Origin of the sequence: Diaphorobacter ruginosibacter (genome assembly GCF_014395975.1) — a bacterium.
GTDB lineage: Bacteria > Pseudomonadota > Gammaproteobacteria > Burkholderiales > Burkholderiaceae_C > Diaphorobacter_A > Diaphorobacter_A ruginosibacter.
Genome location: NZ_CP060714.1, coordinates 2,905,155 through 3,017,512, shown reverse-complemented (window position 1 = coordinate 3,017,512; position 112,358 = coordinate 2,905,155). Strand labels below are relative to the sequence as shown.

The 112,358-nt window shown below is 63.5% G+C and carries 105 protein-coding genes, 9 tRNA genes and 2 pseudogenes (2 of these 116 cut by a window edge); 58 read left to right on the top strand and 58 right to left on the bottom strand.

Annotation, left to right across the window (positions count from 1 at the left end; genetic code table 11):
* The 7 genes from H9K76_RS13675 to H9K76_RS13645 all read left to right on the top strand — a co-directional run.
* On the top strand, window positions 1-601 hold the 3' portion of the coding sequence (locus H9K76_RS13675) for a TauD/TfdA dioxygenase family protein (RefSeq protein ID WP_187595954.1). It extends 248 nt beyond the left edge of the window; 601 of the gene's 849 nt are visible here — the last part of the coding sequence; its start codon lies beyond the left edge, outside the window; its stop codon occupies window positions 599-601.
* A 9-nt stretch (window positions 602-610) separates the two neighbouring features.
* Window positions 611-1,216, top strand: coding sequence for an RBBP9/YdeN family alpha/beta hydrolase (locus H9K76_RS13670; RefSeq protein WP_187595953.1), 606 nt, complete (start codon window positions 611-613; stop codon window positions 1,214-1,216).
* Complete coding sequence (locus tag H9K76_RS13665; protein ID WP_187595952.1) at window positions 1,213-1,902, top strand: DsbA family oxidoreductase; 690 nt, start codon at window positions 1,213-1,215, stop codon at window positions 1,900-1,902. The genes H9K76_RS13670 and H9K76_RS13665 overlap by 4 nt, the downstream gene beginning before the upstream one ends.
* Complete coding sequence (locus H9K76_RS13660; RefSeq protein WP_187595951.1) at window positions 1,899-2,273, top strand: Rieske (2Fe-2S) protein; 375 nt, start codon at window positions 1,899-1,901, stop codon at window positions 2,271-2,273. Before H9K76_RS13665 ends, H9K76_RS13660 begins: the two co-directional genes overlap by 4 nt.
* Window positions 2,274-2,315: 42 nt before the next feature.
* Window positions 2,316-3,974, top strand: coding sequence for a fatty acid--CoA ligase (locus tag H9K76_RS13655; protein ID WP_187595950.1), 1,659 nt, complete (start codon window positions 2,316-2,318; stop codon window positions 3,972-3,974).
* A gap of 406 nt (window positions 3,975-4,380) precedes the next feature.
* Window positions 4,381-5,601, top strand: a complete 1,221-nt coding sequence (locus H9K76_RS13650; RefSeq protein WP_187595949.1) for a porin — start codon at window positions 4,381-4,383, stop codon at window positions 5,599-5,601.
* 119 nt (window positions 5,602-5,720) lie between these two features.
* Window positions 5,721-7,085 carry an MFS transporter gene (locus H9K76_RS13645; protein ID WP_187595948.1) on the top strand — a complete coding sequence of 455 codons (1,365 nt, stop codon included), beginning with the start codon at window positions 5,721-5,723 and terminating at the stop codon, window positions 7,083-7,085.
* Between the two features lie 111 nt (window positions 7,086-7,196).
* Here the strand turns inward: H9K76_RS13645 and kce are convergent, their stop codons facing one another.
* The 5 genes from kce to H9K76_RS13620 all read right to left on the bottom strand — a co-directional run bounded on the left by kce (window position 7,197) and on the right by H9K76_RS13620 (window position 11,650).
* Complete coding sequence (kce, locus tag H9K76_RS13640) at window positions 7,197-8,132, bottom strand: 3,5-dioxohexanoate:acetyl-CoA acetone transferase (protein WP_187595947.1); 936 nt, start codon at window positions 8,130-8,132, stop codon at window positions 7,197-7,199.
* Window positions 8,133-8,212: 80 nt separating this feature from the next.
* Window positions 8,213-8,971: an SDR family NAD(P)-dependent oxidoreductase gene (locus H9K76_RS13635; protein WP_187595946.1), complete on the bottom strand. Its 759-nt coding sequence runs from the start codon at window positions 8,969-8,971 to the stop codon at window positions 8,213-8,215.
* 98 nt (window positions 8,972-9,069) lie between these two features.
* On the bottom strand, window positions 9,070-9,498 hold the full coding sequence (locus H9K76_RS13630; protein ID WP_187595945.1) for a carboxymuconolactone decarboxylase family protein: 429 nt from the start codon (window positions 9,496-9,498) through the stop codon (window positions 9,070-9,072).
* A gap of 8 nt (window positions 9,499-9,506) precedes the next feature.
* A complete protein-coding gene (locus H9K76_RS13625; protein ID WP_187595944.1) occupies window positions 9,507-10,493 on the bottom strand; it encodes a Bug family tripartite tricarboxylate transporter substrate binding protein in 987 nt (328 codons plus the stop codon).
* 98 nt (window positions 10,494-10,591) lie between these two features.
* The gene (locus H9K76_RS13620; RefSeq protein ID WP_187595943.1) at window positions 10,592-11,650 is read right to left on the bottom strand and encodes a beta-keto acid cleavage family enzyme; all 1,059 of its coding nucleotides are present in this window, start codon (window positions 11,648-11,650) and stop codon (window positions 10,592-10,594) included.
* A gap of 145 nt (window positions 11,651-11,795) precedes the next feature.
* Here H9K76_RS13620 and H9K76_RS13615 point away from each other — a divergent pair, with 145 nt between their 5' ends.
* Window positions 11,796-12,764 (top strand): AraC family transcriptional regulator, encoded by a 969-nt coding sequence (locus H9K76_RS13615; protein ID WP_187595942.1) that lies wholly within the window; start codon window positions 11,796-11,798, stop codon window positions 12,762-12,764.
* Window positions 12,765-12,856: 92 nt separating this feature from the next.
* Here H9K76_RS13615 and H9K76_RS13610 read toward each other — a convergent pair whose 3' ends face one another.
* Together H9K76_RS13610 and H9K76_RS13605 are read right to left on the bottom strand one after the other, a co-directional pair.
* The gene (locus H9K76_RS13610) at window positions 12,857-15,103 is read right to left on the bottom strand and encodes a xanthine dehydrogenase family protein molybdopterin-binding subunit (protein ID WP_187595941.1); all 2,247 of its coding nucleotides are present in this window, start codon (window positions 15,101-15,103) and stop codon (window positions 12,857-12,859) included.
* Window positions 15,104-15,108: 5 nt separating this feature from the next.
* Entirely contained in the window at window positions 15,109-15,591 is a 483-nt protein-coding gene (locus H9K76_RS13605) for a (2Fe-2S)-binding protein (protein WP_187595940.1), read from the bottom strand.
* Window positions 15,592-15,682: 91 nt separating this feature from the next.
* On the opposite strand from H9K76_RS13605, the gene H9K76_RS13600 reads away from it, so the two are divergent.
* Window positions 15,683-16,573 (top strand): LysR substrate-binding domain-containing protein, encoded by an 891-nt coding sequence (locus tag H9K76_RS13600; protein WP_187595939.1) that lies wholly within the window; start codon window positions 15,683-15,685, stop codon window positions 16,571-16,573.
* Window positions 16,574-16,600: 27 nt separating this feature from the next.
* Here the strand turns inward: H9K76_RS13600 and norR are convergent, their stop codons facing one another.
* Complete coding sequence (gene norR / locus H9K76_RS13595) at window positions 16,601-18,166, bottom strand: nitric oxide reductase transcriptional regulator NorR (protein ID WP_187595938.1); 1,566 nt, start codon at window positions 18,164-18,166, stop codon at window positions 16,601-16,603.
* Window positions 18,167-18,325: 159 nt separating this feature from the next.
* On the opposite strand from norR, the gene ytfE reads away from it, so the two are divergent.
* Entirely contained in the window at window positions 18,326-19,003 is a 678-nt protein-coding gene (ytfE, locus tag H9K76_RS13590) for an iron-sulfur cluster repair protein YtfE (protein ID WP_187595937.1), read from the top strand.
* A 49-nt stretch (window positions 19,004-19,052) separates the two neighbouring features.
* The gene (locus tag H9K76_RS13585; RefSeq protein ID WP_187595936.1) at window positions 19,053-21,332 is read left to right on the top strand and encodes a nitric-oxide reductase large subunit; all 2,280 of its coding nucleotides are present in this window, start codon (window positions 19,053-19,055) and stop codon (window positions 21,330-21,332) included.
* Between the two features lie 19 nt (window positions 21,333-21,351).
* Here H9K76_RS13585 and ccmI read toward each other — a convergent pair whose 3' ends face one another.
* The 16 genes from ccmI to H9K76_RS13505 all read right to left on the bottom strand — a co-directional run bounded on the left by ccmI (window position 21,352) and on the right by H9K76_RS13505 (window position 34,538).
* The gene (gene ccmI, locus H9K76_RS13580) at window positions 21,352-22,632 is read right to left on the bottom strand and encodes a c-type cytochrome biogenesis protein CcmI (protein WP_187595935.1); all 1,281 of its coding nucleotides are present in this window, start codon (window positions 22,630-22,632) and stop codon (window positions 21,352-21,354) included.
* A complete protein-coding gene (locus tag H9K76_RS13575; protein ID WP_187595934.1) occupies window positions 22,629-23,135 on the bottom strand; it encodes a cytochrome c-type biogenesis protein in 507 nt (168 codons plus the stop codon). The genes ccmI and H9K76_RS13575 overlap by 4 nt, the downstream gene beginning before the upstream one ends.
* The gene (locus H9K76_RS13570) at window positions 23,132-23,662 is read right to left on the bottom strand and encodes a DsbE family thiol:disulfide interchange protein (protein ID WP_187595933.1); all 531 of its coding nucleotides are present in this window, start codon (window positions 23,660-23,662) and stop codon (window positions 23,132-23,134) included. Before H9K76_RS13570 ends, H9K76_RS13575 begins: the two co-directional genes overlap by 4 nt.
* Entirely contained in the window at window positions 23,659-25,692 is a 2,034-nt protein-coding gene (locus H9K76_RS13565; protein WP_187595932.1) for a heme lyase CcmF/NrfE family subunit, read from the bottom strand. The genes H9K76_RS13570 and H9K76_RS13565 overlap by 4 nt, the downstream gene beginning before the upstream one ends.
* Window positions 25,689-26,147 carry a cytochrome c maturation protein CcmE gene (gene ccmE, locus H9K76_RS13560; protein ID WP_187595931.1) on the bottom strand — a complete coding sequence of 153 codons (459 nt, stop codon included), beginning with the start codon at window positions 26,145-26,147 and terminating at the stop codon, window positions 25,689-25,691. The genes H9K76_RS13565 and ccmE overlap by 4 nt, the downstream gene beginning before the upstream one ends.
* Window positions 26,144-26,275, bottom strand: a complete 132-nt coding sequence (ccmD, locus tag H9K76_RS13555; protein ID WP_187595930.1) for a heme exporter protein CcmD — start codon at window positions 26,273-26,275, stop codon at window positions 26,144-26,146. The genes ccmE and ccmD overlap by 4 nt, the downstream gene beginning before the upstream one ends.
* A complete protein-coding gene (ccmC, locus tag H9K76_RS13550; RefSeq protein WP_187595929.1) occupies window positions 26,275-27,039 on the bottom strand; it encodes a heme ABC transporter permease CcmC in 765 nt (254 codons plus the stop codon). Before ccmC ends, ccmD begins: the two co-directional genes overlap by 1 nt.
* 21 nt (window positions 27,040-27,060) lie before the next feature.
* Window positions 27,061-27,711, bottom strand: coding sequence for a heme exporter protein CcmB (gene ccmB, locus H9K76_RS13545; protein ID WP_187600638.1), 651 nt, complete (start codon window positions 27,709-27,711; stop codon window positions 27,061-27,063).
* Window positions 27,711-28,406 (bottom strand): heme ABC exporter ATP-binding protein CcmA, encoded by a 696-nt coding sequence (gene ccmA / locus H9K76_RS13540; RefSeq protein ID WP_187595928.1) that lies wholly within the window; start codon window positions 28,404-28,406, stop codon window positions 27,711-27,713. Before ccmA ends, ccmB begins: the two co-directional genes overlap by 1 nt.
* A 7-nt stretch (window positions 28,407-28,413) precedes the next feature.
* On the bottom strand, window positions 28,414-29,046 hold the full coding sequence (locus tag H9K76_RS13535; RefSeq protein ID WP_187595927.1) for a cytochrome c3 family protein: 633 nt from the start codon (window positions 29,044-29,046) through the stop codon (window positions 28,414-28,416).
* Between the two features lie 21 nt (window positions 29,047-29,067).
* Window positions 29,068-29,565 (bottom strand): nitrate reductase cytochrome c-type subunit, encoded by a 498-nt coding sequence (locus tag H9K76_RS13530; protein WP_187595926.1) that lies wholly within the window; start codon window positions 29,563-29,565, stop codon window positions 29,068-29,070.
* Between the two features lie 13 nt (window positions 29,566-29,578).
* Complete coding sequence (napA, locus tag H9K76_RS13525; RefSeq protein WP_187595925.1) at window positions 29,579-32,074, bottom strand: periplasmic nitrate reductase subunit alpha; 2,496 nt, start codon at window positions 32,072-32,074, stop codon at window positions 29,579-29,581.
* Window positions 32,071-32,346 (bottom strand): chaperone NapD, encoded by a 276-nt coding sequence (locus H9K76_RS13520; RefSeq protein ID WP_187595924.1) that lies wholly within the window; start codon window positions 32,344-32,346, stop codon window positions 32,071-32,073. Before H9K76_RS13520 ends, napA begins: the two co-directional genes overlap by 4 nt.
* An 8-nt stretch (window positions 32,347-32,354) precedes the next feature.
* Window positions 32,355-32,525, bottom strand: coding sequence for a periplasmic nitrate reductase, NapE protein (gene napE / locus H9K76_RS13515; protein WP_187595923.1), 171 nt, complete (start codon window positions 32,523-32,525; stop codon window positions 32,355-32,357).
* A gap of 457 nt (window positions 32,526-32,982) precedes the next feature.
* Window positions 32,983-33,639 (bottom strand): DsbA family protein, encoded by a 657-nt coding sequence (locus H9K76_RS13510; protein ID WP_223196241.1) that lies wholly within the window; start codon window positions 33,637-33,639, stop codon window positions 32,983-32,985.
* A 5-nt stretch (window positions 33,640-33,644) separates the two neighbouring features.
* The gene (locus tag H9K76_RS13505) at window positions 33,645-34,538 is read right to left on the bottom strand and encodes an MBL fold metallo-hydrolase (protein WP_187595922.1); all 894 of its coding nucleotides are present in this window, start codon (window positions 34,536-34,538) and stop codon (window positions 33,645-33,647) included.
* A gap of 121 nt (window positions 34,539-34,659) precedes the next feature.
* Here H9K76_RS13505 and H9K76_RS13500 point away from each other — a divergent pair, with 121 nt between their 5' ends.
* Window positions 34,660-35,592, top strand: coding sequence for a LysR family transcriptional regulator (locus H9K76_RS13500; protein WP_187595921.1), 933 nt, complete (start codon window positions 34,660-34,662; stop codon window positions 35,590-35,592).
* Window positions 35,593-35,606: 14 nt separating this feature from the next.
* Here H9K76_RS13500 and pdxR read toward each other — a convergent pair whose 3' ends face one another.
* Window positions 35,607-37,070, bottom strand: coding sequence for a MocR-like pyridoxine biosynthesis transcription factor PdxR (gene pdxR / locus H9K76_RS13495; protein WP_187595920.1), 1,464 nt, complete (start codon window positions 37,068-37,070; stop codon window positions 35,607-35,609).
* A 93-nt stretch (window positions 37,071-37,163) separates the two neighbouring features.
* Here pdxR and H9K76_RS13490 point away from each other — a divergent pair, with 93 nt between their 5' ends.
* From H9K76_RS13490 to H9K76_RS13465, 6 genes and pseudogenes are all read left to right on the top strand, one after another.
* The gene (locus H9K76_RS13490) at window positions 37,164-37,784 is read left to right on the top strand and encodes an FMN-binding negative transcriptional regulator (protein WP_187595919.1); all 621 of its coding nucleotides are present in this window, start codon (window positions 37,164-37,166) and stop codon (window positions 37,782-37,784) included.
* 35 nt (window positions 37,785-37,819) lie between these two features.
* On the top strand, window positions 37,820-38,179 hold the full coding sequence (locus H9K76_RS13485) for an antibiotic biosynthesis monooxygenase family protein (protein ID WP_187600636.1): 360 nt from the start codon (window positions 37,820-37,822) through the stop codon (window positions 38,177-38,179).
* A gap of 120 nt (window positions 38,180-38,299) precedes the next feature.
* Window positions 38,300-38,779 (top strand): GNAT family N-acetyltransferase, encoded by a 480-nt coding sequence (locus tag H9K76_RS13480; RefSeq protein WP_187595918.1) that lies wholly within the window; start codon window positions 38,300-38,302, stop codon window positions 38,777-38,779.
* Window positions 38,780-39,524: 745 nt separating this feature from the next.
* The gene (locus H9K76_RS13475; protein ID WP_246475011.1) at window positions 39,525-41,420 is read left to right on the top strand and encodes a fibronectin type III domain-containing protein; all 1,896 of its coding nucleotides are present in this window, start codon (window positions 39,525-39,527) and stop codon (window positions 41,418-41,420) included.
* Window positions 41,417-41,728, top strand: a complete 312-nt coding sequence (locus tag H9K76_RS13470; RefSeq protein ID WP_187595916.1) for an IPTL-CTERM sorting domain-containing protein — start codon at window positions 41,417-41,419, stop codon at window positions 41,726-41,728. The genes H9K76_RS13475 and H9K76_RS13470 overlap by 4 nt, the downstream gene beginning before the upstream one ends.
* Window positions 41,729-41,977: 249 nt before the next feature.
* Window positions 41,978-42,259 (top strand): annotated as a pseudogene (locus tag H9K76_RS13465) (monooxygenase); the annotation flags it as partial.
* A gap of 39 nt (window positions 42,260-42,298) precedes the next feature.
* Here H9K76_RS13465 and H9K76_RS13460 read toward each other — a convergent pair.
* On the bottom strand, window positions 42,299-43,540 hold the full coding sequence (locus H9K76_RS13460; protein WP_187595915.1) for a YbfB/YjiJ family MFS transporter: 1,242 nt from the start codon (window positions 43,538-43,540) through the stop codon (window positions 42,299-42,301).
* 118 nt (window positions 43,541-43,658) lie between these two features.
* On the opposite strand from H9K76_RS13460, the gene H9K76_RS13455 reads away from it, so the two are divergent.
* The 6 genes from H9K76_RS13455 to H9K76_RS23680 all read left to right on the top strand — a co-directional run bounded on the left by H9K76_RS13455 (window position 43,659) and on the right by H9K76_RS23680 (window position 50,295).
* Complete coding sequence (locus tag H9K76_RS13455; RefSeq protein ID WP_187595914.1) at window positions 43,659-44,678, top strand: GlxA family transcriptional regulator; 1,020 nt, start codon at window positions 43,659-43,661, stop codon at window positions 44,676-44,678.
* Window positions 44,679-44,901: 223 nt separating this feature from the next.
* Window positions 44,902-45,414, top strand: coding sequence for a sigma-70 family RNA polymerase sigma factor (locus tag H9K76_RS13450; RefSeq protein ID WP_187595913.1), 513 nt, complete (start codon window positions 44,902-44,904; stop codon window positions 45,412-45,414).
* 4 nt (window positions 45,415-45,418) lie between these two features.
* The gene (locus tag H9K76_RS13445; protein ID WP_187595912.1) at window positions 45,419-46,444 is read left to right on the top strand and encodes a FecR domain-containing protein; all 1,026 of its coding nucleotides are present in this window, start codon (window positions 45,419-45,421) and stop codon (window positions 46,442-46,444) included.
* Window positions 46,445-46,538: 94 nt separating this feature from the next.
* Window positions 46,539-49,091: a TonB-dependent siderophore receptor gene (locus H9K76_RS13440; protein ID WP_187595911.1), complete on the top strand. Its 2,553-nt coding sequence runs from the start codon at window positions 46,539-46,541 to the stop codon at window positions 49,089-49,091.
* 11 nt (window positions 49,092-49,102) lie between these two features.
* On the top strand, window positions 49,103-49,582 hold the full coding sequence (locus H9K76_RS23685) for a PepSY-associated TM helix domain-containing protein (protein WP_425489585.1): 480 nt from the start codon (window positions 49,103-49,105) through the stop codon (window positions 49,580-49,582).
* Window positions 49,582-50,295: a PepSY-associated TM helix domain-containing protein gene (locus H9K76_RS23680; RefSeq protein ID WP_425489584.1), complete on the top strand. Its 714-nt coding sequence runs from the start codon at window positions 49,582-49,584 to the stop codon at window positions 50,293-50,295. Before H9K76_RS23685 ends, H9K76_RS23680 begins: the two co-directional genes overlap by 1 nt.
* Window positions 50,296-50,628: 333 nt before the next feature.
* On the opposite strand, the pseudogene H9K76_RS23590 reads toward H9K76_RS23680, so the two are convergent.
* Window positions 50,629-51,291: pseudogene (locus H9K76_RS23590) on the bottom strand (catalase); the annotation flags it as partial.
* Between the two features lie 511 nt (window positions 51,292-51,802).
* On the opposite strand from H9K76_RS23590, the gene ku reads away from it, so the two are divergent.
* Window positions 51,803-52,696: a non-homologous end joining protein Ku gene (gene ku, locus H9K76_RS13425; RefSeq protein WP_187595910.1), complete on the top strand. Its 894-nt coding sequence runs from the start codon at window positions 51,803-51,805 to the stop codon at window positions 52,694-52,696.
* A 20-nt stretch (window positions 52,697-52,716) separates the two neighbouring features.
* The gene (ligD, locus tag H9K76_RS13420) at window positions 52,717-55,362 is read left to right on the top strand and encodes a DNA ligase D (protein ID WP_425489583.1); all 2,646 of its coding nucleotides are present in this window, start codon (window positions 52,717-52,719) and stop codon (window positions 55,360-55,362) included.
* A gap of 282 nt (window positions 55,363-55,644) precedes the next feature.
* Here the strand turns inward: ligD and H9K76_RS13415 are convergent, their stop codons facing one another.
* The 8 genes from H9K76_RS13415 to H9K76_RS13380 all read right to left on the bottom strand — a co-directional run bounded on the left by H9K76_RS13415 (window position 55,645) and on the right by H9K76_RS13380 (window position 63,444).
* Entirely contained in the window at window positions 55,645-55,929 is a 285-nt protein-coding gene (locus H9K76_RS13415; RefSeq protein ID WP_187600818.1) for a hypothetical protein, read from the bottom strand.
* Window positions 55,930-55,992: 63 nt separating this feature from the next.
* A complete protein-coding gene (locus H9K76_RS13410; protein WP_343066219.1) occupies window positions 55,993-56,469 on the bottom strand; it encodes a four-helix bundle copper-binding protein in 477 nt (158 codons plus the stop codon).
* On the bottom strand, window positions 56,466-56,783 hold the full coding sequence (locus H9K76_RS13405) for a hypothetical protein (protein WP_246475009.1): 318 nt from the start codon (window positions 56,781-56,783) through the stop codon (window positions 56,466-56,468). Before H9K76_RS13405 ends, H9K76_RS13410 begins: the two co-directional genes overlap by 4 nt.
* Before the next feature lie 902 nt (window positions 56,784-57,685).
* The gene (locus H9K76_RS13400) at window positions 57,686-58,426 is read right to left on the bottom strand and encodes a L,D-transpeptidase (protein WP_187595908.1); all 741 of its coding nucleotides are present in this window, start codon (window positions 58,424-58,426) and stop codon (window positions 57,686-57,688) included.
* Between the two features lie 107 nt (window positions 58,427-58,533).
* Window positions 58,534-59,556 (bottom strand): DNA topoisomerase IB, encoded by a 1,023-nt coding sequence (locus H9K76_RS13395; protein WP_246475007.1) that lies wholly within the window; start codon window positions 59,554-59,556, stop codon window positions 58,534-58,536.
* A gap of 17 nt (window positions 59,557-59,573) precedes the next feature.
* Window positions 59,574-62,144 carry a cbb3-type cytochrome c oxidase subunit I gene (locus H9K76_RS13390; protein ID WP_187595907.1) on the bottom strand — a complete coding sequence of 857 codons (2,571 nt, stop codon included), beginning with the start codon at window positions 62,142-62,144 and terminating at the stop codon, window positions 59,574-59,576.
* Window positions 62,123-63,076, bottom strand: coding sequence for a cytochrome c oxidase subunit II (locus H9K76_RS13385; RefSeq protein WP_246475005.1), 954 nt, complete (start codon window positions 63,074-63,076; stop codon window positions 62,123-62,125). The genes H9K76_RS13390 and H9K76_RS13385 overlap by 22 nt, the downstream gene beginning before the upstream one ends.
* 5 nt (window positions 63,077-63,081) lie before the next feature.
* The gene (locus tag H9K76_RS13380; protein ID WP_187595905.1) at window positions 63,082-63,444 is read right to left on the bottom strand and encodes a c-type cytochrome; all 363 of its coding nucleotides are present in this window, start codon (window positions 63,442-63,444) and stop codon (window positions 63,082-63,084) included.
* A gap of 159 nt (window positions 63,445-63,603) precedes the next feature.
* Here H9K76_RS13380 and H9K76_RS13375 point away from each other — a divergent pair, with 159 nt between their 5' ends.
* Window positions 63,604-64,452, top strand: a complete 849-nt coding sequence (locus H9K76_RS13375) for a c-type cytochrome (RefSeq protein ID WP_187595904.1) — start codon at window positions 63,604-63,606, stop codon at window positions 64,450-64,452.
* Window positions 64,453-64,465: 13 nt separating this feature from the next.
* Here the strand turns inward: H9K76_RS13375 and H9K76_RS13370 are convergent, their stop codons facing one another.
* On the bottom strand, window positions 64,466-64,951 hold the full coding sequence (locus H9K76_RS13370; RefSeq protein ID WP_187595903.1) for a DUF421 domain-containing protein: 486 nt from the start codon (window positions 64,949-64,951) through the stop codon (window positions 64,466-64,468).
* Between the two features lie 481 nt (window positions 64,952-65,432).
* Here H9K76_RS13370 and H9K76_RS13365 point away from each other — a divergent pair, with 481 nt between their 5' ends.
* Entirely contained in the window at window positions 65,433-65,939 is a 507-nt protein-coding gene (locus tag H9K76_RS13365) for a cysteine hydrolase family protein (RefSeq protein ID WP_343066352.1), read from the top strand.
* A 165-nt stretch (window positions 65,940-66,104) separates the two neighbouring features.
* On the opposite strand, the gene H9K76_RS13360 is transcribed toward H9K76_RS13365, so the two are convergent.
* The 6 genes from H9K76_RS13360 to prfB all read right to left on the bottom strand — a co-directional run bounded on the left by H9K76_RS13360 (window position 66,105) and on the right by prfB (window position 73,293).
* On the bottom strand, window positions 66,105-66,314 hold the full coding sequence (locus tag H9K76_RS13360) for a CsbD family protein (RefSeq protein WP_187595901.1): 210 nt from the start codon (window positions 66,312-66,314) through the stop codon (window positions 66,105-66,107).
* 147 nt (window positions 66,315-66,461) lie between these two features.
* On the bottom strand, window positions 66,462-67,991 hold the full coding sequence (locus H9K76_RS13355) for a PAS domain-containing sensor histidine kinase (RefSeq protein ID WP_187595900.1): 1,530 nt from the start codon (window positions 67,989-67,991) through the stop codon (window positions 66,462-66,464).
* 245 nt (window positions 67,992-68,236) lie between these two features.
* Window positions 68,237-68,312: transfer RNA gene (locus H9K76_RS13350), tRNA-Thr, on the bottom strand.
* A 34-nt stretch (window positions 68,313-68,346) separates the two neighbouring features.
* Window positions 68,347-69,354: a class 1 fructose-bisphosphatase gene (locus H9K76_RS13345; protein WP_187595899.1), complete on the bottom strand. Its 1,008-nt coding sequence runs from the start codon at window positions 69,352-69,354 to the stop codon at window positions 68,347-68,349.
* A gap of 53 nt (window positions 69,355-69,407) precedes the next feature.
* Window positions 69,408-72,116: an aminopeptidase N gene (gene pepN / locus H9K76_RS13340; protein ID WP_187600631.1), complete on the bottom strand. Its 2,709-nt coding sequence runs from the start codon at window positions 72,114-72,116 to the stop codon at window positions 69,408-69,410.
* 72 nt (window positions 72,117-72,188) lie between these two features.
* Window positions 72,189-73,293 (bottom strand): peptide chain release factor 2 gene (prfB, locus tag H9K76_RS13335; RefSeq protein ID WP_187595898.1). Its coding sequence is split into 2 segments (ribosomal slippage): window positions 72,189-73,211 and window positions 73,213-73,293, totalling 1,104 coding nucleotides; the frame shifts between segments, so codons are not numbered across the junction.
* Between the two features lie 346 nt (window positions 73,294-73,639).
* Here prfB and H9K76_RS13330 point away from each other — a divergent pair.
* Window positions 73,640-74,353, top strand: a complete 714-nt coding sequence (locus tag H9K76_RS13330; RefSeq protein WP_187595897.1) for a response regulator transcription factor — start codon at window positions 73,640-73,642, stop codon at window positions 74,351-74,353.
* Window positions 74,354-74,420: 67 nt separating this feature from the next.
* On the opposite strand, the gene H9K76_RS13325 is transcribed toward H9K76_RS13330, so the two are convergent.
* The 4 genes from H9K76_RS13325 to H9K76_RS13310 all read right to left on the bottom strand — a co-directional run bounded on the left by H9K76_RS13325 (window position 74,421) and on the right by H9K76_RS13310 (window position 78,796).
* Complete coding sequence (locus H9K76_RS13325; protein WP_187595896.1) at window positions 74,421-75,758, bottom strand: enolase C-terminal domain-like protein; 1,338 nt, start codon at window positions 75,756-75,758, stop codon at window positions 74,421-74,423.
* Between the two features lie 33 nt (window positions 75,759-75,791).
* A complete protein-coding gene (locus tag H9K76_RS13320) occupies window positions 75,792-76,757 on the bottom strand; it encodes a 2-hydroxyacid dehydrogenase (protein WP_187595895.1) in 966 nt (321 codons plus the stop codon).
* A 96-nt stretch (window positions 76,758-76,853) separates the two neighbouring features.
* A complete protein-coding gene (locus tag H9K76_RS13315; RefSeq protein WP_187595894.1) occupies window positions 76,854-77,846 on the bottom strand; it encodes a Bug family tripartite tricarboxylate transporter substrate binding protein in 993 nt (330 codons plus the stop codon).
* A 158-nt stretch (window positions 77,847-78,004) separates the two neighbouring features.
* Window positions 78,005-78,796 carry a FadR/GntR family transcriptional regulator gene (locus H9K76_RS13310; RefSeq protein WP_246475004.1) on the bottom strand — a complete coding sequence of 264 codons (792 nt, stop codon included), beginning with the start codon at window positions 78,794-78,796 and terminating at the stop codon, window positions 78,005-78,007.
* 48 nt (window positions 78,797-78,844) lie between these two features.
* Here H9K76_RS13310 and H9K76_RS13305 point away from each other — a divergent pair, with 48 nt between their 5' ends.
* The 6 genes from H9K76_RS13305 to H9K76_RS13280 all read left to right on the top strand — a co-directional run bounded on the left by H9K76_RS13305 (window position 78,845) and on the right by H9K76_RS13280 (window position 84,840).
* Window positions 78,845-79,021, top strand: a complete 177-nt coding sequence (locus tag H9K76_RS13305; protein WP_187600817.1) for a hypothetical protein — start codon at window positions 78,845-78,847, stop codon at window positions 79,019-79,021.
* A gap of 26 nt (window positions 79,022-79,047) precedes the next feature.
* A complete protein-coding gene (locus H9K76_RS13300; protein WP_187595892.1) occupies window positions 79,048-80,343 on the top strand; it encodes a glucarate dehydratase family protein in 1,296 nt (431 codons plus the stop codon).
* Between the two features lie 28 nt (window positions 80,344-80,371).
* A complete protein-coding gene (locus tag H9K76_RS13295; RefSeq protein ID WP_187595891.1) occupies window positions 80,372-81,373 on the top strand; it encodes a Bug family tripartite tricarboxylate transporter substrate binding protein in 1,002 nt (333 codons plus the stop codon).
* Window positions 81,374-81,541: 168 nt separating this feature from the next.
* On the top strand, window positions 81,542-83,107 hold the full coding sequence (garD, locus tag H9K76_RS13290) for a galactarate dehydratase (protein WP_187595890.1): 1,566 nt from the start codon (window positions 81,542-81,544) through the stop codon (window positions 83,105-83,107).
* Between the two features lie 20 nt (window positions 83,108-83,127).
* Window positions 83,128-83,928, top strand: a complete 801-nt coding sequence (locus H9K76_RS13285) for an HpcH/HpaI aldolase family protein (protein WP_187595889.1) — start codon at window positions 83,128-83,130, stop codon at window positions 83,926-83,928.
* A gap of 24 nt (window positions 83,929-83,952) precedes the next feature.
* On the top strand, window positions 83,953-84,840 hold the full coding sequence (locus H9K76_RS13280; protein ID WP_187595888.1) for a 2-hydroxy-3-oxopropionate reductase: 888 nt from the start codon (window positions 83,953-83,955) through the stop codon (window positions 84,838-84,840).
* Window positions 84,841-84,879: 39 nt separating this feature from the next.
* On the opposite strand, the gene H9K76_RS13275 is transcribed toward H9K76_RS13280, so the two are convergent.
* A complete protein-coding gene (locus H9K76_RS13275) occupies window positions 84,880-85,812 on the bottom strand; it encodes an alpha/beta fold hydrolase (RefSeq protein WP_187595887.1) in 933 nt (310 codons plus the stop codon).
* Window positions 85,813-86,035: 223 nt separating this feature from the next.
* Here H9K76_RS13275 and H9K76_RS13270 point away from each other — a divergent pair, with 223 nt between their 5' ends.
* From H9K76_RS13270 to plsY, 3 genes are read left to right on the top strand one after another with little or no spacing between them, the layout of a single operon-like run.
* Entirely contained in the window at window positions 86,036-87,097 is a 1,062-nt protein-coding gene (locus H9K76_RS13270; protein WP_187595886.1) for an aldo/keto reductase, read from the top strand.
* Window positions 87,098-87,148: 51 nt separating this feature from the next.
* A complete protein-coding gene (gene ybaK, locus H9K76_RS13265; protein ID WP_187595885.1) occupies window positions 87,149-87,649 on the top strand; it encodes a Cys-tRNA(Pro) deacylase in 501 nt (166 codons plus the stop codon).
* Between the two features lie 44 nt (window positions 87,650-87,693).
* Window positions 87,694-88,329: a glycerol-3-phosphate 1-O-acyltransferase PlsY gene (gene plsY / locus H9K76_RS13260; protein ID WP_187595884.1), complete on the top strand. Its 636-nt coding sequence runs from the start codon at window positions 87,694-87,696 to the stop codon at window positions 88,327-88,329.
* A 30-nt stretch (window positions 88,330-88,359) separates the two neighbouring features.
* On the opposite strand, the gene H9K76_RS13255 is transcribed toward plsY, so the two are convergent.
* The 3 genes from H9K76_RS13255 to H9K76_RS13245 are packed head-to-tail and all read right to left on the bottom strand — an operon-like array spanning window position 88,360 to window position 90,582.
* Window positions 88,360-89,367, bottom strand: a complete 1,008-nt coding sequence (locus H9K76_RS13255; protein WP_187595883.1) for an HD-GYP domain-containing protein — start codon at window positions 89,365-89,367, stop codon at window positions 88,360-88,362.
* Window positions 89,368-89,406: 39 nt separating this feature from the next.
* Window positions 89,407-90,078, bottom strand: coding sequence for a retropepsin-like aspartic protease family protein (locus H9K76_RS13250; RefSeq protein WP_187595882.1), 672 nt, complete (start codon window positions 90,076-90,078; stop codon window positions 89,407-89,409).
* 18 nt (window positions 90,079-90,096) lie between these two features.
* On the bottom strand, window positions 90,097-90,582 hold the full coding sequence (locus tag H9K76_RS13245; protein ID WP_187595881.1) for a YajQ family cyclic di-GMP-binding protein: 486 nt from the start codon (window positions 90,580-90,582) through the stop codon (window positions 90,097-90,099).
* 68 nt (window positions 90,583-90,650) lie between these two features.
* On the opposite strand from H9K76_RS13245, the gene murB reads away from it, so the two are divergent.
* Window positions 90,651-91,724, top strand: coding sequence for a UDP-N-acetylmuramate dehydrogenase (murB, locus tag H9K76_RS13240; RefSeq protein ID WP_187595880.1), 1,074 nt, complete (start codon window positions 90,651-90,653; stop codon window positions 91,722-91,724).
* Window positions 91,725-91,810: 86 nt separating this feature from the next.
* Here murB and H9K76_RS13235 read toward each other — a convergent pair whose 3' ends face one another.
* From H9K76_RS13235 to H9K76_RS13210, 6 genes are all read right to left on the bottom strand, one after another.
* Window positions 91,811-92,266: a hypothetical protein gene (locus H9K76_RS13235; protein WP_187595879.1), complete on the bottom strand. Its 456-nt coding sequence runs from the start codon at window positions 92,264-92,266 to the stop codon at window positions 91,811-91,813.
* Between the two features lie 182 nt (window positions 92,267-92,448).
* Window positions 92,449-93,423: a Bug family tripartite tricarboxylate transporter substrate binding protein gene (locus H9K76_RS13230; RefSeq protein WP_187595878.1), complete on the bottom strand. Its 975-nt coding sequence runs from the start codon at window positions 93,421-93,423 to the stop codon at window positions 92,449-92,451.
* Window positions 93,424-94,036: 613 nt separating this feature from the next.
* The gene (gene argG, locus H9K76_RS13225; RefSeq protein WP_187595877.1) at window positions 94,037-95,377 is read right to left on the bottom strand and encodes an argininosuccinate synthase; all 1,341 of its coding nucleotides are present in this window, start codon (window positions 95,375-95,377) and stop codon (window positions 94,037-94,039) included.
* Window positions 95,378-95,428: 51 nt separating this feature from the next.
* Window positions 95,429-95,746, bottom strand: coding sequence for a pyrimidine/purine nucleoside phosphorylase (gene ppnP, locus H9K76_RS13220; RefSeq protein ID WP_187595876.1), 318 nt, complete (start codon window positions 95,744-95,746; stop codon window positions 95,429-95,431).
* Window positions 95,747-96,068: 322 nt separating this feature from the next.
* Window positions 96,069-96,866: a glycine zipper 2TM domain-containing protein gene (locus tag H9K76_RS13215; protein ID WP_187595875.1), complete on the bottom strand. Its 798-nt coding sequence runs from the start codon at window positions 96,864-96,866 to the stop codon at window positions 96,069-96,071.
* 201 nt (window positions 96,867-97,067) lie between these two features.
* A complete protein-coding gene (locus H9K76_RS13210; RefSeq protein ID WP_187595874.1) occupies window positions 97,068-97,442 on the bottom strand; it encodes an arsenate reductase in 375 nt (124 codons plus the stop codon).
* A 47-nt stretch (window positions 97,443-97,489) separates the two neighbouring features.
* On the opposite strand from H9K76_RS13210, the gene folC reads away from it, so the two are divergent.
* From folC to H9K76_RS13135, 15 genes are all read left to right on the top strand, one after another.
* The gene (gene folC, locus H9K76_RS13205) at window positions 97,490-98,815 is read left to right on the top strand and encodes a bifunctional tetrahydrofolate synthase/dihydrofolate synthase (RefSeq protein ID WP_187600630.1); all 1,326 of its coding nucleotides are present in this window, start codon (window positions 97,490-97,492) and stop codon (window positions 98,813-98,815) included.
* Between the two features lie 14 nt (window positions 98,816-98,829).
* On the top strand, window positions 98,830-99,783 hold the full coding sequence (locus tag H9K76_RS13200) for an SPOR domain-containing protein (RefSeq protein ID WP_187595873.1): 954 nt from the start codon (window positions 98,830-98,832) through the stop codon (window positions 99,781-99,783).
* Window positions 99,784-99,809: 26 nt separating this feature from the next.
* Complete coding sequence (locus tag H9K76_RS13195) at window positions 99,810-100,298, top strand: CvpA family protein (RefSeq protein ID WP_187595872.1); 489 nt, start codon at window positions 99,810-99,812, stop codon at window positions 100,296-100,298.
* Between the two features lie 97 nt (window positions 100,299-100,395).
* Window positions 100,396-101,877, top strand: a complete 1,482-nt coding sequence (gene purF / locus H9K76_RS13190; RefSeq protein WP_187595871.1) for an amidophosphoribosyltransferase — start codon at window positions 100,396-100,398, stop codon at window positions 101,875-101,877.
* 146 nt (window positions 101,878-102,023) lie between these two features.
* The gene (locus H9K76_RS13185) at window positions 102,024-103,238 is read left to right on the top strand and encodes an O-succinylhomoserine sulfhydrylase (protein ID WP_187595870.1); all 1,215 of its coding nucleotides are present in this window, start codon (window positions 102,024-102,026) and stop codon (window positions 103,236-103,238) included.
* Window positions 103,235-104,641 (top strand): glutamate--tRNA ligase, encoded by a 1,407-nt coding sequence (gene gltX / locus H9K76_RS13180; RefSeq protein WP_187595869.1) that lies wholly within the window; start codon window positions 103,235-103,237, stop codon window positions 104,639-104,641. The genes H9K76_RS13185 and gltX overlap by 4 nt, the downstream gene beginning before the upstream one ends.
* A gap of 84 nt (window positions 104,642-104,725) precedes the next feature.
* Window positions 104,726-104,801 (top strand) — tRNA-Ala (locus H9K76_RS13175).
* 15 nt (window positions 104,802-104,816) lie between these two features.
* A tRNA-Glu gene (locus H9K76_RS13170) sits at window positions 104,817-104,892 on the top strand.
* 49 nt (window positions 104,893-104,941) lie between these two features.
* A tRNA-Asp gene (locus H9K76_RS13165) sits at window positions 104,942-105,018 on the top strand.
* Window positions 105,019-105,034: 16 nt separating this feature from the next.
* Window positions 105,035-105,110: transfer RNA gene (locus tag H9K76_RS13160), tRNA-Glu, on the top strand.
* 48 nt (window positions 105,111-105,158) lie between these two features.
* A tRNA-Asp gene (locus tag H9K76_RS13155) sits at window positions 105,159-105,235 on the top strand.
* Window positions 105,236-105,335: 100 nt separating this feature from the next.
* Window positions 105,336-105,411: transfer RNA gene (locus tag H9K76_RS13150), tRNA-Ala, on the top strand.
* Window positions 105,412-105,436: 25 nt separating this feature from the next.
* Window positions 105,437-105,512 (top strand) — tRNA-Glu (locus tag H9K76_RS13145).
* Between the two features lie 50 nt (window positions 105,513-105,562).
* A tRNA-Asp gene (locus H9K76_RS13140) sits at window positions 105,563-105,639 on the top strand.
* A 333-nt stretch (window positions 105,640-105,972) separates the two neighbouring features.
* Entirely contained in the window at window positions 105,973-106,860 is an 888-nt protein-coding gene (locus tag H9K76_RS13135) for a LysR family transcriptional regulator (protein WP_187595868.1), read from the top strand.
* A gap of 27 nt (window positions 106,861-106,887) precedes the next feature.
* Here H9K76_RS13135 and H9K76_RS13130 read toward each other — a convergent pair whose 3' ends face one another.
* Both H9K76_RS13130 and H9K76_RS13125 read right to left on the bottom strand, forming a co-directional pair.
* Window positions 106,888-107,646 carry a 3-hydroxyacyl-CoA dehydrogenase gene (locus H9K76_RS13130; RefSeq protein WP_187595867.1) on the bottom strand — a complete coding sequence of 253 codons (759 nt, stop codon included), beginning with the start codon at window positions 107,644-107,646 and terminating at the stop codon, window positions 106,888-106,890.
* 380 nt (window positions 107,647-108,026) lie between these two features.
* A complete protein-coding gene (locus tag H9K76_RS13125) occupies window positions 108,027-108,593 on the bottom strand; it encodes a phasin family protein (RefSeq protein WP_187595866.1) in 567 nt (188 codons plus the stop codon).
* Between the two features lie 241 nt (window positions 108,594-108,834).
* On the opposite strand from H9K76_RS13125, the gene H9K76_RS13120 reads away from it, so the two are divergent.
* The 4 genes from H9K76_RS13120 to H9K76_RS13105 form a co-directional block, all read left to right on the top strand.
* Window positions 108,835-109,299 carry an acyl-CoA thioesterase gene (locus H9K76_RS13120; protein ID WP_187595865.1) on the top strand — a complete coding sequence of 155 codons (465 nt, stop codon included), beginning with the start codon at window positions 108,835-108,837 and terminating at the stop codon, window positions 109,297-109,299.
* Between the two features lie 133 nt (window positions 109,300-109,432).
* Window positions 109,433-110,656: a nicotinate phosphoribosyltransferase gene (gene pncB, locus H9K76_RS13115; RefSeq protein WP_187595864.1), complete on the top strand. Its 1,224-nt coding sequence runs from the start codon at window positions 109,433-109,435 to the stop codon at window positions 110,654-110,656.
* Between the two features lie 93 nt (window positions 110,657-110,749).
* Complete coding sequence (locus H9K76_RS13110; protein ID WP_187595863.1) at window positions 110,750-112,168, top strand: sodium:proton antiporter; 1,419 nt, start codon at window positions 110,750-110,752, stop codon at window positions 112,166-112,168.
* Window positions 112,169-112,233: 65 nt separating this feature from the next.
* Window positions 112,234-112,358: the start of a 2-hydroxyacid dehydrogenase gene (locus tag H9K76_RS13105; protein WP_187595862.1), read on the top strand. The gene runs 859 nt beyond the window's last position; the window shows 125 of its 984 coding nt (coding positions 1-125); the start codon lies at window positions 112,234-112,236; its stop codon lies off the right edge, out of view.

Sequence of the window (112,358 nt, the reverse complement as noted above, 5' to 3'; positions counted from 1 at the left end):
CAAGACGCCTGAAAGCCCGCCGGAGCGCTACGAGAACTCCTGGCATTCGGACACCACCTGGCGCGAGGTGCCGCAGTTCGGCGCGGTGCTGCGCTGCGTGGAGTGCCCGCCCGTGGGCGGCGACACCATGTGGGCCAACATGGTTCTGGCCTACGAGCGCCTGCCGCAGGCGATGAAGGACCAGATCGAGGACCTGCGTGCGCGCCACAGCATCGAGTGCACGTTCGGTGCCGCCATGCCCATCGAGAAGCGCCTGGCGCTCAAGGAGCGCTTTCCCGATCCGGAGCATCCCGTGGTGCGCACGCACGCCGACACCGGCGAGAAGATCCTCTATGTGAACGGCTTCACCACGCACTTCACCAACTACCATACGTCAGCGCGCGTGCGCGTGGGCCAGGACCACAGCCCGGGCGCATCCGACCTGCTGCGCTATCTGATCAGCCAGGCGCAGATTCCCGAGTACCAGGTGCGCTGGCGCTGGAAGCCCAACAGCATCGCCATCTGGGACAACAGCGCGACCCAGCACTATGCGGTGATGGATTACGCGCCATGCCATCGCAAGATGGAGCGCGCAGGCATCGTCGGCACCCGTCCGGTCTGAGGAGGGCGCATGACGAACCGCTATCCCGACGACATTACTTTCGTGCTCGTTCCCGGCCTGCGCGACCATGTGGAAGACCATTGGCAGACCCATCTGCAGAAGGAACTGCAGGACGAACTGCAGCGCGCAGTCACGGTGCCGCCGCTCGAGCACGACAAGCTCAGCCGCGAAGCCCGGGTGCAGGCGCTGGTACGCACGCTGGACGGCGTGCAAGGGCCCGTGGTGCTGGTGGCACACAGTGCCGGCGTGATGACCACCGTGCACTGGGCGCTGAGGTCGGCGCAGCAGTCTGAACAGCAGCACGGCCGTCCCATCCTGGGTGCCTTGCTGGCAACACCCGCGGATGTGGAGGAGCCGATGCCGGCGGGCTACCCCACGGTCGACCAGCTGCAGTCCCATGGCTGGACGCCGATTCCCCGTCAGCGCCTGCCATTTCCCGCATGGGTCGCGGCGAGCCGCAACGACCCGTTGGCAAGCTACGCGCGCGCCGAGCAGATGTCCAGGGACTGGGGCGCGGAACTGGTCGATCTCGGCGAAGTGGGTCATCTGAACCCGGCGGCCGGATTTGGAAAGTGGCCCGGTGTGCACGCATTGCTGCGCAGGCTTGTCGCATGATGGATTCCCACATGTCGGTCGGGCCGTCAACTGCTGCACCCAGGGTTGTGCGCGTGGACTACATGCTCGACCTGATCTGCCCGTGGTGCTGGATCGGCCTGCGCAACCTGCGCATCGCCATGGACGCGCTGCAGGAGGACGAGACCGATGCGGTGGTGCAGATCCAATGGCATGCCAGTGCGCTGATTCCGCAGATTCCCGCAGAAGGGCTGCCCTACCAGCAGTTCTACGATGCGCGCCTTGGAAGCCGCGAGGCGGTCATGGCCCGCCGCGCGCAGGTGCAGGCCCATGCGGACACCGTGGGCCTGAAGCTGGCGTTCGATGCGATCACGCGCTTTCCCAACTCCGTGCTGGCCTGCGCGCTGGTGAACGCGGCGCAGCAGCAACTGCCCAGGGATGCCATGTGCGATTTCGTCGAGAGCATCTACGCCGCCTACTTTCAGCAAGGGAGGGACATCGGCCAGCCCGGGGTGCTGGTACGGCTGGCGCAGGATGCGGGAGTGAATGCCTCGCCCGATCACTGGCAGTCTTCCAGCCCGCCACATGCACCGAGTGCCGTCAATGGCGTTCCGCACTATCTCTTTGGCAACCGGTGGGCACTCACCGGCGCGGTGTCGGCAGGCAATCTGCTTTCGGCGCTGCGGCAGGCCCTGCATCAAGCTCCGCAAGAGAGGGGGCGCGCATGAGCGATGCATCGACCTGTCCGCTGTCCTCCTTACCGTCGTCCTCACCGTCCTCACCGTCCTCCTGCCTGCGTGCCGGCCGGGCCGCGGACCTGGCACCCGGCGGCCGCAAGCTGGTCTTTCGCGAAGGAGCCGAGGCCATTCTGGTGATGAACATCGACGGACGCTTCTACGCACTGGACAACAGCTGCCCCCACGCGGGCGCCTCGATCGCCAGCGGCTCCTGCGAAGGACATTCCCTGAGCTGCCCCGCGCACGGGTTGACCTTCGACGTGCGCAGCGGGCAATGCACGGCATCTCCGAACCTGCGGATCCGCACGCATGACGCGCAGGTGACAGATGGCGAGTTGATCATTCGACCGAATGAGCCATAAACCAGTTACAACGCTTTTTTCCCTCTTCACCGACCGAGTGACATGACACATTCCGAACAGCACCTGCTTCAGCCGACACCATCGGCCTACACCTACCCGTTGCTCATCAAGCAACTGCTGCTCAATTCGATGAGCCTGCATGGCGACCAGGAAATCACGTACCGGGGCGACATGCGCTACACCTACCGTGATTTCAACCGGCGCATCGCTCAACTGGCGAACACGCTGACCGCCCTGGACGTGCGGGCCGGAACCACGGTGGCGGTGATGGATTGGGACAGCCATCGCTATCTCGAGTCGTACTTCGGCATTCCCATGATGGGCGCAACCATGTTCACAGTGAACGTGCGCCTGTCGCCCGCGCAGATCCTCTACACGCTGGCCGATGCCGATACCGAAGTGCTGCTGGTGCACACGGATTTCCTGCCGGTCATCGAGCAGATCCGTGACCAGCTGCCGTTGCTGCGCCACATCGTGGTGCTGTCCGACGACGGCAAGCTGCCGGAGCACAAGCTGGCGCTGGCGGGTGAATATGAGGCACTGATGGCGCAGGCGGGGACGCAGTACGAGTTTCCCGAGCTCGACGAGAACACCAAGGCGGTGACCTTCTACACGACGGGCACCACGGGTGACCCCAAGGGCGTGTGCTACAGCCATCGCCACATCGTGCTGCACGCGATGGCCACGGCCCTGAGCGTGTGTTCACCCGGCGGATCGCAGCGCCTGTCGACGGCCGATGTCTACATGCCGATCACGCCCATGTTCCATGTGCTGGGCTGGGGGTTCCCTTACATCACCATCATGCTGGGCCTGCGCACGGTGCTGCCGGGACGCTACCTGCCCGAGGTGCTGCTCAAGCTGCGCGAAACCGAGAAGGTCACCTTCTCGCACTGCGTGCCGACCATTCTCCAGATGCTGGTGAGCGGTGCCGAGAAGACCGGGCAGGACCTCTCGGGGTGGAAGGTCATCATTGGCGGGTCCGCATTGCCTCCGGGGCTCTGCGAGGCCGCGCTCGCCAAGGGCATGGACGTGTTCGCGGGCTACGGCATGTCCGAGACCGGCCCGGTCGTGTCGCTGGCGCTGACCCCTGCGCGCGGCGCCCCCGCCACGCACGCGGATGACCTCAAGCTGCGTTGCTCCACGGGCCGGCCCTCGCTGATGGTGGATTTCCGGGTGGTCGACGAGGAGATGCGCGACGTGCCGCGCGACGGCGTATCGCGCGGCGAAATCGTGCTGCGCTCACCGTCGCTCACACCGCTGTACTTCAAGAAGCCCGAGGCCTCGGAGGAACTCTGGCGCGGCGGCTACCTGCATACGCAGGACATCGCCGTCATGTACCCCGATGGGGTGGTGCAGATCGTCGATCGCCTCAAGGACGTGATCAAGACCGGCGGGGAATGGGTGTCCTCCATCGAGGTGGAAGGCCTGATCACGCAGGTGCCCGGCGTGCAGGAGGCGGCCGTGATCGGCGTGCCGGATGCGAAGTGGGGCGAGCGACCGATGGCCTTCGTGGTGGCCGCAGGCGATGTGGACGCCAAGGCCGTGCGCGAGCATCTGCTCTCCCATGTGCAGGCCAAGCGCCTGAGCGCCTATGCCGTTCCCGAACTCGAGCGCATCCTGTTCGTGGGGGAGATTCCCAAGACCAGCGTGGGCAAGGTCAACAAGAAGCAATTGCGTGTGGATGCTCCACAGGCGGCATGACGCGTTGACCTCATGATTTGTTGACACCTTCCAAGGTGCTTCGGCCTGCCGGATGTTGCTATCCATCCGGCAGGCTTTTTTTGTTGGCTAGATCTTTTTGAGGGCGGAGGCCCGGGGGACAGTCCCGGCCTCTGCCCTAAAACATAGAAAGCAGGACTTGAACCAGCATGCCGTCGTGATGCCGGGTGCGGACGAGATCGTAGCGCGCCCCTACCTATCGCAATCCCGTAGTGGCGCGAACTGTGAAATCTATGGCATCAAAAGCGGAAAACGCAAACGGGCGCGGCCCGACACTGCCATCCACATTGCAGTGCGGGACAACGATGGATTCATGGACTCGCAGCCCGCACGGATGTGACCACGATCATCGATCTACAAGACCCGACGCGTTCATTCAGGAGACAACGTGAAAACAAGACAATGGACTGGCCCCCTGGCCGCATCCGCGGTACTGGTGTCTGCCTTGCCGGCCTTCGCACAGAGCAGCGTGACCATCACCGGCGCGATGGATGCCGGCATTCTCAGCATGTCCAACTACAGCAAGGGCGTAGGCTACCTGCCCACCACGGCGCACGAAGGCTCGGACGTCCGCATGAAGGACGGAGGCCTGGGCTCCAGCAACATGGGATTCAAGGGAGTGGAGGACCTGGGCGGAGGACTCAAGGCGACGTTCCACCTGCAAGGCAATCTGAACCTGACCAACGGGAACACGGGCGGGCCCAATTCGAGCGGCACGACCTCGCATTTCAATCAGATGTCCACCGTGGGCCTGTCGGGCAGCTTTGGCGAAGTCAAGCTGGGCCGCCAGTTCTCCCCCATGGCCTGGTCGATGATGCATACCGACGTGCGCGGCATGCGTTACTTCGGTTCCGCGCTGACGGCGCTGGTATCGATGAATGCGGCCAGCAAGGCATGGATCGGCAACAACTCCAACGTGGCGTACGGCACGATCTATGACGACAACACCATCGCCTACACCACACCCGTGTGGAACAACCTGAAGTTCGACTTTGCCTACTCGTTCGGCGAGGGCGGCGGCAAGGCGAACTCGCAGCAGTCGGTGACCGCGCTGTACAGCAAGGACGGCCTCAAGCTCTCGGCCCTGTACTACAACGGCTACGGCAACAACTTCGGGACTGCCACGGCGCTGTACACCGCGGCAGCCAATGGCGATGCGGCGGCCGGCCAGCGCGCAGCCCGGGCGGCAGGCTTCTCGCCCACGGCCAACACCAACCGCCTGTACTCCGTGGGTGCGCTCTACAACGTGGGCGCCTACACATTCGGCAGCCAGTATTACGCGGCGCGCAACCCCTCGCATGCGCTCATGCCGGGTGGCTCGGACAGCCTGGACATGCTGAACCTGGGCTTCGGCTGGAAGCCCATGCCCCTGCTGAACATCCTGGCCGGCTACTACTACGTCCGCGACAACAAGAACGAAGGCCACAAGGCGACGCAGTTCGTGGTGGGTGCGGAATACATGCTGTCCCGCCGTACCTGGTTCTACCTGCAGGGTGCCCATGTGACGAACAAGGGCGAGAACATGGCGCTCAGCCCGATGTATGCCACCCCTGTTGCGGCGGACAGGAATGTACGCGCCTTCATGGTGGGCATGCGCCACACGTTCTGACCACGGTACGCGCTGACTGCAGAATCCGCAGGCAGCACCTTCATCGTCCCGCCCGATTCTCTTGCACCCCGTGGTCGGGCGGGTGATATCAATCCCTGGTGCGGGATGGAGCTTCCCCCATGATCACTCCCCAAACGAACGACGGATCCCCTGTGCAATTCGACTCCACGGTGAGCCGCCCGCGGGCATGGTTTGCCTTTGCGATGATCTTTCTGCTGATGATGTCGGACTACATCGACCGGCAGATCATCGTTTCGCTGTTTCCGCATCTCAAGGAGGAGTGGGGCCTGTCCGACAAGCAGCTCGGCGGCCTGGTCTCGGTGATCTCCATCGTGGTCGCGCTCGGCAGCATTCCGGTGGCGTTGCTGGCGGATCGCTTCGGCCGCGTCAAGAGCATCTTCGTGATGGCATCGATCTGGAGTGCCGCCACGATCGCCTGCATGTTTGCGCGCAACTATTCCCAATTGTTCGCCGCGCGCGCCGTGGTGGGGCTGGGCGAGACGGGGTACGGCTCGGTGGGCTCGGCGCTGATCAGTGCGCTGTTCCCCAAGCGCCTGCATGCCACGCTGCTGGGGGCCTTCTTCGGTGCAAGCTCGGTGGGCGCGGTGCTGGGGGTGGTGCTTGGCGGCGTGATTGCCGAGCACTGGGGCTGGCGTGCGGCATTTGGCGCGGTGGGCTTTCCCGGCCTGCTGATGGCCCTGGGGTTCCTGCTCGTGCCCGACTACAAGAACGTCATCGTGAAGATCGCCCCCACGCTGGACAGCAAGGGCCCGGCGTCGCACCTCACTCGCATGTTCAAGACCCTGAGCCGTGGCCCGACCATGTGGGTGCTCTGCGTGGCGGGCTCGTTCCAGATGATCGTGGTCTCCGCGATCTGGTCCTGGGCGCCCAGCTTCTTCAACCGCTACCACGGGATGCCGCCGGCCACGGCGGCCAAGTATGCGGCCGTGCTGGTGCTGTTCGGCGCGCTGGGCGCGATGTTCTGGGGCTGGGTGGCTGACCGCATCAGCCGCGAGCGTGGTGCGAACAAGCTGGTGATGCTGTGCGTGACCACCTCACTGACCGCAGCGCTGTTCATCGCGGCCTTCACGCTGGCGCTGCCGCAATCGTCGCAGTTCGTGCTGATCCTGGCGGCGGCGTCGATGATGACCTGCACTGTCGGCGTGTCCGTGAGCGCGATCCTCGATGTGACCAACCCCGGCCTGCGCTCCACGGGTGCTGCGGTTCATGCCTTTGCCATCAATCTCTTCGGACTGGCGGTCGGCCCCTTCCTGGGTGGCGTGATCTCGGACCACTGGGGCTTGCAGACGGCACTGGCGGTGATTCCTGCAGCGGGATTCCTCGCATCGATCTTCTACTGGAAGGCATCGCGCTCCTACGAGGCGGATGCCCGTGTCGCAGCCGGTACGGTACAGCAGGAGAGCCCTGCCGAGGGTACCGGCGGGAAGGCCGATGACGCTCCCCTTGGCGGAGCGCGTGCTTGAGCCCGCTCTTGTGACGCACGGCTCCTGACGGCGTAAAAAAACCAAAGGCTGCGGGGTGTTCCCCGCAGCCTTTTTTGCTGCCCTTCATCGCATATGGGGCAATGGAGTCGCTCAGAACCCCACGGCGTTCCTTCCCTTCAACTGGAGCATGGCACGGGTTTCGTCGGGCGTCGCGATCTCGAGGTTCAGGCCCTTGAGAATGTCCACGATGCGCTGCACCTGCTGCGCATTCCCGGTGGCAAGCCTGCCCGGGCCGTCCCACAGCGAATCCTCCAGGCCCACGCGCACGTTGCCGCCCATGGTGGCCGACAGCGTGGCCAGCGGAATCTGGCTGCGGCCGGCCCCGAGAACCGACCAGTGGTAGTCATTGCCGAACAGGCGCTCGGCCGTCCGGCGCATGTGCATCACATCATCGGGATGCGTGCCGATGCCGCCCAGCAGACCGAACACCGACTGGATGAAGAACGGCGGCTTGAGAATGCCGCGGTCGATGAAATGCGCGGCGGTGTAGAGGTGACTGGTGTCGTAGCACTCGATCTCGAAGCGCGTGCCATGGTCCGCGCAGGACTCCAGGATGTAGCGGATCTCCTTGAAGGTGTTGCGGAACACCCGGTCTTCGGAACCTTCGAGATAGGGGCGCTCCCAGTCATGCAGGAACTCCTTCTGCCGCGCAAGCATGGGGTAGAGGCCGAAGTTCATCGAGCCCATGTTGAGCGAGGCCACCTCGGGTTTGAGCTGCAGGGCAGGCTGCAGGCGCTCTTCCACCAGCATGTTGGGCGCACCGCCCGTGGTGATGTTGACAATGGCATCCGAGCGCTTCGCAATCCCGGGCAGGAACTGACGGAACAGGTCCGGGTCCTGCGACGGCTTGCCATTCTGCGGATCGCGCGCATGCAGATGCACGATGGCGGCACCTGCCTGGGCGGCGGCGACGGCTTCGTCCTCGATCTGCCGGGGCGTGATGGGAAGGTGGGGGGACATCGACGGGGTGTGGATGCCCCCGGTGATCGCGCAGGTCACGATCACCTTGTTCTGTACTGCAGCCATGAGGTTTCCTTTGACGGGAGAGTGGAGAAGGGGGAGGGATGCAAGGGGGGCAGGGGGAAGACGCCGTTGCGCCTTTGCATCTACATGGCCGTCTTGCCGCCATTCACGGCAAGGATCTGGCCCGTGATGTAGCTCGCAGCCGGCGAGGCGAGGAACAGGATGGCGTCCGCCACCTCCTCGGGGGTGCCGATGCGGTTCATCGGAATGGTGCCCGCCACCATCGGCAGGTTCTGTGCGCCGCCCGCGATGCGGTCCAGCATCTCGGTGGCGATGGGGCCGGGCGCCACCGCGTTCACGCGCACGCCGTACGCGCAGGCCTCCAGCGCCACGGACTTGGTGAAGCCTTCGATGGCATGCTTGCTCGCCACATACATGGGCGCAAGCGCGTTGCCCCGGCTGCCCATGGTGGAGGACAGGTTCACGATGGCACCGGATCGGCGCGCGGACATCACGCGCATCTCGTGCTTGAGGCACAGGAAGGTCCCCAATGCATTGGCATTGAAGGCCGCTGTGTAGGTGTCAGTGGTCTGCTCCATGATGGAGCCGCGCACGCCTTCGAGGCCGGCACTGTTGACCGCCACGTCGAGGCCGCCGAAGTGCTGGACGCAATGGTCGACCAGCTGCGCAACCTGGGACTCGTTACTGACGTCGGCCTGCACGAATGCCGCGTGCGCGCCGAGTGCGGTCAGCTCCGACTCGAGCTGCGCGCCTGCCGCCCGGTTCCTGCCGCTGACGACCAGCCGGGCGCCCTGGCGGGCCAATGCCAGTGCGGTCGCGCGGCCGATGCCGGCGGTGGCGCCCGTGACGAGCACCACCTGGTTGTCGAACTGTCCGGTCATGGGAAATCCTTCCTGAGAAAAGAATGGGTGAATGGAATGAAAAAGGCCAGCCAGTGCGTCACTGACTGGCCCTTGGCCGTTGGGGGATGGGCGGCGGCTCAGTCCCGGCTGGCGGCATCGCCCCGCGCTGCTGCGGACTGAGCCTCGTAGCGGGCCACTTCCTCGAGCAGCATGGGAGCCCCCATGCTGTTGGCATGCAGGCCCAGCACGCTCACGCCCTGCAGCACGGCAGCGATCTCCTCCTTGGTGGCGCCCAGTTCCAGCGCGCGGCGGATATGGCGGCGCGTGCCGGGGCCGTACATGTGGGTGCAGGAGGCATCCACCGCGATCGAGATGAATTCCCACACCTTGGGTTCGATGAGCCCTTTGGTCATGGGGTGCATGGCCATGTCGAGGAATTTCTCTGTCCAGACAGGGTCGAGCTCGGTGAAGCTGTTCCACTCCGGGTTCCAGTAGCCGTTCTCGCGCAGGCGATCGCTGATGGGGGTGGAGGGCTGGGGGGCGTGGGTGGGATTCTTGTCGTTCATGCAGGAGCTCATGGCTGGTAGTTCATGGCGCGCAGGGCCTGGCCGGTGCGTTCGTTTTCACGTTTCAACGTGTCGGCCAGCTCGCCCATCGTCTGCCGTGGATTGCCCGCATCCATGCCCAGCGCGGCAAGCTGGCTCTTGACGGAGGCGGACGCAACGGCCTTGAGCAGTTCGCGGTGCAGCCGGTTGCGGATGTCCACGGGCACGTCGGGTGTGGACCAGACCGATGTTCCCATGATCTGGCTGAGGTTGGCATAGCCCGCTTCGGCCAGCGTCGGCACGTCGGGAATGAATGGCGAGCGCTCGGGCGAGGTCACGGCCAGCGCGCGCACCTTGCCTGTCTTGGCAAGGGGCAGGGTGGTTCCCATGCCGTCGAACATGAACTGGATCTGCCCGCCCATCACGTCCGTCAGGGCGGGGGGCGACCCCTTGTAGCCGACATGCTCCATGTCGAGGCCCGCAGCCTTGTTGAATTGCATGCCCTTGATGTGCGAGAGCGTGCCGGGGCTGTAGGAGGCATATGAGATCTTGCCGGGATGCGCCTTTACATAGGCGACCATGTCCGCAACGCTCTTCACGGGCAGCCGGGGATCGGTGACCAGTACCAGGGGCACGCTCGCCACTTCCGCGATGGGTGCGAGATCCTTGAACGGGTCGAAGCGGAACTTGTAGCTGTAGGGACCTTCCGTCACCAGCGAATTGGGCGAGAGCACGAAGGTATAGCCGTCGCGTGCGGCCAGCATGGCCTCCACGGCGATGATGCCGCCGGCGCCGGGCTTGTTCTCGACGATGACGGCCTGCTTGAGATCCTGCCGCAGGCTCTCCGCGATGGTACGCGCGATCATGTCCGAGGCACCGCCCGCGGGGGCGGGAACCATCAGGCGGATGGGGCGCTCGGGCCAGGAACTCTGCGCCATGGCGCATGTTCCCGCCCATGCGAGAAGCATGGCGGCCATGCACGTACGGCGCGTGAACGGGGGAGCGATGAAAGTCATTTGTCTCTTCCTGTCTCTTCATGCCGCGCCGCAGGGAACGGCTCCCTGCGCGCGTCTTTGTGTTTTTTCTCGTCAGGGATGGCTGGCCGCGCGGCGGCTTACGCCACCTTGCGCAGGAAGCCCTGCTGGCCGCCGTTGCGGTTGGGTGCAAAGCCGTTCTTCTCGAGCGTTTCCTCCACGGTGTCGTAGAACACGCCGATCTGGCAGATCTCGCGTGCCTGCTGGGGCGTGGCGATGGGGCGGCTGCATTCCTTGGCGATGCGCACGAGTTGCTCGATCTGGGCGACCGTGCCCATCTTTTCGGTGCGCGTCTGGTTCCACAGGTTGTCCTCGGTGCCGCAGCGCACGTGCAGGCCCATGGCGATGCCCATGATGTTGATCGGCAGGACGTTGAGCACCGAGCTCTCCACGGTCAGCACGGCGCCGTCGGGCACGGCGCGCACGAAGTGGGCCAGGCTGTAGATGTTGGGCGCGTCCATGCCGCCGCCGATGGCCACCCAGTTCAAGACCAGCGGACCCTTGTAGATGCCGCGGCGCATCAGGCGCTCGACGGACTCGAAGCTGTTGATGTTGTAGCACTGGAAGGCGCTCTGGATGCCCGCGGCGGAGAGGCGCTTGATGTGCTCCTCGGCCCAGCCCGGTTGTGCGGGCACGGTCATTTCCTTGTAGGCGTTGAACACGGCCGGGTCTTCCATCGAGGTGCCCTTGATGTCGCGCGCATCGAACTGCTCAAGGATATTCATCTGCGAGGTGTTGATGGTCACCGTCACCTGGTCGGGCTTGGGGTCGAGCTCGGCCAGCATGTGGCGCGTATCGTCCGACAGCCACTTGGCGGCCGCGCCTTCGCTCTCGGGCGCGAAGCTGATCGAGCCGCCCACCTGGATGATCATGTCGGGCACGCGTGCGCGCACGCCGGCGATCAGCTCGTTGAACTTGGACAGGCGCTTGCTGCCCTTGCCGTCCAGCTCGCGCACATGCAGGTGAAGCACCTGTGCGCCCGCGTTGTAGCAGTCCACGGCCTTCTGGATCTGTTCTTCCATCGTCACGGCGATCTCGCCGGGGAAGTCATCGGGCATCCACGACGGCGCATAGGGCGCGGCCGTGATGATCAGGGGCTGCTGGTTTTCGGGAAAGAGGTGGCCGTCGAGGAAATTCATGGTGGTCTTCCGGTTCTGTGGTTGGGTCGGGAGTGGAGGCGAAAACTGCGCCAGGCACGGATCGGAATTTAGGGAGATCGTCCCTCTGATGCTTGACGTTTTGGGACAGTGGTTTATCCTTTTGGGACACCAAGGGAAAACCTGTATGACGGCACTGATGCGCAGCGCGAGCCTCACCCACTACGCCGATCTCGCCGAAAGCGTGGGTCTGGTGCCGCACGAGATGCTGGCGGCGGTAGGGCTCTCGAGAACCTGTTTCGATAGCACGGAATTGCGTATCCCCGCGGCGTCGGTGATGCGGCTGATGGAGCTGTCCGGCGAGATGTCGGGGGAGGAATCGTTCGGCCTGCGCCTGTCCGTCACGCGGCGGCTGTCGTCATTTGGCGTCGTCGGCATGCTGGCGCGCGACGAGCCCACGCTGCGCCAGGCGCTGGACACCCTGACACGCTACCTCTACCTGCACAACGAAAGCCTGACCACGCGAATCCACGAGTACGGGGAGGTGACGGTGATCGAGCAGCTGTTCCTGCCTTCGGTTGGGGCAGGGCGGCAATCGGTGGAGCTGGCACTTGGCGCGCTGTACCACACGCTGTGCCTTGCGCTTGGCAAGGAGTGGCAGCCGCGCAGCGTGAGCTTCATGCATCCGCCGCCCGCCCACCTGTCGTGGCACCGCAGCATCTTGGGCAGCAATCTGCTGTTCTCGCAGGACTACAACGGCATCGCGCTGTCCACATCGGACATGGACGCGCCGCTGCACTTTGCCGACCCCGCCATGCGCCAGCAGACGCGCCAGCTGGTGCGCGATGACCTGTCCGCCACCGCCATGAGCTTTCGCGACGAGGTGGAACAGCTCATCACCGCGCTGCTGCCCACGGGCCGATGCAGCGCCGAGCAGGTGGCGCTGCAGCTGGGCGTGGATCGCCGCACGGTGCATCGCCGCCTGTCCGTGCAGGGAACCACCTTCATCCAGCTGCTGAGCGAGATCCGGGAGGAGCAGGCCCAGCGCCTGATGGCTTTTGGCGACCGCCGGCTCACGGACATTGCCGGGCTGCTGGGCTTCAGCAGCCTCAGTGCGTTCTCGCGGTGGCGGGCGGGACGCAGCGAGGCGAAATGAGGAACACCGATACGGAATCGATGAACCGGAGGAGGGCAGCCGCAGCGGCTGCCCTGGCCACGGCCGCCACGGCCCTGGCTCTGATCGAGTGATCAGGCCTTCATCACGAGCGGCGTGCTGCGCTGGCGCTTGCCGGTGAGGTTGAAGATGGCGTTCGCGATCGCCGGCACGACGCCCGGGTTGGAGAGCTCGCCCACGCCGCCGGGCTTGTTCGTGTCGCCCTGCAGGATCGTGATGTCGACCTCGGGCATGTCCGACATGCGCACCACCGGATAGTCGGTGAAGTTGCTCTGCACGACCTTTCCGTTCTCGATGTCGAGCTTGTCATACAGCGCGTGGCCCAGGCCCCAGACGATGCCGCCATAGATCTGCTCCTCCACGCCGCTGGGCTGCACCGCCAGGCCGCAGTCGACCACGCAGGTGATGCGCTTGATCGCGATGTTCTCGCCCTGTTTCTCCACTTCGGCCACGATGGCGATGTAGCTGGTGTAGCCCTGGTTGGTCGCGATGCCCAGTGCACGGTTCGCGCCCAGCGGCTTGCCCCAGCCCGCCTTGCTGGCGGCGAGATCGAGCGCCGCGACGTGGCGCGGCCTGTCCACCATGTGGGCCTTGCGGAACGCAAGCGCATCCTGGCCCGCGGCGTGCGCGAGCTCGTCCATGAAGCTCTCGGTGGCGAAGACATTGGGGATGAAGCTCACCGCGCGGTACCAGCCCGTGGGCATGCCGGTCTCGTGGCGCACCCAGCCGATGTCGGTGTTCGGCACCTTGTAGGCATAGTCCCAGGCGGTGATGGACTCGGTGGTGCTGTAGTCCATCTTGTCCTTGCGGTCGAAATAGCCGGGCTCCCACATCTCGGGCGAGGCCGGTGCCACCGCGCGCATCTGCAGCGCCGTCAGCCTGCCGTTCTCGTCCACGGCACCCGCGAGCTTCGAATAGCTGGCCGCGTGGTAGTAGAGCTGGCGCATTTCGTCCTCGCGGCTGTACATCAGCTTCACGGGCTTGCCCGTGGCCTTGGCCAGGTAGGCGCCTTCGATGAGCCAATGCCGCGCCTCGCGCGCGCCGAAGCTGCCGCCGCCCGTGAGGTCGTGCAGCACGATGTCGTCCGGCCCCAGGCCTGCCACGGTCTGCGCCGCCGTCAGCGCGTTGCTCGGCACCTGCAGTCCGGCCCAGAAGTGCATCTTGCCTTCGGCCAGTTGCACGACCACGCACTCGGGCTCCAGGGGAAGCTGTGCCTTGTAGGGCATGAAGTATTCCGCCTCCAGCACCTTGCCGCCCTGCTTGAGCGCGTCGGCCACATTGCCGCTTTGCACGGTGGGCACCAGCTCGGCCTTGCCGCTCGCGAGAAAGGCCTTCTGCTGCGCACCGACCTCGTTGCTGTTGAACCCGGCGAATTCACCGTCGTTCCATTCGACCACCAGGGCGTCGCGTCCGCGTTTGGCCGCCCAGTAGCTGTCGGCCAGCACGGCGACGCCTTCCTGGTTGCCGCCGAGCAGGTCGGCCGGTGCGGCAGGGACCTTCACGACCTGGCGCACGCCGGGCACGGCCAGCGCCTGCTTGTCGTCGATGCTTCTCACGCGGCCATTCACCACCGGGCTGTGCGCGATCACCGCGACCAGCATGCCCGGCAGCTTCACGTCGATGCTGTACTGGTGCTGGCCCGTGACCTTGGATTGCACGTGCAGCTTCTGGCGATGCTTGCCGATCAGCGTGAACTGCTCGGGATTCTTGAGCTTGATTTCCGTGGGCACCTGCAGCTTCGCGGCCTTCTCGGCAAGCGCTCCGTAGCTCAGCTTGCGGCCCGTGGGCTTGTGCACGACCTGGGCGTTCTGCGCCACGCACGCGCTCTCGGGCACCTTCCACTGCTGGGCGGCGGCCTGGACCAGCATCATGCGCGCGGCCGCTCCGGCCTTGCGCAGCGGCTCATACTCCAGCATCACGCTGGTGCTGCCGCCGGTGGAGAACACCTTCCACTGCGGGTGGATGTAGGCCTGGAAGAACGGGTGGCTGGGCGGAACCACTTCCACCTGCGAGAGCGCCACGTCGAGCTCCTCGGCCAGCATCATGCCGAGCGAGGTGTGCACGCCCGTGCCCGAGTCATGCTTGTGCACGATGAGGCGGATCTTGTTGTCGGGGAACACACGCACCCAGGCGTTGGGTTCGAACTGCGCGCTCGCGCCTGCAGCCGCCATGGCAGCGTTGTGGGCCTTGCTCTTCGTCTTGGCCTGCAGTGCGGGCAGGTGCAGGCCGATGGCGAGACCCGCGCCGATGCTGGCGGAGGCCTGCAGGAACTTGCGGCGGTCGGTGGTGGGGGACTCGGGAGTTGCGGTCGTGGTCGTCATGGTGTTCACTCCTTGCTCGCGTGCTGTGTACAGGGCGCGGTGGCCGTGCCGGCCGCTACCTTGATCGCACAGCGGATGCGCCCGTAGGTGCCGCAGCGGCAGATGTTGCCCGACATGGCGCTGACGATGTCCTCGTCGGTCGGCTTGGGCGTGCGCTTGAGCAGTGCTGCCGCCGACATCAGCTGGCCCGACTGGCAGTAGCCGCACTGCGGCACGTCGAGCTGCACCCAGGCCTTCTGCAGCGGGTGGTCGCCGTTTTTCGAGAGGCCTTCGATGGTGGTGACGTGCCTGCCTTCGCACGCGGAAACCGGCGTGATGCACGAGCGGATGGCCTCGCCATCCAGGTGCACGGTGCATGCGCCGCACATGCCGACGCCGCAGCCGAACTTGGTGCCGGTCATGCCGATCTGTTCACGGATGACCCACAGCAGCGGGGTGGTGCCATCGGCATCGACGGCATGAATTTGGTGGTTGATCTTGAGTTTCATATGCCGGTTTCATCGAGAGACGGCGGCAGTATGTGCAAAAGCGATGCAAGCGTAAAATTCTTTCAAAACACCTGATTGATATCAAAAAAATATGGATTTGCGCCTGCTCCGGTATTTCTCTGTTCTGGCGGAAGAGTTGCATTTCGGCAGGGCGGCGGCCAGGCTGCACATCTCGCAGCCACCGCTGAGCAAGCAGATCCGGCTGCTGGAGGAGGAACTGGGCACGCCCCTGTTTTCACGTTCGCAACGGCGCGTGGAACTCACGGCCGCGGGCGTGGCGCTCAAGGCCCAGGCCACGCTGGTCTTTCGCCAGATGGATCAGGCCGTGGGCATCACGCGCCAGGCGGGGCTGGGGCAGTGGGGATCGTTGAGGGTGGGGATGATCAGTTCCATCATGGCAGGCGTGCTGCCGCAGGGGCTGCATGAATTCCAGAAGCAATATCCCGACGTGCACTGGTCCCTGCATGAACTGCAGCCCAGCGAACAGATCGAGGAACTGCGCCAGCACAAGCTCGACATCTGCCTGAACCGGGCGGAATATTCCGATCATGAACTGGTCAGCGAGGCGCTGAGCACCGAAGCCATCGCCGTGGTGCTGGCGCAGGACCACAAGTTAGCAGGGCGCAGCCGCATCCGGCTCAAGGAACTGGCGGGACAGCGATTCATCAGCTATCACCGCGGGCAATCGGCGTTCGCAAGCACATTGCACCGCTCCTGCATGGAGTCCGGCTTCGAGCCGCAGATCTACCAGGAGGTGGTGGAGGTACAGACCCTGCTGAGCCTGGTACAGGCCGGCCTCGGTGTGGGCCTGCTCCCCGAATCCACCCGGGAATTCAGCCCGCAGCGCGTGGTCTACCGGGAGCTCGTGCAGCCCGCGCTGACCTCCACGCTCTACGCCACCTACAGCCGGCACCAGCTCTCGCCCGCCACGCAGCTGTTCTTGCAGACGCTGCGCGGGGTCGTGCAGTCACGCGGGCTCTGACACGATCCAGGGGCCGTGCCCGATGATTCAGGCGGAGCCCGCGGATTTCTCCTTGAGCCCCAGTTTCTGCGCCAGCTTGTGGAGATTGCTGGCATCCATGTCCAGCGCCCGCGCGGCGCGTGCCCAGTTGCCGTCGTGGAGGCGCAGGGCGCGCTCGATGGCCTGGCGCTGGCACGACAGGACGGACTCTCGCAGCGGCCGCATATCGCTCGCAGCAGGGAGCGGCTCCGGGTGGGGGGACGTCTCTTGCGCAGGGATGCGTGGGGCGTCGAGGTCGAGCAGGCCTGCATCGAGCGTCACGATGTCGCTGCGCGCGGCACCCCGGCTGAGCGCCTTGAGGGCCGCCCGGCTGATCACGTGTTCGAGCTCCCGCACGTTGCCCGGCCAGTCATAGCTGTGCAGGGCTTCGTCGGCTGCGGGGGACAGCCGCAGGCTGCGCAGACCGAGGCGTGCCCGGTTCTGTTCAAGGAAGCGCCCGGCCAGCAGCAGCACGTCGTGTCCGCGTTCTCGCAGCGGCGGAATCGGTACGGGATAGACCGAGAGGCGGTGATACAGGTCGGCACGAAAGCTGCCTTCGCGCACGAGGTCACGCAAATTGCGGTTGGTGGCGGCAATCACCCGCACGTCCACCTTGCGGGGACGGTCGGCACCAAGGCGCTGGATCTCGCCGTTCTGCAGGGTGCGCAGCAGCTTGGCCTGGATCGACAGCGGCAACTCGCCCACCTCATCGAGAAACAACGTTCCTCCTTGCGCCGCCTCAATCCGTCCGGCGCGATCGCTCACGGCTCCCGAAAAGGCACCGCGCACATGGCCGAACAGCTCGCTTTCCGCGAGTGACTCGGGCAGGGCAGCGCAGTTCACGTGCACCAGCGGCCGGGCCCCGCGCCGGGACAGCCGGTGCAGCCGATGGGCGAACATTTCCTTGCCGACGCCGGTTTCCCCCAGCAGCAGGACGGGCAGCTCGGTGTCCGCGACCACCCGCATCTCATGCAACAACTGCGAGATGGCTTCGCTCTGGCCAATGATGTCCCCGTCTTCGCGAACCAGGGGGCCGACCGCCTCCGGGGTGCTCGATTGCTGCTGCGTGGTGCGTAGCGCCATCTCCAGCCAGGACATCCGTACCGACGCCTCGATCAGCGGCAGCAACTGCGCCAGCTCCCGCTGCGCCGCAGCGTCGAAGGTGCCCACGGTGAGCGCATCCAGCGTCAGCACGCCAAAGCGCTGGCCCACGTGATCGAGCGCGATGCCCATGCAGTCGTGCACATGCAGGGGTTCGCCCGGATGGTCGATCACCAGCCCATCGTAGGGATCGGGCAGGCCGCTGTCATGGTGAAAGCAGGTGACTTCGCGACGTTGCAGGATCGCGGCAAGGCGCGGGTGTTCCTTGATCGCGAAGCGCCGCCCGAGGGCATCCCTGGCAAGCCCATCGATAGCCAGGGGTTTGAGCAGTTCGCCATCTGCCTCCAGCCGGAGCAACGCCACCGCACCACATTGGAAGTGCAGTCGAAGCGTCTCCACCAGCCGCTGCAGGCGCACGGCCATGGGCAATTCGGTCGCGAGATCGGTGAGCAGCAGGGTGTCGATGGATTCCATGGTTAAAACTACTGTTGAATGGTTGTATTTACCATTATTTTGAATGGTAAATATTACCTTTATTTTTATAAATTATTGAATTGAAAAGGTTTATTTCTGGCCTGACGCTTGCTGTAGGAAAAGCGACAAGGTTTTCGTCGTTTCCACAGGAGCACTCTCATGACTTATCTGGATCAATCCCTCGGCCAACTGGCCCGCCGCATTCCCGGCGCCACTCGGGTGTTCGATCAGTACCAGCTCGATTTCTGTTGCGCGGGCAACCGCACCTTGCGCACGGCAGCAGGTGCTGCAGGCATCCCGCCAGAGCCCATCGTCGCCGAGCTGCAGGCGCTGCAATTGCGCGCAGAGGAAAGCAGCGAGCGCGACTGGGGTGCAGCCACCGACAAGGAACTGGTGGCGCATCTGCTGGGTCGTTACCACGCAGTGCATCGAGAGCAATTGCCTGAGCTCATTCGCCTGGCACGCCGTGTGGAACAGGTGCATGGTGACCGCGAGACCTGCCCGCATGGGTTGGCGGACCATCTCACGGTGATGGCCCATGAACTCGAAAGCCACATGCAGAAGGAAGAGCTTGTGCTGTTCCCCCTGATCCTCCGGCAGCAGGGAGCGCTGGCGGGCATGCCGATCGAGCTGATGCGCCAGGAGCACGAGGGCCACGGCGCCGAACTGCGCCGCCTGGCCGAACTGACGAACAACATCACCGCCCCGCGCGACGCCTGCACCACATGGCGTGCGCTGTACCAGGGGCTGCGGGCCTTCCGCGACGACCTGATGGCGCACATCCATACCGAGAACAACATCCTGTTCGAGCGCTTCGCTCCGGCGCAGGTTCATTGACCCCGGAGCGTTCGAAGGCTCTGACGACATTCTTCAAGGAATACGCATCATGGGACAGTACAGAAAACACTGGTTCACACTGATCGGCCTGTGCATCGTGATGTTCTCGCTGCTGGGCTATCTCGGCATGGACATCTACCGCAGCGCACCGCCGATTCCCGCGCAGGTGAGCTCCGCAAACGGCCAGGAGCTGTTCGGCAAGGAGGACATCCTGGATGGGCAGACGGCCTGGCAGTCGGTCGGCGGAATGCAATTGGGATCGATCTGGGGCCATGGCGCCTACCAGGCGCCGGACTGGACGGCAGACTGGCTGCATCGCGAACTTTCCGCGTGGCTGGATCTGGCGGCCGCCGAGCAGCATGGCAAGCCTTTTGCCGATCTGACGGAGGGGCAGAGGGGGGCCTTGCGTGCCGAACTGCAGGCCGAGTATCGGGGCAATGGCGTGGACGCAGGCGGCAGGCTGGTGGTGAGCGAGCGCCGCGCGAAGGCCATGGAACAGACTGCGGGCTACTACAAGTCGCTGTTTTCCGACGAACCTGCATTCAGGAAGAGTCGCGAGAGTTTCGCCATGAAGGAGAACACGCTGCCGAGCGCAGAGCGCCGCGAGCAGCTGACGCATTTCTTCTTCTGGACCGCGTGGGCCGCAGCCACCGAGCGACCGGGCAGCCACGTCACTTACACCAACAACTGGCCCCACGAGCCGCTGATCGGCAATGTACCCAGCAGCGAGAACGTGGTCTGGTCGATCATCAGCGTGGTGGTTCTGCTGGCTGGAGTGGGGTTTCTGATCTGTGGCTGGTCGTTCCTGCGGCGGCAGGATGCCCCCGAGACCGACGCTCCAAAGCAGGATCCTCTGACGCTCGCGGCGCTCACGCCTTCGCAGCGTGCGCTTGGCAAGTACCTGTTTCTCGTGGTGGCGCTGTTCGTGTTCCAGGTGATGCTCGGCGGCTTCACGGCGCATTACACGATTGAAGGCCAGAAGTTCTACGGCATCGACGTGTCGCAGTGGTTCCCTTACGCGCTCACGCGCACCTGGCATATCCAGAGCGCGCTGTTCTGGATCGCCACCGGCTTTCTCGCTGTGGGCCTGTTCCTCGCTCCGGTCATCCATGGTGGCAAGGACCCCCGGTTCCAGAAACTGGGTGTCGATGTGCTGTTCTGGGCGCTGGTGTTCGTCTGTGTGGGATCGTTCGTTGGCAACTATTTCGCGATCGCGCAGAAGATGCCTCGCGAGTGGAGCTTCTGGCTGGGCCACCAGGGTTATGAATACGTGGACCTGGGCCGTCTCTGGCAGATTCTCAAATGGGTCGGCATTCTGCTGTGGCTGGTGCTGATGCTGCGTGGCGTGCTGCCCGCGCTGCTGGCTCGCAACAAGGAAGACAAGAATCTGCTGGCCTTGCTGACCTGCTCCGTGGGCGCCATCGGCCTGTTCTATGGTGCCGGCCTGTTCTACGGCGAGCGCACCAGCCTGTCGGTGATGGAGTACTGGCGCTGGTGGGTTGTGCACCTGTGGGTGGAGGGCTTCTTCGAAGTGTTCGCCACCACCGCGCTGGCCTTCGTGTTCAGCAGCCTTGGCCTGGTCTCGCGCAGCATGGCGACTTCGGCCAGCCTGGCGTCGGCATCGCTGTTCCTGCTGGGCGGGATTCCCGGCACGTTCCACCATCTGTACTTTGCCGGAACGACCACGCCCGTCATGGCGGTGGGTGCGGCATTCAGCGCGCTGGAGGTGGTGCCGCTCATCGTGCTGGGACACGAGGCGTGGGAGAACTGGCGGCTGCGCGATCGTGCCCCCTGGATGGCTCAACTGAAGTGGCCGCTTGCATGTTTCGTCGCTGTGGCGTTCTGGAACATGCTGGGTGCTGGCGTCTTCGGCTTCATGATCAATCCGCCGATCTCGCTGTATTACGTGCAGGGCTTGAACACCACGCCAGTGCATGCGCATGCGGCGCTGTTCGGCGTCTATGGCTTCCTGGCGCTGGGCTTCACGCTGATGGTGTTGCACTACGTGCGCCCACAGTTTGTGTTCAACGAAGCGCTCATGAAGACCGCATTCTGGGGGCTGAACGGTGGCCTCGTGCTGATGATCGCCGCCAGCCTGCTGCCGGTGGGGCTGATCCAGTTCCACGCCAGCGTGAGCCATGGCCTGTGGTGGGCGCGCAGCGAAGAGTTCATGCAGCAGCCCATGCTGGTCACACTGCGCTGGATCCGCACCGTCGGCGACGTTGTTTTCATCGTCGGAGCGGTCGCGATGGCATGGCAGGTGGTTTGGGGCCTGGCCTATGGCAAGGGCCGTGCAAGCGAGTCGCGCTGGCAGCCGCGCGAGGCGTGATGCGGCGAGTCTGCGCGGATCAGGGTGCCTGCAGCAGCAGGCGAAGTCCCGATGCACGCGGGCTCGTCCTGATCGCGGGGCTCACGATGTCGCCCGCCTCGGGCAGAGCCTCGCCGCTGCGCGACAGGCGAGCCTGTAGCGTGAGGCGCGTCTGTTGCGTGAATGCGAACGAGGGATCGAGCAACTGGGCCGCGCCAATGCGAAAGGAAGTTGGCAGTGGCGTGGCGGATAGCCGCAGCACGGCCACGGGTGGCGCGTGGTTCTCTGCGCGCACCACCACGTAAACCTTGGCTGTGGAGGGCAGGGGCGATGCCTCCAGGCCATTCTGGAAGCGCAATTCGCCCTCCAACGCAAGGTCGGGTGCCGCGGGCGTGGCTGTGGTGTCGGGACTCGATGTCGCTGAAGGAGCCTGTCCCAGGTTCTCGAGGGTCAGCAGGTCGTCCTGTACACGCAAGGCCATGTCGGAGCCGGGTTCCAGTTGCGCAAGCAGCAGCTTCCAATGCTGCCGCGCGACCGTGATGTCGCCTCGTCGCGCCGCAGCGGTCCCCGCGAGTGCCAGGGCCTTGGGTTGCCTCGGGTCGAGCAGCAGCGCTTGCGTAATCGCTGCGCCTGCAGGCCCCTCCAGCTCACCTCCCCGGGCTGATGCCAACACATCGGCCCGGTCGGCATGCAGCCGTGCTTGCACCGCGGGTTCTAGATCACGGCGCCCGGCTTCCTTCAGTGCCTCGCCATAGGCGCGGGCGGCATCGTCAAAGCGCTCGAGGGTGTCATACGAACGCGCCAGCATGATCCATCCATCGAGGTTCTGCGGCTCGGCCCGGAGCCGGGCCGCGAGGCTCTCTATCATGGCCTGGATCTGCGCTCCATTGACCTCGCCGGCGCTCTCTCCATGGGCCCCCGCGGCAGTCTGCGCGAGCTGCGCGGCCGCGCGTGGGTCGCCCACCTGCTTGTACAGTGCGAGCGAGAGGACGGGCAGCAGCAGCGCAAGCACAAGGGCACTGGCGCGATGCAGCCAGGGGTTGCGCTGCCACGAACCTGCCATGCGATGACGATCGAGCTCCTGTAGCAGGCGGCGGTGCAGCTCGTCAACGGCCTGGACATGTTCTGCATTGCCGAGATTGCCACGTATATGTTCCTGCCCCAGCTCGGCCAGTTGGCCCCGGTACAGGGTACGCAAGCTTGCTTCGTCCTTTCCCAGGATCGGCGGCGTGCCTTCCTTGAGCAGCGGTGCAAGCAGCACCGCGAGGCTCAGCAGCAGCATGGCGACGACGCCAAACCAGAGCCAGTACATCGTGGTCATGACCGATGGTCCTCCTGGCCGGCTTCCAGCCATTGTTGAGCGCGCTTTCGCTCTTCGGATGTCAGCGTGTCCGATGGCGTCCCGGGCAGGTTCCTGCGCAGTACCCACAGTCCACCCAGCGCGATCAGGAAAGGAGAAAGCCACAGCAGCCACGTGGAGGGCTTCCATGGCGGGTTGTAGCGCACGAACGCCCCGTAGCGCTGCTCGAAGAAGGCAACGACCTGCTCGTCCGTGCTGCCCTTGGAAAGCTGCTCACGGATCTGCTGGCGCATGTCCTGTGCGATGGGGGCGCGCGACTCCGCAACAGTTTGATTCTGGCAGACCACGCAGCGCAGTTGGCTGGCCAGGGAGGCCTCGCGCTCGTCAAGAGACGGTCGCGCCATCACGCCTGCGGCGGGCACCAGCATGGCCGCTGTGACCAGCAACAGCGGGCCGGCCAGGCGGCACAGGCGTCGCAGACGGGAAAGGAGGGACAGAAGGGAGCGCGTTTTGGAGCAGGTCATCGCAGTGCCTTGATGGCGGGCATCAGCTTGTCCCGCCAGATCTCGGGAGTGACCGGCCCCAGGTGGCGCATGCGCACGATGCCCCGGGCATCGATGACGAAGGTCTCGGGCACGCCCTGGATGCCGAAGTCGAGCCCCACGCGGCCGTCGATGTCTATCGCGGAGGACACATAGGGGTTGCCGGCGACGCGTAGCAGAGCCAGGGCCTTTTCCGGCTGATCCTTGTAGTTGAGCCCGTAGACCGGCACGCCATCGCGCTGCGACATGGCCTGCAACGTCGGCAGTTCCTGGCGACAGGGCGCACACCACGAGGCCCAGACGTTGAGCAGCCAGATCTGGCCCTGCATGTCCTTGAGCATCAGGCGGCGGCCGGGCGGATCCAGCTGACCCAGGATCGGGCGATCGATTTCCGGAGCAGGCTGTTCGAGCAACGCCGACGGCAGGTTGCGAGGGTCTCGCTGCAGGCCCATGCCCAGCATTGCGGCAAGTGCCAGGAAGATGGCGAGTGGAATGGCAAAGCGCATCATGCCATCCTCTCCGGGGCTGGCGACACCGATGAAGGCGCCAAGACGGAATCGCTGGCCGATGCCGCCGAACGCCCCGCGTGCAACCGAAAGCGCCGGTCGAACAGGCTCAGCAGCGCCCCCAGTGCCATCATCAGGGCGCCGACCCAGATCCAGTCCATGAACGGCTTGACCTGCAGGCGAATGGTCCAGCGCAATCCCTGTTCGTCGAGCGCTTCGCCCAGTGCAATGAAGACGTCGCGCGACAGGCGGCTGTCGATGGCTGCCTGGCTGAGAGGCATCTGTTGTGCGCGGAAGAGTCGTTTCTCGGGGAACATCTTCCATTCGTCCCGATCACCATGGCGCACGGTGAACTGCGCACGCTGGGCATCGTAATTGGGGCCGCTCACGGACGCGAGGCCGTCGAAGCGGAACTCATAGCCGCCCAGTGACGCCGTCTCGCCCTGCGCGATGCTGGTCTCGGACTTGCGCTCCAGCCCGTCGGCCAGGCACACCGCGAGTATGAAGATACCGATGCCAGCGTGGGCTGCGAGCATCCCCCACCAGCCCATGGGCTGGCGCAGCGCGCGTTGCCAGCCCAGGCCCTGCCGGAAGGCTGGCGCCAATCGCCCTGCGAGATGCCCCAGGGTGCTGAGCAGGCACCACAGCCCGAGCGTGAGCCCGAGCCAGGTTGCCGGCGAGATGCGCGGGCCGATGCGGCCGCTTGCGAGCACCAGTAGCGTGGACACTACGCCGGTCCAGAGTGCCGCCATGCGGAGTTGCCGCCACAGGTCGCCAGCCGCGCTTTTCTTCCAGCGGGCTACGGCTCCCACGCCCATGAAGGCCAGCGTCGGCACCATCAAAGGCAGGAACACGGCCTGGAAGTAGGGTGGGCCGACGGAGATTTTCTCGCTGCGCAGCACGTCAAGCGCCAGCGGATACAGCGTGCCGATCAGTACGGCCATGGCCGCTGCGCTGAACATCACGTTGTTGAGCAGCAGAAAGGCTTCGCGCGACAGCAGCGAAAAGCTGCCGCTGCCCTGGCCGAGCTGCGGCGCACGCCATGCGAACAGCCACAGCGAGCTCCCCACCACGGCGATGATGAAGCACAGGATGTAAAGACCACGGCCCGGATCCACGGCGAATGCGTGCACCGAAGTGAGCACGCCCGAGCGCACGAGAAACGTTCCCATCAGGCTGAGCGAGAAGGCTCCAATCGCCAGCAAGGCAGACCAGCTGCGGAACGCGCCGCGATGGTCGGTCACGATCAGCGAGTGCAGCAGCGCAGTACCCAGCAGCCACGGCATGAACGATGCGTTCTCCACCGGGTCCCAGAACCACCAGCCACCCCAGCCGAGCACGTAATAGGCCCAGGCGCTTCCCAGCAGGATGCCCAGCGTGAGAAAGCCCCAGGCGGCCAGCGTCCATGAACGCGACCAGCGTGCCCAGGCTGCTCCCATCTCGCCTGAAAGCAGGGCTGCCATGGCGAAGGCGAAGGGCACGGAAAAGCCGACGTACCCCATATAGAGCAGGGGCGGGTGCAGCACCATGCCTGGATCCTGCAGCAGGGGATTCAGGTCCTTTCCTTCTGCTGCGGCAGGAACCAGGCGCAGGAACGGATTCGACAGGAACAGCAGGAACAGCAGCAGCCCCACGCTGATCCAGCCCAGGACGGCCAGTACGCGCGCGCGGTATTCGGGTGTAAGAGCACGGCTGCGCCAGGCGACTGCCAGGGTCCATCCCGAGAGCATCAGTTGCCACAGCAGCATGGAGCCTTCATGGCTGCCCCACACGGCGGTGAGCTTGTAGATGGCGGGAAGCTCACGGTGAGAGTTGGCGGCCACGTAGAGCACCGAGAAGTCATCCCTCCAGAAGCTGAACGCCAGCAAACCGGCGGCAGCGGCGCACAGAGCACACAGCAGCGTTGCTGCAGGCCGTGCCAGATTCACCCAGGGTGTGATCTTCCAGTGGGCTCCCGCAAGCGGCAAGGTGGCGAGCACCACGGAGACGAGCAGCGCCAGTACGAGCGCAAAGGCGCCGAGTTCTGCGCTCATGGATTTGTCCCCGGCGTGCCTGCGGCGGGGATCTTTGCCGCCTGTTCGAGCGCGTGTGCCGCCTCGGGGGGCATGTAGTTCTCATCGTGCTTGGCGAGCACCTCGCTCGCGCGGAACTGGCCTGTGCCGTGCAGTCTGCCAGAGACGACCACGCCCTTGCCCTCTTTGAACAGATCGGGCAGCAGGCCCTGGTAGGCCACCGGCACGCGCTGCACCTGGTCGGTCACGATGAAGTTCACCTGCATGCCGTCGGGGCTGCGTCGCAGTGAGCCTTGTTCCACCAGACCACCCAGGCGGAACGCTGCATCGCGAGGCACCTCGCCAGCCTGTACCTGGCTGGGGCTGTAGAAGAACATGACGTTTGAATTGAGCGCCCGCAGCACCAGGGTGATGGCGGTGCCCGCCAGCAGCAATCCCAGCAGGACCCAGATCAATCGACGTTGACGGGGCTTCATAGCGGATCCTCGGTGTGCAAGGACTTGCGGCTTCGACGAGCCGCCAGATACAGGGCGAGCACTTCGATGGCGAGGAGCAGCGCACTCACGCCATAGCCCAGTGCGATGTAGAAGGCATGCTTGTGCATCACAGAATCTCCTCGTGGACGCGTTGCTCGATCAGGCCGCGTGCACGTACCAGCACCACCGCGAGCGTGTATGCCCAGCAAGCCAGGGCCATGGTCAGCATGCCTGCGAGCATGGTGTGCGTCATGCTCGGTGCAGCATCCATGCGAATGCTCGCGCCCTGGTGCAGCGTGCTCCACCATTGCACGGAAAAATAGATGATGGGGACGTTGATTGCGCCCGCCAGAAGCAGAATGGAGCCTGCCGTGTCGGCGCGCCTGGTGTCCTCGATGGCCGAGACCAGGCCCAGGTAGCCCACATAAAGAAACAACAGGATCAGCTCCGAGGTGAGCCGGGCATCCCAGACCCACCAGGCACCCCAGGTTGGTTTGCCCCACACCGAACCGGTCCACAGCGCGAGCAAGGTGAACATGGCGCCCGTGGGCGCGAGCGCCCGCGCAAGGATGGGGGACAGGCGGGTGCGGTAGATGAGCCCCAGCGCGGCGTGCGCGGCGGCCGTCACGTAGATGAACATCGACATCCAGGCGGCGGGAACATGCAGGAAGATCAGGCGATACACCTCGCCTTGCTGGTGGTCGGTGGGTGCGACGAAGAATCCGATCCACAGGCCCGCAGCCGCCAGCACGCAGGCCGCAACGGCGAACCGCGGCCACAGCGTGCCGGCCCAATCGTGAAAGACGGGCGGGGAGAGCAACTGGCGCCAGCGTCTGCGGGGCGAGCGCGTTCCGGCCTCGGGTGGTGCGGTGTCGGGGCTCAATAGCTTCATATCACTCGTTATCTCTCGGCATTACTCAAGAGCCAGCCGCAGCGCGGCGGCAATCGCCCAAGGGCAGGCCAGAATGGTCAGGCACAGCAGCGCGCCAAGCAGGCTGAGGGAGGGTGCGGCACCGAGACCCTGTGCGGCTCTTGCGACAGCGTCGCTGCCAAAGACGAGAACGGGAATGCACAGCGGCATCACGACCAGGACGAGCAGCAACTGTCCCTTGAGACCCAGCGTCAGCGCGGCCCCGAGCGCCGCCAGCAGGCACAGGCTGGGCGTTCCGAGCAGCAGCGACGCGAGCATGACGGCCATCACGTTATCGGCCAGGCCATACTGCCAACCGAGCAGCGGGGTGACTAGCAGCAGTGGGGCGGCGGTCAGCAGCCAGTGGCTCAGGGTCTTCAGCCCGGCCAGCAGCGGCAGCGGGGCGGACGAGAGGCGCCACTGTTCGAGCGTGCCGTCCGCGAGATCGGGCTCGAACAGCCGGTGCTGCCCCAGCAGGATGGACAGCAACGCGGCCACCCAGATCACACCGGGTGCGATCCGGTGCAGCAGGTCGACGTCAGGTCCCACCGCCAATGGGAACAAGCTGCCCACGAGCACGAAAAAGAACAGGGCGCCGAGCGCATCGCCCGGCCGACGAAGTGCAAGGCGAAATTCGCGCGCGCATACGGCCATCAGCACGACGAGCCTCCGTGTTCTCCGTTCGGGGCAGCGGTTGCGACTGCGTCTGCAGTGGCGGACAGGTCGAGCACGGGGCCCGAGAGTGATGGGATGTCCCTGTGGGTCGCGACGATGGCCATGCCCGCACGCGCCGCATGAGCGGTGAGCGCGCCAGCCAGCCACTGCAATCCCAGATCGTCGAGTGCGCTGTCGGGTTCGTCCAGAAGCCATAGCTGCCTGCCGGACAGCAGCACGCGCGCCAGGCCCAGGCGGCGACGCTGGCCTTGTGAGCACTTGCCGAAGGCAAGCCCGGCGGCCTGCAGCACGCCAAGCGCGCCCAGGACCTCGCGCACGCGTTCCACCTGCCAGGGCATGCCCGCAAGCGTCAGCAGATAGTGAAGGTTCTCGATGCCGGTCAGCGCATCATTCATCGCCGGATGGTGGCTCAGGTACGCCAGTTGAGACTGGTAGGGCGCGGCCGTGGGAAGGAGTGTGCGGCCGCACCAGCGCAGTTCACCTGCACGCATCGGCAGAAGACCGGCCAAGGTGCGCAGCAGTGTGCTCTTGCCCGAGCCATTGCTGCCGCGCAGCGTCAGCACGGTGCCGCCATGCAGGTCGATATGCCGATTGCGAAAAAGAACCCGGCCTCCCCGCAGGCAGCCCAGATTGCTCACCTGCAGGCGGGAGTTCGCTGGATAGTCAGGCTCCATGTGGCGATCACGGACCCGCTTTGGCCTCGGGTACCTGCTGGCCCGGGGTGTCGCTGGGGCCCTGGCCCGGCGGAATGTGAGGCAGGCGGTGGGCAATGCCTTTGTGGCAGTCGATGCAGGTCTTCTCCTTGTTGGCGAGGTAGGTGGAGTGCATGTTCTGCGCTCGCTGGCTCTGGCGAGTGAAGTCCATCGAGTCATAGTTGTGGCAGTTGCGGCATTCCAGCGAATCATTCGCCTTCAGGCGTTCCCACTCATGCTGCGCGAGTTCCAGGCGTTTTTCCTGGAACTTCTCGGGCGTGTCGATGGTGCCGAAGATCTTGCCCCATACCTCCTTGGAGGCCTGCATCTTGCGTGCCATCTTGTCCGTCCAGTTGTGCGGCACGTGACAGTCGGAGCACACCGCGCGAACGCCCGAGCGGTTGGTGTAGTGAATGGTGCTCTTCAGCTCGGCAAATACGTTGTCGCGCATCTCGTGGCAACCGGTGCAGAACTTCTCGGTGTTGGTGAGCTCCATGGCCGTGTTGAATGCGCCCCAGAACAGGACGCCGCCGATGAAACCGCCGATGGTCAGAAACCCCAGACTGAAGTGCAAGCTGGGGCGGCGGATCACCGTCCAATAGCGTTTGATGAGATTCAACATGGCAATGTCTTTGGTTGTGCGTCAGCGCTTGGATTGGTTGCCAGAAGGTGCTCGCTGGGAATTCCGGATCAGCGAATCCACGTCCAGGAACCGGTTTTCCACGATCGGGCGCACCGCATCCTGGGCCACATGGCATTGCATGCAGAAGTAGCGGCGCGTGGACACCTGCCCCAGCATCTGTCCGTCGCGCGTCATGTAGTGCGTGACCGATACGGGCACGGCCTGCGAGATCTCGGCCTTGGCGCGCGCATGGCAGTCCATGCACTTGTTGAAGTTCTTGTCGACCTGGTAGCCGTCCACCCGATGCGGGATGGTGGGCGGCTGCCAGGTGTAGTTGCGGGTACGGCGCACGTCGTCGTTGACGGCATTGCCCAACACGGGCGGCTTGGTCATTTCCATGATGGGTGTCGTACCACGCGCACTGTCGTGGAAGTTCTGGCCTGTGGGCACCGGGTCCGTGGCCCATGCCGCACTGATCGCCAGCATCCACGCCATGCTCAAGAGTCGAATAAGTTGCATGATCCTTTCTCCTTCACGAGACCTTGGTGAGCTTGACGGCGCACTTCTTGTAATCTGTCTGCAGCGATATCGGGTCGGTGGCGTCCAGCGTGACCTTGTTGATCAGCTGGCTCGCATCGAACCACGGCACGTAGACCAGTCCACGGGGCGGTTTGTTGCGTCCGCGTGTTTCCACGCGGGAGCGGATCGCCCCCCGGCGCGAAGCCACCTCTACCTCGCTGCCGCGCCGCATGCCGAGCGCCTTTGCATCCTCGGGGTGCATGTAGCACAGCGCGTTTGGAATGGCCTTGTGCAGTTCGGGCACGCGCTGCGTCATCGAGCCCGAATGCCAGTGCTCCAGCACGCGGCCGGTGGACAGCCAGAATGGATACTCCTTGTCGGGTGACTCGGCTGCGGGTTCGTAGGGCAAGGCGAAGATGATGGCCTTGCCGTCCGGGTTACCGTAGAACTGATAGCCCGTGCCTGCCTTCACGTAGGGGTCGGAGCCTTCACGGTAGCGCCAGCGTGTTTCCTTGCCGTCCACCACAGGCCACCGCAGGCCGCGTACCTTGTGGTATTCGTCGAAGGGCGCCAGATCGTGCCCGTGGCCGCGGCCGAACGAGGCGTATTCCTCGAACAGGCCCTTCTGCACGTAGAAGCCGAAATCCTCAGACTCGTGGTTGCCGTAGGCCTTGTCCATGTCGGCAAGCGAGAACCTGTCGACCTGGCCATTGCGGAACAGCACGTCATACATCGTCTTGCCTCGGTACTGGGGTGCCTTGGCAAGCAGTTCTTCGGTCCAGACCTCTTCCATCTTGAAGCGCTTGGAGAACTCCATGAGCTGCCAGAGGTCGGAGCGCGCATCGCCCGGTGCCGTCACCAGTTGGTGCCAGAAATGCGTGCGCCGCTCGGCATTGCCGTAGGCACCTTCCTTTTCCACCCACATGGCGCTGGGCAGGATGAGGTCCGCCGCCACGGCGGTGACGGTGGGGTAGGCATCCGACACCACGATGAAATTGGCTGGATTGCGATAACCCGGATAGCCCTCCTGTGCCAGATTGGGGCCGGCCTGCATGTTGTTGTTCACCATCACCCAATAGGCGTTGAGCTGACCATCCTTGAGCATGCGGTTCTGCAATACGGCGTGGTAGCCGGGCTTGCCCGGAATGGTGCCCTCGGGCAGCTTCCAGATCTTCTCGGCGGCCTTGCGATGCTCGGGGTTGGTCACCACCATGTCGGCGGGCAGGCGATGCGAGAACGTACCGACCTCGCGCGCCGTGCCGCAGGCCGAGGGCTGGCCGGTCAGCGAGAACGGGCTGTTGCCGGGTGTGGCGATCTTGCCGGTCAGCAGGTGGATGTTGTAGACCATGTTGTTCGCCCACACACCGCGCGTGTGCTGGTTGAATCCCATGGTCCAGAACGACACCACCTTGCGCTTGGGGTCGGCATACAGCTCGGCCAGCGCCTTGAGTCGGTTGGCCGGTACGCCCGACAGCTTGGCTGTGTAGTCCAGCGTATAGGTAGAGACGAACTTGGCGAACTCCTCGTAGGTCATCGGCTTGGCGCCATTCGGGTCGTCGGCGTTCTTGGCAGCCTTCTGCAGCGGATGCTCGGGGCGCAGCCCATAGCCGATGTCCGGATTGCCGAGCTTGAAGTTGACGTGCTTGCTGACGAAATCCTTGTTGATCTTGCCGTTGGTGATGATGTAGTTGGCGATGTAGTTCAGGATCGCCAGATCGGTCTGGGGCTTGAATGTCAGTTCGATGTCGGCCAGTTCGTAGGAGCGGTGCTCGAATGTGGAGAGCACGGCCACCTTCACTCCGGTCGTGCTCAGACGCCGGTCGGTTACGCGGGTCCACAGCACGGGGTGCATCTCCGCCATGTTCGAGCCCCAGAGCACGAAGGTGTCCGTGGCCTCGATGTCGTCGTAGCAGCCCATGGGTTCGTCCATGCCGAAGGTGCGCATGAAGCCGGCCACCGCGGATGCCATGCAGTGGCGTGCATTCGGATCGATGTTGTTGGAGCGAAAGCCCGCCTTGAACAGCTTGGAGGCGGCATACCCTTCCCACACGGTCCATTGGCCCGAGCCGAACATGCCCACGCCGGAGGGGCCCTTGTCCTTGAGCGCCAGCTTGAACTTCTCCGCCATCACGTCGAAGGCCTTGTCCCAGGAAACGCGCTGGAATTCGCCATCCTTGGCGTACTGGCCGTTCTTCATGCGCAGCATCGGCTGTGTGAGGCGGTCGGCACCATACATGATCTTGGAGAGGAAGTAGCCCTTCACGCAGTTCAGGCCGCGGTTCACCTCGGCCTCGGGGTCGCCCTGCGTGGCCACGACACGGTTGTCCTTGACGGCCACCATCACCCCGCAGCCCGTGCCGCAGAAGCGGCAGGGTGCCTTGGACCACTGGAGCGCCGAGTCGGGTGCGCTCGCACCGTCCTGCGCGAGCACCTGGATGGGAATGCCGGCAACGGCACCGGCTGCGGCCGCTGCGGATTGACGTACGAAATCACGTCGGTTGCTGGTCATGGCTTTGCTCCCTGATCAAAAGATTGCCGTGCATCGGCATGTTGGTAAACGAGAGAGGCGTTGATGACGCCAGGAATCTGCTGGATTTGTGCGACCCGCTCCAGGATCACGCCCGCGAGGGGGGCCTCCAGCGTGACCACCAGCTTGCCGCTGGGGTGGCTGCCGTGCAGCTCCAGGCCTTCCACGGCGCACAGTTGGCGCTCCACAGTGGCCAGCTTCTCGGGCACGACATGCACCACCAGGCTGATGATGTGCAGTTCTTCGATATTCATGAAGGGCCTCACGCGTGCGGTGGGCCGGAGAAGAGCATTTGGTAGAACCAGACCAGGAAGCCGTAGGCTGCAATCAGCAGACCTGACAGCACGGGAGCCATCACGATGGTCAGGAACGCAAAGCTGCGGCGCTCTTCTTTTTTTGTGGATGGCTCTGTTGATGGGTGATGCGCAGGCATGACTTGTCCATTTCTCGAGCATTCATTCGTAGGGTGGCCCAGCCTGTTGTCAACACTTTCGTTAATAACGATAGGTTGGGCAGACCGAAAATTACCATGTTGATGAATGTTTTTTATTAGATTTGAACTGAAGTCGCCAATTGATTGATTTAAATCAATTGCTGGTGCCAAGGCGCGGCAGGGGAACGATTTTTATATTAGCTTCCAAATCAAACAATACCAATTCGCTATCGGGCATGTTTGAAAATGAAGGGGGATCCGCCGCAAGGAGACGGCGGGCTTTTGGGCGCAGAGACCGGAGTATCACCCGTTGCGTGGGTGTGAGTTGTCGGATATTCATACGCGTTCTAGAAAATGCATATGAATATTGGTGGCGGAAAATGCGCGAATCAGAAACCAGTGGGTTTCCATTCCTTTTTTTGAGACAGGTATCCGGCGGATGGCACCGCCTGGATTTTCAAGACAGGGTCTCTGTCAGCGCTGCTGCAAAGGCCGCGGGCTGGCCCAGCCACTGGCCGAGTTCGATGCGCTGCAGCGGCTGACCGGGCGCCACTTGCAAGGCCAGCGTGGGAAAGCCCTGGCCACCCGCCATGACGAGCAGCCGCCGGCTCTCTGCGAAGTGCGCTTCGGTGGGGGCACCGGTGAGCGAGGCATAGGCCTGAGCGAAAGCAGCTTCGGGCAAGCCCAGTTCCGCAGCCAATGCCTGCAGCACGGGTGGGTCAGCGATGCGCCGGCCTTCCACGTAGTGCGCCTTCTGCAGGCGTTGCAGCATGGCGAGGCCTTGTCCTGCCACTTGCTCGGCAGCCAGGATGGCTGTGGTGGGGGGCGCGGAGTCAAGCAGCGCGGTCGTGTCGTTCAGCAGGCCTTCGGTGTACCCCGGGCCGAATACCTGGCCCGTCATCTGTTCGATGCGCCGGTCATGCGGCAGCACGTAGCCGCGCCAGTCGGGCGTGATGTGCTTGCGGCGCTCTCCGGTCATCATGCCGCCTCCATGCAGGGCGATCGTCACGCCGGGCAACTGCCCCGCGGCGGCGATCAGCGGTGCCGCCGCATAGCACCAACCACACAGCGGGTCGAAGATGTAGTGCAGCGTGGGGTTCGTCATGGAGGTCATGCCGTTCACTGCGGCCACTTCATTTCACCCTTGACGACCTTGGCGCCCAGTTCCAGGCCACCATCGCCGGGCAGGCCGGGGTACTGCTGCTTCATCGCAGCGACCAGCTCCTGCGAGTTCCTGGCACGGGCGGCGGCACGCTCGAATTGCGACAGGTAGTCGGACGTGAAGCGCACCGATTCCAGGCCCTTTGGCGCCTTGCCGTCCTTGAGCAGGTAGTGGCCCGGCACCACGGTGCGGGGCTGCAGTGCCGTGATGTCGGCGAGCGTCTGCTGCCACTCGGCGCGCGACGCGGGCGTCTGCGTATCGGCCATCCAGACATGCTCGTTGGCGTTGACGACCACGCCGCCCACCACGGCCTTCAGGCTGGGAATCCACACATAGCTGCGGTCGGGTTGCGGACCCTTCAGGCCCTTGATCTCGAGGCGTTTGCCTTCGAGCAGCAGGTGATCGCTGTTGAGCACCTCGGGCACCACGACCTTCCGGGGTGCGTTGTCCTTCAGTTGCGGGCCCCAGAAGGCCAGCTTGCCGTCCTTGGAGGCGTTGATGGCGGCCACGGTCTGCGGCGTGGCGACGATGCGGGCCTGCGGGAATGCCGCCTGCAGGGTGTCCAGTCCGAAGTAGAAGTCCGGGTCGCTGTGGCTGATGTAGATCGTGGTGAGCTTCTTGCCGCTGGCCTTGACCATGTCCACCAGCTTTTGCGCGTCGTTCTTCTGGAACTGGGCATCGATCAGGATGGCCTCGCGCGCACCCGTCACCAACTCCGACGACACCGCGAACATCGACTGGCTGCCCGGGTTGTAGACCTGCAGGTGCAGGGGCGCCGCGGCATGTGCGCTGCCCCAGAGGGTCAACAGGCCCGCAAGGGCGGAAGCGGCGGCGAAGGTGCGGCGTTGCATGGTGTTTTCCTTGAAGAGGGGGTTGTGATCAGTCCGTTATCTTAGGTTGCATAAACTGAATAAAATAGCCGATGAAATGCAATTGATTGTTGCGTAAATCGGATGAGTGAAAGGGATTCCCATGGACCGCATCAGGGCAGCCGAGGTATTTGTGACGGTGGTCGAGCGCGGCAGCATGGCTGCTGCGGCCGAGGTGCTGGACATGTCGCGCGCCATGGTCACCCGTTACCTCGCCGAGATGGAGGCCTGGGCCGGTGCACGGCTGCTGCACCGAACGACGCGGCGCCTGAGCCTCACGGCCGCGGGCGAGGCAACTCTGGCCCGCAGCCAGCAGCTGCTGATGGTGTCGGCGCAGATGCACGGCGCAGCCGACCTGGAGACCGACGAGCCTCGGGGCAGCCTGCGCCTGGCCTGCGCACCCTCGCTGGCGCAGGCCAGCGTGACCGCAGCGGTCGCGCAGTATCTCCAGCGCCATCCGCACACCACGGTGGATCTGCAACTGAGCTACCGGGCGGTCAATCTGGTGGAGGAGCGTATCGACCTTGCGCTGCGCATCACCAGCGAACTGGAAACATCGATGATCGCGCGGCCACTGGCCGTCTGCCAGTCGGTAGTCTGCGCTGCGCCTGCCTACCTGCAGCGCCACGGCACGCCGCGCACGGTGGCCGAACTGTCACAGCACAACTGCCTTGCGTACTCGTACCACGGCCGCAATTGGTGGCGCTTCGAGGCGGAGGCGGGGCAGCCGGCGCAGGCCGTTGCCGTCTCGGGCAACCTGATGGCGGACGACTCGATGGCGCTGCTGCAGGCCGCCTTGCACGGCGCAGGCATCAGCCTGCAGCCGCGCTACAGTGCCGCCCCACACCTGCACAGCGGCGAGTTGGTGGAGCTGCTGCCGCAGCAGATCCCGCAGGACCTGTCCGTGTACGGCGTCTACCTCTCGCGCGACCGTCAGCCCGCCACCCTGCGCACGATGCTGGACTTCCTGGTGCGCTGGTTCCAGACCGATGGAGAGTGGCTGGCCGCGCAGAGGCGTCAGCCAGGCTCTGCCTGAGTTTGGCCGCCCGTTCAAGCCAGGCCGGCGATCACTTTCGCCAGCGCGGACATGCCCTGCCTGATCTGCTCGGTCGTCAGGCTGGCATACCCCAGGATCAGCCCGGCGGGACGCGGGCGGGCACGCGCGGCGCTACGTGCGAACAAGGGGGCGACCGGATAGACGCCCACGCCCGCATCGCGCGCGGAGGCCACCAGCACGGCTTCGCTCCTCGCTTCCAGGAACGGGAGCCACAGCACCACATGCAACCCGGCTGCCGTGCCGTCCACACGGGCATTCGCCGGCAGATATTGTTCGACCGCCTCCAGCAACGCCGCCCGGCGGCGCTCGTTTTCGCGGCGCATCCGGCGAACGTGGCGCTCGTAGGCTCCGTTGTCGATCAGGGTGGCCAGCACCTGCTGGTCCAGCGTTGGTGCGTGGCGGTCCGCCAGCCGCTTGGCCTGGCGGAACACAGGCACCAGCGAGGGCGGCAGCACCAGATAACCCAGCCGCAACTGCGGCGACAAGGCCTTGGAGAAGGTGCCGACGTAGATCACGCGGCCATCGGTATCGACGGACCTCAGCGCATCGATGGGCCTCTGGCCGTACCGGAACTCGCCGTCGTAGTCATCCTCCACGATCCACGCATCATGGCGTCCTGCCCACTGCAGCAGGGCCTGCCGGCGGCTGATCGGCAGCACACCGCCCAGCGGAAACTGGTGCGAAGGAGTCACATAGGCCAGGCGCACGCGCGCGTCCGCGGGCAGGCAGCCCGTGTCGAGGCCGTGCTCATCCACATCGACAGGCAGCAGGCTGGCGCCGGTGGCCTCGAAACTGTGCCGGGCCATGAGATAACCTGGATTCTCGAAGACGAAGGCGTCCCCCGTGTCCAGCAACAGCCGCGCGCACAGGTCGATGGCTTGCTGCGAGCCATGCACCACCAGGATCTGCTCCGTGTCGCATGTGATGCCGCGCGCGCGCCGCAGGTAGCCCTGCAAGGCCCGGCGCAGTTCCGGGTCGCCTTCGGGCGGGGCGTAGCACAGGCTGTGTTGCTGGCGCAGCAGTGCGGCCTGGTAGGCCCGTCGCCAGGCCAGGCTTGGAAAATCCCTTGCCGCCACGGCGCCGTACAGGAAATCGAAACGGGCACGCCGCGCCGACGGAAATGCAGGAATCCCAAGATTCGTGATCCGGCGCCCGTACGCGGACAGGGCGGGGGCCGCAACGGCTGGCTGTTTCGCCGTGGTCTTGCTCGGCCGACTGGCCGCCAGCGGAGCGGCGACGCGCGCGGCGCGACCGGCAGACGTCACCAGGAAACCCTCGGCGGCCAACTGCTCGAAGACGGCGGTGACCGTCGTGCGCGAAACCCCCAGTTCCGCTGCCAGCGCGCGCGTGGACGTGACGCGCGCGCCTGGGCGCAAGGTGCCGTCGCCGATCTGGCTGCGCAACAGATCGTAGATGCGTCGGCCGGAACCCGCCGGTTCGGAAGCGGATTTCTTCATCTCAACTGGCCCATGAAAATAGTTGAAAACTGGTTCTTTTCATCATGCCAGACAAGCGCCATAGTCGCACCATCGTTTTGCTGAAGACCCCCGATGTACACCCCCGCACACTTTGCTGAAACCCGCCCCGAGGAACTGGCCCGCATCATCCGCTCGCACCCGCTGGGCACCCTGGTCACGCATGGCGCCCAGGGGCTGGACGCCAATCATCTTCCGTTCGAGTTGGATCCTGATGCCGGCGCACATGGCATGCTGACGGCACATGTGGCACGCGCCAACCCGGTGTGGCAGAACTGTCCCGGGGAATGCCCGGTGATGGTGATCTTTCGCGGCGCCGAGAGCTATGTCTCGCCCAATTGGTATCCGAGCAAGCACGAGACGCACCGGCAGGTGCCCACCTGGAACTACGAGGTGGTGCACGCGCATGGCATGCTGACCATCCGCGACGACGAGCGCTTTGTGCGCGGCGTGGTGGGCCGCCTCACACGCCGGCACGAGGCCGGCGAGCCTCGCCCCTGGAAGATGTCGGACTCCTCGGCGGAATTCATCGACAGCATGCTGCGCAACATCGTGGGCATCGAGATCGCCATCACCTCATTGGAGGGCAAGCGCAAGCTCAGCCAGAACAAGGACGAGCGCGACCGCCTGGGTGCCGCCGAAGCGCTTCAGGCCCGTGAGCAGACGGAACTGGCGCAGCGCATGCGCGCGCCATGATGACCATCGCAGGGACCATCCGCTCCATGAAGACGATCTACACATCGACTTTTACCTTTGCGATGGGCGATGCAAGCGAGGAGTTCCATACCCTTGACCAGGCCATCGCCACCACCGCGAAATCCATTCCGGGCTATCTGGGCGAAGAGGCCTGGGAGAATCCTTCGACGGGGCTGGTCTCCAACGTCTACTACTGGGAATCGATGGAGGCGCTGCGCGCGCTCATGGAGCACCCCGCGCACATCGAGGCCAAGGCGCGGCAGGCGGAATGGCTCAAGGGTTATCAGGTCGTGATCGCGCAAGTAGTGGGCTTCTACGGGGATGGTGGTGTCACCCATCCCCTGGGACATATCGCTTTCGGACATCGTGGTCGTCGTGGCGGTGGGGAGCATTGAGGCTGTCAGGCCAACCGGCCCCTGTTGTTGGGCACAGGTATGAGTTCATGGACGTACATTGGAGTTCGTCGATGGTTTGGATATCCCTGTCATGGATGAAGCAAACGGGTTGCACGCTGCATGAATCTCAACTACCACATCCGCCGCTTTGAACCTGGCGACGAGCCATTGCTTCGACAGGTATTTTTCTCCGCCGTTCATGGCAGTGCCGCACGGAACTACACGGTGGAGCAACGCATGGCATGGGCGCCAGAGGACTACGATGCCTCCGAGTGGTCGCGAAGAATGGAGAAAAATCAACCTTTTGTCCTTACCATGGACGGCGTTCCTGTCGCCTTTGCCGATCTCCAGCAAGACGGTTACATCGACCAGTTCTTCGTCGACGCACGGCAAGGCGGAAAAGGCCTGGGACTTGCGCTGTTGCGCTTTCTCTTGGCGCGAGCGGAAGCGGAGGGGCTACCTGCGATTCATTCTCACGTCAGCCTCACTGCGGAACCGCTTTTTACGAAGGCAGGCTTTTTCGTAGAAGAGCGCCGCGTCGTTGAACTACGAGGCGTGCTTTTCAGCAATGCGCTGATGTGCAGGTTGCTGGTTCGTTGATGGCGCTATTTGATCGGTGTGTGTGGGAGGGCTTGCGTTTTTGCCGCGATTTCCGCTGCTCATACTCGCAACGCTTTCTAGCGGTCAACGACACATACCGGCCATCCGGGCATCGACGCGGGGGACTGCCCAATGACGGGTTTCAGGTGTGCGGCGGGCAACGACCATCAAATGCAGGCAGATGGGTCGCTGGATGTCTGCTGTGACGTCAAGCGAACGGGGGCTTGCGACCCAACCCGGAAGTTCGTATCAAACCAAAGCAGTCATTCACAAGCGTCTATTCCAAATAAAAAACGCCAAGAGCTCGATCCCTTGTACGGACCCCAAGATTTGAATGGGTGTCCAACTCTTGGGGTGCAGTTCAGAATAAGTGGACGCGATCTTGCCCTTTGGAGACTCTTTTTGCTAGATGGGGATTGCTGGACGCTTACATAGTAGTCACAGGCTTGCAAAATCACAGCGACTGCAACCAGCCTGCAACGCAGCGGCTACTGCCAATCACACCTGGACATTGAATTCTCAGTTCAGGCAGGCAACAGACAGCTGGCCTGGCAGCTTTGCGCGACATTTATTTCCATGTGTATAAAATGTTAAAAATAGGGTGCAAGAACCCAAGTGTCACGATCTACTTGAGGGGACAATGTTGAGTACAAAGCTTTCAACGTTCGCGACAGGCGCTTGTTTAACCGCAGTGTCTATGGCGTTTAGTCATGCGGCTGCTGCTGCCTGGGTATCAGGCGCCCCCATGTTGACCGAGCGTTCGCAGCATGCCGGTGCGTTGCTCGATGATGGCTCCTATGCTGTGTTCGGGGGGGTAAATCACAATGGTTTCGTTGCGACAGCAGAGCGGCTGGCAGGTAATGTTTGGAACTCAATAGGCGCAATGGCAATCACTGGCAACGAAATGGAGTCAGTGACTTTGGGCACCGGCCAAGTGCTTGTGCGCGCCGACGGTAGCCTGCAAGCTCGTCTGTACGACCCGGAGTCCAATTCCTGGTCAGATGCGGGAGTTCAGAGTGTTACTCGCAGTATGCCCTCCATGACATTGCTGGCCGATGGCCAACTTCTGTTGGCTGGTGGTAGCAACGAAAAATCGGCGGAGTTGTATGACCCGCAGACACGCACATGGACACCGACTGCGAGCATGAGTGTGGCACGACGTGCCCACGCTGCCGTGCTGATGCATGATGGCCGCGTATTAGTGGCGTCGGGTTTCAATAATAGTAGTGGAGAAGTCCCGAGTGCAGAAATCTACGATCCTGTTGCCGGCACATGGTCACCGGCCGCGCCGCCGCTGGTGCCGCGCCACTATGCCAGCATGAATCTACTGCCTGACGGGCGCCTGCTACTGGCAGGGGGATTCACGGCCGCTGGGGTTACCAACCATGCAGAACTCTATGACCCGGTCGCCAACACATGGACAGCCACTGGTGCGTTAAATCATCCGCGCGACAGCATGATGGGCTACCTATCAGCTCATTCAACCGTGCTGCCGTCCCGCAAGGTATTGCTTGCTGGCGGCTCAGACGGAGCACGCAATCCCCAGCCAGTGGCGGAAGTTTATGACCCTGCAACTGGCACTTGGAGCATTGCGGATGCAATCAATCCAGCGCGCGAAAATGGAACAGCGAGTCTTTTGCCAAGCGGCGAGGTGCTAATTACGGGTGGGCACAGCTCGAATCCCAGTACAGCCTTTTATGCGAACACAGATCGCTATCAGCCTCCAGTGCCCGCCAATAATTTGGCCGTACTGGACTCTCTGCCGCTTTTGCAGCGGCGAGGGGGGGTACTGACTTTGACAGGCACCGGGTTCAAGGGCGCTGGTGGCACCGACATACCGAGTCTGGAGCTGCAACGTGTAGAGAATGGATTCATCTACCGGATAGGTTCCACTTCTCATTCAGCGACACAGTTCGTGTCGACGCCGTTGCCCAATCTGCCCGCAGGGCTGTATATGGCGCGCTTGATTGTGGCAGGCGAACCGTCTGCGGTCGCCCAGTTGGTTCGATTCACCGATCCAGCAGGAACACCCTCAGGCACAGCGGGTGCACTGCAGGTCGCCGTAAGCTGGACTGCGCCTGCCGATGATCGAGGAAATCCTCCGGTCGGCTATGAAGTGAATTCCAGTCCAGCGAGTGCCGGCTGTACCGCTGTCGCGCCATCGACGCAATGCACCGTGAACGGGTTGACCGCTGGCACGAACTACACGTTCACCGTGCGTGCCAAGCACGCCAATGGCCTGGGGCCGGAGTCCGCACCTTCTCTTTCTGTGACGCCCCTTCCGGCACCTAGCCCACAAACCATCGACTTTGTGCCACCAGCGCCGCATAAATTTGGCACGACCTATCAGCCGCAGGCTACGGCCACTTCAGGATTGAACGTGGGCTTTGTGGTCGATTCCGGGCCTTGTGTAGCCCAGCAGCCGTCAGGCCCCATCACATTCACTGGTGTGGGAGACTGCACGATTCGCGCAACGCAACCAGGTAACACCACTTACCAAGCAGCGCCCGACGTGGCGCATGTCTTGGTCGTGGAACAAGGGATACAGACGCTTCGCTTCACCCCGCCTCCGCCTTCGACTGCTCAAGTGGGGGGCGCTACACGCCCGTTGTGGAGGGTGGGGCATCAGGAAACCCGGTGATTGTTACGGCAAGCGGTGTGGCCCGGCAGCAGCGCCTGCTGCAGAAGGCCGTAGCCGATGTTTGCACGCTTGACGCTGGCACGGTGACCTTTGGTGCAGAAGGCACATGCACGATCACCGCCACACAAGACGGCAACGCCAACTATGCACCCGCACAAGCTCAGTCTTACGACATCACGGTGACGGCCGCTGCGGTTGTGACACAGCCAACACCTGTCCCGTCGCTGAGCCAGTTAACGCTGATGCTGCTTTCCGCTGCAATGGCGGGACTGGCCGCCATTAGCTTTCGTCGCAAACGGCTAAATTGATAGATGACGGTGGGCGTTATGGGTAATTAAAGTCGTAAACAGGGTTCTGGCATCCATGTGGCTTCCCGAGGTGCCTCAACTTGCGATGTGCGAACTAAAGTCGTATACACAGCCCTTAGCCATCTGTTCGCAACCTCGCGCGTCATGGTGCTGTTGTATGCCTCCGTTCGACCCTAAGCCGCCTCCAGCGAGAAGCTCCAAAGCCGCCATTCAGTCTAGCTGTAAGCGCAAGGCCGCCCTCCATTCGTTGGTGCAAGTGGAGGCTTGGAAGAGGTCTTCCAGGCGTTTGCGAAAATTCGCGCTCCCAAAACCGCAAGGCTGGCGGAACAGGGCAGGGTCTTCGCACGCGGGTTGTTCGCAACGGATCCTGAAACCTGTCGCATCCGCAACGAGAGGGCCAAGGCATCCGATCCTGTGCGTGACGTGCAGGTCTTGGCAGCCGGATGGGGACAGGGTCTGCCGATGCTTGGTGGCGCTGACATCACATCAGTGGAAGGAAATGGATTCGGCAGCCTTTACCGCATTGAATGACGGGTGCGGGATTGCGCACGGATGCCGACCTGCCTGGGCTCAATCCTTCAAGGCCTTCTGCCTCCATCCCAATACCGCCCCCAGCAACAAGCAAGACGCCGACACCGCCAGCCCGCGCTCCAGTCCACCTGCGCCGTCGGCTACCCAGCCGACCACCATCGGGCCGATGATCTGGCCGAGTGCGAACGCCGTAGTGAAAGCGCTGATGCCCGCAGGCCATGCATTGGGCGGAAGGTTGTGGCGCACCAAGGCTGTGGTCGATGCCACTACCGACAAGAACACCGCGCCAAACACCATGCCTGATACAAACGCCACGGGCACCGATGTCGTGACTGCGGGCAGAACGGTGACCACGGCCAGAAGCAGGTTCAGGATGGCGAGTGATTGCCCACCCTTGAAGTAGTCGAGCATGCGCGCCCAGATGCGCGAGCCAGCCAGTACGGCCACCCCCAGCAGTGCATAGAACACGGTGATGCGAGTTGGTGACATGCCTTGCTGTTTGAGCAAGGCGACGACAAACGTCATGTAGCCGATATAGCCCGCACCGAACATGAAGTAACCGCTCAAACCAAAGCCGAAATCGCGTAGCGCAAACTTGCCGTCTCCCGCCTGCGCACGGGCGGGCTCGCCAATCTGCCGCGCAGGCCAGGCCATGACAGCAGCGGCCACAAAGCACGACAGCCCCAGAGCGAGCCAAGGCCATTGCCAACTGTGCGCCATCCCTTGCACCTGCGCAGCGTTCAAGGTGGCGGGAATCAGCAAGGCAGACAGCACAATGCCGATGCCCGCGCCACCGTAATACAGTCCGATCAAAAAACCTGCATTGGCGACGAACAAGCTGCCCAAGCGTGCGGCAAGAACCCCGCCGGTGATGAACACCGAAGCGCTGGCTGCACCTGCCATAGCTCGCAGCAGCATCAACGCTGTGGTATCCGTAATCTCGCCTGACACCAGCATGAACAATCCCGCCAATACGGAGCCCGTCATCAGCAGATGCCAGGCACCCCAACGCCGCATCAGCCATGGTGTGAGCAGCGCTCCGACGAAGTAGCCCAGAGCATTCGCCGTGTTCATGCTCCCGGCCACCAGATACGACCAGCCCAGATCGTCGCGCATGGGCGATAGCAGCAAGCCATAGGAAAAACGCGATATGCCCAGTGCTACCGCTGCACCCAGCGACAGCGCGAGTGCGATGGCGACCGGATGCCCGATGGTTGGCAAGGCAGATGCGGATGCGGCTTGCGCTGTGTCTGGAACCGTTGATTGTGTTTCTGTGGTCATGGCGTGTCTCTGAATGCTCGTTGTTTTCCCATGCTAGACAATCTGTCTAAAATAGACAATAAACATCCAAATTAGACGATCAATGACCAGTTTCACCATTCTTGTTCCAGCGGGCACCTTGGCCGGCAGCGTGGGGGCCAGCCTGGATATTCTGGGTTTCGCGCGTCGTTGCGGCGCACCTGCTGGCAGCGTGGAGTGGCAAGTTGCCAGCATGGAGCCGCAGGTGGCGCTTTCGGGCGGGATGTCGATGGCAACCACGCCGCTCTCGGAACTGCGCTTGTCTGCGCAGTCGGTACTGATCATCCCCGGCATCGGGCTGGATGGCCATGTTCCCGGATACGGCGCGGGCGAGCAGAGCAGCATCAACGAACGCTATGCGCAGGAGCGCCTGCAAGCCCGCATGGCCGCCCCCGATTCGCTGGCCTATGCGCATCTTGCCGCTCGGCACCATGCGGCAGGCGGGCGTGTGGCCGCATCGTGCTCGGGTGTGTTGTTGCTCGGCATGGCCGGATTGCTCGATGGATGTCACGCCACCACGCATTGGCGCCTAGGTGATTTTGTACGTCGCCAGTTTCCCAAGGTTCTGCTCGATGAAAATCGCATGCTGGTCGAGGATGGCCGCATCACCAGCGCAGGCGCTGCCATGGCTCAGGTCGATTTGATGCTGCACCTCGTGCAGGCTGGCATTGGCGGCTCGGTGGGTGAAACGGTGACGCAGCGCGTGATGCAATACCTGCTGGTGGACAGCCGCAGCAGCCAGGCTCGCTACCGAGTCTGGGAACACATGTGCGGCGCGGGCGACGACACCGTGATGCGCTTTGAAGCGCTGATTGAATCGCGCCTGCCGCAGCTCCCAACGATAGCCGACGCAGCTAATGCCCTCGGCATGACAACACGCACCTTGTCACGGCGCATCGCTGCCAGCACGGGCCTTGCGCCGCTGCAACTGGTCAACACGGTGCGCATGCGACATGCCCAGCGCCTGCTGGCGCAAGGTGATTTGCCGCTGGAGGCAATTGCACGAGAGGTGGGCTACGCAAATGCCACAGCCTTGCGCAAGCTCACACTCAAAATGACCCAACTGCCGCCGGGTGTGCTGAGGCGTGAGGTGGGGTTGTCCAAAGATGGAGCGTGGTGAGTCACCTGTTTAGGGTGACGCGGCACTTCCAGGCAGACGGCGCCCAACGGCTGGTGATTGCGGTCGCTCAGGCACTGGACCGTGAATGACTCAGATCAGCCTATTTCGGCTGGGCAGCGGCTACCGTCATTCGGCAATTGCCAGCCTCCAGCTGCTTGCAGATTCATGATCTCGTCATTTACAATGAGATTGGTTCTCATTTGTATTGTTTGATTGCACGCTGATGCCCGCCTCCGATCTACCTGTTGCTGACGATGTCGCCGGCCTGTATGTGGAGCACAGCACTTGGCTTCAGGGTTGGTTGCGCAGGCGCATCGGCGATGCATTCACGGCAGCGGATGTCGCTCAGGACACTTTTCTCAGCTTGCTGGATGGGAAAACTGCGACGCAGGAGATTCGCGAGCCGAGGCCGTTTCTGGCGACGATCGCCAATCGGCTGCTGGCTCACCGCCATCGTCGACAACTGCTCGAGACCGCTTATCTGGAGGCCATCGCAGCTCTGCCCGAAGAATTTGCACCGTCGCCGGAGACTCGGCTGATCGCGGTGCAGAGCTTGCAGGAGATCGATCGCGTGCTCGACGGTTTGCCTTCCAAGGTGCGAGAGGCTTTTCTGTTGGCACATCTGGTCGAACTGAGCTACGCCGAGATCGCCGAGCGGCTGGGGGTCTCGGCCAGCTCGGTCAAGCAATATCTGTCCCGGGCCCATCGCGAATGCCTGTTCGCCATCTCCTTCTGACATCATGGCCTCCCAAAGCGATACGTTGACTCTGCCCAGCGGCCGGGTGATCAGCCGGGCCACCGCGAACGCGGCTGCGGACTGGCTCACCCTGCTCATGTCGGGCGAGGCCAATGAGGAACAGCGAAGACGCTGGGTTCAGTGGCGCAAGGCACATGCTGACCATGAAGCGGCCTGGCTGCATATCGAGTCCGTCACGGGCCGGATGAAATCGCTGGCGCCCAGTCCAGCCTACACGGCCCTGTCCTCTTATGGCGCAACCGGCCGGCCCGCTTCCACGGCGCGCAGACGCGCCACGCGGGTGCTCGTGTGGGGTGGTCTGGCGACCAGTGCCGGGCTTCTTGCCTCCCGCACTACACCTTGGAAATCCAGCATGGCCGACTGCCGGAGTGCGACCGGTGAGCAACGCCACTTTGCATTGGAAGACGGCACGCAACTCATGCTCAACACGGGCAGTGCAGTGAATCTGCGATTCGATGCCAGAGAGCGTCGCATTCTGCTGGTGGAGGGCGAAATCATGGTTGCCACTCGCCATGGAGCAGGTGTTCCCACCGATCCTCGGCCGCTGCTGGTGGAGACCGCCGAAGGCAGCATACGCTCACTGGGCACCCGTTTCACCGTACGCCAGCACTCCGACAGTACCAGCGTGGCTGTGCTGGAGAGCGCCGTTGAAATCTCGCCCCGAAGCACACTGGGTCACACACGCGTGCTGCATGCCGGCGAGCAGACAAAGTTTGGCCGCGAGACGATCGAGACACCAGGTTTGACCGATGAACAGACGGCGGCCTGGACGCGCGGTCAGTTTCTGGCGGACGAGCAGCGCCTCGGCGACTTTCTTGCCGAGTTGGATCGCTACCGGCCGGGAACGGTGCGTGTCGATCCGCAGATTGCCCATCTGCGCCTCTCGGGAGTCTTCCCGTTGGCGGACACCGATCGCATTCTGACCACACTGCCCAGCGTGTTACCGGTGCGTGTGCAATGGCGCACGCGCTACTGGGTGACGGTGGTGCCAGCGGATCGGGGGCACTGAAAAAATTTTGTGAATGGATTGCCCGATTTGCTTTCTCGCGGCACCTACCTCATGAGGGACCGGAATTTTCAGCGGTCCAATCAAGAGGAACGACATGTCGAATTTGCAACGCGCCCGCTTTTTGGGGAGTCCACATCCATCTCCCGTAGCGCTCGCCGTCCTGGCACTGGCCCTGGGTTTCATGGGCGGTGCACCATCTCATGCCAGTGCGCAGGGCACTGCGCAAGCATCCGGCGCAGGCGTCGTTGATTTCAGCATAGCCGCCGGGCCACTGGCTCCGGCGCTGCGCGAGCTGGCCAGCAAGTCCAACATCATCCTGAGCTTTACCGCAGAGCAGAGCGATGGCAAGCGCACGTCCGGCGTCAGCGGTCGTCACACCGTCAGCAGTGCCCTGGCCGTGTTGCTGAACGGGACCGGTCTTCGCGCCATGCAATTGGACAATGGCGCATTCGTGCTGCGCGCAGACACCTCCCACAACACTCCCGCGCACTCCGTACCAGTTGCCGCAGCCGCCAGCGCCAACACACTGCCCCCAGTCACCGTGATCGGGACAGCGACCGCCAGCGACACCACCGAGGGCACGCACTCATACACCACGGGCAGCATGAGCACAGCGACTCGGCTCGATCTGTCCATGCGCGATACGCCACAGGCTGTCACCGTCATCACCCGTGAACGCATTCAGGATCAAGGTTTGGCAACGGTCAACGACGTAGTGCAGACCGCGCCCGGCCTGACCTTTCGGAGATTCGGGCCGGAACGTGCTTCCTTCTATTCGCGCGGCATGTACGTGGACAACATCATGTACGACGGCCTGCCGGTGAGCCTGGACAGCTCCAACCTGTCACAGGATCTGCTGGCCACCGATATGGCCATCTACGACCGCGTGGAGATCGTGCGTGGTGCCACCGGTCTGGCCCAGGGCGCGGGCAATCCGTCAGCAGCCATCAACCTGGTGCGCAAGCGACCGACCAAAATTCCGCAAGTCTCTGTCGGCGTGAGCGCCGGCAGTTGGGACCGCTATCGGGCGGAACTGGACGCATCCGGCCCGCTGTCGGAAGACGGCAGTCTGCGCGGACGCACCGTGATCGCCACTCAGGACTACGGGGGGTACAAACGCGGCGAAAGCAGCAAGGGCCAGACTCTCTACGGGATTCTGGAGAAAGACCTGAATGCGTCGACCAAACTGACGCTAAGCGCGCTGCATCAGGAAAGCAAGCTCCACGGCAACGGCTTCACCGGACTTCCGGTGGCCAGCGACGGCAGCGATCTGGGGCTGCCACGCTCCACGTCCTATGCCAATGACTGGGAGCATTGGAACAAGACAACCAACTCGGCCTTCATAGGACTGGACCATCGGTTCGACAACGACTGGCGCGTGCATTTGTCGGCCTACTACGCACAGGCCGAAGTGGACATGCAGGGGCACTACATCAGCCACAACGTCACCACGGGCGCTTACAGCCAGTTGGGTGCCCGCAATGCGCATCAGGAAAGGCAGGCCAGTGCTCACCTGTATGCCAATGGGCCCTTCGAGCTGATGGGCCGCAAGCATGAACTGGTGTTGGGTGCCAGCTACCGGAACATCAACTTCGACGGCAATAGCCGCCAAGGTCTGGCCCTCAACAGCAAGCTCGATCTGCACAACTTCGACCCCAGCGCCGTGGCGGATCCCGAGATCCCCTTGCGCGACTGGATGGACGCGAAGATCACGCAGCAAAGCGTCTATGCAACGACACGCTTGAACGTGGCCGACCGGGTGAAACTGATCCTGGGCGGACGGCTGGACTGGTTCGACTACAACGACACCGTCAATACCTATCCGAACTTCGCCGCCAACACGCCATCCGTCATTGCGAATAACCGCTACAGCGTCGACAACCATCTGACAAAGTACGCCGGGCTGGTCTTCGACCTGAACGACCAGCATGCGCTTTATGCCAGCTATACCGATATCTTCAAGCCACAGAACTATCGAGATGCCAGCAACAAACTGCTGGATCCGGTGGTCGGCCGAAACTATGAAATCGGTATCAAGGGCGAGTACTTCGATGGAGCGCTGAATGCTTCTGCAGCGGTGTTCCGCATGGATCAGAAGAACCGTGCCTACCGCAGCACGGACCAGACACAATGCGTCAACTATCCCACTGTCACCTGCTACTCCGCTGCCGGCGAGGTCCGCAGCCAAGGGGTGGAACTGGAAGTACAAGGTGCCATCACCCCCAACTGGCAGGCAGGTGCCGGCTACACAGTGGCCATCGCGCGTTACCGCAAGGATGCGACCGCCAGCAATGTGGGTGAGCTCTTTGACACCGATACGCCGCGACACCTGTTCAAACTGTCGACCATGTACCGGCTGCCCGGCGACTTGCAGCGCTGGCGCATAGGCGGCTCCGTCTACCGTCAGGGATTCATCTACAACAAGGGCACCACGAGCGGCATCCCCTTCTACATCACACAGAAGGCATACGCCGTGGCCGACCTGGTGATTGGCTGGCAGGCGACATCCGCGCTGGACGTTCGTCTCAACATCAACAACGTATTCGACAAGAAGTACTACAACGCCTTGTCCGGCAGCGCAGGCTTTCCCAGCAACGTCTATGGTGAGCCGCGCAACGTGATGCTTTCCGCGCGGTACCAGTTTTGAAACGCGGCGACATGCGCGGCGCGCTGGTAGTGCTGCATCGTTGGTTTGGCCTCTTCATCGCCGGATTCCTGTTCATCGCGGGCCTGACCGGCGCAGTGATCGCCTGGGACCACGAACTCGACGAATGGGTCAATCCTCAACTGTTTCGGGCGGCCTCCGGTACGGTGAATTCCACACTTGCGCCGCTGGAACTGGCGCAGCGTGCCGAAGCGGCCGATCCGCGCCTGAGGATCAGCTTCGTGCCGCTGACGCTGGAGCCAGGTCACACGGCGATGCTGGGCGTGGCCCCGCGCATCGACCCCGCCACCGGAGCTCCCTACCAGCTTGGCTTCAACCAACTCGCGATGGACCCGGCCACCGGCGAGGTTCAGGGTCAACGACAGTGGGGACGCATATCGCTGTCGCGTGAAAACCTGTTGCCCTTCCTCTACAAGCTGCACTACACCATGCATATTCCCAAAGGCTGGGGCATCGAATGGGGGTATGGCTGATGGGTGTGGTGTCCGCAGTGTGGATCGCCGACTGCTTTCTGGCACTGTGGATCTCGTTTCCCAACACACGCACATGGCGCAAGTCACTCAGTTTCCGGCTCCGTCAGGGTGGTTCCAAGCTCAACTTCGACCTCCATCGTTCCGGCGGCGTGTGGGTATGGGCTCTGCTGCTGATGTTGGCCGTGACCTCTGTGTCGCTGAACCTGGGAACTCAGGTAATGCGCCCTCTGGTGTCGATGTTCTCTCCGTTGACGCCCTCGCCATTCCAACTGCGCCAGGACAGTCGCGGGCGCGAGCAAACCGATCCGATGCTTAGCCGAGAACAAGCCATCGCAATGGCCGAAGCCGAGGGACACCGCCGAGGTTGGGAAGCTCCCGCAGGATCCATCTTCTATGCGCAGCGTTTCGGCATCTATGGCATCGCGTTCTTCACGCCGGACAACGACCGGGATGACAACGGCATGGGCAATGAAGTGCTCTATCTGGATGGGGATACAGGTGCCGTCGTGGGCGACAAGGTGCCGGGTCAAGGCTCTGCGGGCGATGTCTTCATGCAGGCCCAACTGCCACTCCACTCGGGCCGGATACTGGGCACGCCGGGACGCGTACTGATGTCGTTCATGGGATTCCTCGTTGCGATGCTGAGCGTGACAGGCCTGGTGATATGGGTGCGGAAGCGCAGAGCCCGAGCGGCTACTGCATCGCGCCCGTAACGATGCCTACTTCTGGAAAAACGTTAACTTGTTCCCCCATGAAGTAGGAGTACCGTGTATGTGTTGGACGTGCTGGAGCACCTAAGCCTCCTGCACCACCCGGGAGATCATCTGCGGGCCGAGGTTGGTGCTGATTGTCCCGTGAGGTGATCCTGCGGCGCGAAGACGTCCGTTAAAGCTCCGTCGAACGCTTTGCTAACCGTGAATGTCGGCAATCAGCCAACTGCTGACTTGTAACCCTCAACCGCGAAAGTCGCTTACCAACCTAAAGCGGCACTGAGTCCTCATTTGGCGCTGAGAAATCAACAGCGACGTGACCGGGGTGATCCAGGCGTCGCGCGCGGTGTCTTTCGAGCCGCGCTCGCCCTGCACGGTGGAGAAGCGCACGAACACGGGCGTGATCTTGCCGGCCTCCTGGAACGGCGCGGCACGCGTGAGATCGGCCAATGATTCGTAGCATTCGAAGTATCCGTGGGCTCCCGATCCGCGTGCATGCACGATGCGCTCGGGGATGCGTTCGTGGTCGAAGTGCGTGATCTTCTCGCGCAGGATGAAGTCCTCGAGCAGCGCCGGGCCCCGTTCGCCGTATTTCAGCGAATTCTGGTTGTCGGCGACAGCAACCCCCTGGTTGGTCGTCAGCACGCGGCCTGAGGAGTCCACACGCACGCGATCGAGTGTGTCGATCGTTTCATTGATCCCCTCAGGGGCGGTGGCTCCCGTCTTGCGCGATCCGTTGCCTTCGGACAGCGTGCTGGCAGTGGCGCGGCGGGACGCCGGCCGTACCGTGGCGCCGGCTGCCGGATGTGTGCCGCTGGCGAAACCATGCTCGCCTGCCTTCGTGGAGTTGTAGGGCCGTTCTCTTGCAAGGGCATCGGTCTCTGTTTCCCTGGCGGACAGCGCGTCCTGGGTCGCGGCCCGGGAAGGATCGTGGTCTGCGTTCCTGCTCGACGCGGCTTTTGCATTTTTGCGTGTAGAAGTTTCCTTGTCGGTTTTCATGAGGCACCTTTGCTGGGGGATGGCGAAACCAGGGCTGAAGACCCGGAGGAGGGGCGAAGCACGTGGGCACGCGGCAATCGATGTGCCAGAGCCCTGCGTGTAGGGCACGGAAGTTGCCATTCGGATTCCGGCTGATTGCTACCGGCCGGCCGGGTAATTTCCCATGTCATGAAGATGAAGCGCGCTCTGGATATTCATTCGGCAGGTTACGTCCGTTGGAGATGTAAATATCAAATGGCTTTTCGCAAAGAGGAATATTGTTTTATCTGAGAAGGTGACTCAGGAGTGGCAAGAAATTCGTTGAAATAATATGTATGGGGGTTGTGCTCCTACATCCATGTGAAGTTTCTGGTTTTATGGTGTCAAACAGAAAGGCAATATCAGCGAAGCAGGAGCTGCAATGACATATATGGAAATTGAATTCACCACGTATACGGTGCTCAAAGACCTGGGCATGCGCCTGCATGGCGGCGTTGCTCGCTTGTCATTTGATAACCTGTAAGGGTGCGCCATGAAGCAGGAAAAGAACCTTGCCCCCACATCCACCCGCACTCTTTGGAAGGGTGCGATCAGTTTTGGGCTCGTTCATATTCCGGTCGGGCTTTATACAGCCACGCGTGACACCGGCATAGATTTTGATTGGCTGGACAAGCGCTCCATGGAACCTGTGGGTTATCGCCGTATTAACAAAGCTACCGGCAAGGAAATTTCACCCCGTGATATCGCCAAGGGTGTGGAATACGAGGACGGCCGATATGTGATTCTTACGCCTGAAGAAATCGCATCGGCTTTTCCCAAGATCACGCAGACGATTGAGATCGAGGCCTTTGTGGACGCGGAGGAAATTCCGTTGATCTACCTGGAGCGCCCTTACTACACCGCACCGCTGGCGCGCGGTCAGAAGGTTTATGCGCTGCTGCGCGAGGCTCTGCACAAGACGGGCAAGGTGGGGGTGGCCAAGGTCGTCATTCAGACCAAGCAACATCTGGCTGTGCTCATGCCTTGCGGCAGGGCACTGGTGCTCAACCTGTTGCGCTGGGGAGGAGAAATCCGTTCGTTCGAGCAACTCGATCTGCCACCGCTTGGCATCAAGGCGAGTCGCATTACCGCGGCCGAGATGGACATGGCGGTCAAGCTGATCGAAGACCAGACGCAACATTGGGACGCGGATGGGTTTCGCAACTCGTTCGCGGAGGAAATCCACAAGCTGATCCATGCCAAGGTCAAGGCAGGACAGGTCCACGAAGTGGTCAAGGCCGAAGAAGCCCGGCCTGCATCTCAGGGGGCGGAGATCGTCGATTTGACGGCCCTGCTCAAACGCAGTCTGGAGGGTGGGAGCAGCAAGAAGTCCGCAGCGAAGCCTGCCGCGAAAGCGGCCGGAACGAGCAAGCGCCGCACCGCCTGAGATGCCGTGGCGCCAGCGTAATGGGGGGACTAGAGAGCTGGGCTGGGCGATGGAGCACACACCGGGCAGGAGAGGGACAACGCACAGGAGTGACAAGGATGGCTGGAACACTGTCCACCTATCAGAACAAGCGCAATTTCTCGATCACCCCGGAGCCTCGCGGCAAGGCTGCAGCCTCCGGCACGGGGGCATTGCTGTATGTCATCCAGAAGCACTGGGCCAGTCAATTGCACTACGACCTGCGGCTTGAAATCGACGGTGTGATGAAGAGCTGGGCCGTGCCCAAGGGCCCCAGCCTCGATCCCCATCACAAACGCATGGCCGTGCAGGTGGAGGATCACCCGATGGCTTACAACCGCTTCGAAGGCCAGATTCCGGCGGGCCAGTACGGAGCTGGCAAGGTCATCATCTGGGATAGCGGCTATTGGGTGCCATTGTCCGATCCCGTGAAAGCCTACAGGGCTGGCAAGCTGAAGTTCGAGCTTCACGGCCAGAAGCTGCAAGGGCGCTGGACACTGGTGCGGATGCACGGCCGGGAGAGGGAGCGTCAACCGCCGTGGCTGTTGATCAAGGAGGCGGATGGACTGGAGCGCAACGCAGCGGATTTCGACATTGTCCAAGCCATGCCCGATAGCGTGGCGCATCTGGCAAACCAGACGGAGGAAAGGTCGGCTGACGCTCCTCGCGCTCCTCGCGCCGCTCGCAGATCCCCTGCACCCACCTCCGGTCAGACCAGGGCACTCGTTGATCTGCCCGATACCGTGTTGCCGCAACTGGCTGAACTTCAGGGTACCGTGCCCGACGCATCGGATGAGTGGGCGTGGGAGTTGAAGTTCGACGGCTACAGGCTGCTGGCGCGCAAGCAGGGCAGCGACGTGCGGCTGCACACGCGCAACGGCAAGGACTGGACCCACAAGATGCCGAAGATCGCCAGCGCGCTGGCGGCGTTGCCGGTCGCATCCTGTTGGCTGGACGGCGAAGTGGTGGTTCTCAATGCCGAAGGAGCTCCTGATTTTCAGCGCCTGCAGAACGCATTCGATCTGGGAAAAGACGTGCACCTGCTTTACTTCGCGTTCGATCTGCTGTTCGACGCCCAGGGTGATCTGCGCGGGGCGCCATGGACAGAGCGGCGGGAACGGCTGGTTGCGCTGATGCAGGATCTCCAGCGCGATGTGGTGCGGTTGAGCGATGCCTTTGATGCGCGGCCCGCCGATCTGCTGTCATCGGCCTGTTCGATAGGCTTCGAGGGCATCATCGGCAAGCGCAAGAGCTCGCCCTATGCCGGGCGGCGCAACTCGGATTGGATCAAGCTCAAATGCCTGAAGCGCCAGGAGTTTGTCATTGGCGGCTACACCGATCCTGCGGGCTCGCGCGTGGGCCTGGGCTCGCTGTTGCTTGGTGTGCATGACGATCAGGGCGCACTGGTTTATGTCGGCAACGTAGGCACGGGTTTCTCCGACACCACGCTCAGCCGCTTGAGCGAAGCGCTGTCAGCGCTGAGCGCCCAGGATTCGCCATTTCAGGAAACCACTGGAATCGGCGTTCGCCATGTGCACTGGGTGCGGCCGACGCTGGTTGCCGAAGTGTCGTTTGTCGGCTGGACCGACGAGGGGCGCATACGCCATTCCGTATTCCATGGAATACGAGACGACAAACCCCCTCAGGAGATCCGGCGAGAGGTCCGTCGCGAGGCTGCTCAAGAAAAGAAGAACGGAGCGCGCGCTATTCCAAAGCCAGGGGAGCAACTTATGCCCATGAATTCTTCCACCGTGGAAGGCGTGATCGTCTCCCATTCCGAACGTGTGCTGGACACGCAAAGCGGCGTCACCAAGCTGGATCTCGTGCGCTATTACGCGACGGTCGCACCGCTGATGATGGAGCATTTGAGTGAACGGCCAGTGGCCTTGATGCGCGCTCCTGCGGGTGTGAAAGGGGAGCTGTTCTTTCAGAAACACCTGCAAGCCCTTGACCTGAAGGGCTTTCGACAGCTCGATGCTTCGCTCGATCCCGGTCATGCACCTCTTGTGATGGTGGCCGCGCCCGAAGGGCTGGTGCACGCAGCGCAGATGAATGTCATGGAGTTCCATACATGGAATGCGAAGCGTGATCGCATCGAGCGGCCTGATCGAATGACGCTGGATCTCGATCCGGGTGAAGGCGTGCAGTGGATTCAGGTGCAGGAAGCTGCGCATCTTGTGAAGGTCCTGCTTGACGAACTCGGCCTGAGCGCATTTCTCAAAACCAGTGGCGGCAAGGGACTGCATATCGTCGTGCCCATCCTGCGGCGTTATGAATGGGACACTGTCAAGGGCTTCTCGAGAGCCCTGGTGCAGCACCTGTCCGACACCATCCCTGCTCGATTCGTCGCCAAAAGCGGTCCCCAAAATCGCAGGGGAAAGATCTTTGTGGACTATCTGCGCAACGGCCGTGGTGCGACCACCGTGAGCGCATGGTCGGCGCGTGCGCGCGCAGGCATGGGCATCTCGGTGCCCCTGTCCTGGAAAGAACTGGAGCGCACGACCAGCGGTGCCCAGTGGAACGTGCAGAACATCGACGAGCGACTGCGCATCGGCAACTCCGTGTGGGATGGCTATGCCACGTCGGCAAGGCCACTCGCGGCAGCCATGCAGGCATTGGGCTACAGAAAGGGCGATTCTTCGACGTGAGTGACAGGCTGCAGGCCGGGCACAACACCCAGGATCGGCAGGCAGTGATGCTCCCGCGGGCCCACAAAAAAGGTTCTTCGCGGAATACCGGGACGAATGGAGTCGCGTGACGAACAGAGCGGTGGTGCCTGCGGTGGGAGTCTTCGTATGGCGGTGCCGATATGGCCCCTCATACTTTGTTGCAAAGGGTGCGCGCGCTGCCCGGGCGGTCGTTCAAGAAGCCTCAGTCCCCAGGCAATCGCGATGAAGCCAAAAAAGAGGAGAGCTCCCTCGGTGGAGGGGCTAGGTTTTTCCTCCGGCAGCGCCCTTGCCGCCCTCTGGAGGCGGCGCCAGCGGCCGCCCATCCGCACCGCGGGCGTCGGTATCGCGCAATCCGCGTTTCAAGTCATTGTGAGCCTGCTTCATTTCCGGTGATTTTTCCCCGCCGGTCATGTCGGTGGATTGGTCTCGTTCATGCGGTAGTTGAGCGCTGGAGCCAGGGTCTTGGGTTCGGCTCGGCTTCTCCGTGTTGATGTGGACTTCGGGCGTATGGGTAAACGGAGGGTTCGGTTTTGCGGGATTGCTCATGACGGCTCCTTGAGGGTGACGATCTCCTTGTACCGAGGGTTTCATGGGCCTCTTCCGTGGGCCTCAATTGATCATCTCGAGGCAGTGCTTTGCGCACTGTTTGCACTCATCCGCGCAACGCTTGCAGTGCGTATGGGAGTGCTGACCACATTCGTTGGCGCAGGCAAGACAGACTTCGCTGCAGATGCGGCAAAAGTGGCGCGCCATCTCGCTTTCGCGAGCCATGGCATCCGCGGCCAGGCCGCAGATGGCGGCGCAATCCACGTCGAGCGCAATGCAGCGCCCGAGCATCTTCACGTCGTCTTCCTTGAGACAGGCCGCCATGCAGGCATTGCACGCGGCAGCGCAGGAGTTGCAGGCGTCGATGCACGACTGATACGGGTTGGGAGTATTCATTGCTGTTCTCCACTGGATGGAAATGTCGGAAAAAAGGGAATTGCTGAAAACGGTGACGTTGGATTGGAGTCGGTGCGAGGCAGTGCCATCGCCTCGCCCACCTTCTCCTTCCAGAGCTCCTTCGAAAGCCAGGAGCGTCGTCAATACCCTGTTTCTTGCACGTACTTCCTGTTGGCGCGCTCCCACGCTGCCTTGAACGCGGGTTGCGCCTTTTCCCACTGGAGCCCGCCCTGGGCGTGTGCGGCGTCCCATTTGCGAGCCCATTGGGCGCGTGCAGCGTCGAAATCCGTGCCCGCCACGCGCGCTTCCCAGCCTGCACGGTAGGCAGGTGCGTAGTCGTCATACGTGAACTCGGGCGAATAGTACGGCTCGCTGACATGGACTTCGCGCCAATATGCTTCCTCTTCCGTAGGATTGACCGCTTCGGCCGCGCCCTTGCCGGCCAAGCCTCCTATCACGGCGCCTACGACGGCTCCAGCGGCTGCGCCAATCGGTCCGCCAACTGAACCTGCGGCAGCACCCGTGACGGCGCCTCCTGCTGCGCCCAAACCTGTTCCTACCGGATGGGATCCGGATTCGCCGGTGATCGGATCGCGATTGAGTTTGTCCCTTGAACTGTTCATGTGAATCCCCTTCAGTTGAAATCGCCGAGGTGTGAATCTGTCCCGAATGGGGCTGCGCCAAGCCATTGCGATACCACCTCGGCCTCAAGTCCATTGGGCTATTCATTGAGCGGCATGTCTGTAGGAGAAGCGAGTCAGCGACCTTAGGACTCACTGCAACGTGAGGTACGGCAGCGAGCGGGGCAGCGATTCCTTGCACGGGCTGCCAGCATGTCTTTCGGTAATTTGTTCCTCCCTTGTGCGGCGCGGGCACTTTGGTGCCGGGCATGTTCCTTGCCGCTCGGACCTACGGCCTTCTTCTTCGATATCCGAATGGGTAGAGCCGGACCTTCCATCAAAAGGAGTTCATCATGCGTTCAATCATGAAAAAAACGGCGGCGCTCGTTGCTTTCGCTTTTACCGCCATCGGCATCGCGCATGCCCAGGTCAACAGTTCGCCGCCTGCGGCCAACAGTGATGCGGGCTCTTCGCGGACAGTACCCGGTGGTGACACTCCCCGCTCCGGCATGGGCACACCGGGGAGCGAACAGCAACCGCCTCAAGCGGGCAGCACACAGCCCAACCCGGGGGCTGGTTCCGGAACAGGCTCAGGTGCCGGCAGAGATTCGCAGTCCGCGCCGGGCGGCATGAACTCCGGCAATGCAGGGCAGGGCGCGGACACCATGAACAATGAAAGCACCGGAACCTCCGGAGCCAGGCGGCCTGCGCGGGATGATCGTGGATGACCGATCATCTCCTCATTGCGCCGAGAGGAATACGGGCGTCGAGTAGCCAGCCGCATTGCCGTTGAACTTCAACGGGTCGGCTGGATCCTTCGTCGGTCGTAGACGAAGTGCCAAGGGACGCAACCGGGGGAAGGCAGTGTATAGATCCATCGTTTCAGGCAGCACATAGGCGATGCCGCCCCGCTTATGGAAAAGAGCGTGGATGCTGCGGTTGTAGACGGCAATCGGGAGATTGACACAGCCATAGGTGATGCGGTTGTCTCGCGGGTCAGGGGTGCTCAAGCGATGCAGCCGCCTTTGCACCGCCAGCACAGGACGCACACGGTGCAGGGATACGGCGGCGGTGTAGTCCAGCCAGAAGATGTCTTCTCCAGCGCGATTGCTTCCGGCCTCCATCAGGAAACGTCCGGCGGGCGTCGTTCGCTCATCCGGATGAATGGACGCCAGCGGCTTCTCACCTATTCCCGGTGCGGAAGAGTCTCCCTTCGCACTGCCGAGGAGAACGGGGGCGCTCTCGATCATCGCTCCATGACCATCATGAATCCACAGCAGTGCCGCCCGTTTGTCGATGATGACATAGGGGCGTCCTGCGTTGTCGGCAGTATGCGCAATCCAGTACTGGAGCTTCATCACAGCGGGGGACGGAACGGCAATACGCCCGAGATCCTGTGGCTGTTTCCTCGCAAGGCACGGCGTTGCAATGGAGCAGCAACAAAAGAGAACGGTGAAACAGACCGCCGTGCGAGGCGTCATGGTAATCCTCCGGGCATCAGTGAAGGGCGCAGGGAGCCCATTGACTCGAAGGCTACGGCAATCCGTATGCCGGCTGCCGCCGGTGCAACGTGGCCGGTGGGGTGGTGTCAACCGGTACGACGGAGAGGAGCGCGACGCATCAACACTGTCAGGAGCAGGCGCTCGGCCGCCAGCAGGCCGGTTGCGGGCACATCGGTGTACTGCAGTGCGACGGCCTGCTGCTCCTGTTGCTGGCATATATCGAGCACGTCGGGATGGATGTAGTGTTTGCGGCAGACGGCACTGGTGTTACCCAGGTGGGCCGCCACCTGCTTCACGATCTGCACAAGCGTCGGCCGCAACGATGCAGAGGGTGTCTCCTGCATCGCCAGGTGAAGTGCCAGCACGCTTGCGTGCCACGTGCGGAAGTCCTTGGCCGTGAAGCCATCGCCACAGGTCGCGCGGATATAGTCATTCACGTGCTCGGAGCGAACATGGTGCACTGCTCCGTGCGCGTCCGTGAACTGGAACAGGCGCTGCCCGGGTAACTCCTGGCAGCGGCGAACGATGCGGGCCACACGGTCATCGGTGATCTCCTTTTGCTGCCGCATGCCGCTTTTGCCCTTGAACTCCAGTTGGATATGGCCAGCGCGCAACTTCACGTGGCGATCGCGCAAGGTGGTCAGCCCGTAGGAGCCATTGGTCTTCGAGTACTCGTCATTGCCTACCCGCAATGCGGTCGCATCAAGAAGTCTCACGACGGCTGCGACCACGGATTCCAGCTGGGTGCCCTCTCGCGCCAGGTCGCGCCGGACACGACGGCGTATGGCCGGAAGCTTACGTGAGAATTCAACCAGGCGATCGAATTTCTGCTGTTTTCGCTGTGCCTGCCAACTGGTGTGATAGCGATACTGCTTTCGGCCTTTGGCATCGCGTCCGGTGGCCTGGAGGTGGCCGCGCGGATCGGGGCATATCCAGACATCGGTATAGGCAGGCGGTATCGCCAGTTGCAGGATCCGCGTGAGCGAGCGAGGATCGCGAATGAGAGCTCCTCGATAATTGACATACGAGAAGTCCTTTCCGTTGGCCACGCGACGCCAACCCGGCATGTCGTCGGTCGTGAAGCGAAGGTTGTTGCCGGGTGCACGCATGGGTATCGAGCGCCAGCCTACGTCATCAGGAACGGCACGAGGCGCAAGACCAACTCTGTCACCAATGCCTGCAGGGTGGCTGCATGCCAGATCAATGCAATGTTGTCCAGCGTGGCGCGTGCGTCCGGCCGCAGGTGGCCGGATCGGGAACGGGCCAGCAGATAGCAGCCGAGCACGGACAGTATCAGCAGATGAAAGCCCTGGTAAGCCAGCAGCATGGCAACCGAGGCATTCCATCCATCGGCACGCGGGGACAGGCCTGCCTCGAGCTGCGCCGACAGGGCCATACCGAATGCCCCGATCGTGCACAGCAGTGCGAGGGCGGTGCGCCCACGTAGCGCGCTTTGGTCCTCGGGCCGGAGGTGCATTTTCGCCCTGGTGTTCCAGAGCATCAGCACCGAACCTGCCAGCATCAGGAGGGCGCCGGCCAGGCCCCACTCCCCGGAGGGGAGCGCAGAGCCGGGAGGCGGGCATATCTCGAGCGCCATGGAAAGATGCACGTAGGCGTAGATGAACGATGCAAGGACCGTGCAGTCGACGATGATCAAGATCGCGCACGCCCACCACGAGTGTGAGCGCCGCCCCTTGGGTCGCGTGGGAAGCAGCACCCCGCCGCCGATGTGGGCGGTGGGAGAGGGCGCGGCGCGATCCAGCTGCCATGTCCAGAGGATGATGGCAGCAATGGCGCCGAGGCCGCTCAGCAGCGCCGCGAAAATCCATTGCACCGTGAGCAGCAGAAAGAATCCGGCCGTGCCCAATGCGGCCAGCAGCGGCGGCCAGCCGTCCGACGGCAGGCGCAGAACCTGGATGGGGCGGGCGGTGCGCATGTCGGTGATCAGCGTCTCTCGCCCGCCGAATACCGTGCCTGGTAGCCACCAGCGGCCTTGTTCGACCTGCTGGGCCAGTTGCGGGTCGTCCCAGAGCGGCTCGGTGCCATGCACCTGGGGGATGCTGCGCACACCGTAGCTGCGCTGCGGAAGCCACTCGAGCGAGCCCGCTTTCCATGGGTTGCCTTCGCCACCCGCCGGTTTGCGCGTGGCGCGCAGCACATCCAGCAGAATGAGCGCAATGCCCGCCGCCAGCACGAACGCGCCCACGGTGGAGAGCAGATTCATCAGGTTCCAGCCCAGGCCGTCGGCATAGGTGTGAACACGCCTGGGCATGCCGAGCATGCCGCTCACGTGCATGGGAAAGAACGCCAGGTTGAAACCACAGAAGGTCATTGCAAAGGCCCACCTGCCCACGCGCTCGGACAGGCGCGTGCCCTTGAGCACCGGAAACCAGTAGTACAGCGCTGCAAACAACGGAAACACCATGCCGCCGATCAGCACATAGTGCAGGTGGGCAACGATGAAGTAGCTGTCATGCATCTGCCAGTCGAAGGGCAGCACCGCAACCATCACGCCCGTGAGTCCTCCGAGCACGAAGATGAAGTGAAATCCCAGAAGAAACAGCGTGGGCGTGTTCAGTCGCACGCGGCCACTCCAGAACGTGGCGATCCAGGCAAATACCTGCAGCCCGCTGGGAATGGCCACGACGAAGCTCGCCACCGACGTCATCACCAGCGCCACAATGCCGACGCCGCTCGTGAACATGTGGTGGATCCACAGCAGAAAGCTCACCGCCCCGACCCCGATCAGTGCGACAACGACAGCGCGCTGCCCCACCAGCGGGGTGGCAGCCATCGCGGGCACCATCATGGACACCATCCCGGCCGCGGGCAGGAAGATGATGTAGACCTCCGGGTGGCCGAAGAACCAGAACAGGTGTTGCCAAACCAGCGGATCGCCGCCGCGAAGAGGATCGAAGAAGGGCCAGTCGAAGGCCCGCTCCAGCTCCAGCAAGGTGGTGGCGGCAATCACCGCAGGAAAGGCGAAGATGATCATCACGGCACTTACCAGCACGGCCCATGCGAAGACGGGCATGCGCAAGAGCGTCATGCCCGGCGCGCGCGTGAACAGGATGCCGATGATCAGCTCGATCGCACCAGCGATCGCGGAGATCTCGATGAACCCGATGCCGAGCAACCAGAAGTCTGCCCCGATTCCCGGTGAGAAGCGCGTGCCCGTAAGCGGCGGGTACATGAACCAGCCACCATCGGGCGAGGCGCTCCAGAAGAGGGTGAGAAAGAAGGCCAGCCCGCCGATCGCGTAGGCCCAGAAGGCATAGGCAGACAGGCGCGGAAACGGCAGGTCCCGCGCACCCAGCATGTTGGGAAGCAGGAAGACAGCCACTGCCTCCACCACCGGCACGGCAAAGAGGAACATCATCACGGTGCCGTGCATGGTGAAAAGCTGGTTGTAGGTGTCCGCGACAACGAAACCGCTGTTCGGGGTTGCGAGTTGCACGCGCATGATGAGCGCCAGTACGCCGCCCAGCACGAAGAACAGCATTGCCGCGGCGATGTAGTACAGCCCGATCTGCGAGTTGTTCACTGCGCTCAGCCTGCGCCAGCCGCGTGGTGGTTTCCATGCGCGCTCCAGGGCTTCGCGCTCTCCCGGGGGGCGGGGGAGGTCGTTGGGGTAGGGGCCTGCCGCCGCAGGGGATGGCGAGTCGGTCGGCGGTATCAGCGCAGTGAACTCAGCCATGCGGCGATGTCCTCCAGCTCGCTGTGCGGAATGCGTCCCTCGCCCGATGGCATGCGTGCCCCTGGCTTGATCTCCTGCGTGTGGTTGACCCAACGCTGCATGTCCCGCGGCGTGTTGGGCAGCGTCGCCGCGCCGAGAGACAGGCGGCCTCCCACGTGGGTGAGATCCGGCCCGCGTGGTGCGCTGCTGCCCTGGCTTCCTTCGGCGAGGCCGCGCACGTCATGGCAGGCATTGCAGCGATGGCGAAGAAATGCGCTGCGGCCCGGATGATCGAGCGAGGCAGCAGGGGCCGGTTGTGCCTGGGCCTGGGCCCAGGACGCAAACTGATGTTCTGAAGTGACCAGCACGTCGAGTGCCATCAAGCCATGCTGCGTTCCGCAGAACTCGGCGCACTGGCCGCGCCAGAGGCCCTCCACCGTCGGGGTGAGCAGCAGGTGCTCGATCCGGCCAGGTACCATGTCCATCTTGCCACCAAGAGCTGGTATCCAGAAGCTGTGCAGCACGTCCTGGCTCGTGAGCGCGAAGTAGACGGGGCGCCCGCGCGGCAGGCGGATTTCGTTGGCGGTGACGAAGCGCTGGCCGCTCGCCGCGTCGTGGTAGCTCACCTCCCACCACCACATGCGCCCCTGCACCGTGACGACCAACGCGTCCGGCGGTGGGATAGGCTTCCATGCGGGCCGCACACTTTCGCTGTAGAGGAAAAGTGCAATCAGGACGCCCACCGGCAGGAGGACGCCCCCGCCGATCAGCCACAGGCGCGCATGGATCCTGTCATGGTGAGAAAACGAGAATGCGAGCAGTGCCATGATGCCAAGGAGAATCAGGCTTGCGCCCGCCACCATCACCAGGGTGAGTTCGACGAAAGGCCCTGACTGCTCGCCCCCCATTTGCAACGAGGACTGCGGGTAGGCCTGCGGGATGGAGGTGTTCACGCTGGTCATTTCAGGCTGTGGAGATAGGCGGCCATGTCTTCAGCCTGGCTCGTCGACACCCCGAGTGCAGGCATGGTGGCGCTCGGTATCAGCTCCTGCGGATGGTGTATCCACCGCGCCAGCATTTCAGGGCGGTTGGGAATGCGCCCCGCGATGTAGCTGCGTTGTCCAAATGCCGCGAGCGAGGTTGCATTCGCGCCGTGCGCATCGCTTACGCCGGGAATATGGTGGCAACTCCCGCATTGGTACTGGGCCATCAGTGTTCGGCCGCGCTGGACGGCTTGAGTGGCTTGAGCCCGCTGCTCGCGTGCGCCGGCTTGGGATGGCGCGCTGCTGTCCATTGCGCGGCTGCCGATCATCAGTGCCATGGAACACACTGCAATGACGGAGGCGGCGCGAAGAGCACGGCAGGGCGGGGACGGCCCGCCTGAAAAAAAGCAGGGCACAACGGTCATGTAGTAATTATTGGCCGTAAGCAGTGGGCCTTCACCGACACAGGCGGCCCAATGAGCGTAGGACAATTTCTCATGGAACGCGCGAAGTTCAAGACCATTGCAAAGGCTCTGCTGCTGACGGCTTTCGGCGCAGCCCTGCTTGCCTTGGCGACCCTGGCCTTGGGGCTGTACAACGTGGCGGCCAACCGCCAGCACCTGCAACCTGTTTTCAGTCTGCTGGAGTTCGCCGTGCACCGGTCCGTGCGGCGGCATGCCAGCGATGTACAGGTTCCTGTGCTTGACGATCCGGTGCTGCTGCAGCGTGGCGCCACCTGCTTTCGCGACAAGTGCCTGCAATGCCACGGAGGCCCAGGCATGGCGCAAGGCGACCTGGGCCAGGGCATGCAGCCTTTGCCGGGACCGTTGATCGATGCTTCGAAGCGCTGGAATGCCGGTGAGCTGTACTGGATCACGCGCAATGGCCTCAAGATGACGGGCATGCCCGCCTGGGAGCATCATCTGTCGGAGGACGATCTGTGGGCCGTGGTGGGCTTCATGCACAAGCTGCCGCAGCTATCGCCCCGAGAGTTTGCCGAGTGGATGCTTCTTGATGAACGCGAGAAGACGCGCTGCGAACCACCCATGCCAAAGCCATTGCTTCCCGCCGATGCCGAACGGGGCAGGCGAGCTCTCTATGCCTACGCATGCGTGGGTTGCCATGCCATCCCGGGTACGGTGCAGTCGAACCCGCAGGTCGGCCCCCCGCTAAGCGGCATGGCGCGGCGCACCCGCATTGCCGGCGTACTCGACAATACTCCGCAAAATATGGAGTACTGGCTGCGCGAGACGCAGTCCATCAAACCTGGAACCGCGATGCCGTCGATGGGCGTGGGCGAGCAGGATGCGCGGGATATGGCAGCCTATCTCCAGACACTGCATTGACGGCGTGGTTCACTCAGGTGCCCCCCGCGGGAGGCTGACCTTCGGAAGGCCCGTGATGGGCTTTGTCGTCGAAGGTGAAAACGCTCAGCGAGCCATCGCTCTCCAGGCGTGCAATACGCACCTGCGCAAGCGATTCGACTCCCAGCGAGCGAAGCTTGCTCTCCAGTTCATGCAGGCTCATCATCTGGCGCACCAGCAAGCGGTGGTTCGGTTGACCGTTTCGTACCACTACCTCGGGCGGTGGCTCCATGAAGCGTGCGACGGGGGCGAGCCGGAATGCCAGCCAGTCCATCGCATAGTTCCATGCGGCCAGCGTTGACACCAGCACCATGCCATCCCCAATGCTCTTGTAGTCCCCCTGCATGGCATTGCTGGCCGCGTCGGCCACGAGCACTACGAACAGCAGGTCGGCAACGCCCATGGACCGTACGTCGCGCCTGAGGACGAAGCGAAACAGCAGGAACAGGAACCAGTAGACGGCGCTACCCCGCAATATCATTTCCCAGACCGGTTTATCAAGCACAAGCGTTTCCAATACGACCTCCGCTCGCAGCCATTCAAACGATGCAAGACTGCGACTCCAAGCTACCCCGGAATGACGAAATCCGCTGTAAGAGATACCGGTATATGCGTGTGTTACGCGAGTATTGAACGCTGTAGTCCAATCGCTCGATTTCGGTGGTTTGCGGTAACGAGCACTTAACAATTGATGCACTTGAGCGATTTGAGATTAGTCTGTGCTCTCAATCCATCTTGTTGACCTCCGGAGGTGCTATGTGGTCTGTCGTAAATCCTATGCCTGCGTCACCACCCGAACGCCTGTCCAATGAGCAGGGAAGAATGCTCAAGGAAGCCTATCTGATGGGCGCGAAAGATGCGCTCAAGGTGTACGCCGATGAGCGGATGACGAGGAACGCATGCTCCGTCGGCCCGGGCTAGCGCCTGCACCCGTACCCGAAAGCGCAGAAGTCCTGCTCTTGGTGGATGTGATCAATCCATTCCATTTCCGTAACGCCAAGGCACTTCTGAAAGGTGCCAGCACGGCCGCCCTGCACATTGCACGGCTCAGATCGCGCTTGCGTCGCCGGGGTGTGCCCGTCATTTATGCGAACGACAACTACGGTACGTGGGACAGCCAGTTCAGCGACATCCTCGCTGCCTGTTGCCGGCTTCGGGGAGAGCGAGGAGCAATTGCGCGGCTTCTCGCCCCTGAGCCGGGTGATCTTGTCATTCTCAAACCCCAGCACTCAGCCTTCCATTCCACTCCGCTGTTGCATCTCCTGGGGCGAATGCAGGCCAGAAGGCTGGTGATTGCGGGCTTTGCCACCGACATGTGCGTGATGCTGACTGCCGCCGATGCGCGCATGTCGGGCCACGAAGTCTGGGTGCCCAGCGACTGCACGGAGGCCGAAGCGCCGGAACGCAAACATCACGCATTGCGCCAACTTTCGCGGGATTTCAAGTGCTCGGTGCGCTCATCGCAATGAGCCGCCCGATCACGAGCAAGCCCCGAACCCGGTGAAGAAGAAATGCATCGATGAAAAGGCCTGAAACCGGCGCAATACCGTTTCAGGCCTTTTCCCGTCGTGGTCCGTCTTCAATCAGACTGGCAACCACAAAGCGGGCCGTTGCAGCTTAAGGGCAATAGAACCTTACCAGTGGTAGCTATTCCTTGTTTCCCAATCCTTGACCCGCTTTTCAGCCTCGTCTCGGGCAATGCCCTCGCGTTCCTGGATGCGCCCCACCAGTTGGTCACGCTGTCCATCGATCACATCGAGGTCATCATCGGTCAGCTTGCCCCATTGCTCCTTGATCTTGCCCTTGAATTGCTTCCAGTTGCCCTTGATGGTGTCTTCATTCATGTCGTGCTCCTTTTGAAAAAACAAACAACAAACTTGGGAGTGACCAATGATCTTTCACGCGAAGGTGCTGGAATGAAGTAGGTTTTTCCAACCGGGCGTCAGCTCAGACCGACAGGGACTGCCAGCGGATAAGGAACAGGCCGTGCGTCAGGCTCTCAGTGCCTTGGCAACGTCAGCCAGGCGATAGGGCTTGTGCACGAAGGTGAACTCACCAATGGTGCCGTGTTCGCGGCGCAAGGCAGCAAGCGGGTAGCCCGATGTCAGGACGATCTTGATGCCCGGATATTCCAGGCGGACGGTGCGTGCAAGCTCTATGCCGCTTTTCCCGTGCGACATGGTGATGTCGGAGAAGACGACGTTGATGTCCGTGCGTCCCCGCAGAATGTCCTCGGCCTCTGCCGCGCTGCTCGCAACGACGACTTCGTATCCGATACTCTTGAACATCTCGCTCGAGAGGCCGAGCACCTCGGGTTCGTCATCCACAAGCAGTACGGTCTCCACGGCGGTGGCACCGGGAATACTGAGTGTCTCGGCGGGCTCGGTTCTGGGAAAGTAAAGGTTGACCGCCGTCCCTTTTCCTTCTTCACTGGAGATGAGTACGTCGCCGCCTGACTGGGTAGCAAAGCCATAGACCTGGCTCAGGCCAAGCCCTGTTCCCTTGCCTACTGGTTTGGTGGTGAAGAATGGCTCCAGCGACTGGGCAAGGACCTCCTGCGGCATGCCGATACCGGTGTCCTGTACCGAAACCCGTATGTACTGGCCTGCAGGCAGCGCCGCCGAAAGGGGCTCTTCTGTATCGACGCTGTCCGTAACGATTTTCACCGTGCCGCCTTCGGGCATGGCGTCGATGGCGTTCACTACCAGATTGAGGAGCGCGGTTTCGAAACGTGCCGCATCGACGAGTGCGCAGGCGTGCTGTGATCTGAATTCGAGCTCGACCCTCGTCGCGAGATTGCGCGCGCGGGCCAGCATGGGCTCAAAATTACGTACCAGTTCATTGAGGTCGTGCACCTCCGCTTGCAGCGGTTGCTGCCGCGCAAACGAAAGCAACTGCTGCGTCAGCGTCGATCCTCGGTCGATGGCGATTCGCATGCCGTCGATCATCTTCATGTCGAGGGGCGTGCGCGATTGCCGGGCCAGCACTTCCAAGCCGTTGGAGATCACCGTCAGCAGGTTGTTGAAATCGTGTGCGATGCCGCCCGTCAACCGTCCGATGGACTCCAGTTTCTGGGCCTGGAAGAGCGACAGATTGGCTTTCTCCAGGGCGGCCGCAGCCTCCTTGCGTTCGGTGATATCCCGCGTGATTTTTGCAAAGCCGATCAGCGATCCCGTATCGTCACGGATCGCATCGACCACAATGTGCGCCCAGAACCGGGAGCCGTCCTTGCGAACGCGCCATCCCTCCTTCTCGATGCGCCCCTCCTTTGCCGCCGTAGCCAGAACCAATGCCGGCTCGCCAAGGGTGCGGTCTTCCTCCGTGTAGAAGCATGAAAAATGCTGCCCGAGGATTTCGTGGCGGCAATAACCCTTGATGCGCTCTGCTCCAGCGTTCCAACTGGTCACGATACCGGCTGGGGACAAAAGATAGATCGCAAAATCCGTGACGCCTTGGACCAGAAGCCGGAACTGTTCCTCTGTCTCCTGAGTAGTATCTTGTGCGTTCTCGATCACGCTCATTCTGGGACTCCGGGATATCTATGAATCAGTGTATTGAGGCGGAACTCATTGATTTTTTCGGAGTATATGAATGACTTCGCGGCGTTGGCGGCCGACTGTTGGAATCGGTGGATGCTGCGCGTTTGTCCTACAGGCGCGAGAAGGATCGGTGGGTGAGCTTGGTAAAAGCACCTGCACGTTGCCTGCGAGGTACGGGAAAAGAAAAAGCCCACTATGAAAACATAGCGGGCTTTCCTTATCTATCTTGGTGCCGGAGACATGAATCGAACACGCGACCTTCTCATTACGAATGAGCTGCTCTACCGACTGAGCTACACCGGCGAAGACTGTAATTATATACCGAAAATCCGGATGATCACTTTTCCGCGTGGTAGCTGGTCACGCGTTCCACTTCGTTCTTCGAGCCCAGGATCACGCTGACGCGTTCGTGCAGCTGTGTGGGCTGGATGTCCAGGATGCGCTGCTTGCCGTTGGTGGCCGCGCCGCCGGCTTGCTCGATGAGCCAGCCCATGGGGTTGGCTTCGTACATCAGGCGCAGCTTGCCGGGCTTGTTGGGTTCGCGCTTGTCCCAGGGGTACATGAAGATGCCGCCGCGCATGAGGATGCGGTGCACGTCGGCCACCATGCTGGCGATCCAGCGCATGTTGAAGTCCTTGCCGCGCGGGCCTTCCTTGCCGGCCAGGCATTCGTCGATGTAGCGCTTGACCGGGGCGTCCCAGTGGCGCATGTTGCTCATGTTGATCGCGAATTCCTTGGTGTCCTCGGGGACGCGGATGTTGTCGCGCACCAGGACGAAGGAGCCTTGCTCACGGTCGAGCGTGAACATGGCGACGCCGTCGCCCACCGTCAGCACCAGCGTGGTCTGGGGGCCGTAGATGCAGTAGCCCGCGGCAACCTGCTGGGTGCCGGGCTGCAGGAAGTCGTTGTCATGAACGCCTGGGTGGCCGTCGGGCTTCTTGAGCACGCTGAAGATGGTGCCGATGCTGACGTTGACGTCGATGTTGGAGGAGCCGTCGAGCGGATCGAACAGCAGCAGGTATTCGCCTTGCGGGTAACGGTTGGGCACCACGTAGATGCCTTCCATTTCCTCCGAGGCCATGGCGGCGAGGTGGCCGCCCCATTCATTGGCTTCGATCAGCGTTTCGTTGGCGATGATGTCCAGCTTCTTCTGGACCTCGCCCTGCACGTTCTCGCTGCCGGCGGTGCCCATCACGTCACCGAGTTCGCCCTTGTTCACGGCAAAGCTGATGCGCTTGCAGGCGCGTGCGACCACTTCCAGCAGCAGGCGCAGCTGAGGCGGGATCAGACCGTCCACGCGCTGCTGCTCTACCAGATAGCGCGTGAGGCTCATGCGTTGTGTCATGTCTAACAATCTCCTGGATTCAAAACTATGTCGGCTGTGCGCTCTGTGCTTGCTCAATCCGCCAGCGCGCGCGTGACCACTTCACGTACGTCGTTGCTCAGGTCGGGCTTGGCCGCCACGCGTTCGATGGCGGCGCGGGCGAGGGCGCGGTAGGGTTCGGCCAGCTTGCGCCAGCGGTCCATGGCGCGCGCAAGGCGCGAGGCGACCTGCGGGTTGAAGCCGTCGAGCTCCAGCACACGGTCGGCCCAGTAGGCGTAGCCGGCGCCGTCGGCACGGTGGAATGCGCCGGGGTTGGCGTTGCAGTAGCTGAAGATCACGCTGCGTGCGCGGTTGGGGTTCTTGAGCTGGAAGTCGGGGTGCTTCATCAGCTCGCGCACCGCGGGCAGGATGTTGCCATTGCGGTCCGACGTACCGGCCTGCAGTGCGAACCACTTGTCGACCACCAGGTCCTCGTCCTTGAACAGGGCGTGGAAGCGCTCCAGCGCGGGGCGGGCCAGTTCATGGCCGCTGTTCACCAGCGCGGCGAGCGCGCTGAAGCGGTCGGTCATGTTGCCCGCATCCTTGAAGCGCTGGTAGGTCTTGCCGGGCCAGAGCGTGTCGCCGCTCCTGCGTGCGGCCAGGCACAGCATGTTCAGGGCATGCCCTGCAAGCGCGCGGCGGCCGGCCGAGGTGGCGTCGGGGCTGTAGGCTCCGGGTGTCTGGTTGTCCTCGAACGCCTGGATCCAGTCCTCGTGCAGCGATGCGGCCAGTTCGGCACGCATGGCTTCGCGCACGGTGTGGATGCGCTGCGGATCCACCTCGTCCATCTGCTCGGCGATGTAGCCCTCGGACGGCAGCGTGAGCACCAGCTCCTTGAAGGCGGCATCGAGCGAAGGATTGCGTAGCACGTCGCGCATGGCCTGCACGAAGCTGGCCGGCAGGACGGACTGCTCGACATCGCCTTGCGCATTGGCCGTGACGCCGGGATTGGCAATGGCGCCGAGGGCGATGCGCAGCCCCAGGCGCTGGCCGGCTTCCCAGCGGTTGAACGGATCGCCGTCATGAGCCAGCAGGTTCAGCAGGTCGGCATCGCTGAACTCGCATTCCAGAACCACCGGTGCGCTGAAGCCGCGCAGCAGCGAGGGCACAGGGGCCGAGTCCACGTTGACGAAGGTGATCTCCATGCGCGGCTCGGTCAGCACGATGGTGCGTTCGGTGCCGCCGGCGTGCGCGTCGCCTTGCTGCTGCAGGGGCAGGGCGCTGCCGTCCGCGCCCAGCAGGCCGAGCGTGACGGGAATGACGAACGGCTGCTTGTCGCCCTGGCCCGGCGTTGCGGGGCAGGATTGCGACAGTGCGAGCGTGTAGGTGCGCGCATCGGCGTCGTAGCGGCCCTGTGCGGCAACGCGCGGCGTGCCGGCCTGGCTGTACCAGCGCTTGAACTGCTCCAGGTTCTGCGCGAGCGGGCTCTCCGGGTTGGCGTCGGCCATCGCCTGCACGAAATCGTCGCAGGTCACGGCCTGGCCGTCGTGGCGTTCGAAGTACAGCTTCATGCCCTTCGCGAAGCCTTCGCGGCCCACGAGGTTGTGCTGCATGCGCACGACTTCCGCACCTTTTTCATAGATGGTGACGGTGTAGAAGTTGTTGATTTCCACGTAGCTGTCGGGGCGCACGGGATGGGCCATGGGGCCGGCGTCCTCGGGGAACTGCACGGTGCGCAGCACGCGCACGTCCTCGATGCGCTTGACGGCGCGGGCCGACGTGCTGCCGGCCATGTCCATGCTGAACTCCTGGTCGCGGAAGACGGTGAGGCCCTCCTTGAGCGAGAGCTGGAACCAGTCGCGGCAGGTCACGCGGTCGCCGGTCCAGTTGTGGAAGTACTCGTGGCCGACCACCGATTCGATGTTGGCGAAGTCCACGTCGGTCGCGGTGGACTGGCTGGCCAGCACGTACTTGGTGTTGAAGATATTCAGGCCCTTGTTCTCCATGGCGCCCATGTTGAAGTCGCTGGTGGCGACGATCATGAAGCGATCCAGGTCCAGCGACAGGCCAAAGCGCGCCTCGTCCCAGGCGATGGAGGCCATGAGCGAGTTCATGGCGTGCTCGGTCTTCTCGAGGTCGCCGGGGCGCACGAAGACCTGCAGCAGGTGGTTGTTGCCCGCGCGGCTCCTGATCTGCTGCTCGCGCGCCACGAGCTTGCCCGCCACCAGGGCGAACAGGTAGCTGGGTTTCTTGTGCGGATCGACCCACTTGGCGAAATGGCGGCCGTCCTCCAGCTCGCCGCTGTCCACGAGGTTTCCGTTGGACAGCAGCACCGGGTACTGTGCCTTGTTCGCGCGCAGCGTGACGGTGTACATCGCCATCACGTCGGGACGGTCGAGGAAATAGGTGATGCGGCGAAAGCCCTCGGCTTCGCACTGTGTGAAGAACGTGTCGTTGCTTACATACAGGCCCGAGAGCTGGGTGTTCTTGATGGGCGCGCAGGTCGTGAAGATTTCCAGGTCGATGGGGGCATCGCCTTCGGGCAGGTTCTCCAGCACGAGCTGCGAGCCTTCCATCTTGAACGAGGTACCGCCGCCATTGACCATCACGCGGGCCAGGTTCAGTTCCTCGCCGTCCAGGCGCAGCGGCTGAGCGGGCACGTCCATGTTGCGGCGGATGCGCATCTTGCTGAGCACCCGCGTCTTGGCGGGGTCCAGGTCGAACGTGAGATCCACGGTGTCGATCCAGAACGCAGGCGCCGTGTAGTCGAGGCGCTGGATCGCGGTGGCTTGTCCTTCTCTCATCATGGCTTGAATCTTTCCTTGAAGTAGAGCGAGTGGGGAATGCGAAGAGGCCGCACGGCGGCGGCCCTGGCGTTAAACGCCTTGCTTGAGCGAGGCTTCGATGAACACGTCCAGATCACCGTCCAGCACCTTCTGCGTGGCGGAGACTTCGACGTTGGTGCGCAGGTCCTTGATGCGGCTGTTGTCCAGCACGTACGAGCGGATCTGGTGGCCCCAGCCCACGTCGGTCTTGGTGTCCTCGAGCTTCTGCTGCTCTTCCATGCGCTTGCGCATTTCGTAGTCGTACAGGCGCGAGCGCAGGCGCTGCCATGCCACGTCGCGGTTGCTGTGCTGGCTGCGGCCGTCCTGGCATTGCACGACGATGCCGGTGGGGATGTGCGTCAGGCGCACGGCCGAATCGGTCTTGTTGATGTGCTGGCCGCCCGCGCCGGACGCGCGGTAGGTGTCGGTGCGCACGTCGGACGGGTTGATGTTGATCTCGATGGAATCGTCGATCTCGGGATAGACGAACAGCGAAGCGAACGACGTGTGGCGACCGCCCGAGGAGTCGAACGGCGACTTGCGCACGAGGCGGTGCACACCGGTCTCGGTGCGCAGCAGGCCGTAGGCGTATTCGCCCTCGATCTTGATCGTGGCGCTCTTGATGCCGGCGACGTCGCCCGGTGTTTCTTCTTCCACCGTGGTCTTGAAGCCCTTGCGTTCGGCGTACTTCAGGTACTGGCGCAGCAGCATGCTGGCCCAGTCGCAGGCTTCGGTGCCACCGGCGCCGGCCTGGATGTCGACGAAGCAGTTCAGCGGGTCGGCCTCGTTGCTGAACATGCGGCGGAACTCGAGCTCCTCGATCAGCGGCTGCAGCTTGGCGGTCTCGCCCTCGATGGTCTCGAGGCCGGCCTCGTCGCCTTCTTCCTTGCTCATCTCATAGAGCTCGGTGTTGTCGGCGAGCTCGCCTGTGAGCTTCTGCAGCGTCAGCACGACCGAGTCGAGCGACTTCTTTTCCTTGCCCAGTTCCTGGGCCTTCTTGGGGTCGTTCCAGACGTTCGGGTCTTCGAGTGATGCGTTTACCGTGCGCAGGCGTTCAAACTTTGCATCGTAGTCAAAGATACCTCCGAAGCTCTTCCGTCCGGGTGGACAGGTCTTCGAGGGTGGAGCCAATTTGGTTGATGCGTTCTGCGTCCATTTTCGTAATTCCTTGAGCTGATGTTCTTTTGTAGATAACCCGCTATTTTCTCATGGATGGGCGATCCAGCCTCGCCGCAGTGGTGTTGCTTCTGCAGTTCGGGTCGAATCGCGGTTTTTACAGGGAGACCGGCGTCGAAATTCACCTGTTTAGGGGATATGCGAAAGGGCAAAAGCTCTCTAGGATCGACCGCATGGAGGTTCTCCGCCGCCTCTCGTGTTCTTGTGACACCTTTTGTTGCCAAATGCCGGGTGCAGCCGGCGGGCACGCGGCGCCGGCTGCACTGTCCGTGATGGTTCCTGCGCCCTGATGGGCTGAAAACGAGTTTCCTTTTTTGCAGGCTTCGATGTCTTCCGAATCATTTTCATCCTCCGCGCCGCTCCATTCGCCGTCAGCGCAGTCCGCGCTGCCCGTTCCCGTTCTGGTGGTGGAGGACGAGCCATTGCTGCAGCGCCGGCTGGCGCTGGTGCTGCAGCAGCTCGGCTATGCGGAGTCCGACCTCGTCGTCGTGGGATCGCTGGCGGAGGCGCGGAGCTTTCTCGCGCAGCAGCCGGTGGCGCTCGCCCTGGTCGATCTGGAGCTTCCGGACGGCAATGGGCGTTCGCTGATCGTCGAGTTGCGCGCCGATGATCCCGGCCTGGGCATCCTGGTCGTGTCGGCATGGAGCTCGGAGGAGGCGATCCTGGGGGCGCTGCGCGCCGGAGCCACAGGGTACGTGCTCAAGGAGCGCGATGACCTTGAAGTCACGCTGTCCATCCGCAGCGTGCTGCGCGGTGGGGCTCCGATCGACCCGTTCATCGCGCGGCGCATCCTGGAGCTGCTGCCCGTCGCACCCCAGGGTTCCGCGCAGGTGCCCCAGGGCGACCATGCCTTCACCGAGCGCGAGGCCATGATCCTGCGGCTGGTGGCCAACGGCATGACGAACCGCGAGATCGCGGAGCACATTTCGCTGTCGCGCTTCACGGTGGATACGCACATCAAGCGCATCTACCGCAAGCTGGCCGTGAACTCGCGCGTCTCGGCAGTGCAGCAGGCCAGGGCCCGGGGTGTGATCGAGTGAGTCCGCCGTAATCCCGGTCCGCGGACGCAGGCGTCGCCAGAGCGCTGCCTGCCTGTGAGGGGTGTCTTTAGCGCACCATGCAGGGCCGTTTGTTGTCGAAGCTCCAGCCTGGCATCAGGTACTGCATGGCCATGGCATCGTTGCGCGCGCCCAGGCCGTGCTCCAGGTAGAGTGCGTTGGCGCGCTGCAGTGCGGCGCGGTCCACGGTGACGCCCAGGCCGGGGATCTGGGGCACCTGGACAAAGCCGCCCTGGATCGTGAGCGGGTTCTGGGTGAGATACTGGCCGTCCTGCCAGATCCAGTGGGTGTCGATGGCGGTGACCTTGCCGGGCACGGCGGCTGCCACGTGGGTGAACATGGCGAGCGAGATGTCGAAATGGTTGTTGGAGTGCGAGCCCCAGGTCAGGCCCCAGTCGCGGCAGGTCTGACCCACGCGCACCGAGCCGGCCATGGTCCAGAAGTGCGGGTCGGCCAGCGGGATGTCCACCGACTGCAGCGACAGCGCGTGTGCCATCTGGCGCCAGTCGGTGGCGATCATGTTGGTGGCCGTGGGCAGGCCGGTGGCGCGGCGGAACTCTGCCATCACCTCGCGGCCCGAGAAGCCGCCCTCGGCCCCGCAGGGATCTTCGGCATAGGCGAGCACGCCGCGCATGTCGCGCATCAGGCGGATCGCGTCCCGGAGCAGCCAGCCGCCGTTGGGGTCCAACGTGACGCGGGCTTGGGGAAAGCGTTGGGCCAGCGCGGTCACCGCCTCCACCTCCTGCTCGCCGGCCAGCACACCGCCCTTGAGCTTGAAGTCGTTGAAGCCGTAGCGCGCATGCGCGGCCTCGGCCTGGCGCACGATGGCGGCGGGGTCCATCGCGGTCATGTGGCGCACCTGGGTCCATTCGTCGCTGCCGAGCCTGTCTTCACCGGGCTTCACATAGGGCAGGTCGGTCTGGTCGCTGGGGCCGACGAAGAACAGATAGCCCAGCATTTCCACGCGCTCACGTTGCTGGCCTTCACCCAGCAGGGCAGCCACCGGCACGCCCAGGTGCTGGCCCAGCAGGTCAAGCAGGGCGGACTCGACCGCCGTGACTGCGTGCACGGCGATGCGCAGGTCGAAGGTCTGCAGGCCGCGCCCGCCGGTGTCGCGGCCTTCCAGTGCCTTGTGCATGAGCTGCAGCAGCTGCAGATGCCGGCCTATGGGTTGGCCGAGCAGCACGCTCCTGCTGTCCTCCAGTGCCTGGCGGATTCCCTCGCCGCCAGGCACCTCGCCCACGCCGGTGTGGCCGCTGCTGTCGTGGATGAGCACGATGTTGCGTGTGAAGAAGGGCGCATGCGCGCCGCTGAGGTTCATCAGCATGCCGTCACGGCCCGCGACGGGGATGACTTCGATCTCGGTGATGGTGGGTGTGGAGGACATGGGCAGAAGCAATGGCGAAGGGAAGAAAGGGGGTCAGCGCGCGGCGGACCAGGGCACCTCGACCACGGGGTGCCCCGTGGCGATGAACTGCTGCAGGTTGTGCAGCACCAGGTCGGCCATGGCGCGGCGGGTTTCATGCGTGCCGCTGGCGATGTGGGGGGCGAGCACCACGTTGTCCAGCGCCAGCAAGGCGGGCAGGGGGCGGGGCTCATCCTCGAAGACATCGAGGCCGGCACCGGCGATGCGCCCGGCCTGCAGTGCGGCGGCCAGGGCTGCTTCATCGACCACGCTGCCACGGGCCACGTTGACGAGGAAGCCCTGGGGGCCCAGCGCGGCGAGCACCTCGGCATCGACCAGGTGGCGCGTGCCTTCGCCGCCGGCGGCGGTGATGACCAGGAAATCGGCCCAGCGTGCCAGTTCCAGCAGCGAGGGCAGGTAGCGGTGCGGAGAGCCTTCGACTGGGCGGCGGTTGTGGTAGGCGACTTCCATGTCGAAACCGGCGGCGCGCCGCGCCACGGTGCTGCCGATGCGTCCCATGCCGAAGATGCCCAGGCGCTTGCCGCTGGCGCGCGTGCGTGTGCCGAAGCGCCCCCGGCTCCAGTCGCCGCGGCGCACGAAGCGGTCGGATTCGCTGAGGCCGCGCGCCGCGTCGAGCAGCAGCGCGAAGGCCATGTCGGCCACGCAGTCGTCGAGCACGCCGGGCGTGTAGCCCACGCGCGCGCCGCGGCGCAGCAGCGCTTCCCGGTCCAGCGAGTCGAAGCCCACCCCGAAGCTGCTGACGAATTTCAGGTTCGGCAGGGCATCGACCACGTGCCCCGGCAGGCCCATGCCGGCCGAGGTGACCAGGTACTCGAACTGTGCACCGTGCTCGGCGAGAAAGCTGTCGGGGTCCGCCTGCTGCGACAGCAGTTGCACGTCGTAGGCCTGGGCCAGGTCGTCGTCGAGCTGGGGCAGTGGCATCTTGCCGTATTGAAGAATGCGGGGGCGGGGTTGGGCCATGCAGGGGATTCCTTGTTTTTCAGTCGGTACTGAATGCTGATTTCGCGAGTCTGGATCAGGTTTTTCCGACAAGTATCCCGCGGGTCTGGAGAGTCGTCAGTCGAGCCGAATCTGCGCGGCCTGCACCACTTGCTGCCAGTGCGCGCGCTCGGCGGCGAAGAAGCGATCGGTCTCGGCGGGCGTCATGGTCACCACCTCGGCGCCTTGGCCGGTCAGGCGCGAGCGCACCTCGGGCGAGCGGATGGCCTCGGTCAGCGCCTGGTTTACCCGCTGTCTTACCGCGTCGGGTGTTTTGGCCGGCAGCACCACGCCCTGCCAGGTGCCCGAAGCGAAGCCCTTCGCGCCTTGCTCGGCCAACGTGGGCACGTCGGCGATCAGCGGCATGCGCGTGGCCTTCGATATGCCCAGCAGCTTGAGCTTGCCGGCCTGCACCTGAGGATAGGTGGCGAGCATGCCGTTCATCAGCACCTGGGTCTGCCCGGCCACGGTGTCCTGTACCGACTGCACTCCGCCCTTGTAGGGCACGTAGACCCATTTGGCTCCGGTGAGCCGCGCCAGCTCTACGCCGGCCAGGTGCGGCGCGCTGCCGGTCGCGGTGACTGCGAAGTTCAGGTCCTGCTTGTGCGACAGCGCGACCAGCTCCTGCAGGTTGTTGGCGGGTACGGAGGGGTGCACCACCAGCATGTGCGGCGAGTAGGCCAGCATGGCCGCGCCGCGCAGGTCCTTGGATGGATCGAAGCTCAGCTTGGTGTAGACCGACGGCGAGATCGCCAGCGCGCCCAGGTCGCACAGCAGCCAGGTGTAGCCATCGGGCTGGGCGCGCGCGACCAGCTCGGCGCCCAGATTGCCGTTGGCGCCGGGCTTGTTGTCGACGATGACCGGTTGCTTGAGTGCCTGCGAGATGTGCTGGCTGATGGAGCGGGCGATGATGTCCGAGCTGCCGCCTGGAGGGTAGGGCACGACGAGGCGGATGGGCTTGGAGGGCCAGGCCGCATCGGCCGCCCGGACGCCGGGGGGCAGGCCAGTCAGGATGGCCAGTGTGGCCAGCGCCAGGGCGGTGCGGCGGAGGATGGCAGGGCGTTGGGGCATCGATGTCTCCTAAGGAAGTTATAAGTCATCATATGACTAACATCCCGTACATGGCAAGATTGGGGAATGCCCGGGGTGGTTCGCCATCGACCGCTTGCAGGCAGGGATTTGTCAAAAGGGGGCTGCTGTGATTTCCGCGGAAGGGCGGGGCCTCTGTGTCAAGAAGCTGCCGTGCTGTGCTTTTGCGCCAGGCGCAGGCGTTCGCGCGAATTGGTCAGATGGATGCGCATGGCGGCGCGGGCCGAGTCGGCGTCCTGGCGCTCGATGGCGTTGTAGATCTCCTCGTGCTCGCGATTCACGCGGCGCAGGTAGTCGGGATTGCGTCCCGGCTCTTGGAGGGAAGTGATGCGCGTGCGCGGGATCAGCATGGCGCCGAAGTGAGCGAGGATATCGCCGAAATACGGGTTGCCCGTGGCCTGCGCGATGCCCTGGTGGAAGGCCAGGTCGTGCGTGACGGTGTCGCCGCCGGCGGCCGCGTTGTGCTCGAAGGCGCGCAGCGCCTGGCGCATGGCCTGGAGGTGTTCGGCGCTGCGGCGCTGCGCGGCCAGGCCCGCAGCCTCGGTCTCCAGGCTGATGCGCAGCTCCAGCACGGCCAGCACGTCCACTGATTCGCTGAGTTCGCGGGCGTTGAGTGTGAGGCTGGCACCCTCGCGCGCCGGCAGCACGAAGGTGCCTATGCCGTGCCGCGTCTCCACCAGGCCGGCGGCCTGCAGCTTGGAGATGGCCTCGCGCACCACGGTGCGGCTCACGTCGTAGCTGCGAACGAGTTCCGACTCGGTGGGCAGCTTGTCGCCCTCGCGCAGCAGTCCCTGGCGGATCTTGTGCTCGAACTCCTCGGACAGCAGGTTCGCCAGGCTGCGGCCATTGCGGCCGGCCTTGCCGCGCAACTGGCTCTCCACGCCAACAGGCAGGGGCCGCAGTTCGGGTAATTCCGGGGATGTGGGGTGCATGGTCGTCATCATAATCGGTCTTAAGTTATCAGACAACGTATCACAAGCATGACTTTCATCCCTCGTATGCACCGCCTGCTGCTGACCGGCGCGGCCGGCGGCCTGGGTCAGGTGTTGCGCACCATATGGCCGTTCTGCGGCGCGCTGATCTTCGCACTGGCCCTGGTCACCGTTGTGCCCGCGTTCTCGACCTGGCTGCCCGGCCTGCTCATGAAGGTCCACTGACGTTCATCCACACCTTCCTGTTCTCCATGAGTACTTCGCACGCCATCCGCCACATTCGCGTCACGCCCATTGCATTCCGCGATCCGCCGCTGCTGAACGCCGCCGGCATCCACGAGCCCTGGGCGCTGCGCTCCATCATCGAGATCGAGACGGCATCGGGACTGGTCGGCATCAATGAAAGCTACGGCGACCAGCCCATGCTCGATGCACTGGCCAAGGCCGCGCCGGCCCTGATCGGTCTGTCGCCGTGGGCGCTCAACGAAATGGAGAACCGCGTCGCGGCCCTGGTTGCGCCGCCTCGGCTCACGGCTTCGGAGTTTCTCGGCCAGCAGGTGTCGCTGGCGCCGGGCACCCATGTGTCCAAGACCGTGGCCAAGGTGGTCAGCGCCTTCGAGGTCGCCATGCTTGACCTGCAGGGCCAGCTTGCCAGGGCACCGGTGGTCGACCTGCTCGGCGGTTCCGCGCGCGAAAGCGTGCCGTTCTCGGCCTACCTGTTCTACAAGTACGCGGAGCACATCGACCGGCCCTATGCCCCGGACGCCTGGGGCGAGGCGCTGGCACCGCAGCAACTGGTGGCCCAGGCGCGGCGCATGATCGACGAATACGGCTTCCAGAGCATCAAGCTCAAGGCCGGCACGCTGCCGCCCGAGCAGGAGGCCGCGGGCATCCTGGCACTGGCCCAGGCTTTTCCCGGCCTGCCTTTGCGCATCGACCCCAACGGCAACTGGACGGTGGAGACCAGCTTGAAGATCGTGCGGCAGCTGCGCGGCGTGCTCGAGTATTACGAAGACCCGGCGCCGGGTCTGGAGGGCATGGCCGCAGTGGCGCGTGAGTGCGAGGTGCCGCTGGCCACCAACATGGTGGTTACCGACTTTGCCGAGTTCCGCCGCAATGCCGACATGGGCTGTCCGGTGAAGATCGTCTTGAGCGACCACCACTACTGGGGCGGGCTGCGCGCCACGCAGCGCCTGTCCACGCTGTGCAGCACCTTCCATCTGGGCCTGTCCATGCACAGCAACTCGCACCTCGGCGTGAGCCTGGTGGCGATGACCCACCTGTGCGCCAGCGTGCCGCAGCTCACCTACGCCTGCGATACACATTACCCGTGGCAGGACGAGGAGGTGATCGAGGGCGGACGGCTGCGGTTCGAGCAGGGCAGCCTGCGCGTGCCCGCCGCCTCGGGCCTGGGTGTCACGCTGGACCGCGAGGCGCTGGCGCGCCTGCACGACAACTACCTGCGCTGCGGAATCCGCAACCGTGACGACCTCGGGCAGATGCGCAAGTACGACCCGTCCTTCACGGGCCGGCAGCCCCGTTTTTGAGCTTTAGACCGATAAGGAGACAACCACCATGCAACGCCGTACCCTGCTGCAACGCAGCCTCGCCGCCAGCGCCCTGCTGCTCGCCGCAACCCATGTCGCCACGCCCGCGCTGGCGCAGGGCAGCTGGCCCACGGGCAAGCCCATCACCTACCTGGTGCCGTTTCCGCCCGGGGGCAACACGGACACCCTGGCGCGCGTGATCGCCCAGCCGCTGGGCAAGGCGCTGGGCACGCCGGTGGTCATCGAGAACAAAGGCGGTGCCGGCGGCAGTGTGGGGTCGGCCCTGGCCGCGCGCGCACCGGCCGACGGCTACACCATCCTGGGCGGCACCATCAGCTCGCATGCGATCAACGTGAGCCTGTATTCCAAGCTCGACTACGACCCGGTCAAGTCCTTCACGCCCATCGCCATGCTGGGCTCGGGCCCACTGGTGCTGGTCGTGCCGGCCGCAAGCCCCTACAAGACGCTGTCCGACGTGCTGGCTGGCAGCAAGGCCAAGGCGGCGACCGGCGGCCTGGCCTCGGCATCGCCCGGCAGCGGCACCTCGAACCACATGGCGATGGAACTGCTGGCCTACCAGACGGGCGTGAAGTTCACCCACGTGCCCTACAAGGGCAGCGGCCCGGCCGTGCAGGACGTGATCGGCGGCCAGGTGGACATGATGTTCGACACCGCGCTGGTCGTCGGACCGCATGTCCAGTCCGGCAAGCTGCGCCCCATCGCGGTGACCAGCTCCAAGCGCCTGGAATCGCTGCCCGACGTACCCACCATCGCCGAGGCCGGCGAGAAGGGCTTCGACATGGGCTCGTGGCAAGCGGTGTTCGCGCCCGCTGGCACGCCGGCGGCCGTCGTCGAGCGCCTGCATGCCGAGATCATGAAGATCGTCGCCACGCCCGAGGTCCAGTCCCGCCTCAAGGCCTTCGGCATGCTGCCGTCCACGATGACGCCGGCCGAGCTGGCTGAGTACCAGAAGGCCGAGGTGGCCAAGTGGGCCAAGGTCATCAAGGCCGCCGGTATCAAGGCGGATTGAATATGAGGCACCCCCTGAGCGGCTGCGCCGCTTCCCCCTCTCTCTTCGGGAGGGGGACGACCTCATCGGTGCGGGGCGGCCCTTCCTCGGTGTCCCCTGATGGCGCGCGCCAGTTGCATGAACCACAGACGGCGCGAAGCGCTCATAGAAAACCGAAATGAGATCCTCATGAGTAGCCCGACCCCGCTCTCCATCGCCATGCACCCGGCGGACAACGTGGCCATCATCGCCAATGACGGCGGTCTGCCGGTCGGCACCGTTCTGCCCTCGGGCCTGGTGCTGCGTGACCAGGTGCCGCAGGCACACAAGGTGGCACTGGTGGACATCCCCGAAGGCGGCGCGGTGCGTCGCTACAACGTGGTCATTGGCTACGCGCTCAAGGCCATTGCGGCCGGCAGCTGGGTGCATGAGCGGCTGCTGCGGATGCCCGAGGCGCGTTCGCTGGAGGGTCTGCCCGTCTCCACCGTCAAGCCACCGGTCATGGAGCGGCTTGAGGGCTATACCTTCGAGGGCTACCGCAATGCCGACGGCAGCGTCGGCACGCGCAACATCCTGGGCATCACCACCACGGTGCAATGCGTGGCAGGCGTGCTCGACTTCGCGGTGCGCCGCATCAAGGCGGAGTTGCTGCCACGGTATCCCCACGTGGATGACGTGGTCGGGCTGGAGCACAGCTATGGCTGCGGCGTAGCCATCGATGCCGTGGGCGCCGAGATACCGCAGCGAACGCTGCGCAACATCAGCCGCAACCCGAATTTCGGCGGCGAGGTCATGGTGGTCAGTCTGGGCTGCGAGAAGCTGCAGCCCGAGCGCCTGCTGCCGCCGGGCTCGTTTCCCATCGTCGACGAACGCGAGCCCGCGCTGGATGTGGTCTGCCTGCAGGACGAGGCCCATGTGGGTTTCATGTCCATGATCGACTCCATCATGGACAGCGCGCAGGCGCACCTGGAGCGCCTGAACCGGCGCCGGCGGGAGACCGTGCCCGCCAGCGCCCTGGTGGTGGGTGTGCAGTGCGGCGGCAGCGATGCCTTCAGCGGCGTCACCGCCAACCCGGCCGTAGGCTTTTGCACCGACCTGCTGGTGCGTGCAGGCGCCACCGTCATGTTCAGCGAAGTGACCGAGGTGCGCGACGGGATCGATCAGCTCACCTCGCGCGCGTCCAGCCCGGAAGTGGCCCAGGCCATGATCGAGGAGATGGCCTGGTACGACGCCTACCTCGACAAGGGCAGGGTAGACCGCAGCGCCAATACCACGCCTGGCAACAAGAAGGGCGGCCTGTCGAACATCGTCGAGAAGGCGATGGGCTCCATCATCAAGAGCGGCACCGCGCCCATCACCGGCGTGCTGTCGCCGGGGCAGCGGCTGGCGGACCGCGGCATCGAAGGCGGCCTGGTCTACGCGGCCACGCCGGCCAGCGACTTCATCTGCGGCACGCTGCAGCTGGCTGCCGGCATGAACCTGCATGTGTTCACCACCGGGCGCGGCACGCCCTATGGGCTGGCGCAGGTGCCAGTGATCAAGGTGGCCACGCGCAGCGATCTGGCGCGGCGCTGGCACGACCTGATGGACCTGAACGCCGGGCGCATCGCCGACGGCGAGGCCACGATCGAGGACATCGGTTGGGAGATGTTCCGGCTCATGCTCGATGTGGCGAGCGGCAGGAAAAAAACCTGGGCCGAGCAGTGGAAGCTGCACAACGCGCTGGTGCTGTTCAACCCGGCACCGGTGACCTGAATCTTGAAGGGAAGCACATCATGAGAGCTAATCGACTGAAGGAAATCTGGCAGAGCGGCGGCGCCGCCGTCAATGGCTGGCTGGCCATACCGAACGGCTTTGCGGCCGAGACCATGGCCCATCAGGGCTGGGACACGCTGACGATCGACATGCAGCACGGCGTGGTCGACTACCAGGCCATGGTTTCCATGCTGCAGGCCATCTCGACCACGGCCACGGTGCCCGTCGTGCGTGTGCCGTGGCTGGAACCCGGCGTCATCATGAAGACGCTGGATGCCGGTGCCTACGGTGTGATCTGCCCCATGGTCAACACCCGCGAGGACGCGCAAAAGCTCGTGGCCTACAGCCACTATGCGCCGCGCGGCACGCGCAGCTTCGGGCCGGTGCGGGCGTTGCTCTACAGCGGCGCCGACTATCCCGCGCATGCCAATGACACCATCGTGACCTTCGCGATGATAGAGACCGCGCAGGCACTGGACAACCTGGACGCCATCATGAGCGTGGAGGGGCTGGACGCGGTCTACATCGGGCCCAGCGATCTGTCGCTGTCGCTGGGTTGCCGGCCTGTGTTCGACGGGCTGGACCCGAAGGCGCAGCAGGCCGTGGATCACATCCTGGAGCGTGCCAAGGCCCATGGCCTGGTGGCAGGCATCCATAACGGCACACCTGAGAGCGCGCTGGAGCGAATCGCCAAGGGCTTCCAGTTCACCACCGTGAGCTCCGACGCGCGGCTGATGGCCGCCGGTTCGCAGCAGATCCTGCAGACCATGCGCGCGGGCTCCACTACGGCGGTGCCCGCGCCGGCCTCGGGTGCGTATTGAATTTTCATTAGCAAGGAACACGACATGAAGCTCGGATTTATCGGCCTCGGCATCATGGGCACGCCCATGGCACTGAACCTCGTCAACGCAGGCCACACTGTCTACGTGAGCGCGGCCCGCCGCGTGCCGGATGCGATCAAGGACTCGGCAGCCATTCCCTGCACCACGGTGCAGGAAGTGGCCAGCAATGCCGAGGTGATATTTCTGATGGTGCCCGACACGCCGGACGTCGAGTCGGTGCTGTTCGGCGAGAACGGGGTGGCGGCTGCGCTGGGCCAGGGGGGCGAGCGCAAGGTGGTTGTGGACATGAGCTCGATCTCGCCCATGGCCACCAAGGCCTTCGCGCAGAAGATCAATGCGCTGGGCGCGGACTACGTCGATGCACCGGTGTCCGGCGGCGAGGTGGGCGCGAAGGCAGCCTCGCTGACCATCATGTGCGGCGGCGAACCGGCGGTGTTCGAAAGGGTGCGGCCGCTGCTTGAGAAGATGGGCAAGAACATCACCCTGGTGGGGGGCAACGGCGACGGCCAGACCACCAAGGTGGCGAACCAGATCATCGTCGCGCTGAATATCGCGGCTGTGGGCGAGGCACTGCTGTTTGCCAGCAAGGCCGGTGCCGACCCGGCCAAGGTGCGCGAGGCACTGATGGGCGGCTTCGCGTCCAGCCGGATCCTCGAGGTCCATGGCGAGCGCATGATCAAGCGCACTTTTGCTCCGGGCTTTCGCATCCGCCTGCACCAGAAGGACCTGGGCCTGGCGCTGCAGGGAGCGCGTGAACTGGGGCTCGCGCTGCCGCAGACCGCCGGAGCCGCACAGCTGATGCAGGCCTGTGCCGCCAACGGCGATGCCGAACTGGACCACTCCGCGCTGGTGAAGGCGCTGGAGCTGATGGGGGCCCACGACGTGGCTTGAGTCCGGCCTGGGCCCTCGGGCACATCGATGCAAGGCTCCCTAGCTCGCGAGCAGGAAGTCCTCGATCAGCCGGGCCACGGCCTGGGGCTGGTCATGGTGCAGCATGTGCCCAGCGTCCATCACCTGGGCCGAGCGCACGTCGGGTACGTGGCGCAGGCGCTCGTGGTACTCCTGCAGCGAATACTTTCCGTTCGACCACTTCGCGATGTGGTTCTCCTCGGCCTCCACCGAAAGCACCGGGGCTGTGATGGCCGCGTAGAGGGCCAGCATTTCCTCGACGCGGAACAGCATGGGCGTGACGATCTTGTGGGCCGAGGCACCAAGGATGTTCCACTGCCCATCGGCACCTTGCGACGCCCAGTGCCCGGCGAGCCAGCGCGCCTTGTCGGGCGTGATGCGCGGGTTGGTCTTCATCAGCCGGGCCGCAACGCCTTCCAGGCTGTCGTAGGGACGCATCTGCAGGTCGCCGCGCTCATGCTGCCGCAGCTCATCCATCCAGCGCGCATAGCGCCTGGGCGCCTCGAAAGGCTGGGTGGCGGCAAGGCCGAAGCCTTCGAGATTCACCAGGCGGCGGATGCGGCCCGCGCGGGCGCCTGCATACATCATGCTCACATTGCCGCCCATGCTGTGGCCCACCAGATCGACTGGCGCGTCGGGGGAGAAATGGTCGATCAGGTGGTCGAGGTCGGCCAGGTAGTCGGCGAACACGTAGTGGTCCGTGGGCACCTCGGGCATGGAATGCCCGAAGCCGCGCCAGTCGGGGGCGATGATGAGGCGCCCCTCGGCAAATGCCTGGCCGAACGCATCGACCACGAACTGGTAGGACGCGCCGACGTCCATCCAGCCATGCACCATGACCAGCGGCGGCAGGCCGGGCTGGCGCGCTTGCGGGTCACCCCAGACGCGCACGTTGTAGCGCATGGTGCGCACGGGAACGGAGAGCTGCTGGGCGGGGCGGAGTTCTGTGTACATGATTGCCATTGTCGATGCGTTGTCGAAGTCATGGGCGCGGCTGGGGTGTCGCCATTGTTTCCGGGCAGGGGCGGCCTGCGCCATGGCGCATTGTTGACTATCATTTGGCTGTGCGCTCGAGCCTGCTCGCGCATTCCATTTCCATAGCGCATCGTGGCCACGGGCCGAACCGTGGGGCTGCGCCTTTCCGTTTTCCGTTGATTGAAATTCCATGCGTCAGACCATGCATCAGATATCCCTGGGGCAAAGCGACCTGAAGGTCACCCCCATCTGCCTCGGCACCATGACCTTCGGCGAGCAGGTGTCGCAGGCCACCTCGCACGCCATCCTGGACCGGGCCCTCGAGCGCGGCGTGAACTTCATCGACACGGCCGAGATGTATGCCGTGCCCACGCGGGCCGAGACCTTCGGTGCCACCGAGACCTATATCGGGAACTGGTTTGCGGCCAACCCGGGAGTGCGCGAGCGCGTGGTGCTGGCCAGCAAGGTGGCCGGACCGTCGCGCGCCACGCCCTGGGTGCGCGAAGGCGCGGGCATGACCGCTGCCGACATCGTCGCCTCGTGCGAGGCCAGCCTCCGGCGCCTGCGCACCGACGTGATCGACCTCTACCAGATCCACTGGCCCGAGCGCCATGTGCCCGCGTTCGGGCAGATGTACTACCAGCCCGAGAAGGAGAGCAGCCAGACCCCGATCCTCGAGCAATTGCAGGCGCTGGCACGCCTGGTGCGCGAGGGCAAGGTGCGCTACATCGGCCTGTCCAACGAGACGCCCTATGGCGTGCACGAGTTCGTGCGGCTTGCCGAACAGCTGGGCCTGCCGCGCGTGGTGTCGGTGCAGAACCCGTACTCCCTGCTCAACCGCAGCTGGGAAAACGCAATGGACGAGACCTGCCATCGCCTGGGGGTCTCGCTGCTGGCCTACTCGCCCCTGGGCTACGGCCTGCTGAGCGGCAAGTATGACCACAGCGGCACAACCGGCGTGGGGGCTCCGGCAACGGCGCGCCTCACGATGTTCGAGTCGATGCGCAAGCAGCGCTGGGGCCGCAGGGAGTCGTGGGAGACCAGCAAGCTCTACAACCAGCTTGCGCGCGACAACGGCCTCACACCGACGCAGATGGCGCTCGCGTTCTGCTACACCAAGTGGCAGGTGGCGAGCACCATCCTCGGCGTGACCACGGTCGAGCAACTGGACGAGGACATCGACGTCTGGGGCACCACGCTCAGTGCGGAACTGCTGGGCGAGATCGATGCCATCCGCAAGCAATACCGCGATCCGGCGCAGTGACCGGCCCGGGAACGGAATGACGGGAAGAAAAGAAAGAAGAGAAAGAAGAGCATGGCCAGGAAGGACAAATCGTCGCATGTGAGCGAGACGCCGGCGACGCAGCTGCTGCGGGCCCGCCGCGTGGAGTTCACCGAGCATCCCTACGAGTATGTCGAGCACGGGGGCACCGAGCAGAGTGCGCTGTCCCTCGGGCTCGATGAACACACCGTCGTGAAGACGCTGGTGATGCAGGATCAGGATGCGAAGCCGTTGATCGTGCTGATGCATGGCGACTGCAAGGTCTCCACCAAGAACCTCGCGCGGCAGATCGGCGCCAAGAGCGTCGAGCCCTGCAAGCCCGAGGTGGCGAACCGGCACAGCGGCTACCTGGTGGGCGGCACCTCGCCGTTCGGCACGAAGAAGGACATGCCTGTCTATATCGAGCAGACGATCCTGGAGCTGCCGCGCATCGCCATCAACGGCGGACGGCGCGGATTTCTGGTGCAGCTGGACCCACGGGTTTGTGTGGATCTGCTCGGCGCCACGCCGGTGCAGTGCGCGCTGGCAGAATAGGGGCCCGCGCATTTTCTTTTTCACCCTCCAGCGACCAGACCTCCGTGAGCTCCACCGTACTTTCCATCATCGTCACCATCGCGGCCTATCTTGTGGGCTCGCTGTCGTTTGCAGTCATCGTCAGCAAGCTGATGGGGCTGAACGACCCGCGTACCTATGGAAGCGGCAACCCGGGGGCGACCAACGTGCTGCGATCGGGCAGCAAGGCGGCAGCGATCCTGACGTTGCTGCTGGATGCGGTCAAGGGCTGGCTTCCGGTGGCGCTGGTGCACTGGTTCGGCGGTCCCCATGGATTGGAGGAGGGCACCATCGCCGCGGTGGGCCTGGCGGCTTTCCTCGGCCACCTGTGGCCTGTGTTCTTCAAGTTCAAGGGCGGCAAGGGCGTGGCGACGGCGGCCGGTGTGCTGATTGGAATCAGCGGCTGGCTGGGCCTTGCAACGCTTGCAAGCTGGCTGATCATCGCGGTGTTCTTCCGATACTCCTCGCTGGCCTCGCTGGTGGCTGCGGTGTTTGCACCGTTCTTCTATGTGCTGGGCGGCGGGGTGGCCTGGGTCATGGATGCGCGCATCGGCGTGTCGATCGCCATCATGTCGGGCCTGCTTGTGTGGCGCCACAAGGAAAACATCGGGCGGCTGCTGGCCGGCAAGGAGTCGAAGATCGGCTCCAAGAAGAAGGTCTGAGCAACACGGGCAGCCCGCCGCCGACGCGCCTCACGCGGCGGTGGCGCTCAGGTGGCGGCTGGCCGCCATCAGGCCCAGACGCACCATCGTGTAGTGATTCGTGCCCATGCTCACCGCGCTGCTCGGCAGGGCGCTCTGCACCCGTGGCCTGCCTTGCGAGGTGAAGTGCAGTCCGGGTTCCGGATAGGGTTCGCCGTCGGCATCCAGCAGGCTGGCCACCACGGGAAAGCTCGTCGATTCACCACGGCGCAGCACGATGGCCGTGTCGCCGTTGTCCAGCTTCACGAAGGTTCCTGGCGGGCACAGGCCGATCGTGCGCTCGAGCAGGGAGCCCACCTCGTTGGCCTGTGACGTGTTCTTGCCGAGCAGCGTGCGGATGGATTCCGTCGCGCTGCGCCCTGCACGCGTACGGCGCGGGCTGATGAAGGCAACATAGCGGTCGACCGTCGCGAGAATGTGGGTCAGTCGTTCCTCGGCCTGAAGGTTCCTGAGTGGATCGCGCGCACGTTCGTGCTGCGGGGCGTGGTGGTAGGCCACTGCGTCGAGCCACAGGTCGTCGCTTACGCCCACCTGCTCAAGCAGTGCCATGCCGCGCTCGGCGTGGCGATTGACGGCCTCCTGCTGCTGGGCGGAGATCGGCTCGCTGCGCTCCGCCAACTCGTCCTGCAGGCGCGTCATGCCGACGTTCATGGTGAATGCCGCACGGACCAGTGAGTCGCGCTCGCGGCGTGCCAGGCCCAGCTCCTGGGCGAGGATGTGGCAGAGTGCCGCGCACACCAGCGCGTGCGATGCGCTGTAGCCGGTGCCGTTGGTGGCCGCGAGCTGGAATATCAGGTACAGCGTCGAGTCGACATCGCGCGCGACCAGGTCCTGCAGCCACTGGTCGCATTGGCACACCTTGGCGGTGAAGTCTGCCGTCTGCCGGGGATGGTGCAGCACAAAAGCCAGCGCGGCCTGCAGATCGCCCCATTGGGCGAGCAGTTCCTCATACTCGTTGGCAGGGGTCGAATCGGCAATGGTCCCGGGAAGCTGGCTCATGGCAAGAATGTGGTTCTTCCTGTGGCGATCGGCGGCAGTCTATTTCTTCTCCAGCACCATCTCGTCGTTCGTGCGGGTCATCTGGAACGCGTTCAGGAAGCTGTTGCCCAGCAGCACGTAGGGCATGGGCTGGGGCACGACCACGGCGTCCACGTTGCGCAGCTCGATATCGCCCGCGCGCACGCTCTGCAGCACCACGCGGTGCGCCCGCACGGTGCCGTTGCCGGTGCCGATCATGATCTGCTGGCCGTTCTCGAACTGCACGCCCATGCGCCTGGCCTCCGACTGGCTGAAGGCGACCGAGGTGGCGCCCGTGTCCACCATGTAGCGCATGACCTGGCCGTTGATCAGCCCCGAGTTCATGAAGTGCCCGCGCGAGTCGGCCTTCAGCACCAGGCGCTGCTTGCCACTGCCGGCCGTGGGGCTGATGTTCACCGGCGTATCGCCCATGCGCAGGGTCTGGCGCACGCCGCCGGATTCGACGACGGCGCTGTCGCCCGAGATGGAGACGACCTTGATGCCGCTGACCGATTCACCCGCGCCGAGCGTGCGCGGTGCGTTGCCGTCGATGACCAGCAGCGCCTTGCTGCCCAGGACGCCGACCAGGGTGGCCTGCTGCGCGAGGGCGGGCGTGGCAAGGCATGCGAGCAGCAGCGCGGCGGCGGATGCCGCACGGGCGAAAGAGCCGGAGTATCCGAGGGTGGTGCTCATGGCGCCGGGCAGGGGAGGTCAGTCACGGAAGTTGTCGAAGGACAGCGGCAGGTCGGTGATGTCCTTGCGGATCAGCGCCATGGCGGCCTGCAGGTCGTCGCGCTTGGCACCCGTCACGCGCACCTTTTCTTCCTGGATGGCGGCCTGCAGCTTGAGCTTGCTTTCCTTGATCAGCTTCTGCAGCTTCTTGGCGTTCTCGCTGTCGATGCCGTTGCGCACCTTCACGGTTTGCTTGAGCTTGTCGCCGCCGATCTTCTGCGGCTTGCCGATGTCGAGGAAACGCACGTCCACGTTGCGCTTGGTGAGCTTGTTGCGCAGGATGTCCTCGACCTGCTGGAGCTGGAAGTCGGCGTCGCCGAACAAGGTGATTTCCTTGTCCTTGAGCTCGATGCCGGCGGAGGTGCCCTTGAAATCGAAGCGTGTCCCGATTTCCTTGGCGGTGTTTTCCACGGCGTTCTTCACTTCGACGAAATTGGCTTCAAGAACGGTATCAAAAGATGGCATGGCTTGACTTTGGGGTGATCTGCAGGGAAACCCGGAGGCGTGCGCGTCCGGGTGCGACAATTGGGTCGATGTTAGTCGAGAACAACGTTCCTCTCCAGCAATACAACACCTTTGGCATCGTCGCCAAGGCCCATACGCTCGTGCGAGCCCATTCCGTGGACGATGTACGGGCGCTGATCGCCAGTCCCGATCTGGCGGGCCAGCCCGTGTTCGTGCTGGGCGGGGGCAGCAATATCGTGATCACCGGCGATGTGAAGCCGGTGGTGCTGAAGATGGAAATCAAGGGCCTGCGCCTGGCCGGGGAAACCGACAGGGCGTGGATTGTGGAGGCTGGCGCCGGCGAGGTCTGGCACGAGGCTGTGGCCTGGACCATCGCCCAGGGCTACCCGGGCCTGGAGAACATGGCACTGATTCCGGGAACCGTGGGCGCGGCGCCGGTGCAGAACATCGGTGCGTACGGTGTGGAGCTCCAGGATCGCTTCGACTCGCTTGACGCCGTCGACCTGGCCACTGGCAAGACCTTCACGCTGAATGCGGCGCAGTGCGCCTTCAGCTACCGCGACTCCATCTTCAAGCATGCGCCGTCGGCGGCCGGCGAGTACAGCGACCTGCCGCGCGGCATGGGCCTGGCAGGCCGCGCGGTGATCACGCATGTGCGCTTTCGCCTGCCCAAGCAGTGGAAGCCCGATCTGGGCTATGCGGACCTCGAGCGAAAGATGGCCGAGAGCGGCATCACCGAGCCGACGCCCCGGCAGATCTTCGACTGGGTCTGCGAGATCCGCCGCGCCAAGCTTCCCGATCCGGTCGTGATCGGCAATGCCGGCAGCTTCTTCAAGAACCCGACGGTCACCGAATACCAGTGCACCGACATCATTGCGCGCGAGCCCAAGATCGTCCACTACCCGATGCCGGACGGCTCGATCAAGCTGGCCGCGGGCTGGCTGATCGACGCCTGCGGCTGGAAGGGCAAGTCCATCGGCAAGGCAGGCGTCTACGAGAAACAGGCGCTGGTGCTGGTCAATCGCGGCAACGGCGAGGACAGCGTGACAGGCGGTGAGGTGATGACGCTGGCCAAGGCGATCCAGACCAGCGTCTACGAGCGCTTCGGCATCCGACTGGAACCCGAGCCGGTCGTGGTCTGAAAACGGAAAGCCGCGCAGGCAAGGTGCCGCGCGGCTTTTTCCGCTGTTTCCCACATCCTCTTGTCAGGCTGCGGGAGTTGCAACCGTCACATGCGCCAGAACGAGGCGCGGAACAGCAGGCTTTCGATACGGTTCGGGGCCTTTTCCTCCACGGCGATCTCCACCGGGATGAAGGCCTTCTGGCAATCCAGCAGATAGGCCGTGGCATTGGGCGCAGGGCTGTGCACGCGGCCCGCGAGCTTGCAGGAACCGACGCTGTCATGCAGCTGCTTCAGGGCGGATTGCACCTGATCGGCAGGTGCCTGCTTGGTGAACTCGGCAGAAAACATGTCTGCGGTGAGCGGTGTGCCGACGCCTTCCAGCGCGTCCAGCACGTTCTTCATGCGCTTGTCGAGAGCCTTTTGCACCGCTTCGCTCGGGCCTGTGGGTTTGGCGCTTGGTACGGATGCGGCGGACGTGGTGTCATCGGCAGCCATGACCGTGGTACTTGCCAAGGTGGCCACCAGCGCGGCAGCGATGAAGGCGGGGATGCGTTTCTTCACAGGAATTCCTGACTTTCCGTTGTTTCGCGCAGCATAACTCCGCCATACGAGCGGTTCGTGTGGGGAATCGTCGCTGTTACATATTTCGACAACAAAAAGCCCGTCCCTCCGGGGAGGAGACGGGCATCCGGCACGGGCGTGCCTGGGTCAATCGGTCTGCGGATCGATCAATCGCGAGTCAATCAGTCGGCGGTGGCGCCGGACGCCTTCACGGCCTCGCCCCACTTCTTGATATCGGAATCGATCAGCTTGGCGAAGTCCGCGGTGCCCATGCCGTAGCTCTCGGCGCCCAGTTCGGAGATCTTCTGCTTGACGTTGTCCTGCTTGAGGATGTCCTGCACGTAGCCGTTCATGCGCTCAGCCAGTTCCTTGGGCAGGCCCTTGGAGCCGATCATGCCGTACCAGGGCTCGACCTCGAAGTCGGTGAAGCCCAGTTCGTGCAGGCTCTTGACGCCCGGGAACTTGGGGGAGGCGTTCTTGCTGGTGATGGCCAGCGCCTTGATCTTGCCGGCGTCGATCTGCGGCTTCAGCGGGACAGGGTTGTCGATCGCGTACTGCACTTCGTTGGACATCACCGCGAGGATCAGCGGAGCCGAACCCTTGTAGGGAATGTGCGGCGACTTCACCTTGGCCTGCATCTGGAACATCTCCACGATCATGTGCTGGGGCGAGCCAGCGCCTGCGGAGCCGAAGTTCACCTTGTCGGCCTTGATCTGCTTCATCAGGTCGTCCATCGAATTGATGCCCGACTTGGCGCTGGTCACCAGCAGGAAGGGGGCCTTGGCGATGGTGGTGATGGGGGTGAGGTCCTTGCGTGGATCGTAGGGAACGCTCTTGTACAGCGTGGGCGAGATCACCACGGGGCTGCTGGAACCCACGAGGAAGGTGCCGCCATCCGGCTTGGCCCGACTCACGAAGGCAGTGGCGATGTTGCCGTTGGCACCAGCCTTGCTGTCGACGATGACGGCGGCGTCGATGCGCTTTTCGAGTTCCTGCGCAACGATGCGCGCGAGCATGTCGCTGGTGCCGCCGGGCGAGTAGGGCTGGACCAGGGTGATCGTCTTGACGGGCCAGGCGTCCTTGGCCTGCACGAGGGCGGGAGCACCAACGGCGAGGGCTGCGGCTGCTGTGGCGAGCAAAGCGTTTCTGCGAAGCATGTGTTTCCTTGAAGGCGAGAGTCCGCATGCAGCGGACTTCGGAGACTGGATGTGAATGGGCTGCCGACGAACGCGGCCAGCCCGGCAAAGCACCTCGATCGAAGCGGATGTCGACGGAGGCAGGCGTAGGCCCCGATTTTGCGACAGCCTATGCAATCCACTATCTTGTATGCCAGTACGTGCAGCAAGGCTTACACAAGCTGTCGGCAGGATGACATGGCCGCGTGGCAGGCAACGTGGGGCGGCCCTCGATGAAAAAGGTTCTGCACGGAATACCGGGGTATATGGATTGCGTGACGAATGGGTGCGCGGCGCTTGGGGTGAGAGTCTTCGTGTGGAGGTGCTGATATGGCCCCTCATACTTTGTTGCAAAGGCTTGCCGTACGCTTGTACTGTCTTCGCCTTTGCGTCGCGTCTGAGGGGCCATCTCAGCATTGTTGTGAACAGTTCAAAGCGGGCGCGCGCTGCTTAGGCTGTCGTTTGGAAAGCCTCGCGCTCATCCCGACAATGCGGGATGAACCTGAAAAAAGCCGCCCCGAGGGGCGGCCTGCAGCGGGAAGAAGGGCAGGGAGCATGCCGCTCGCGCCCTTGCAGCCAGTGGGCTGCTGGCTGCTTACTTCTTGCTGCCGTCGTTCAGCTGTGCCAGGGCTGCGTTGCCGCCCAGGGACAGCAGGCCGGCTTCCGAATACACGCGCAGCTTGTCGCGGGTATCGACGATGTCCAGGTTGCGCATGGTCAGCTGGCCGATGCGGTCTGCCTGGCTGAATGGCGCGTCTTCCACCTTTTCCATCGACAGGCGCTCGGGTGCGTAGGTCAGATTGGGCGACTCGGTGTTCAGCAGCGAGTAGTCGTTGCCGCGACGCAGTTCCAGTGTCACGGTGCCAGTCACGGCGCGGGCGATCCAGCGCTGTGCGGATTCGCGCAGCATGATGGCCTGCGGGTCGAACCAGCGGCCCTGGTACAGCAGGCGGCCCAGCTTCAGGCCGTTGATGCGGTATTGCTCGATGGTGTCCTCGTTGTGGATGCCGGTCACCAGGCGCTCGTAGGCCGCGTGCAGAAGGGCCATGCCGGGGGCCTCGTAGATACCGCGGCTCTTGGCTTCGATGATGCGGTTTTCGATCTGGTCGCTCATGCCCAGGCCGTGGCGTCCGCCGATGCGATTGGCTTCGAGGAACAGCTCCACGGGGTCCTCGATGCGCTTGCCGTTCAGGGCGACCGGGCGGCCTTCCTCGAAGGTCACAGAGACTTCCTCGGCCTTCACTTCGACTTCCGGCTTCCAGAATGCCACGCCCATGATCGGGTTGACGATGCGGATGCCGCTGTTCAGGAACTCCAGGTCCTTGGCCTCGTGCGTGGCGCCCAGCATGTTGGAATCGGTGGAGTAGGCCTTCTCGGCCGACATCTTGTAGCCGAAGCCTTCCTTGGTCATGAAGGCCGACATCTCGGCGCGGCCGCCGAGTTCGTCGATGAACTGCTGGTCGAGCCACGGCTTGTAGATCTTGAGCGACGGGTTGGTGAGCAGGCCGTAGCGGTAGAAGCGCTCGATGTCGTTGCCCTTGAAGGTGGAGCCGTCACCCCAGATGTTGACGTCGTCTTCCTTCATCGCGGCGACCAGCATCGTGCCGGTCACGGCGCGGCCCAGGGGTGTCGTGTTGAAGTAGGTGACGCCACCGGTGGAGATGTGGAACGCGCCGGCCTGGATGGCGGCGATGCCTTCGTTGGCCAGCTGCGTGCGGCAGTCGATCAGGCGGGCCTTTTCCGCGCCGTATTCCATGGCCTTGCGCGGGATGGCATCGTAGTCGGCTTCGTCGGGCTGGCCGAGGTTGGCGGTGTATGCGTAGGGCACGGCGCCCTTGTTCTTCATCCAGCGCAGGGCCGCGCTGGTGTCCAGGCCGCCGGAGAAGGCGATGCCGACCTTCTGGCCGGTGGGCAGGTTTTGCAGGATGTTTGCCATGTTGTTGTCCGTGAGTGTGAGGGGAGGGCCGCGCTGCTTCCGAAGCGGAAATCAGGCGTAGTGGCAGATGTAGTGATAGGCCTCGGCCACCCGGATGTCGAATTTGGAATCGGCCGGAATGCTGAACTTCTCGCCAGGGCCGGATTTCACCCACTGGTCGCTGCCGGCGAGCCTGTACTCGCAGGAGCCGCCCACGCACTCCATGATCTCCGCCGCGGCGGTGCCGAAGGTGAGCTCGGCGGCCAGCACCACGCCCACGGATTTCTTCGTGCCGTCGGGGTAGGTGAGGTTGTGGCTCACGCACTTGCCGTCGAAGTACACATTGGCTTTGGTCGTGACGGTAACGCCATCAATCTTTTCGGTGGTCATGGATGCGCTGAATGTTCAGTGGATGAAAGAAAGGTCAAACCCTCGATTCTAGGCTCCCCCGAGGCGGCTGTGGTTTTCCGCGCCATGCTTCGTTTCGCGCCCCCCATGAAAAAGGGCCCCACGCTTCCCTGCTTCGCATGGTCTGCTGCCCCCAAGGGGGTGCTTTTCATCTTGGGGCGGCTCGGCGATGAAAGAGGGCCCCCACGCTTCCCTGCTTCGCATGGTCCGCTGCCCCCAACGGGGCGCTTTTCATCTTGGGGCGGCCCGGCGATGAAAAAAAGGGAGCCGCGAGGGCTCCCTGGGGCTGGTCGATGCCGTTCGGTCAGGGACGATACGGCTCGCCGCGCGAGTTGCGGTATTCGATGGAGCCATTGGTGACGGGCGCCGTGTAGGTGCCGGTGTCGCCAGTCACGACCACGCCGGGGCGGGGCTGCGCACCGCCGCCCTGATAGTAGCCACCGTTGCCGTAGCGGTTGTCTTGGTAACTGCCGTTGTCGTAGTAGCGGCCATCATCGTTGCCGTAGGTCTGGCCGCGGTCGCCGTAGTACCTGCCGTCGTCGTAATAGCCCTGGGGCTGTGTCGGCCGCTGATAGGAATAAGAAGGGTCCTGGCCGTAGCCACCGTAGGTTCCATAGGCATCCGGGCCTCCCTGGGAGAGGGGTTGCACTGACAGCGGAATCCACGGGCCCGGATCGTACTGCGTGCGCGTGGTGTAGCGCCGGCCCGCATACTCATAGGTCACGTCGTAAGCGACGGTACGGTTTTCGTAGTAGGTCTGCGTGCCGCAGCGCTGCATCGGTACGTAGCCCGGAGGCCCGGCCTCCACGTTGTTGCCGATGATGGAGCCCCCGAAGACCCCGAGCGCCGTGGCCGCCGCGCGGCCCGAGCCGCCGCCGATGGCGCTGCCCGCGAGGCCGCCGACCACGGCGCCCAGGATCGCGCCCGCGCCGCTGGGCTGGCGCTGGGCATAGACCATTTCGTTGTTGCAGACCTGCTGCGGGATCGCCACCTGCTGCATGACGGGCGTTGCCGACAACACCCGGCCTTGTTCCTGGGCAAAGGCCGTCCCGGCGGTGGCGGCCGAAAGGGAGAGGGCGGTGAAAGCGATGAACTTGTTCATGGACTGAAACTCCTTGCAGGCACTTGGAACCTCTGCACGAACCAGGCTGGCGCATGAGGCATGCCTGCCGATTAACGCGCCAGGCACGAGAAAAGTTGAAGCCCGGAGCGTCAAAAACAGGGTATGGCGGCGTAAAGCTTCGTAAAGCGTTGCCGGGCGAAGCCGTTTCACTGCCTTTTCAAGGCCTGTCCATCGGTGGGATCATGCTTTGAGAAGATCGTTCCACTTGTCGGCGTCAAACCCCACCGTCACGCGGCCACCGGCCTGGCCGTCCCATTCCGCGACGGGGCGCTTGATGATCGATGCATGCTCCTGCATCACGGCCATGGCGCCCGCATCGTCCGCGGCCCGGGCCTGGATGGCGGCGTCGAGCTTGCGCCAGGTTGTTCCCTTGGTATTGAGCAGCTTGTCGCGGCCCACGGCCTTGAGCCAGCCGGGCAGGCGATCGGCGGGAACGCCCTGCTTCTTGAAGTCGTGAAACTGGTAATCCACCCCCTGGTCCGTGAGCCAGGTGCGGGCCTTCTTCACTGTGTCGCAATTGGGGATGCCGTAGATGATGATTGTGGGGGTACTCATGTCCGTGATCATCGCTCATGCTGGCGTAGGCGACAATCGTGGGCAGTATGCACAATCTTCCCGATACCCTGGACGGCTGGCTGAGCTATTGCGAAAGCCTGCATCCCCGCAACATTGAAATGGGCCTCGAACGCGTGGGCGAAGTGGCGCGCAGGCTTGAGCTGCATTTCGATTGCCCCGTGATCACGGTGGCCGGCACCAATGGCAAGGGCTCGACCTGCGCCATGCTCGAAGCCGTGGCGCTGCAGTCGGGATACAAGCCGGGGGTCTTCACCTCGCCGCATCTGGTGCACTTCGAAGAGCGCTGCCGCGTGCATGGCGAGATCGTCACCGCCGCGCAACTGGTGGAGCAGTTCGCCGCCGTGGAGCAGGCGCGCGTGCTGAACGGCCAGGAGATTCCGCTGACCTATTTCGAGTTCACCACGCTCGCGATCCTGCGGCTGCTGAGCCTTGCCAGGCTGGAGGTGGCGATCCTGGAAGTGGGCATGGGCGGTCGCCTCGATGCGACCAACATCGTCGATGCCGACTGCGCGCTCATCACGAGCATCGATCTCGACCACATGGAGTTCCTCGGCCCCGACCGCGAGAGCATCGGCCGCGAGAAGGCGGGCATCATGCGTCCAGGCAGGCCGGCCGTGGTGAGCGACCCGATGGCTCCGCAGAGCGTGCTCGATCACGCGAGGGAGATCGGCGCGGATCTCTGGCGCTTCGGCATCGATTTCAACTTCACGGGCGACAAGCAGCAGTGGGCGTGGGCCGGACGGGGGCGCCGCTATGCAGGCCTGGCCTATCCGTCGCTGCGCGGTGCCAACCAGCTGGTGAATGCGTCGGGCGTGCTGGCGGCATTCGAGGCCATCCGCGAGAAGCTGCCCGTGACGGCGCAGGCCGTGCGCACCGGGCTGGCCATGGTGGAACTGCCGGGGCGGTTCCAGATCATTCCGGGTCAGCCCGCCATGGTGCTGGACGTGGCGCACAACCCGCATTCGGTGGCTGCACTTGCGGCGAACCTGGATGCCATGGGCTACTTCCCGGTCACGCATGCGGTGTTCGGCGCCATGGCCGACAAGGACCTCACACCGATGCTTGCCAAGATCGGGCCGCTGATCGATCGCTGGTATTTCACCGATCTGCCGACTCCGCGTGCCGACACGGCGGCGCATCTGCAGCAGAAATGGAATGCGGTGCAGATGGTGGCCGGCGCCAAGCGCGAGGTGAAGACTTCGCTGCATGCCAACCCGGAGGCGGCGTTACAAGCTGCAATCGCCGCTGCCGACCCGGCTGATAGAATCGTGGTCTTTGGCTCGTTCTACACAGTGGGCGGTGTTCTCCAGCACGGCACGCCTCGTCTGCAAGCCAAGCATCTGGGTGCATAACGAGTCCATAACTCATGGCATTTATCAAGTTTCCCTGGTCAGGTCAAAAAGAAAAGGACACGGGCAGCAGCAAGGCTACCAGACGCTCGCGTGTGGCGGCACAGGCCGAAAGCGTGGAGGTGATGCGCCGCCGCGCTCGCCACCGTCTCATCGGGGCCGCCGTGCTGGTGGTGATCGGCGTCGCCGGATTCACCTGGCTGTTCGACACCAAGCCGCGCCCGGTGCCCGTCAACCTGCCCACAGACGTTCCCGATCGCAACAACGTGGCTCCCCTGGTGGTTCCCGGCTCGGCCGATGGTGCGCCATCGGCGGCAAGCGGGCCGCGCTCCGGCGGTGCATCGCACGAGTCCGGACTGTCGGATGGCGAGGAGATCGTGACCACGCCGGCTCCAAGGCCAGCGCCCGCGGCATCCGCAGTGGCGCCCGCGCCTGCGCCAGCCGTGAGGCCGTCCCCCGCGCCGGCTCCCGTCGTGCAGCCTCCCAAGCCGGAGCCGAAACCCGAACCAAAGCCTGAGCCGAAACCGGCGGAGCCCAAGCCTGAACGCAAGCCCGAGACGAAACCGGAGGCCAAGCCAGAGCACAAGGTGGAGCCCAAGCGCGAGGCCAAGCCGGAACCGAAACCGGAGCCAAAGCCTGAGCCCAAGCCGCGCAATGACGACGCCGCACGGGCCCGTGCATTGCTGGAAGGCCGTGATACCGGCTCGTCCGCCAGTGCTCCCGCCGCAGCTGCGAAGGCCGAGGGGCGCTTCATCGTGCAGGTGGGTGCCTTTGCCGACGCAGACAAGGCCAAGGAGGTGCGCGACAAGCTCGCGGGCGCCGGCCTGAAGGCATTCACGCAGTCGGTCGACACCAAGGATGGCAAGCGCACGCGTGTGCGTGTCGGGCCGTTCACGGGCCGGGCGGATGCCGACAAGGCTGCGGGTCGCATCAAGGGGCTGGGCCTGCCAGCCTCGGTGATACCTCTTTGAACGTGACGCACTGATCGGAGCTGCGCATGGCTGCGCTGGATTGGTTGTGCATCGTGGTGCTCGTCGCCTCGCTCGTGATCGGAGCGTGGCGCGGGCTGGTGTTCGAGCTGCTGTCCCTGGCCAGCTGGGTGATTGCGTTCTTCCTGGCGCAGTGGTTTGCCGCCGATATGGGCAACCTGCTGCCGATGAAGGACAGCGATCCGATGTGGCGGCATGCGGCGGGCTTCGTGCTGGTGTTCGTGATCGCAATCTTCGGCTGCAGCTTCGTCGCCTGGCTCATGAAGAAACTGATCGAGGCGATCGGCCTGCGCCCGGCCGATCGTGCGCTCGGCGGGTTGTTCGGGCTGCTGCGCGGCGTGGTCCTGCTCCTGGTGGTGGCCGCCATCGCCGAGTGGACGCCGATGCACGAGGCGGAGTGGTGGAAAACCGCGCAGTCCGCCCCCATCTTGGAAGATGCGCTCGGGGTGGTGAAACCGCTGCTGCCGGTTGACATGACGGCAAGGCACCCCGGCTGAGCAGGGCAAACGCGGCGACAATCGGGGCTTCCCGAGGTCTCAGGATTTTTTTGTGAGTGTTCGGCGGATCTCCCCCGCCAGAGAATGGAAACCGAATATGTGTGGAATCGTCGGTGTGGTCAGTACGGCCCCTGTCAATCAGCTGATCTATGACGCATTGCTGTTGCTGCAGCATCGCGGGCAGGACGCTGCGGGCATCGTCACGCAGGAGGGACGCAAGTTCTTCATGCACAAGGCGAAGGGCATGGTGCGAGACGTATTCCGCACCCGCAACATGCGTGCGCTCCCCGGCAATGTGGGCCTGGGACAGGTGCGCTATCCGACGGCCGGCAACGCCTCCAGTGAGGAGGAGGCCCAGCCGTTCTACGTGAACGCGCCGTTCGGCATCTACATGGTGCACAACGGCAACCTCACCAATGCCAAGCAGCTGCGCGAAGAGCTGGTCAGCACCGACCATCGCCACACCAACACCGAGAGCGACTCCGAAGTGCTGGTCAACGTGCTGGCGCATGAGTTGGCGCGCGCCACCAGCGGCGCTCCGCTCAAGAGCGAGGATGTGTTCAAGGCCGTGCGCGCCGTGCACAAGCGCCTGAAGGGCTCCTATGCCGTGATTGCGCTGATCGCCGGCTACGGCCTGCTCGCGTTCCGTGATCCCTACGGCATCCGCCCGCTGTGCATGGGCAAGAGCGCGGATGGCACCGTGATGCTGGCCAGCGAGTCCGTGGCGCTGGAAGGTACGCTGCACCAGCTCGAACGCGACATCGCGCCGGGCGAGGCGGTGTTCATCCGTGACGACGGTCACATCGAGATCGAGCAGTGCGCGGAATCGACCATGCTGCACCCCTGCGTGTTCGAGTATGTCTACCTGGCACGCCCCGACTCCGTGATGGACGGCATCTCCGTGTACCAGGCGCGCCTGAACATGGGCGAGACGCTGGCCAAGCGCGTGGTCTCCACGGTGCCGCCGAGCGAGATCGACGCGATCATCCCGATTCCCGAGTCGAGCCGCCCGAGCGCGATGCAGCTCGCGCAGCTCCTGGGTCTTCCCTACCGCGAGGGCTTCGTGAAGAACCGCTACGTGGGCCGCACCTTCATCATGCCGGGCCAGTCCACGCGCAAGAAGTCGGTTCGCCAGAAGCTCAACGCCATCAGCAGCGAGTTCAAGGGCCGCAGGGTGCTGCTGGTCGACGATTCCATCGTGCGCGGCACCACCTCCAAGGAAATCGTGCAGATGGCGCGCGATGCGGGTGCCGTGAAGGTGTACCTCGCCTCGGCCGCGCCGCCGGTGCGTTATCCGAATGTCTACGGCATCGACATGCCGACCAAGACCGAGCTCGTGGCGCATGGGCGCACGGTGGAGGAAATCCGCCAGGTCATCGGCTGCGATGCGCTGATCTACCAGGACGTCGACGCGATGAAGCAGGCGGTCGGCAAGATCAACCCGCGCGTGCAGGGCTTCGAGGCATCGTGCTTCGATGGCGAGTACATCACGGGCGACATCTCGGAAGGCGATATCAACGCGATCAACGCGGGCCGCAACGAGACAGTGGAAGACGACGAGGACGCCACGCTCGCCTGAGTGGCAGCGGGGCCGGGCAGGGTGGCGGGCGCCGCCGCCCACCTCCGCCGATTGGCAGCGCGCATAGACTCTCGTGAGGGCGCGCGGCCGCCAATGCCATCAAGAGCGGGCATGGGCGGTTCAGAAGAACACCTGAAGGATTTATTGTGACCGACAGAACATTGCCGCAAGGCCTGCATCCGGACACGCTCGCCGTGCGCGAAGCCATCGATCGCAGCCAGTGGGGTGAGCACAGCGAAGCGCTCTACATGACCAGCAGCTTCGTGCAACCGGATTGCGAAACGGCGGCGCGCCGCTTTGCGGCGCAGGAGGATGGCTATACCTACAGCCGCACCAGCAATCCGACGGTCACGAGTTTCGAGAAACGCCTTGCGGCCATGGAAGGCACGGAGTGCGCGGTGGCCACGAGCACCGGCATGTCGGCGATCCTGCTGGTGGCGCTGACCGCGCTCAAGACAGGCGACCATGTGATCTGTTCGCAGTCGATGTTCGGCTCCACGATCAAGCTGCTGGGCACCGAGATGGCGCGCTTCGGCATCGAGACCAGCTTCGTCTCGCAGACGGATGTGCAGGCCTGGAAGGACGCCATTCGCCCCAATACCCGGTTGCTGTTCGCGGAAACGCCAACCAATCCGCTCACCGACCTGTGCGACATCGCGGCACTGGCCGATCTGGCGCATGCGCATGGCGCACTGCTCGCGGTGGACAACAGCTTCGCCTCGCCCGTGCTGCAGCAGCCCGCCAAGTTTGGCGCGGACCTCGTCGTGCACTCGGGGACCAAGTTCCTCGACGGACAGGGCCGCGTGATGGCTGGGGCGGTATGCGGCACGGTCGCGCTCGTCGACAAGGTCATGGGCACCTTCCTGCGCAGCGGCGGCCTGAACCTTGCGCCGTTCAATGCATGGGTCGTGATGAAGGGCCTCGAAACCCTGTCGATCCGCGTGAAGGCGCAAAGCGCCGCGGCGCTCGAATTGGCCAACTGGCTCGAGGCGCACCCGAAGGTTGCACATGTGCACTACCCGGGCCTCAAGAGCCACCCGCAGCATGAGCTCGCCATGCGCCAGCAAAATGGCATGGGCGGCGCGGTGATCGCGTTCGACGTGGTGGGAGAGGGCGCCGAGCAGTTGCGCGCCAATGCCTTCCATGTCGTGGACAGCACGCGCGTGTGCAGCATCACGGCCAACCTGGGCGACGTGAAGACCACCATCACGCATCCGGCCAGCACCTCGCATGGCCGGTTGACCGAAGAGCAGCGCCAGGCCGCGGGCGTGGGGCAGGGGCTCATCCGTATTTCCGTGGGGCTGGAGCACCTTGACGACCTCAAGGCAGACCTCTCGCGTGGACTGGATACATTGAAATGACTACAAAAGTACGCACACGATTCGCCCCGTCGCCGACGGGCTTCATCCATCTCGGCAACATCCGCTCCGCGCTGTACCCATGGGCGTTTGCCCGTGCCAACCAGGGCGACTTCATCCTGCGCATCGAGGACACCGACCTGGAGCGCTCCACTCAGGCGTCTGTCGACGTGATCCTGGAAGGCATGGAGTGGCTGCGGCTCGACCATGACGAAGGCCCGTTCTATCAGATGCAGCGCATGGACCGCTACAAGCAGGTGCTGGCCGAGCTGCAGGCCAAGGGCTACGTCTATCCGTGCTACATGAGCATGGAAGAGCTCGACGCGCTGCGCGAAAAGCAGATGGCCGCCAAGGAGAAACCGCGCTACGACGGCACATGGCGTCCGGAGCCCGGCAAGGTGCTGCCTCCCGTTCCGGAAGGCGTTAAGCCGGTCCTGCGTTTCAAGACGCCTCTCACCGGCGTCGTCGGCTGGGACGACAAGTGCAAGGGGCACATCGAGTTCCAGAATTCCGAGCTGGACGACCTCGTGATCGCGCGTCCGGACGGCACGCCCACGTACAACTTCTGCGTGTGCGTGGACGACATGGACATGAACATCACCCACGTCATCCGAGGCGATGACCATGTGAACAATACGCCGCGCCAGATCCACATCTTCGAGGCCCTGGGTGCGAACGTGCCGGTGTTCGCCCATCTTCCCACCGTGCTCAACGAGCAGGGCGAGAAGATGAGCAAGCGCAATGGCGCCAAGGCCGTCACCCAGTATCGAGACGAGGGCTACCTGCCCGATGCGATGGTGAACTATCTTGCGCGCCTGGGCTGGAGCCACGGCGATGACGAGATCTTCTCGCGCCAGCAGTTCCTCGAATGGTTCAATCTCGACCACCTCGGCCGCAGCGCCGGCCAGTTCGACGAAGCCAAGCTGCGCTGGGTGAATGCCCAGCACCTGAAGGCCATGGATGACGATGCCCTGGCTGCGCTGGCGAGGCCGTTTCTCGTGAAGGCGGGCGTGTCCGAAGAACAGATCCAGGCCGACGATCGCTTCGTTCGCATCTGCGGATTGTTCAAAGATCGCTGCGAAACGCTTTTGGACCTCGCAAATTGGGCTAAACTTTTCTACCTCGACAGCGTGGAACGCAACGCGGAAGACTATGCAAAGCATGTCACCGATTCCGCCAAGCCTCTTCTTGCTGCTTTTGCAGCAGCTATCGAGCAGGTTGACTGGAACAAGGATGCAATCAGCGCCGCTATCAAGCAGGTACTGAAAGAGCAGGGTGTGAAGATGCCGATGCTCGCGATGCCGGTTCGGGTGCTTGTGCTGGGTACAGCGCACACTCCATCAGTCGATGCGGTGATCGAACTTCTCGGACGCGAAAAAGTTTTGAAGAATTTGAAAAGCGCTTAAAAACCTGTATATAATTCAAAGCTCAGCAGATGACGACGGTTACACAATAAACGCTGTCAGATGCTGAGGATTTGCAGGAAATTTGGGGGTATAGCTCAGCTGGGAGAGCGCTTGCATGGCATGCAAGAGGTCATCGGTTCGATCCCGTTTACCTCCACCAAGAATTCTAGGTTTTGACCCTATCGTCTAGAGGCCTAGGACATCACCCTTTCACGGTGAGTACCGGGGTTCGAATCCCCGTAGGGTCGCCAAGTTTGAAGCACTTGGAGTTCACTTCAGAACTCGCAACGCTTTCTACCAGGAGTGGTAGTTCAGTTGGTTAGAATACCGGCCTGTCACGCCGGGGGTCGCGGGTTCGAGTCCCGTCCACTCCGCCAAAGTTTTCTAGGTTTTGACCCTATCGTCTAGAGGCCTAGGACATCACCCTTTCACGGTGAGTACCGGGGTTCGAATCCCCGTAGGGTCGCCAAGTTTGAAGCACTTGAAGTTTCTTTGAAACGCACAACGCTTCCTGCCAGGAGTGGTAGTTCAGTTGGTTAGAATACCGGCCTGTCACGCCGGGGGTCGCGGGTTCGAGTCCCGTCCACTCCGCCAGATTCAAAGGATTTGACCAGTAACGGGTCGTCCCTTTCAGGAGACCCGTTTTCTATTTGTGAAGGCATCGAAAGATGTTTCGCAATTGTCAGATGCATTTGGGGGTATAGCTCAGCTGGGAGAGCGCTTGCATGGCATGCAAGAGGTCATCGGTTCGATCCCGTTTACCTCCACCAAATTTTTCGGTTAGTTTTAGGTTTTGACCCTATCGTCTAGAGGCCTAGGACATCACCCTTTCACGGTGAGTACCGGGGTTCGAATCCCCGTAGGGTCGCCAAGTTTGAGGCGCTTGGAGTTCCAAAATGGAACTCGCGAAGTCTTCTACCAGGAGTGGTAGTTCAGTTGGTTAGAATACCGGCCTGTCACGCCGGGGGTCGCGGGTTCGAGTCCCGTCCACTCCGCCAAAAATAAAAAGCGATGCAAGTTTCGGCTTGCATCGCTTTTTTGTTTTTCAAGGCCTCTGCGGGTCTCATCCCCCACCGGGCGGTACGCGAAAGTTCTCGGTGATTCTTCGCTCGGCGTGCTCCATCATGCTCCTGAGACGTTCGAACCAGTATGCGAGATGGGCGGCTATCGTGCCGGCGGCGCCGTTCGCGTGATCCACGTGCCCCGTTTCGTCTGCGTGATGGGGTTCCTGTGGGGGCTTCTGTTCGGTGATGTGTGCCATGCCTCTATGGTCAATTTTCACGTAACATCTGTAAAGTTGAATTGAATGAACATTAAATTCAGAATTACTGATGCGTAACCTGAACCTGGACCAACTACAGACGCTGATCGCCATTGCGGATCTGGGGACATTCGCGGCAGCAGCGCAGGCCCTGCATCTCGCACCGCCTACCGTGAGCCTGCACATCAAGGAGCTGGAGTCGCGCCTGGATGCCACGCTGCTCATGCGCGGCAGGCGCCATGCGGAACTGACTCCCGCCGGAGCCACCCTGGTGGAGCGCGGCCGCAAGTTGCTTGCCGCGAGCGATGATCTGGTCGATGCAGTGCGCCGCCGGGCCGCGGGGCGGGAGGGCATGGTCCGGGTTGGCGTCTCGGCAGGAGTGAGTACGCATCTGCTGCCCTTGATGCTGGGTGCGCTGGTGCAGCGCAGCCCCGGGGTGGACATCAAGCTCGACGCGGTAGGGTCGGCGGATGCCATGCGCCGCCTGAAAGCGGGAACACTGGACATCGGCATCGTGGCAAGCCAGCAGCCGGTTTCCGCGGAAATCTGCATGAAGCCCTGGCGCAACGACGAGATGATGGTGGTGGTGCCCAGCAGCTGGGATGCCCCCGCGCAGATCACGCCCGCCTGGCTTGCGGAGCGTCGATGGGCTTCGTTTGCCCCGGCCACCCAAATGCATGGACTGATTGCCGGCTGGTTTGGCCAGGCGGGGTTCAATCCGCGCCCGTTCCTGTCGCTCAGCTATCCCGGGGCGCTCAAGAGCCTGGCAACGGCCAGCCAGAGCGCGGCCATTCTTCCGCTGGAGGAGGTGGAGGATCTGAAGCAGCTGCCCGAGGTGCAGATACGTCCCATGCACCCCCGGCTCATGCGGCCGATGGCCGTGGCGTACCGCAATCTGCCGAGCATCGACCCCGCCGTGGCCTGTGTTCTCGATGTTCTCGAGACGTTTGCGGCATGAGCGGGAGCCGAATGCTTTCCTTGCTGATTACTTCGGTGCCAGGCGGATCGCGCCGTCCAGGCGGATCACTTCGCCATTGAGCATGTCGTTCTCGACAATGTGGCAGGCCAGCTTGGCGTAATCCGTCGGAGTGCCGAGGCGGCTCGGGAACGGCACGCCTGCCGCGAGCGCGTCCTGTACTTCCTGGGGCATGCCGAAGAGCATCGGTGTACCGAAGATGCCGGGCGCGATTGTCATGTTGCGGATGCCGTTGCGAGCCAGGTCGCGGGCGATGGGCAGGGTCATTCCGACGATGCCGCCCTTGGAGGCGGAATAGGCCGCCTGACCGATCTGCCCGTCATAGGCAGCGACGCTGGCGGTGGAAATCATCACGCCGCGCTCTCCGGTGGATTCCGGCTCATTCTTTGCCATGGCTTCGGCGGCCAGGCGGATCATGTTGAAGCTGCCGATCAGGTTGACCTGGATCACCTTGCTGAACAGGGCGAGCGAGTGGGCGCCATTCTTGCCGACGGTCTTTTCTGCAGGCGCGATGCCGGCGCAGTTGACCAGACCCATCAGCTTGCCCGCGGCAACCGCCTTGGCCACCACGGCCTTGCCGTCATCTTCGCTGGTCACGTCGCACTTGACGAAGCTGCCGTTGATTTCCTTGGCAACGGCTTCGCCTTTCTCGACCTGCATGTCGGCGATGACCACGTGCGCGCCACGGCTTGCCAGCATGCGGGCCGTGCCTTCGCCCAGACCCGAAGCGCCGCCCGTCACGATGAATACTTTGCCTTTGATTTCCAAGATGTGTCTCCCTAGGGGTTGATGACGTTGACGTAAACGTCAATTATGGACGATAGCCATCGCGTCCGCCACGGTGTTGACCCCATCCTGGGTGAAAGAAAAATGTTCTTCGTGGAATACCGAGGCGATGAAGTTGCGTGACGAATGGATTCGCGGCGCTGTTCAGCAAACCTCATCCTCCGTCCATTCGCGATGAGCAAAAAAAAGCCCAGTCGGTAAGACTGGGCTATCAAGGGATCCTAGAAACCGAGTTTCGAGAGGATCCAAGGAGACAACTGGTTGATTCAGGAAGTTTCGTATGAAATTCTTTGAATCGATAGGGCGATTATAGGGGTTAACCCTTTATGAATGCAACGCATCCCATCGCCCGTTGTAAATAATTAACGCTTGCGAGCAGCTGCGGTAGCAGTGGCTGTAGCGGTCTTGGCAGCGTTGGTTGCCGAGTTCGCCACGGCGTTGAAGTTGGCTTCAGCTACGTCGCTGGCTTGCTTCACAGCCTTTTGAACCGATTCAAACGCGTTGTTGGCGGCGCTCACGGCGCTCTTGAAAACGGCCACGGTGGTTTCGGAACCGGCGGGAGCGTTCTTGGCTGCGGTGTCGACCAGGCTGTTGAAGTTGCGCTGGGCTTCGACGGCTTGCGATTCGAAGGTCTTGCCGAACTCGGTGCTGGTGCCCGAAGCGATGTCGTACAGGTGACGGCTGTAGGCCACCGACTTTTCAGCGATGGGTTGCAGCAGGCCGGCTTGCAGGGACAGCAGTTCCTGGGGATCCTTGGCGGCCAGGACGGCTTGGGTGTGCTGTGCAACGTCAGCCAGGGCAGCGCGGGAAGCTGTCACGTTCAGTTCGACCAGCTTTTCGAAGCCTTCGAATGCCTTGTTGGTCAGGCCGAAGAAGGTTTCCAGGTTGGCTTTTTGAGCGGCGATAACTTGTTCAGGTGTCAGGGACATGTTCAATCTCCAGAAGGGGTGGTTGAGATATCTGCTCTGACGTGACTTCGTCTGCGTGTCATGTTGCAGTGCAGCATGGATTGAATTGTAGGGGCCTTGATTCAAAACACAAGAGCTGTTTGTTGCATTGCAGCATTTTTAGAGTTCGCACCCCAAAACTGTTGCTTTGCCCGCGTCTTGCGACTTTTCATCGTCCGGCCCATGCGCACTGGCAAAATTAGCGGCACTTGATGAAAACACCATGACAGAGACAAAGACCTCCCCAGCCCCCGACCGTGCGAGACCACTCGATCGGTCCCAATTCCCGATATTCAGAAGTATTGGCACGCGATGGTCGGACAACGACATCTACGGACATGTCAACAACGTCGTCTACTACAGCTGGTTCGATACGGCGGTCAACGGCTATCTGATAGAGCAGGGTGCGCTCGACATTCACGCTGGCTCCACCATCGGGCTCGTGGTCGAGACCCAGTGCAACTACTTCGCATCGCTCGCGTTTCCGCAGACCATCGAGGCGGGGCTGCGTGTGAGTCGCCTGGGCAGCTCGAGCGTGCGCTACGAGATCGGCCTGTTCGCGCAGGGGGAGCCGATGTCGGCGGCGGTGGGCCATTTCGTGCATGTCTATGTCGACCGCGAGACCCGCCGGCCGACGACGTTGCCGGAAAAACTGCGCCAGGCGCTTGCACCCTTGTGCAGGCCCTGACGGGACAAACCCGCGCTTGCCCGCGCGGTGCCTCGGTTGGTGACAAAATGGTGGCCGGACATTCGACCAAGGATCTGTTCGCTCGTGCACGCTCCCTTCTTCATGACGCTGCATCGGCCGACTCTCACGCTTCATGATCATCACCAGCCTGCTCGACACCGACCTGTATAAATTCACGATGATGCAGGTGGTGCTGCACCACTTTCCGGGCGCACAGGTGGAGTACAAGTTCAAGTGCCGCAATCCCGGCGTGCAACTGGCACCGTTCGTCACCGAGATCCGCGATGAAATCCGCTCGCTGTGCCATCTGCAGTTCCAGGATGCGGAGCTTGCCTACCTGCGATCGCTGCGTTTCATCAAGAGCGACTTCATCGACTTCCTGGGGCTCTTCCGGCTCAACGAGAAGTACATCACGGTGACCGCGCTGCCGGGCGGCGACATCGACATCACGATCACAGGCCCCTGGCTGCACACGATCCTGTTCGAGATCCCGGTGCTGGCCATCGTCAACGAGGTCTATTTCCGCAACACGCAGAAGGTGCCCGATTTTGTGGAGGGACGGCGCAGGCTGGACCGCAAGATTGCGCTGATGCAGGGCGAGAACCTCGAGGACCTGAAGATTGCAGACTATGGCACGCGCCGGCGCTTCAGCCGCGCATGGCACGAGGAAGTGCTGCGTGTGCTGTGTGCACGCCTCGGAAGCGAAGGTCTCCGGCCGGGCTCGAACTATGCCCCCGCGCAACTCGCCGGCACCAGCAACGTGCTGTTTTCCATGAAGCTGGGCCTGAAGCCTTTGGGCACGATGGCGCACGAGTATCTGCAGGCCTGCCAGGCACTGGGACCGCGCCTGCGCGACAGCCAGGTGTTCGGCTTCGAGTGCTGGGCACGGGAGTACCGCGGCGACCTGGGCATCGCGCTGTCTGACGTGTACGGCATGAGTGCTTTCCTGCGTGACTTCGACCTGTATTTCTGCAAGCTGTTCGATGGCGCGCGCCATGACAGCGGCGATCCGTTCGCCTGGGGCGAGCGTCTGCTTGCGCACTACCGCGACAACCGCGTCGATCCGCTCACCAAGGTGCTGATCTTCAGCGACGGTCTGACGATTCCGCGCATCATCGAGCTGTACCAGCGTTTCAACGGCCGCTGCCAGCTGGCGTTCGGCATCGGCACCAACCTCACGAACGACCTGGGCGATGCGCCTGCGCACGAGCCGCTGCAGATCGTGATCAAGATGACGCGCTGCAACGGCCAGCCTGTGGCCAAGCTGTCGGATGCGCCGGGCAAGAACATGTGCAGCGATGAAAAGTACCTGGCGTATCTGCGGCAGGTTTTCGAGATTCCCTCCACACAGGGTTGAAGCAAGGCTGAATCAGCGATGGAGACCCTGCAGGGGCCGGGCGGCGTGGCCGCCGCGGGTCGGCACATGAATCGAACGATGGGAGTGAGTTCAATGAAACCAATTCGAGCCTTGGCGCTGGTGCTTGCATGCGCTGTGCCGGCGATCGCCAATGCCGCCGACATCGACGGCAGTGCGCTCTCGGTGCTGTGGGGCGTGCCGTTTGCCGGCATTCTGCTTTCGATCGCATTGATGCCGCTGCTCGCGCCGGCGTTCTGGCACCATCATTTCGGCAAGGTGGCGGCTGGCTGGGCGCTGGCGTTCCTGCTGCCCTTTGCCGCCATCTTCGGTGCCTCGGCCGCGGGGGTGAGCTTCGTGCATGCGCTGGTCGCGGAATACATCCCCTTCGTGATCCTGCTCACCGCGCTGTTCACGGTGGCGGGGGGCATCTACATCCGCGGCAACCTGCACGGCTCGCCCGGGTTGAACACGGCAATCCTTGCGATCGGAGCGGTGCTCGCGAGCTTCATGGGCACGACCGGTGCATCGATGCTGCTGATCCGCCCGCTGATCCGTGCCAACGACAACCGCAAGCACATGGCGCATGTGGTGGTGTTCTTCATCTTCATCGTCTCCAATGCCGGGGGTTCGCTCACGCCGCTGGGCGATCCGCCGCTGTTCCTCGGCTTCCTCAAGGGCGTGACGTTCTTCTGGACGGTGCAGCACATCTTCACCGAGACGCTGTTCCTCGTCGGTGTTCTGCTGGTGGCGTTCTATCTGCTCGACTCGTGGTTCTTCCGCCGCAGCGGCGAGATCCGCAGGGAAGATCCCACGCCGGATACCGGTGGTCCGCAGCGCCTCGGCTTCGAGGGCAAGGGCAATTTCATCCTGCTGCTGGTTGTGGTGGCGCTGGTGCTGATGAGCGGCATGTGGAAGTCGGATGTGGAATGGGTGATCGCGGGTGCGCATGTAGGCCTGCCGGGCTTGGTGCGCGACATCGGCCTGATCGCGGTGACCCTTGTTTCCCTCTGGGTCACGCCTCGGTCCGTGCATGAGAAGAACCAGTTCAACTGGGGGCCGATGCTCGAGGTGGCCAAGCTGTTCGCCGGCATCTTCCTCACGATCATCCCGGTGATCGCCATGCTGAAGGCGGGCGTCAATGGCCCGTTCGGCGCCATCGTCTCCGCCGTGACACGGCCCGACGGCTCGCCGGACCCGGCGATGTATTTCTGGGCGGCCGGCGCGCTCAGCTCATTCCTGGACAACGCGCCGACCTACCTGGTGTTCTTCAATACTGCCGGTGGCGACCCGCAGGTGCTGATGACCACGCTGGCTCCCACGCTCGCGGCCATTTCGGCGGGTGCCGTGTTCATGGGCGCGAACACCTACATCGGCAATGCGCCGAACATGATGGTCAAGGCCATTGCCGAGGATCGCGGCGTGAAGATGCCGAGCTTCTTCGGCTACATGGCATGGTCGGGCTGCGTGCTGGTCCCGCTCTTCGTCATCATGACCTTCATCTGGTTCCGGTGACGGAATCCGGTTCCACTATCCATCATTCAACGAGACAAACCAACCAAGAAAGGCCATTCCCCATCATGAGCAAGCCACGCATTCTGGTGACCCGCGAGATTTTTCCCGAAGTGATCGAGCGGCTGTCGCAGCACTTCGACGTCGAATCCAACCAGGATGACGTGCTCTGGAGCGACGCCGAACTGGCCGA

Coding starts and splice junctions, on each gene's coding strand:
- ccmA (WP_187595928.1), bottom strand. CDS start 28,406: ATGGAGCCTGACTATCCAGCGAACTCCCGCCTGCAGGTGAGCAATCTG.
- H9K76_RS13605 (WP_187595940.1), bottom strand. CDS start 15,591: ATGAAACTCAAGATCAACCACCAAATTCATGCCGTCGATGCCGATGGC.
- H9K76_RS13530 (WP_187595926.1), bottom strand. CDS start 29,565: ATGCAACTTATTCGACTCTTGAGCATGGCGTGGATGCTGGCGATCAGT.
- H9K76_RS13475 (WP_246475011.1), top strand. CDS start 39,525: ATGTTGACCGAGCGTTCGCAGCATGCCGGTGCGTTGCTCGATGATGGC.
- H9K76_RS23685 (WP_425489585.1), top strand. CDS start 49,103: ATGCGCGGCGCGCTGGTAGTGCTGCATCGTTGGTTTGGCCTCTTCATC.
- ybaK (WP_187595885.1), top strand. CDS start 87,149: ATGGCCAGGAAGGACAAATCGTCGCATGTGAGCGAGACGCCGGCGACG.
- H9K76_RS13355 (WP_187595900.1), bottom strand. CDS start 67,991: ATGAGCGTGATCGAGAACGCACAAGATACTACTCAGGAGACAGAGGAA.
- H9K76_RS13615 (WP_187595942.1), top strand. CDS start 11,796: ATGACGGCACTGATGCGCAGCGCGAGCCTCACCCACTACGCCGATCTC.
- H9K76_RS13520 (WP_187595924.1), bottom strand. CDS start 32,346: ATGAATATCGAAGAACTGCACATCATCAGCCTGGTGGTGCATGTCGTG.
- H9K76_RS13285 (WP_187595889.1), top strand. CDS start 83,128: ATGAGAGCTAATCGACTGAAGGAAATCTGGCAGAGCGGCGGCGCCGCC.
- ku (WP_187595910.1), top strand. CDS start 51,803: ATGAAGCAGGAAAAGAACCTTGCCCCCACATCCACCCGCACTCTTTGG.
- H9K76_RS13655 (WP_187595950.1), top strand. CDS start 2,316: ATGACACATTCCGAACAGCACCTGCTTCAGCCGACACCATCGGCCTAC.
- H9K76_RS13375 (WP_187595904.1), top strand. CDS start 63,604: ATGGAACGCGCGAAGTTCAAGACCATTGCAAAGGCTCTGCTGCTGACG.
- H9K76_RS13660 (WP_187595951.1), top strand. CDS start 1,899: ATGAGCGATGCATCGACCTGTCCGCTGTCCTCCTTACCGTCGTCCTCA.
- H9K76_RS13610 (WP_187595941.1), bottom strand. CDS start 15,103: ATGACGACCACGACCGCAACTCCCGAGTCCCCCACCACCGACCGCCGC.
- gltX (WP_187595869.1), top strand. CDS start 103,235: ATGACTACAAAAGTACGCACACGATTCGCCCCGTCGCCGACGGGCTTC.
- H9K76_RS13330 (WP_187595897.1), top strand. CDS start 73,640: ATGTCTTCCGAATCATTTTCATCCTCCGCGCCGCTCCATTCGCCGTCA.
- H9K76_RS13380 (WP_187595905.1), bottom strand. CDS start 63,444: ATGGCACTGATGATCGGCAGCCGCGCAATGGACAGCAGCGCGCCATCC.
- ppnP (WP_187595876.1), bottom strand. CDS start 95,746: ATGACCACCGAAAAGATTGATGGCGTTACCGTCACGACCAAAGCCAAT.
- H9K76_RS13460 (WP_187595915.1), bottom strand. CDS start 43,540: ATGACCACAGAAACACAATCAACGGTTCCAGACACAGCGCAAGCCGCA.
- pncB (WP_187595864.1), top strand. CDS start 109,433: ATGATCATCACCAGCCTGCTCGACACCGACCTGTATAAATTCACGATG.
- H9K76_RS13215 (WP_187595875.1), bottom strand. CDS start 96,866: ATGAACAAGTTCATCGCTTTCACCGCCCTCTCCCTTTCGGCCGCCACC.
- H9K76_RS13510 (WP_223196241.1), bottom strand. CDS start 33,639: ATGACCTCCATGACGAACCCCACGCTGCACTACATCTTCGACCCGCTG.
- napE (WP_187595923.1), bottom strand. CDS start 32,525: ATGCCTGCGCATCACCCATCAACAGAGCCATCCACAAAAAAAGAAGAG.
- H9K76_RS13275 (WP_187595887.1), bottom strand. CDS start 85,812: ATGTACACAGAACTCCGCCCCGCCCAGCAGCTCTCCGTTCCCGTGCGC.
- H9K76_RS13535 (WP_187595927.1), bottom strand. CDS start 29,046: ATGTTGAATCTCATCAAACGCTATTGGACGGTGATCCGCCGCCCCAGC.
- H9K76_RS13440 (WP_187595911.1), top strand. CDS start 46,539: ATGTCGAATTTGCAACGCGCCCGCTTTTTGGGGAGTCCACATCCATCT.
- purF (WP_187595871.1), top strand. CDS start 100,396: ATGTGTGGAATCGTCGGTGTGGTCAGTACGGCCCCTGTCAATCAGCTG.
- H9K76_RS13255 (WP_187595883.1), bottom strand. CDS start 89,367: ATGAGCCAGCTTCCCGGGACCATTGCCGATTCGACCCCTGCCAACGAG.
- ytfE (WP_187595937.1), top strand. CDS start 18,326: ATGACTTATCTGGATCAATCCCTCGGCCAACTGGCCCGCCGCATTCCC.
- kce (WP_187595947.1), bottom strand. CDS start 8,132: ATGGCTGCAGTACAGAACAAGGTGATCGTGACCTGCGCGATCACCGGG.
- H9K76_RS13345 (WP_187595899.1), bottom strand. CDS start 69,354: ATGACACAACGCATGAGCCTCACGCGCTATCTGGTAGAGCAGCAGCGC.
- H9K76_RS13400 (WP_187595908.1), bottom strand. CDS start 58,426: ATGACGCCTCGCACGGCGGTCTGTTTCACCGTTCTCTTTTGTTGCTGC.
- H9K76_RS13625 (WP_187595944.1), bottom strand. CDS start 10,493: ATGACTTTCATCGCTCCCCCGTTCACGCGCCGTACGTGCATGGCCGCC.
- H9K76_RS13565 (WP_187595932.1), bottom strand. CDS start 25,692: ATGAGCGCAGAACTCGGCGCCTTTGCGCTCGTACTGGCGCTGCTCGTC.
- H9K76_RS13210 (WP_187595874.1), bottom strand. CDS start 97,442: ATGAGTACCCCCACAATCATCATCTACGGCATCCCCAATTGCGACACA.
- H9K76_RS13645 (WP_187595948.1), top strand. CDS start 5,721: ATGATCACTCCCCAAACGAACGACGGATCCCCTGTGCAATTCGACTCC.
- ccmE (WP_187595931.1), bottom strand. CDS start 26,147: ATGAAGCCCCGTCAACGTCGATTGATCTGGGTCCTGCTGGGATTGCTG.
- H9K76_RS13295 (WP_187595891.1), top strand. CDS start 80,372: ATGCAACGCCGTACCCTGCTGCAACGCAGCCTCGCCGCCAGCGCCCTG.
- H9K76_RS13500 (WP_187595921.1), top strand. CDS start 34,660: ATGGACCGCATCAGGGCAGCCGAGGTATTTGTGACGGTGGTCGAGCGC.
- H9K76_RS13505 (WP_187595922.1), bottom strand. CDS start 34,538: ATGCAACGCCGCACCTTCGCCGCCGCTTCCGCCCTTGCGGGCCTGTTG.
- pepN (WP_187600631.1), bottom strand. CDS start 72,116: ATGAGAGAAGGACAAGCCACCGCGATCCAGCGCCTCGACTACACGGCG.
- norR (WP_187595938.1), bottom strand. CDS start 18,166: ATGGAATCCATCGACACCCTGCTGCTCACCGATCTCGCGACCGAATTG.
- H9K76_RS13195 (WP_187595872.1), top strand. CDS start 99,810: ATGGCTGCGCTGGATTGGTTGTGCATCGTGGTGCTCGTCGCCTCGCTC.
- H9K76_RS23680 (WP_425489584.1), top strand. CDS start 49,582: ATGGGTGTGGTGTCCGCAGTGTGGATCGCCGACTGCTTTCTGGCACTG.
- ccmB (WP_187600638.1), bottom strand. CDS start 27,711: ATGGCCGTATGCGCGCGCGAATTTCGCCTTGCACTTCGTCGGCCGGGC.
- H9K76_RS13245 (WP_187595881.1), bottom strand. CDS start 90,582: ATGCCATCTTTTGATACCGTTCTTGAAGCCAATTTCGTCGAAGTGAAG.
- H9K76_RS13110 (WP_187595863.1), top strand. CDS start 110,750: ATGAAACCAATTCGAGCCTTGGCGCTGGTGCTTGCATGCGCTGTGCCG.
- H9K76_RS13575 (WP_187595934.1), bottom strand. CDS start 23,135: ATGACCTGCTCCAAAACGCGCTCCCTTCTGTCCCTCCTTTCCCGTCTG.
- H9K76_RS13135 (WP_187595868.1), top strand. CDS start 105,973: ATGCGTAACCTGAACCTGGACCAACTACAGACGCTGATCGCCATTGCG.
- H9K76_RS13325 (WP_187595896.1), bottom strand. CDS start 75,758: ATGTCCTCCACACCCACCATCACCGAGATCGAAGTCATCCCCGTCGCG.
- ligD (WP_425489583.1), top strand. CDS start 52,717: ATGGGGGGACTAGAGAGCTGGGCTGGGCGATGGAGCACACACCGGGCA.
- H9K76_RS13600 (WP_187595939.1), top strand. CDS start 15,683: ATGGATTTGCGCCTGCTCCGGTATTTCTCTGTTCTGGCGGAAGAGTTG.
- H9K76_RS13415 (WP_187600818.1), bottom strand. CDS start 55,929: ATGAGCAATCCCGCAAAACCGAACCCTCCGTTTACCCATACGCCCGAA.
- argG (WP_187595877.1), bottom strand. CDS start 95,377: ATGGCAAACATCCTGCAAAACCTGCCCACCGGCCAGAAGGTCGGCATC.
- H9K76_RS13480 (WP_187595918.1), top strand. CDS start 38,300: ATGAATCTCAACTACCACATCCGCCGCTTTGAACCTGGCGACGAGCCA.
- garD (WP_187595890.1), top strand. CDS start 81,542: ATGAGTAGCCCGACCCCGCTCTCCATCGCCATGCACCCGGCGGACAAC.
- H9K76_RS13635 (WP_187595946.1), bottom strand. CDS start 8,971: ATGACCGGACAGTTCGACAACCAGGTGGTGCTCGTCACGGGCGCCACC.
- ccmD (WP_187595930.1), bottom strand. CDS start 26,275: ATGCACAAGCATGCCTTCTACATCGCACTGGGCTATGGCGTGAGTGCG.
- H9K76_RS13280 (WP_187595888.1), top strand. CDS start 83,953: ATGAAGCTCGGATTTATCGGCCTCGGCATCATGGGCACGCCCATGGCA.
- folC (WP_187600630.1), top strand. CDS start 97,490: ATGCACAATCTTCCCGATACCCTGGACGGCTGGCTGAGCTATTGCGAA.
- H9K76_RS13125 (WP_187595866.1), bottom strand. CDS start 108,593: ATGTCCCTGACACCTGAACAAGTTATCGCCGCTCAAAAAGCCAACCTG.
- pdxR (WP_187595920.1), bottom strand. CDS start 37,070: ATGAAGAAATCCGCTTCCGAACCGGCGGGTTCCGGCCGACGCATCTAC.
- H9K76_RS13230 (WP_187595878.1), bottom strand. CDS start 93,423: ATGCTTCGCAGAAACGCTTTGCTCGCCACAGCAGCCGCAGCCCTCGCC.
- H9K76_RS13490 (WP_187595919.1), top strand. CDS start 37,164: ATGTACACCCCCGCACACTTTGCTGAAACCCGCCCCGAGGAACTGGCC.
- H9K76_RS13570 (WP_187595933.1), bottom strand. CDS start 23,662: ATGATGCGCTTTGCCATTCCACTCGCCATCTTCCTGGCACTTGCCGCA.
- H9K76_RS13310 (WP_246475004.1), bottom strand. CDS start 78,796: ATGCACCCCACATCCCCGGAATTACCCGAACTGCGGCCCCTGCCTGTT.
- H9K76_RS13630 (WP_187595945.1), bottom strand. CDS start 9,498: ATGAACGACAAGAATCCCACCCACGCCCCCCAGCCCTCCACCCCCATC.
- H9K76_RS13360 (WP_187595901.1), bottom strand. CDS start 66,314: ATGAATGAAGACACCATCAAGGGCAACTGGAAGCAATTCAAGGGCAAG.
- H9K76_RS13670 (WP_187595953.1), top strand. CDS start 611: ATGACGAACCGCTATCCCGACGACATTACTTTCGTGCTCGTTCCCGGC.
- H9K76_RS13390 (WP_187595907.1), bottom strand. CDS start 62,144: ATGGCTGAGTTCACTGCGCTGATACCGCCGACCGACTCGCCATCCCCT.
- H9K76_RS13370 (WP_187595903.1), bottom strand. CDS start 64,951: ATGATATTGCGGGGTAGCGCCGTCTACTGGTTCCTGTTCCTGCTGTTT.
- H9K76_RS13200 (WP_187595873.1), top strand. CDS start 98,830: ATGGCATTTATCAAGTTTCCCTGGTCAGGTCAAAAAGAAAAGGACACG.
- murB (WP_187595880.1), top strand. CDS start 90,651: ATGTTAGTCGAGAACAACGTTCCTCTCCAGCAATACAACACCTTTGGC.
- H9K76_RS13120 (WP_187595865.1), top strand. CDS start 108,835: ATGACAGAGACAAAGACCTCCCCAGCCCCCGACCGTGCGAGACCACTC.
- H9K76_RS13665 (WP_187595952.1), top strand. CDS start 1,213: ATGATGGATTCCCACATGTCGGTCGGGCCGTCAACTGCTGCACCCAGG.
- H9K76_RS13450 (WP_187595913.1), top strand. CDS start 44,902: ATGCCCGCCTCCGATCTACCTGTTGCTGACGATGTCGCCGGCCTGTAT.
- H9K76_RS13620 (WP_187595943.1), bottom strand. CDS start 11,650: ATGAATTTCCTCGACGGCCACCTCTTTCCCGAAAACCAGCAGCCCCTG.
- ccmI (WP_187595935.1), bottom strand. CDS start 22,632: ATGACCACGATGTACTGGCTCTGGTTTGGCGTCGTCGCCATGCTGCTG.
- H9K76_RS13315 (WP_187595894.1), bottom strand. CDS start 77,846: ATGCCCCAACGCCCTGCCATCCTCCGCCGCACCGCCCTGGCGCTGGCC.
- H9K76_RS13300 (WP_187595892.1), top strand. CDS start 79,048: ATGAGTACTTCGCACGCCATCCGCCACATTCGCGTCACGCCCATTGCA.
- H9K76_RS13445 (WP_187595912.1), top strand. CDS start 45,419: ATGGCCTCCCAAAGCGATACGTTGACTCTGCCCAGCGGCCGGGTGATC.
- ccmC (WP_187595929.1), bottom strand. CDS start 27,039: ATGAAGCTATTGAGCCCCGACACCGCACCACCCGAGGCCGGAACGCGC.
- H9K76_RS13395 (WP_246475007.1), bottom strand. CDS start 59,556: ATGCGTGCACCCGGCAACAACCTTCGCTTCACGACCGACGACATGCCG.
- H9K76_RS13270 (WP_187595886.1), top strand. CDS start 86,036: ATGCATCAGATATCCCTGGGGCAAAGCGACCTGAAGGTCACCCCCATC.
- H9K76_RS13305 (WP_187600817.1), top strand. CDS start 78,845: ATGACTTTCATCCCTCGTATGCACCGCCTGCTGCTGACCGGCGCGGCC.
- H9K76_RS13585 (WP_187595936.1), top strand. CDS start 19,053: ATGGGACAGTACAGAAAACACTGGTTCACACTGATCGGCCTGTGCATC.
- H9K76_RS13320 (WP_187595895.1), bottom strand. CDS start 76,757: ATGGCCCAACCCCGCCCCCGCATTCTTCAATACGGCAAGATGCCACTG.
- napA (WP_187595925.1), bottom strand. CDS start 32,074: ATGACCAGCAACCGACGTGATTTCGTACGTCAATCCGCAGCGGCCGCA.
- H9K76_RS13250 (WP_187595882.1), bottom strand. CDS start 90,078: ATGAGCACCACCCTCGGATACTCCGGCTCTTTCGCCCGTGCGGCATCC.